General features: G+C 40.2%; 101 protein-coding genes, 5 tRNA genes and 2 pseudogenes. 60 read left to right on the top strand and 48 right to left on the bottom strand.

Features of this window, described 5'->3' with window-relative positions:
- Positions 1-2518: beta strand repeat-containing protein (locus EHW67_RS15485; RefSeq protein WP_158285135.1), on the bottom strand; the 2518-nt coding region annotated here is incomplete at its 3' end.
- Between the two features lie 258 nt (positions 2519-2776).
- Complete coding sequence (gene pepE / locus EHW67_RS15480; protein ID WP_126163294.1) at positions 2777-3469, bottom strand: dipeptidase PepE; 693 nt, start codon at positions 3467-3469, stop codon at positions 2777-2779.
- A 246-nt stretch (positions 3470-3715) separates the two neighbouring features.
- Between pepE and EHW67_RS15475 the strand changes: the two genes are divergently transcribed.
- The 6 genes from EHW67_RS15475 to EHW67_RS15450 all read left to right on the top strand — a co-directional run bounded on the left by EHW67_RS15475 (position 3716) and on the right by EHW67_RS15450 (position 10617).
- Entirely contained in the window at positions 3716-4471 is a 756-nt protein-coding gene (locus tag EHW67_RS15475; protein ID WP_126163293.1) for a carboxypeptidase-like regulatory domain-containing protein, read from the top strand.
- A gap of 339 nt (positions 4472-4810) precedes the next feature.
- Positions 4811-5611: a carboxypeptidase-like regulatory domain-containing protein gene (locus EHW67_RS15470; protein WP_238389957.1), complete on the top strand. Its 801-nt coding sequence runs from the start codon at positions 4811-4813 to the stop codon at positions 5609-5611.
- A gap of 968 nt (positions 5612-6579) precedes the next feature.
- Entirely contained in the window at positions 6580-7089 is a 510-nt protein-coding gene (locus EHW67_RS15465; protein ID WP_126163292.1) for a DUF6702 family protein, read from the top strand.
- A 61-nt stretch (positions 7090-7150) separates the two neighbouring features.
- Positions 7151-9460: a M1 family metallopeptidase gene (locus EHW67_RS15460; protein ID WP_126163291.1), complete on the top strand. Its 2310-nt coding sequence runs from the start codon at positions 7151-7153 to the stop codon at positions 9458-9460.
- 295 nt (positions 9461-9755) lie between these two features.
- On the top strand, positions 9756-10037 hold the full coding sequence (locus EHW67_RS15455; protein WP_126163290.1) for a Sec-independent protein translocase subunit TatA/TatB: 282 nt from the start codon (positions 9756-9758) through the stop codon (positions 10035-10037).
- Between the two features lies 1 nt (position 10038).
- A complete protein-coding gene (locus EHW67_RS15450) occupies positions 10039-10617 on the top strand; it encodes a phosphatase PAP2 family protein (protein ID WP_126163289.1) in 579 nt (192 codons plus the stop codon).
- A gap of 110 nt (positions 10618-10727) precedes the next feature.
- Here EHW67_RS15450 and EHW67_RS15445 read toward each other — a convergent pair whose 3' ends face one another.
- The gene (locus tag EHW67_RS15445; protein ID WP_126163288.1) at positions 10728-11369 is read right to left on the bottom strand and encodes an O-methyltransferase; all 642 of its coding nucleotides are present in this window, start codon (positions 11367-11369) and stop codon (positions 10728-10730) included.
- 41 nt (positions 11370-11410) lie between these two features.
- Here EHW67_RS15445 and EHW67_RS15440 point away from each other — a divergent pair, with 41 nt between their 5' ends.
- The 3 genes from EHW67_RS15440 (at position 11411) to EHW67_RS15430 (ending at position 14430) form a co-directional block, all read left to right on the top strand.
- Positions 11411-11878, top strand: coding sequence for a GNAT family N-acetyltransferase (locus tag EHW67_RS15440; protein WP_126163287.1), 468 nt, complete (start codon positions 11411-11413; stop codon positions 11876-11878).
- A 64-nt stretch (positions 11879-11942) separates the two neighbouring features.
- Positions 11943-13223 (top strand): kynureninase, encoded by a 1281-nt coding sequence (gene kynU / locus EHW67_RS15435; RefSeq protein ID WP_126163286.1) that lies wholly within the window; start codon positions 11943-11945, stop codon positions 13221-13223.
- A gap of 58 nt (positions 13224-13281) precedes the next feature.
- Positions 13282-14430 (top strand): MFS transporter, encoded by a 1149-nt coding sequence (locus EHW67_RS15430; protein ID WP_126163285.1) that lies wholly within the window; start codon positions 13282-13284, stop codon positions 14428-14430.
- A gap of 14 nt (positions 14431-14444) precedes the next feature.
- Here the strand turns inward: EHW67_RS15430 and EHW67_RS15425 are convergent, their stop codons facing one another.
- Positions 14445-15131, bottom strand: a complete 687-nt coding sequence (locus tag EHW67_RS15425) for a hypothetical protein (RefSeq protein ID WP_126163284.1) — start codon at positions 15129-15131, stop codon at positions 14445-14447.
- A gap of 273 nt (positions 15132-15404) precedes the next feature.
- On the opposite strand from EHW67_RS15425, the gene EHW67_RS15420 reads away from it, so the two are divergent.
- Both EHW67_RS15420 and EHW67_RS15415 read left to right on the top strand, forming a co-directional pair.
- Positions 15405-15953 carry a ClpP family protease gene (locus EHW67_RS15420; RefSeq protein WP_126163283.1) on the top strand — a complete coding sequence of 183 codons (549 nt, stop codon included), beginning with the start codon at positions 15405-15407 and terminating at the stop codon, positions 15951-15953.
- Positions 15954-16370: 417 nt separating this feature from the next.
- On the top strand, positions 16371-17714 hold the full coding sequence (locus EHW67_RS15415; RefSeq protein ID WP_126163282.1) for an FAD-dependent oxidoreductase: 1344 nt from the start codon (positions 16371-16373) through the stop codon (positions 17712-17714).
- Positions 17715-17778: 64 nt separating this feature from the next.
- Here the strand turns inward: EHW67_RS15415 and EHW67_RS15410 are convergent, their stop codons facing one another.
- Both EHW67_RS15410 and EHW67_RS15405 read right to left on the bottom strand, forming a co-directional pair.
- On the bottom strand, positions 17779-18558 hold the full coding sequence (locus EHW67_RS15410) for a zinc ribbon domain-containing protein (RefSeq protein WP_126163281.1): 780 nt from the start codon (positions 18556-18558) through the stop codon (positions 17779-17781).
- Between the two features lie 2 nt (positions 18559-18560).
- Positions 18561-19655, bottom strand: coding sequence for a Nif3-like dinuclear metal center hexameric protein (locus EHW67_RS15405; protein WP_126163280.1), 1095 nt, complete (start codon positions 19653-19655; stop codon positions 18561-18563).
- Between the two features lie 49 nt (positions 19656-19704).
- On the opposite strand from EHW67_RS15405, the gene lpxK reads away from it, so the two are divergent.
- A complete protein-coding gene (gene lpxK, locus EHW67_RS15400) occupies positions 19705-20709 on the top strand; it encodes a tetraacyldisaccharide 4'-kinase (RefSeq protein WP_126163279.1) in 1005 nt (334 codons plus the stop codon).
- On the opposite strand, the gene EHW67_RS15395 is transcribed toward lpxK, so the two are convergent.
- From EHW67_RS15395 to EHW67_RS15355, 9 genes are all read right to left on the bottom strand, one after another.
- Positions 20706-22928 carry a tetratricopeptide repeat-containing hybrid sensor histidine kinase/response regulator gene (locus EHW67_RS15395; protein ID WP_238389956.1) on the bottom strand — a complete coding sequence of 741 codons (2223 nt, stop codon included), beginning with the start codon at positions 22926-22928 and terminating at the stop codon, positions 20706-20708. The two genes, lpxK and EHW67_RS15395, sit on opposite strands and share 4 nt — an antisense overlap.
- Positions 22925-23935, bottom strand: a complete 1011-nt coding sequence (gene gap / locus EHW67_RS15390; RefSeq protein WP_126163278.1) for a type I glyceraldehyde-3-phosphate dehydrogenase — start codon at positions 23933-23935, stop codon at positions 22925-22927. Before gap ends, EHW67_RS15395 begins: the two co-directional genes overlap by 4 nt.
- A 73-nt stretch (positions 23936-24008) precedes the next feature.
- Positions 24009-24884, bottom strand: a complete 876-nt coding sequence (lipA, locus tag EHW67_RS15385; protein ID WP_126163277.1) for a lipoyl synthase — start codon at positions 24882-24884, stop codon at positions 24009-24011.
- A 275-nt stretch (positions 24885-25159) separates the two neighbouring features.
- The gene (locus EHW67_RS15380) at positions 25160-25726 is read right to left on the bottom strand and encodes an RNA polymerase sigma factor (RefSeq protein WP_126163276.1); all 567 of its coding nucleotides are present in this window, start codon (positions 25724-25726) and stop codon (positions 25160-25162) included.
- A 38-nt stretch (positions 25727-25764) separates the two neighbouring features.
- A complete protein-coding gene (locus EHW67_RS15375; protein ID WP_126163275.1) occupies positions 25765-25968 on the bottom strand; it encodes a membrane or secreted protein in 204 nt (67 codons plus the stop codon).
- A gap of 78 nt (positions 25969-26046) precedes the next feature.
- On the bottom strand, positions 26047-26805 hold the full coding sequence (locus EHW67_RS15370) for an anti-sigma factor (RefSeq protein ID WP_126163274.1): 759 nt from the start codon (positions 26803-26805) through the stop codon (positions 26047-26049).
- A gap of 82 nt (positions 26806-26887) precedes the next feature.
- Positions 26888-27451 carry an RNA polymerase sigma factor gene (locus tag EHW67_RS15365; RefSeq protein ID WP_126163273.1) on the bottom strand — a complete coding sequence of 188 codons (564 nt, stop codon included), beginning with the start codon at positions 27449-27451 and terminating at the stop codon, positions 26888-26890.
- Between the two features lie 199 nt (positions 27452-27650).
- Positions 27651-28667: a UDP-N-acetylmuramate dehydrogenase gene (murB, locus tag EHW67_RS15360; RefSeq protein ID WP_126163272.1), complete on the bottom strand. Its 1017-nt coding sequence runs from the start codon at positions 28665-28667 to the stop codon at positions 27651-27653.
- Positions 28667-29857 (bottom strand): pyridoxal phosphate-dependent aminotransferase, encoded by a 1191-nt coding sequence (locus EHW67_RS15355; RefSeq protein ID WP_126163271.1) that lies wholly within the window; start codon positions 29855-29857, stop codon positions 28667-28669. Before EHW67_RS15355 ends, murB begins: the two co-directional genes overlap by 1 nt.
- Before the next feature lie 151 nt (positions 29858-30008).
- On the opposite strand from EHW67_RS15355, the gene EHW67_RS15350 reads away from it, so the two are divergent.
- Positions 30009-31349: an aspartyl protease family protein gene (locus EHW67_RS15350; RefSeq protein WP_126163270.1), complete on the top strand. Its 1341-nt coding sequence runs from the start codon at positions 30009-30011 to the stop codon at positions 31347-31349.
- Between the two features lie 64 nt (positions 31350-31413).
- Here EHW67_RS15350 and EHW67_RS15345 read toward each other — a convergent pair whose 3' ends face one another.
- Positions 31414-31800, bottom strand: coding sequence for a DUF1573 domain-containing protein (locus tag EHW67_RS15345; protein ID WP_126163269.1), 387 nt, complete (start codon positions 31798-31800; stop codon positions 31414-31416).
- A gap of 199 nt (positions 31801-31999) precedes the next feature.
- Between EHW67_RS15345 and EHW67_RS15340 the strand changes: the two genes are divergently transcribed.
- The 11 genes from EHW67_RS15340 to EHW67_RS15290 all read left to right on the top strand — a co-directional run bounded on the left by EHW67_RS15340 (position 32000) and on the right by EHW67_RS15290 (position 45642).
- Positions 32000-34630: a valine--tRNA ligase gene (locus EHW67_RS15340; RefSeq protein ID WP_126163268.1), complete on the top strand. Its 2631-nt coding sequence runs from the start codon at positions 32000-32002 to the stop codon at positions 34628-34630.
- A gap of 74 nt (positions 34631-34704) precedes the next feature.
- Positions 34705-35718, top strand: coding sequence for a Gfo/Idh/MocA family oxidoreductase (locus EHW67_RS15335; RefSeq protein ID WP_126163267.1), 1014 nt, complete (start codon positions 34705-34707; stop codon positions 35716-35718).
- A 191-nt stretch (positions 35719-35909) separates the two neighbouring features.
- The gene (locus tag EHW67_RS15330; RefSeq protein ID WP_126163266.1) at positions 35910-36671 is read left to right on the top strand and encodes a CDP-alcohol phosphatidyltransferase family protein; all 762 of its coding nucleotides are present in this window, start codon (positions 35910-35912) and stop codon (positions 36669-36671) included.
- Between the two features lie 241 nt (positions 36672-36912).
- Positions 36913-37986, top strand: coding sequence for a substrate-binding domain-containing protein (locus EHW67_RS15325; protein ID WP_126163265.1), 1074 nt, complete (start codon positions 36913-36915; stop codon positions 37984-37986).
- A 17-nt stretch (positions 37987-38003) separates the two neighbouring features.
- Positions 38004-39077, top strand: coding sequence for a DUF6807 domain-containing protein (locus tag EHW67_RS15320; protein WP_202911995.1), 1074 nt, complete (start codon positions 38004-38006; stop codon positions 39075-39077).
- A gap of 58 nt (positions 39078-39135) precedes the next feature.
- A complete protein-coding gene (locus EHW67_RS15315) occupies positions 39136-40488 on the top strand; it encodes a Gfo/Idh/MocA family protein (protein ID WP_126163264.1) in 1353 nt (450 codons plus the stop codon).
- Positions 40489-40498: 10 nt separating this feature from the next.
- Positions 40499-41491: a Gfo/Idh/MocA family protein gene (locus tag EHW67_RS15310; protein WP_126163263.1), complete on the top strand. Its 993-nt coding sequence runs from the start codon at positions 40499-40501 to the stop codon at positions 41489-41491.
- 3 nt (positions 41492-41494) lie between these two features.
- Complete coding sequence (locus EHW67_RS15305) at positions 41495-42304, top strand: 3-keto-disaccharide hydrolase (RefSeq protein ID WP_126163262.1); 810 nt, start codon at positions 41495-41497, stop codon at positions 42302-42304.
- Between the two features lie 34 nt (positions 42305-42338).
- Complete coding sequence (gene nagA, locus EHW67_RS15300) at positions 42339-43559, top strand: N-acetylglucosamine-6-phosphate deacetylase (RefSeq protein ID WP_158285134.1); 1221 nt, start codon at positions 42339-42341, stop codon at positions 43557-43559.
- 69 nt (positions 43560-43628) lie between these two features.
- Positions 43629-44870 carry an Nramp family divalent metal transporter gene (locus EHW67_RS15295; protein WP_126163260.1) on the top strand — a complete coding sequence of 414 codons (1242 nt, stop codon included), beginning with the start codon at positions 43629-43631 and terminating at the stop codon, positions 44868-44870.
- A 10-nt stretch (positions 44871-44880) separates the two neighbouring features.
- A complete protein-coding gene (locus tag EHW67_RS15290; protein ID WP_126163259.1) occupies positions 44881-45642 on the top strand; it encodes a glucosamine-6-phosphate deaminase in 762 nt (253 codons plus the stop codon).
- A gap of 52 nt (positions 45643-45694) precedes the next feature.
- Here the strand turns inward: EHW67_RS15290 and EHW67_RS15285 are convergent, their stop codons facing one another.
- A complete protein-coding gene (locus EHW67_RS15285; RefSeq protein WP_126163258.1) occupies positions 45695-46039 on the bottom strand; it encodes a HopJ type III effector protein in 345 nt (114 codons plus the stop codon).
- Positions 46040-46241: 202 nt separating this feature from the next.
- On the opposite strand from EHW67_RS15285, the gene EHW67_RS15280 reads away from it, so the two are divergent.
- Positions 46242-46832 carry a hypothetical protein gene (locus EHW67_RS15280; RefSeq protein WP_126163257.1) on the top strand — a complete coding sequence of 197 codons (591 nt, stop codon included), beginning with the start codon at positions 46242-46244 and terminating at the stop codon, positions 46830-46832.
- An 83-nt stretch (positions 46833-46915) separates the two neighbouring features.
- On the opposite strand, the gene EHW67_RS15275 is transcribed toward EHW67_RS15280, so the two are convergent.
- The 3 genes from EHW67_RS15275 to EHW67_RS15265 all read right to left on the bottom strand — a co-directional run bounded on the left by EHW67_RS15275 (position 46916) and on the right by EHW67_RS15265 (position 50239).
- A complete protein-coding gene (locus tag EHW67_RS15275; RefSeq protein WP_126163256.1) occupies positions 46916-48064 on the bottom strand; it encodes a hypothetical protein in 1149 nt (382 codons plus the stop codon).
- 165 nt (positions 48065-48229) lie between these two features.
- Positions 48230-48646: a doxx family protein gene (locus EHW67_RS15270; protein ID WP_126163255.1), complete on the bottom strand. Its 417-nt coding sequence runs from the start codon at positions 48644-48646 to the stop codon at positions 48230-48232.
- 75 nt (positions 48647-48721) lie between these two features.
- Positions 48722-50239, bottom strand: coding sequence for a vanadium-dependent haloperoxidase (locus EHW67_RS15265; RefSeq protein ID WP_238389955.1), 1518 nt, complete (start codon positions 50237-50239; stop codon positions 48722-48724).
- Positions 50240-50350: 111 nt separating this feature from the next.
- Between EHW67_RS15265 and EHW67_RS15260 the strand changes: the two genes are divergently transcribed.
- The gene (locus EHW67_RS15260; protein ID WP_158285133.1) at positions 50351-51037 is read left to right on the top strand and encodes a LytR/AlgR family response regulator transcription factor; all 687 of its coding nucleotides are present in this window, start codon (positions 50351-50353) and stop codon (positions 51035-51037) included.
- On the opposite strand, the gene EHW67_RS15255 is transcribed toward EHW67_RS15260, so the two are convergent.
- From EHW67_RS15255 to rsfS, 7 genes are all read right to left on the bottom strand, one after another.
- Positions 51012-53651: an ATP-binding protein gene (locus tag EHW67_RS15255; protein WP_126163253.1), complete on the bottom strand. Its 2640-nt coding sequence runs from the start codon at positions 53649-53651 to the stop codon at positions 51012-51014. The two genes, EHW67_RS15260 and EHW67_RS15255, sit on opposite strands and share 26 nt — an antisense overlap.
- A gap of 198 nt (positions 53652-53849) precedes the next feature.
- Positions 53850-54119, bottom strand: coding sequence for an acyl-CoA-binding protein (locus EHW67_RS15250; RefSeq protein WP_126163252.1), 270 nt, complete (start codon positions 54117-54119; stop codon positions 53850-53852).
- The gene (locus EHW67_RS15245) at positions 54109-54783 is read right to left on the bottom strand and encodes a phosphatidylserine decarboxylase family protein (protein ID WP_126163251.1); all 675 of its coding nucleotides are present in this window, start codon (positions 54781-54783) and stop codon (positions 54109-54111) included. The genes EHW67_RS15250 and EHW67_RS15245 overlap by 11 nt, the downstream gene beginning before the upstream one ends.
- Complete coding sequence (locus tag EHW67_RS15240; RefSeq protein ID WP_126163250.1) at positions 54773-55576, bottom strand: phosphatidate cytidylyltransferase; 804 nt, start codon at positions 55574-55576, stop codon at positions 54773-54775. The genes EHW67_RS15245 and EHW67_RS15240 overlap by 11 nt, the downstream gene beginning before the upstream one ends.
- 1 nt (position 55577) lies before the next feature.
- On the bottom strand, positions 55578-56189 hold the full coding sequence (locus EHW67_RS15235; protein ID WP_126163249.1) for an LUD domain-containing protein: 612 nt from the start codon (positions 56187-56189) through the stop codon (positions 55578-55580).
- A gap of 57 nt (positions 56190-56246) precedes the next feature.
- Positions 56247-58253, bottom strand: a complete 2007-nt coding sequence (gene ftsH / locus EHW67_RS15230) for an ATP-dependent zinc metalloprotease FtsH (protein ID WP_126163248.1) — start codon at positions 58251-58253, stop codon at positions 56247-56249.
- Positions 58254-58262: 9 nt separating this feature from the next.
- On the bottom strand, positions 58263-58640 hold the full coding sequence (rsfS, locus tag EHW67_RS15225; protein WP_126163247.1) for a ribosome silencing factor: 378 nt from the start codon (positions 58638-58640) through the stop codon (positions 58263-58265).
- Positions 58641-58733: 93 nt separating this feature from the next.
- Between rsfS and EHW67_RS15220 the strand changes: the two genes are divergently transcribed.
- Positions 58734-59462, top strand: a complete 729-nt coding sequence (locus tag EHW67_RS15220) for a biotin--[acetyl-CoA-carboxylase] ligase (RefSeq protein ID WP_126163246.1) — start codon at positions 58734-58736, stop codon at positions 59460-59462.
- A 21-nt stretch (positions 59463-59483) separates the two neighbouring features.
- On the opposite strand, the gene EHW67_RS15215 is transcribed toward EHW67_RS15220, so the two are convergent.
- Together EHW67_RS15215 and pyrE are read right to left on the bottom strand one after the other, a co-directional pair.
- On the bottom strand, positions 59484-59876 hold the full coding sequence (locus EHW67_RS15215; protein ID WP_126163245.1) for an SRPBCC family protein: 393 nt from the start codon (positions 59874-59876) through the stop codon (positions 59484-59486).
- 4 nt (positions 59877-59880) lie between these two features.
- Entirely contained in the window at positions 59881-60522 is a 642-nt protein-coding gene (pyrE, locus tag EHW67_RS15210; RefSeq protein WP_126163244.1) for an orotate phosphoribosyltransferase, read from the bottom strand.
- A 7-nt stretch (positions 60523-60529) separates the two neighbouring features.
- On the opposite strand from pyrE, the gene EHW67_RS15205 reads away from it, so the two are divergent.
- Positions 60530-61117 carry an NUDIX hydrolase gene (locus EHW67_RS15205; protein WP_126163243.1) on the top strand — a complete coding sequence of 196 codons (588 nt, stop codon included), beginning with the start codon at positions 60530-60532 and terminating at the stop codon, positions 61115-61117.
- Positions 61118-61121: 4 nt separating this feature from the next.
- Here EHW67_RS15205 and EHW67_RS15200 read toward each other — a convergent pair.
- The 5 genes and pseudogenes from EHW67_RS15200 to EHW67_RS15180 all read right to left on the bottom strand — a co-directional run bounded on the left by EHW67_RS15200 (position 61122) and on the right by EHW67_RS15180 (position 67015).
- A pseudogene (locus EHW67_RS15200) lies at positions 61122-62866 on the bottom strand (M14 family metallopeptidase).
- Between the two features lie 136 nt (positions 62867-63002).
- The gene (locus tag EHW67_RS15195) at positions 63003-63413 is read right to left on the bottom strand and encodes a response regulator (protein ID WP_126163242.1); all 411 of its coding nucleotides are present in this window, start codon (positions 63411-63413) and stop codon (positions 63003-63005) included.
- Positions 63400-65250, bottom strand: coding sequence for a PAS domain-containing sensor histidine kinase (locus tag EHW67_RS15190; RefSeq protein WP_126163241.1), 1851 nt, complete (start codon positions 65248-65250; stop codon positions 63400-63402). Before EHW67_RS15190 ends, EHW67_RS15195 begins: the two co-directional genes overlap by 14 nt.
- Before the next feature lie 216 nt (positions 65251-65466).
- The gene (gene coaD / locus EHW67_RS15185) at positions 65467-65925 is read right to left on the bottom strand and encodes a pantetheine-phosphate adenylyltransferase (protein ID WP_126163240.1); all 459 of its coding nucleotides are present in this window, start codon (positions 65923-65925) and stop codon (positions 65467-65469) included.
- Between the two features lie 100 nt (positions 65926-66025).
- A complete protein-coding gene (locus EHW67_RS15180) occupies positions 66026-67015 on the bottom strand; it encodes a D-alanine--D-alanine ligase (RefSeq protein WP_126163239.1) in 990 nt (329 codons plus the stop codon).
- Between the two features lie 169 nt (positions 67016-67184).
- Between EHW67_RS15180 and EHW67_RS15175 the strand changes: the two genes are divergently transcribed.
- From EHW67_RS15175 to EHW67_RS15160, 4 genes are all read left to right on the top strand, one after another.
- Positions 67185-67772 (top strand): PASTA domain-containing protein, encoded by a 588-nt coding sequence (locus EHW67_RS15175; protein WP_126163238.1) that lies wholly within the window; start codon positions 67185-67187, stop codon positions 67770-67772.
- A 2-nt stretch (positions 67773-67774) separates the two neighbouring features.
- Complete coding sequence (locus tag EHW67_RS15170; RefSeq protein ID WP_126163237.1) at positions 67775-68806, top strand: RluA family pseudouridine synthase; 1032 nt, start codon at positions 67775-67777, stop codon at positions 68804-68806.
- 95 nt (positions 68807-68901) lie between these two features.
- Entirely contained in the window at positions 68902-69663 is a 762-nt protein-coding gene (yaaA, locus tag EHW67_RS15165; protein WP_126163236.1) for a peroxide stress protein YaaA, read from the top strand.
- A 133-nt stretch (positions 69664-69796) separates the two neighbouring features.
- Complete coding sequence (locus EHW67_RS15160; protein ID WP_126163235.1) at positions 69797-70159, top strand: hypothetical protein; 363 nt, start codon at positions 69797-69799, stop codon at positions 70157-70159.
- 21 nt (positions 70160-70180) lie between these two features.
- Here EHW67_RS15160 and EHW67_RS15155 read toward each other — a convergent pair whose 3' ends face one another.
- Positions 70181-70309, bottom strand: a complete 129-nt coding sequence (locus EHW67_RS15155) for a 30S ribosomal protein THX (protein ID WP_126163234.1) — start codon at positions 70307-70309, stop codon at positions 70181-70183.
- Positions 70310-70510: 201 nt separating this feature from the next.
- On the opposite strand from EHW67_RS15155, the gene EHW67_RS15150 reads away from it, so the two are divergent.
- Positions 70511-73963, top strand: a complete 3453-nt coding sequence (locus EHW67_RS15150) for a pyruvate carboxylase (RefSeq protein WP_126163233.1) — start codon at positions 70511-70513, stop codon at positions 73961-73963.
- A gap of 88 nt (positions 73964-74051) precedes the next feature.
- Positions 74052-74771, top strand: a complete 720-nt coding sequence (locus tag EHW67_RS15145) for a uracil-DNA glycosylase family protein (RefSeq protein ID WP_126163232.1) — start codon at positions 74052-74054, stop codon at positions 74769-74771.
- A gap of 49 nt (positions 74772-74820) precedes the next feature.
- Here EHW67_RS15145 and EHW67_RS20875 read toward each other — a convergent pair whose 3' ends face one another.
- The 12 genes from EHW67_RS20875 to EHW67_RS15090 form a co-directional block, all read right to left on the bottom strand.
- Positions 74821-74955, bottom strand: a complete 135-nt coding sequence (locus EHW67_RS20875; protein ID WP_262707170.1) for a hypothetical protein — start codon at positions 74953-74955, stop codon at positions 74821-74823.
- A gap of 137 nt (positions 74956-75092) precedes the next feature.
- Positions 75093-75308 carry a hypothetical protein gene (locus EHW67_RS15140; RefSeq protein WP_126163231.1) on the bottom strand — a complete coding sequence of 72 codons (216 nt, stop codon included), beginning with the start codon at positions 75306-75308 and terminating at the stop codon, positions 75093-75095.
- 2 nt (positions 75309-75310) lie between these two features.
- Positions 75311-76078, bottom strand: coding sequence for a tryptophan synthase subunit alpha (gene trpA / locus EHW67_RS15135; RefSeq protein ID WP_126163230.1), 768 nt, complete (start codon positions 76076-76078; stop codon positions 75311-75313).
- A 47-nt stretch (positions 76079-76125) separates the two neighbouring features.
- On the bottom strand, positions 76126-77307 hold the full coding sequence (gene trpB / locus EHW67_RS15130) for a tryptophan synthase subunit beta (protein ID WP_126163229.1): 1182 nt from the start codon (positions 77305-77307) through the stop codon (positions 76126-76128).
- A gap of 65 nt (positions 77308-77372) precedes the next feature.
- Positions 77373-78071 carry a phosphoribosylanthranilate isomerase gene (locus EHW67_RS15125; protein WP_126163228.1) on the bottom strand — a complete coding sequence of 233 codons (699 nt, stop codon included), beginning with the start codon at positions 78069-78071 and terminating at the stop codon, positions 77373-77375.
- An 80-nt stretch (positions 78072-78151) separates the two neighbouring features.
- Positions 78152-78943 (bottom strand): indole-3-glycerol phosphate synthase TrpC, encoded by a 792-nt coding sequence (gene trpC, locus EHW67_RS15120; RefSeq protein ID WP_126163227.1) that lies wholly within the window; start codon positions 78941-78943, stop codon positions 78152-78154.
- Between the two features lie 44 nt (positions 78944-78987).
- Positions 78988-79980: an anthranilate phosphoribosyltransferase gene (trpD, locus tag EHW67_RS15115; protein WP_126163226.1), complete on the bottom strand. Its 993-nt coding sequence runs from the start codon at positions 79978-79980 to the stop codon at positions 78988-78990.
- A gap of 114 nt (positions 79981-80094) precedes the next feature.
- Positions 80095-80724, bottom strand: coding sequence for an anthranilate synthase component II (locus EHW67_RS15110; RefSeq protein ID WP_126163225.1), 630 nt, complete (start codon positions 80722-80724; stop codon positions 80095-80097).
- 28 nt (positions 80725-80752) lie between these two features.
- On the bottom strand, positions 80753-82150 hold the full coding sequence (locus tag EHW67_RS15105; RefSeq protein ID WP_126163224.1) for an anthranilate synthase component I family protein: 1398 nt from the start codon (positions 82148-82150) through the stop codon (positions 80753-80755).
- A gap of 277 nt (positions 82151-82427) precedes the next feature.
- On the bottom strand, positions 82428-83006 hold the full coding sequence (locus tag EHW67_RS15100) for a YceI family protein (protein ID WP_126163223.1): 579 nt from the start codon (positions 83004-83006) through the stop codon (positions 82428-82430).
- 44 nt (positions 83007-83050) lie between these two features.
- Positions 83051-83683 (bottom strand): NAD(P)H-dependent oxidoreductase, encoded by a 633-nt coding sequence (locus EHW67_RS15095; RefSeq protein ID WP_126163222.1) that lies wholly within the window; start codon positions 83681-83683, stop codon positions 83051-83053.
- A gap of 37 nt (positions 83684-83720) precedes the next feature.
- Positions 83721-84167, bottom strand: coding sequence for a MarR family winged helix-turn-helix transcriptional regulator (locus EHW67_RS15090; protein ID WP_126163221.1), 447 nt, complete (start codon positions 84165-84167; stop codon positions 83721-83723).
- Positions 84168-84375: 208 nt separating this feature from the next.
- On the opposite strand from EHW67_RS15090, the gene EHW67_RS15085 reads away from it, so the two are divergent.
- From EHW67_RS15085 to EHW67_RS14965, 25 genes are all read left to right on the top strand, one after another.
- Complete coding sequence (locus EHW67_RS15085; protein WP_126163220.1) at positions 84376-84687, top strand: rhodanese-like domain-containing protein; 312 nt, start codon at positions 84376-84378, stop codon at positions 84685-84687.
- A gap of 102 nt (positions 84688-84789) precedes the next feature.
- On the top strand, positions 84790-86073 hold the full coding sequence (locus tag EHW67_RS15080) for a DUF2851 family protein (RefSeq protein WP_126163219.1): 1284 nt from the start codon (positions 84790-84792) through the stop codon (positions 86071-86073).
- A 9-nt stretch (positions 86074-86082) separates the two neighbouring features.
- Positions 86083-86310 carry a PspC domain-containing protein gene (locus EHW67_RS20800; RefSeq protein WP_126163218.1) on the top strand — a complete coding sequence of 76 codons (228 nt, stop codon included), beginning with the start codon at positions 86083-86085 and terminating at the stop codon, positions 86308-86310.
- Between the two features lie 2 nt (positions 86311-86312).
- Positions 86313-87320: a potassium channel family protein gene (locus EHW67_RS15070; RefSeq protein ID WP_126163217.1), complete on the top strand. Its 1008-nt coding sequence runs from the start codon at positions 86313-86315 to the stop codon at positions 87318-87320.
- 99 nt (positions 87321-87419) lie between these two features.
- Positions 87420-89486, top strand: coding sequence for an amino acid carrier protein (locus EHW67_RS15065; RefSeq protein WP_126163216.1), 2067 nt, complete (start codon positions 87420-87422; stop codon positions 89484-89486).
- A 357-nt stretch (positions 89487-89843) separates the two neighbouring features.
- Positions 89844-90767: a ComEA family DNA-binding protein gene (locus tag EHW67_RS15060; RefSeq protein WP_126163215.1), complete on the top strand. Its 924-nt coding sequence runs from the start codon at positions 89844-89846 to the stop codon at positions 90765-90767.
- 36 nt (positions 90768-90803) lie between these two features.
- A complete protein-coding gene (locus EHW67_RS15055) occupies positions 90804-91943 on the top strand; it encodes an acyl-CoA dehydrogenase family protein (RefSeq protein WP_126163297.1) in 1140 nt (379 codons plus the stop codon).
- Positions 91944-92011: 68 nt separating this feature from the next.
- On the top strand, positions 92012-92206 hold the full coding sequence (rpsU, locus tag EHW67_RS15050) for a 30S ribosomal protein S21 (protein ID WP_126163214.1): 195 nt from the start codon (positions 92012-92014) through the stop codon (positions 92204-92206).
- 103 nt (positions 92207-92309) lie between these two features.
- Complete coding sequence (locus tag EHW67_RS15045; RefSeq protein ID WP_126163213.1) at positions 92310-93200, top strand: tyrosine-type recombinase/integrase; 891 nt, start codon at positions 92310-92312, stop codon at positions 93198-93200.
- 46 nt (positions 93201-93246) lie between these two features.
- Complete coding sequence (gene hpf / locus EHW67_RS15040; protein ID WP_126163212.1) at positions 93247-93549, top strand: ribosome hibernation-promoting factor, HPF/YfiA family; 303 nt, start codon at positions 93247-93249, stop codon at positions 93547-93549.
- A 97-nt stretch (positions 93550-93646) separates the two neighbouring features.
- Positions 93647-93720, top strand: a tRNA-Thr gene (locus EHW67_RS15035).
- A gap of 61 nt (positions 93721-93781) precedes the next feature.
- Positions 93782-93863 (top strand) — tRNA-Tyr (locus tag EHW67_RS15030).
- A gap of 90 nt (positions 93864-93953) precedes the next feature.
- Positions 93954-94026, top strand: a tRNA-Gly gene (locus EHW67_RS15025).
- Between the two features lie 178 nt (positions 94027-94204).
- Positions 94205-94276 (top strand) — tRNA-Thr (locus tag EHW67_RS15020).
- 54 nt (positions 94277-94330) lie between these two features.
- Positions 94331-95518, top strand: coding sequence for an elongation factor Tu (gene tuf, locus EHW67_RS15015; RefSeq protein WP_126163211.1), 1188 nt, complete (start codon positions 94331-94333; stop codon positions 95516-95518).
- A 119-nt stretch (positions 95519-95637) separates the two neighbouring features.
- Positions 95638-95710: transfer RNA gene (locus tag EHW67_RS15010), tRNA-Trp, on the top strand.
- A 93-nt stretch (positions 95711-95803) separates the two neighbouring features.
- On the top strand, positions 95804-95992 hold the full coding sequence (gene secE, locus EHW67_RS15005; RefSeq protein WP_126163210.1) for a preprotein translocase subunit SecE: 189 nt from the start codon (positions 95804-95806) through the stop codon (positions 95990-95992).
- 11 nt (positions 95993-96003) lie between these two features.
- A complete protein-coding gene (gene nusG, locus EHW67_RS15000) occupies positions 96004-96555 on the top strand; it encodes a transcription termination/antitermination protein NusG (protein ID WP_126163209.1) in 552 nt (183 codons plus the stop codon).
- A 69-nt stretch (positions 96556-96624) separates the two neighbouring features.
- Positions 96625-97062, top strand: coding sequence for a 50S ribosomal protein L11 (gene rplK, locus EHW67_RS14995; RefSeq protein ID WP_126163208.1), 438 nt, complete (start codon positions 96625-96627; stop codon positions 97060-97062).
- Between the two features lie 20 nt (positions 97063-97082).
- The gene (rplA, locus tag EHW67_RS14990) at positions 97083-97772 is read left to right on the top strand and encodes a 50S ribosomal protein L1 (protein WP_126163207.1); all 690 of its coding nucleotides are present in this window, start codon (positions 97083-97085) and stop codon (positions 97770-97772) included.
- A gap of 22 nt (positions 97773-97794) precedes the next feature.
- Positions 97795-98310, top strand: a complete 516-nt coding sequence (rplJ, locus tag EHW67_RS14985; protein WP_126163206.1) for a 50S ribosomal protein L10 — start codon at positions 97795-97797, stop codon at positions 98308-98310.
- Positions 98311-98363: 53 nt separating this feature from the next.
- Positions 98364-98744 carry a 50S ribosomal protein L7/L12 gene (rplL, locus tag EHW67_RS14980; RefSeq protein ID WP_126163205.1) on the top strand — a complete coding sequence of 127 codons (381 nt, stop codon included), beginning with the start codon at positions 98364-98366 and terminating at the stop codon, positions 98742-98744.
- A gap of 133 nt (positions 98745-98877) precedes the next feature.
- A complete protein-coding gene (gene rpoB / locus EHW67_RS14975; protein ID WP_126163204.1) occupies positions 98878-102687 on the top strand; it encodes a DNA-directed RNA polymerase subunit beta in 3810 nt (1269 codons plus the stop codon).
- A 62-nt stretch (positions 102688-102749) separates the two neighbouring features.
- Positions 102750-107048 carry a DNA-directed RNA polymerase subunit beta' gene (rpoC, locus tag EHW67_RS14970; RefSeq protein ID WP_126163203.1) on the top strand — a complete coding sequence of 1433 codons (4299 nt, stop codon included), beginning with the start codon at positions 102750-102752 and terminating at the stop codon, positions 107046-107048.
- Positions 107049-107157: 109 nt separating this feature from the next.
- Positions 107158-107469 (top strand): DUF3467 domain-containing protein, encoded by a 312-nt coding sequence (locus EHW67_RS14965; RefSeq protein WP_126163202.1) that lies wholly within the window; start codon positions 107158-107160, stop codon positions 107467-107469.
- Positions 107470-107554: 85 nt separating this feature from the next.
- Here the strand turns inward: EHW67_RS14965 and EHW67_RS14960 are convergent, their stop codons facing one another.
- On the bottom strand, positions 107555-109144 hold the full coding sequence (locus tag EHW67_RS14960) for a peptide chain release factor 3 (RefSeq protein ID WP_126163201.1): 1590 nt from the start codon (positions 109142-109144) through the stop codon (positions 107555-107557).
- Between the two features lie 634 nt (positions 109145-109778).
- Between EHW67_RS14960 and EHW67_RS14955 the strand changes: the two are divergent.
- Positions 109779-111366: pseudogene (locus EHW67_RS14955) on the top strand (hypothetical protein); the annotation flags it as partial.

The following is a 111366-nucleotide window of genomic DNA, read 5'->3' as shown; positions in this document are numbered from 1 at the left end:
CGACATTTTTCGCCAGCCCTGTTCCTGCGACATTGCTATTTATTTTGCTTGCTGTAATCCCGTTGTCCACTACCTGAATCTCTCCCGAAGGGTTTATTTCGATAGTGCTTCCATCCACGTTGACGTCCAGTTCTACATCTTCCAAAATAGAATTGATAGGCGTTCCACCGACCTCTATTGAGCTATTAGGAGAGGAAATTGTTCCGTCGCCTCCAATATCGGAAACTACAACTTCCAAAGAACCGTCAGCGACATTTTTCGCCAGCCCTGTTCCTGCGACATTGCTATTTATTTTGCTTGCTGTAATCCCGTTGTCCACTACCTGAATCTCTCCCGATGGGTTTATTTCAATAGTGCTTCCATCCACGTTGACGTCCAGTTCTACATCTTCCAAAATAGAATTGATAGGCGTTCCACCGACCTCTATTGAGCTATTAGGAGAGGAAATTGTTCCGTCGCCTCCAATATCGGAAACTACAACTTCCAAAGAACCGTCAGCGACATTTTTCGCCAGCCCTGTTCCTGCGACATTGCTGTTTATTTTGCTTGCCGTAATCCCGTTGTCCACTACCTGAATCTCTCCCGATGGGTTTATTTCGATTGTTGTTTCGTCCACGTTGACGTCTAGTTCTACATCTTCCAAGATAGAATTGATAGGTGTTCCACCGACGTCTATTGAGCTATTAGGAGAGGAAATTGTTCCGTCGCCTCCAATATCGGAAACTACAACTTCCAAAGAACCGTCAGCGGCATTTTTCCCTAGCCCTGTTCCTGCGACATTGCTATTTATTTTATTTGCGGTAATCCCGTTATCCACTACCTGCAATTCGCCTAGGGTGTTAATTTCGATTGTTGTTTCGTCCACGTTGACGTCTAGTTCTACATCTTCCAAGATAGAATTGATAGGTGTTCCACCGAGGTCTATTGAGCTATTAGGAGAGGAAATTGTTCCGTCGCCTCCAATATCGGAAACTACAACTTCCAAAGAACCGTCAGCGGCATTTTTCGCTAGCCCTGTTCCTGCGACATTGCTATTTATTTTATTTGCGGTAATCCCGTTATCCACTACCTGCAATTCGCCTAGGGTGTTAATTTCAATTGTGGTTTCGTCCACGTTTACATCTAATTCTACATCTTCCAAAATGGAATTGGTTGGTGTGCCACCAATATTAATGGAGCTGTTCGGAGAGGACAAATTGCTGTCTCCTTGAAATTGTGTGACATCGATTTCCAAGGATCCATCTACAGCACTTTTAACTAGTCCTATTCCAGCAACGTCGTCATTTATTTTTAATGCATTAACCGCTCCATCCGCTATATCGTCAGCAATGATTGTGTTATTCAAAATTTCATCCGTAGTCACCGCACTTGATGCTATTTTTTCGGAAATTACGGAGCTATTGACTAATTGTGGTGTTCCTACAGCTGCATCTGCAATCTTGGAATTGTCTACTGCGTCATCACTTATCTTAATTGTGGTGATGGCACCGTCACTTATCGTTACCTCTCCCAAAGCATCAATACTGGCATCCCCGGTCATAGCCACCCCTGTGGCTACATTGGAGGGGTTTCCTACGTATATATTGGCCTCGTTCAAGGAGGTAATATTGGCTTCAATCCCATCTACATAGGTTTTTACCGCATTTTGGGTAGGGTAGAGGTCCGTGGAGTTGCCCAGATTAATATCGTCCGATTTGTTGGCCAAGTCCTCCTTGGTGATAATGTCGGCCTCATTTGTGGCTATATTCGTACTGTTTTGAGCTATATCACTGGCATTTACGGATATATCATTGGCATTGGCAAGAATATCGCCCATTACCGTATCACTTACCTTTATGGGATCGGTTATTGTACCGGCTCCTGTAATGGTATTACCATCTGTTTGGGTAGCTGCTAGCTCGTTTTTGTTCACCCATACCACTGTACCGCTGCCATCGGTGGTGAGCAATTGGTCCAATGCTCCCGGCTGTATGTCACTTGGCTGAATGGTACCATCCAAAATTTCCAAACTGCTTACGGCACCAGACTGTATTTCGTCTTTGCCAACGGCATTGTCCTGAAGCTCCGAAGCACCTACAGAATTGGGGGCCAATTGACGTTCCCCAAGGGTGGCCGTTGCTATATCGGCACCAAAAATGGTTTCGTTTACAATATTAAATCCTGTGATCTCTCCCACTTTTAAATCAAAGTTATTGTCCCCAGTGGAGGTGACAACCACCGTACCATCGTCTGAAGAAAAGGTAATGGAACCGGCAACGGCATCACAGATATCCTTCCACTCGGTTCCGGTATAATAGTGTATACACCCAATATCAGTATTGTAAACCATGGCGCCTGCCGAGGGAATTATGGCATTCATTTGGGCCGTGTTGACCCGGGTAATAACCAGTACCCGGGAAGTGCTTTCCAGCTCCAATACCGAACTAGGGTCTATATTCTGAGGATTATCGCCAATCTTAATCTGTGCCTGGACCATGCTGGCCGCTAGTAGACATAATATGAGATATAAATTTTTCATTTTCTTTTTTTTCGTTAGTCTCCTTCGGCCATTCATTATCCATTGTATACGTTGCACAATACCATGGTTAATGCTCCATGGATAGCGCAAATAGCCTAAGGTTTTTAACCCATGACCCAACCATTAAAAACATACTTCCTTAAAAATAGGGTGTTTATGCTTTTATTTCTGGGCTATCAAAAGTAAAATTATAGCTAGAAATACCCAGTTTTATCGGGTAAAATACCGTTGTACTAGGTGAACTGAAATCAATCTTCGTTAAAAGGGAATATTCGCACTTTCATATGGGGTTTTCCCAGCTTCAAAAATTCGGGCCGTACCCTCTCCTTTAAGGATAATCTGTTCTCCCTGAACCATAATATAGTTGCCTTCACGTAGGCCTATTACCGGGGTGTTGTTAAAGATATGAAATTCCCGGATCCTTGTTTCCCTGGTTTCCCCTTTGTGGGTGCTATTAACATCAGCGTCCAGATAATGGGGGTTAAGATTAAAATTCACCACTCCCAGGGTGTCAAAGCTAGGCGGATATACTATGGGCATATCATTTGTTGTCTTCATACTGGGGCCAGCTATATTGCTGCCTGCGCTGGTGCCAAAATAGGGGGTGCCACTTTCAATTTTTTGTTTTAGCGCAGGCATTAGTCCCAATTGGTGCAATTGTTGCACCAGACGAAAGGTATTTCCTCCTCCAGTAAAAAAAGCCTCTGATTGGGCAATACCGTCCATAGGGTCTTTAAAGCAGTGGAGCCCCTTTACCTTTTTGTTTATTTTGGAGAATGCAGTTGCTGCCATTTGAGTATAGTCGTCATGGGATAAGCCACCGGGACGGGCATAGGGAATAAAAGTGATGGTGGAGACACCCTCAAAAAAATCCTGTAATTCCTCTAATAAATATTCCAGGTAGGATTGTCCAAATAGGGTAGATGTACTGGCCAATAATATTTTTTTCATCTGATGACTGTTTTACTATTTATGTGCGTAAACGGTTTAAATTTATAAGATGTAGCCCGTTCCTTATTCCGTTAAAGGGAAGGGGACAGGGATGCAAATTAACAAAAGTTTAAAGGTGCCTACCTTTTTTATGACCATAAGTTGCATTTTCTTTATGCCCCATTTAGGTAAAAGTGGATTTTGCGTTGTTTTCTTTGGATAAAATAGGGCATTTAAAGCTTAATTTATCTAATTTTAAATAAAAAAATGCGAAATAGAATTCTTTCCACCCTTCTTCTTTTATGTGCCATCGTTTCCTACTCACAGGACGACGGTCGCCAATATTTAAGGGGTCAGGTGCTTTATAGAAATGTGAACGTTCCCAATGAGAATGTAATCAATGTACAAACAGAAAAGGCCACTATAACTAATGAAAAGGGAGAGTTTGGAATTATGGTCAAGGCAGGTGATGAGCTGGTTTTTACGGCAATCAATTATCAGATGATGGTGGTCCCCATAACACCGGAAATCCTAGAGAAGAATAGACTGGTGGTAGAGGTAAATGAAAAGGTGACGGAGCTGGACGAGGTGGTGGTAACTCCTGAAAATCAAGAGAAATTTCTTCAGGTCCAGAACGATGAATTTCTTGTAAGGGAGTACAACTATGAAACAGACCGCTCCACAGAGGTGGAGAATATTGCGCTTTCCCAAACGGAAAGGGGTATGAAGGACGGATTGAATTTTGTCAATATTTTTAAGGCATTACTAACGGCTGCCAAAGGACCGGATGAGAAAGAGGAGACTAGACCCCTAAAGGTTAGCGAGGTTCTTAGGCAGGTATATGACGATGAATTTTTTGTTGTGGATCTAAAGCTGCCACAGGATAAAATAGATAATTTTTTAATGTACTGTGATGCACAGTTGCCGGCAAGGTCTTTATTGCAAAAACGCAACGAATTTCAGCTTATAGATTTTTTAGTGACCCAAAGTAAATCCTATCTGCAGGAGTTGGAAGGGAATTGATAGTGTACGGTTTTAGGTGGTCAGCAATCAGTGGTTACCAGTAACTAGCCATTAGACCAAAGAAAAAAAAGCAAAGTAGAAGGGTCCCTAATGAACAATGGGCAAAAATCTATTGTTTGTAAACGGTGATCCAAAGCAGTGGATCCGCAGCCGTAGGACTAGAGCTGAGAAGGAGACTTGTTGCCCAACTCATTTACTTTAATTAATTTACAATAAGCTATGTAGGGCAGATTGTGATTAAACAGTAAAACGATGATTTATAATCAATAAGTGGTGTTACCGACTTGTTAAGTGAAATTCTTCCATAACTATATAGTAGTGCGAATAATCCCAATATATTTGTTTTGCTTGATTTTTGGTGTTTTCTCCAAGGGGCTTGTAGCTCAGGATTTCATTAAAACACTGGAAGGGAAAGTGTATAGCATTGATGGGGATGTGGCAGCCACCCATGTGCTCAATACTACCACCAAGAAAGCGGCCATAACCGACCTTAACGGCTTCTTTTCCATTCCTGTTCAATTGAACGATACCTTGGTTATTTCTGCCGTGCAATACAAACGAAAGGAAATAGTGGTGACTACGGCTATTTTGGAAAGTAAATTTTTGTCCATTCCTTTGGAAGAAAGCAATATTGCACTGGATGAGGTGGTGGTAACGCCCTATAACCTAACCGGTGAACTGGATAGGGATATGAAGCGATTAAATATACCTGCCCCGGTCACGGCAACCTCCCTGGGCCTGCCCAATGCCCATGTAAAACCCTTAATGCAAAGTGAACGCCTGTTACGGGAAGCGTCCATGGGTCCATTCTCTGTAGGTATGCTTACCAGTGTTCCGTTCAACCCCTTGATCAATGCTATAACCGGACGGACCAAAATGTTGAAGAAACGTGTGGCTAGGGATATTAAATACAATAAAACCCAGCAGCTACGTACCCAATTTGCCGATAGCCTTTTTGTATTGCAGCTGAAAATCCCCTATGAAAAAATAGATGATTTTTTGTATTTCTGTGAGGTAGACTCCAACTTTTCTAATATAGTGGATAGTAAAGACCTTTTTAGGATATGGGATTTTATTAGACAAAAGAGCGTTGTGTACAGGAAGAACAATAAACAGTTTTTATCAGACGGTAAACAGTGATCAATGTGAGTGGGCAGTAATCAGTCACTAGGCACTAGCCAAAAGTAACTGCAAGCTTACATAGTACCCCGTCACTTCGAGCCTGCCTACCGCAGGCAGGCCTGCCCTGCCTCTAGGCGGGTGATCCGACGTAGGAGGATTGTATCGAGAAGCAGAAGGGCAGGCGAATCGCGGCAATCTGCTTGTTGTAAGTGGATCAAACAAAAGCTCCTTCCCTTGGTTAAGCCTGTCCCGCGATTTCCGCGGGAGGATAAGGTGGCTTCGCCATGAGCGAAGACGGAAGGGATTGAAAACGCAGCTTATCTGTTCGGGGCACGACTTTTTCCACATCACTCCATAACCTTATAACCCCATAACAAAATAAGTGAGACCTCTCGTCGTCCCAAAAAAGGGACTCTGTCGAGGTGACATAGAGCAATGAAGAGTAAATAGTCACTAGTCAGAAGGCAAAAGCTAAAAGCCAAAAGCTCAATAAGCTAAGAAAAAAGAGAAGAGAGAAAAGACAGTTAAAAAGTAAAAAAAGTCCACCGACCAGGGTCGTCGGGGCAAGACTTATTTATTGATCAATAAACAATTTCCTGAAGCTGTCATTCCCTTTCGTGACTTCGAGTGATCCGCCGTAGGGGAATTGTATTGAGAAGTGAAAGGGGTTGTTGGGTGACAGGCTGTTTGTTAACAATTAGCAATAATCAGTAAACAATTAACTAAAGGCAGTAAAGGTCAACCCATATCAAGGGTGTTTATTGCAATTTCATTTCTTTTTTATCAACTTCATAAAGTACATTGAATAAAACTAAAATTCAAATAAATCCCGTGGATAGTCAGATAAAATGGCACAGTCATTGCTTATCTTTGAAGGATAAATACAATTGGATATCCATAGTATTATCTCCTTGGATGTAAAAAAGGCATACTTGCCGCATTACTTCCCTTATCTTTATGGCTATAAAAAAAGAATAAAATTACGAATGGGATACTTAAAAAAAGCAATGCTGCTAGTGTTGTTGCCGTTATTGGCATTTGGCGTTGCACATAAATTCTACCTCAGTGTAACTACAGTAGATTACTCAGAAAACGACAGGGCCTTACAGATAAGCAGTCGGGTTTTTATAGATGATATGGATAAGCTGCTCCAAGAGCGATACGGCCTTAAGGCCAATTTGGCTACTAAGGACGAGTCTTCGCAGGCCAATGATTTTATAGAAAAATATTTTAGGGCCAAGTTGGCTATATCTGTCAATGGTAAGGAGGTAGCCTATGATTATTTGGGCAAAAAATATGATAACGATCTTATGATTTGCTTTTTGGAAATTCCTGGGGTTGATTTGGATACCTTGAGCTCGGTTGCAGTGCAGAACGAAGTCTTGATGGATTACTTTGAGGAACAAAAAAATGTGGTGCACATTAGGGCAAAAGGAGAGAAAAAGAGCTTTGTTTTGATCAGGGAAAATAATAAAGGAATGTTAAACTTAAAGTAAATAATAACAATCAGTCATTAAATAGTTAAATTCCCGCGCTGAAAAAAAATTATAATAAAATATGAGTAGAATGAAATATGTTTTTGCTTCGCTAATGTTCCTTTTTGCGGCCGTAACGGTTGCTCAGGACGAAGTAAGTAATGAGCGGGAGGCCGGTCATGTTAACCAGAATAAATTTAAGCAGCTTTACGAGGAATTTGCTACCCCTAATACCTATAGATCAGCCTCTGGTGCTCCAGGTCCAGACTACTATCAGCAGCAGGCTGATTATAAAATGGATATAGAGCTCGATGACAAGAATGCAAAACTCTATGGATCAGAAACTATAACCTACACCAACAATTCGCCAGATGACCTAGCATTTTTATGGTTACAGTTAGATCAAAATGTTCGTTCCAAAGATTCCAAATCCCCATTGCGTAATGGGGGAGAGATACCTTTGGCAGAACCAGTGGCCAAATTTGCTGGAAAGTATATGACAGAGCCTTTTGACGGAGGTTTTAATATAGAATATGTAAGGGATGAAAAGGGCAAGCCATTGCCTTATACCATTAATCAGACCATGATGCGGATAGACCTTCCTGAACCTCTGAAAAGCCAGGAGCAGGTTTCTTTTTCCATTAAATGGTGGTACAATATTCCAGACCATACTGTAAACCGGGCACGTTCTGGTTATGAATATTTTCCAAAAGACGGTAATAGAGCTTATGTTATTGCACAGTTCTTTCCTAGAATGGCCGTTTATAGTGATATAGAGGGATGGCAGAACCATCAATTCTGGGGCAGCGGTGAATTTGCACTTCCTTTTGGGGATTATGAGGTAAATATTACTGTTCCTGCCGATCATATTTTGGACGGTACCGGGGAGCTGCAGAATATGAAGGAGGTATTTAGCAAGGAAATGATTAAGCGCTATGAGCAGGCAAAAAAATCCTATGATAAGCCTGTGCTTATTGTAACCCAAGCCGAAGCCGAGGAAGCTGAAAAAGGATTTTCCGAGAAAAAGAAGACCTGGAAGCTGAAAGCGAAAAATGTGCGCGACTTTGGGTTTGCAACATCCCGAAAGTTTATTTATGATATGCAGGCTGTAAAGGTAGGGAGCAAGGACGTAATGGCTATTTCTATGTATCCCAAGGAGGGAAACCCTTTGTGGGAGGAGTATTCTACCAAGGCCGTGGCCCACACGCTTCGCTCTTATTCCGATCACACTTTTGATTACCCTTACCCTAAGGCGATATCTGTACATGCCAAGAATCAAGGGATGGAATATCCTATGATCTGTTGGAACTATGGAAGGCCAAATGAGGATGGCACATATTCCGATAGGGTGAAATACGGAATGATTTCGGTAATTATTCATGAAGTAGGCCACAACTTTTTTCCTATGATCGTTAATTCTGACGAGCGTCAGTGGGGATGGATGGACGAAGGCTTGGATACTTTTATGCAATATATTGCTGAACAGGAGTTTGGGGAAGCTTACCCAGAGGCCATTGCACCAAATAGTAAATATCCTTCAAGAAGAGGCGAGCCTTCAAAAATTATACCATATATGTCAGGGGACCAAAGCACCATAGCTCCTATCATGTCCAATCCGGAAAATGTGTACCAATTGGGGAACAATGCCTATGGAAAGCCCGCAACGGCCTTAAATATTCTTAGGGAAACTGTGATGGGTAGGGAATTGTTTGACCATGCCTTTAAGACCTATGCGCAACGCTGGATGTTTAAACACCCTTCACCTGAAGACTTTTTCAGAACTATGGAAGATGCTTCGGCCGTAGACTTGGATTGGTTTTGGAGAGGTTGGTTCTATTCTACGGATTATGTTGACATAGGTGTAAAAGACGTTAAAAAATACTATGTATCCAACAAGCCTACAAAGCAAATGATGGAACTAATGGCTGCAAGGAACATAAAAGAGCAAGATTTGCCTCCCTTGGTATTTTTGGCCGAAGAGGGCAGTGAGGATCACGATGCCAATTTAAAAGGAAGAGCACCTTCTGAAAATTCCAGGACACTAAAGGAATTTATGATGGATAATATGACGGCCGCTGAACGTAACGCCGTTAAGGAGCCTAAATATTTCTATGAGATAACCTTTAATAAGCCGGGAGGTATCCCAATGCCATTGATAGTGGAATATACCTATGCAGATGGCACTAGGGAAAATGTTACCTATCCCCCTGAAATATGGAGGAAAAACGATAAGGAGGTTAAACGTGTGGTTTCCTCTACCAAAGAATTGGTTGGGATTGCGGTAGATCCCAAAGCGGAAACTGCCGATATAGATATCACCAATAATTCTTGGCCGGCAAAAGAGGTTAAATCTGAATTTGACGCATTTAAAGAAGGATTAAAAGGGAAATAATTTTTGTATGCCCATCGGGAAGTGTACCCTAAGGTTTGCTCCCAACAAAAGACTAGCCCCAATACCGGATAGCCTAAGCGCTACGGGTATCGGGGCTTTTCTTTGTGATAACCGTTGTCCTAGTTTGCAGAAAAATGTGTTAGAATCTGTAATTAGGAGCTTCTTTTATGGGATTAAATGCTGCTCCAATTGAGTTTTAGAGACTGTATCCCCATTATGTACAGGGTTGGGGCCATTCAAAAAAAGTTAACCATATTTTTTATGCAACTGACAAACTTCTCATTATATTTGTGTTATGTTAAGTACGATAATTCTATTTATTAGCGGTGCCGAAATATTCTTTATCATGTTTATAGTGGTAATGGTATTTGGTGCAGATAAAATTCCAGGTATTGCCAAGGGATTGGGCAAGGGTATGCGACAATTAAAGGACGCTACAGAGGATATTAAAAATGAGATTCAGAAAAGTGCCGAAAAACAGGGTATTGATACTAGTTTTACAAACGACATAAAAGACGAGATCAATAAGGTTAAGCAAAATGTTGATGAGGTAACTGGAGTTGTCAAAAGAAAATAGTATGCTGGATAGACTGTTGCAATGGGACAGGGATGTCTTCATTTACTTGAACAGTTTGGGCATCGAGAATCATGATGTCTTTTGGTCTACCATTACCAATTTCTCTACATGGATTCCCCTTTTTATTTTATTTGTAGTCCTTGTTTTTAGGAAATATCCTAAAGGTGAGGCCTTGTGGGTTCTGGGTACCGTGCTGTTTACATTAATTTTTGTGGCTATGTTTACGGGTATAGTCAAGGAATGGGTGGCCCGTTTGCGACCCAATAACACTGAAGAAATAAACACCTTGATCCGAATACTTAAAAGCCCCTCGGGCTATAGTTTTTTTTCGGGCCATGCCTCAAGTTCATTTAGTATTACTACCGCTTTCTTCCTATTTCTTAAAGATAAATTTAAATGGAGCTGGCTCTTTTTTATATGGCCTTTAATGTTTGCAACTAGTCGAATTTATGTAGGGGTTCATTACCCTTTGGATTTATTGGTAGGAGCAGGGGTAGGCATACTTTTTGCCTTTCTTTTTTACCGCTTGTACAATGCATGGCGAGGGACTAAGAAGAACCAAACTCATGGATTGTCATAACTGTTTTTTTAAATAGGCCGTGGGTGAGGGGTTTATGGGTGTCCCATATGCCATGAAGTTGGTAAAACCCTGTCTTGTCTTTAGTTCTATCGCCAAAGCTGTATACCAATCTATAGCACCCTACTTAGTGTAAGTCCGTCCCTAATGGGCAAAAGTACAGTTTCTACCCGTGGATCATCCCTTAATTTCTTGTTGTAATCCAATAGTACTTTGGTAGCCTTGTCCTTAGGGTTCAAGGGTTCTACCACTTTGCCGGACCAAAGCACATTATCCGATAAAATGACACTACCTGGTCGGCATTTTTTTATGGCAGCTTCAAAATAATGGTCGTAACTTACTTTTTCGGCATCGATAAAAACAAGATCAAAAACCTCATTCATTTGTGGTATAATTTCCAGGGCATCCCCTGTGTGTTGCACAATTTGGTCATTGTATTCACTTTGTTCAAAATACCTTCTCTGCATATCGTGTAACTCCTCGTTGATATCTATGGTGTGCAAGGTTCCTTCCCGCTGTAGTCCTTCTGCCAGGCATAGGGCAGAATAACCGGTATAGGTGCCTATTTCCAGAATTCTGTTGGGGTAAATAAGCTTGGACAATAGACTTAGTACCCTACCTTGGAAATGTCCGGTGATCATCCGGGGTTGTACAACCTTTACGTGGGTTTCCCTCGTAAGTTTTTGAAGCAGTACTGGCTCTGGTTCCGAATGGTCGGCAATATATTTTTCCAATATGGGAGATAAGAAATTCATGGATCTAACTTTGTATATTTAGGGGTTCAAAGATAGTAATCATGGAACAATATACGATAAGAAAGGCCACTTTGACCGATCTAATGACCTTGAAGTCTTTTGAACAGGAAATAATACGGGCAGAGCGGCCATATGATCCTACCTTGGATGAGCACCCTATAAGCTATTATGACCTAAGGGAGCTCATACTTTCCAATTCTGCCATTGTTATGGTAGCAGAAATTAATGCTAGGCTCATAGGATCTGGCTATGGGCAAATAAGGGAGGCAAAATCTTATTTGATCCATGAATCTTATGCCTACCTTGGATTTATGTATACCCATCCTGGTTACAGGGGAAAGGGAGTGAATAAGGCTATTGTGGAGGCTTTAAAGGATTGGTCAAAATCTAAGGGGCTTACAGAAATAAGGCTTACGGTGTACAAAGATAACACCAAGGCAATAAAGGCCTATGAAAAGGCGGGCTTTCGTGAACATATTGTAGAAATGAGAACAGAAGTGAATCTGTAAAAATATAGTTTTTTAACCCAGTAGCTTCCTCTGGTAAATTGTATTTTTGGATAAAATTTATAATATGGAATTTAAAAATTCATTGGAGTTTGCCCAACAATTGGACGCTGCGGATCCCTTAAAGGATTACCGCAATGAATTCCACTTTCCAAAGGTTAAAGGGAAGGATGTTATTTATTTTACCGGAAATTCCTTGGGACTGCAGCCAAAGCGTACCCAGGAATATATAGACGAGGTAATGACAGCATGGAAGGACCTAGCTGTGGAAGGACATTTTCATGCAGAGAAACCTTGGTGGGATTATCATGAAAGATTGGCGGCACCCTTGGCCAAAGTGGTAGGGGCAAAGACCAAGGAAGTGACCGTTATGAATACCCTATCGGTAAACCTGCATATGCTTATGGTATCTTTTTACAGGCCTACCTCACATAGATTTAAAATTATATGTGAAGAAAAGGCCTTTCCTTCGGACCAATATATGTTAAAGAGTCAGGTCCAGTTTCACGGTCTACAGCCCGAAGATGCCATTGTGGAAATAAAGAAAAGAGAAGGGGAGCATTATTGGCGTACCTCGGATATTTTGGATAAGATAAAAGAGGTTGGGGATGAGTTGGCATTAGTGCTTATAGGAGGGGTAAACTATTACAATGGCCAGGTGTTTAATATGGAGGCCATAACCAAATCAGCAAAAGAAGTAGGAGCTTTTGTAGGATGGGATTTGGCCCATGCCGCTGGAAATGTAAAATTAAAACTTCATGATTGGGGGGTAGATTTTGCTGCATGGTGTAGCTATAAATATATGAATAGCGGTCCTGGCAACCTCTCAGGGGTATTTGTGCACGAACAATACTTGAACAGGGTCGATATACCTCGATTTGAAGGATGGTGGGGCACCAAAAAAGAAACCAGGTTTTTAATGAAGCCCGAATTTGAGCCTATGGAAAACGCCGATGCCTGGCAGGTAAGCAACCCTCCGATATTATCACTGGCCCCATACTTGGCTTCTTTGGAAATGTTTGATGAGGTAGGAATGGAGCCACTTATAGCCAAAAGGGATCTTATAGTGGCGTATTTGGAGTTTGTGCTTGGTGAAATTGATAATGAAACCGCTGGGTCGTTCCAGATTATTACTCCTGTGGAAAGAGGATGCCAGCTTTCAGTTTTTTTACACGGTCAGGGTAAGGATCTCTTTAATTATTTAATGGACCACGGGGTGATTACAGATTGGAGGGAACCCAATGTTATTCGGTTGGCTCCGGCACCCTTTTATTGTTCCTTTACAGATATGTACCATTTTGGGCAAATATTAAAATCAGGGATACAACTAAAAGGGAAGGTTAAGTAATATCCTTTAATCTATAGTCTTCCGCCACAGTCCATTGGCGGCATTGTAAATAACCAGTATGAAATCTCTCCGACTAATTCTTTCCAACCCTAGGTACTTTGCACCTTCATGGGTATTTGCTAGTATTAATATATTATTTGGTACCTGGGCAATTTATATACCGTCGGTAAAGGAAAAACTAAACATTGATAAGGCCGATTTGGGAATTGCCATTTTTTTTCTATCTCTGGGTGTATTTGTCGTGTTTCCGGTAGCAGCTAAAATTATAAACAGGTTTGGTGTGGGAAGAGTTACCTGGTACGGTCTTTTATTTAGTGCAGCTGCGGCCTTGTTGCCTTTGTTGGCCCCTAATTACTATGCTCTTATGGGGGCTCTATTCCTTATGGGGGCGAGTAATGGACTAACCGATATTGCCATGAATACCTTGGTTACCGAGATAGAAAAAGAGGATAAGCAAAAAATTATGTCGGCTTCCCATGGCTTTTTCAGTTTGGGAGGTGTATTGGCGGGTTTGGGAAGTTTTTTGATCATAACTATTAATAACCCTGCATTGCATATGCTTTATGCTGTAATGCTGGTATTGCTTGTTAATTGGGCTTTTCACAAACACTATAAACATATTGTAGCCGCAGCAGTGGAGAAAGAAGCCTTTAGTTTAAAGTTATTTCGGCCACTCCTTGTTCTTGGGATTATTTCTTTTATAGTAATGGGAGGGGAGGGCGCTATTGTCGATTGGAGCGGACTTTATCTTCAGGAAATAAGTAAGGCCCCGGAAGCACTTATAGGAACTGGGTTTTTGGCTTTTTCCGTTATGATGACCTTGGGTAGGTTCTTGGGAGATAGTATAAGCGCTTCTATAGGTTCAATAAAAATGGTAGGACTAGGCGCATCCATTGCTATTGTTGGTTTTCTATTTGTTTTAACTACTTATATTTATTTGGCTATAGTGGGCTTTGCCTTGATCGGATTGGGCTTTTCGGTAATAATTCCAGAACTTTTTAGAATTGGGGGATCCGTTAGAGGTGTGGATTCTTCCCAAGGCGTAGCTTTTATTGCGGGAACCGGGTATTCCGGATTTTTATTGGGGCCTGTTGCCCTTGGTTTTGTAGCCGAGACCTACTCGCTACATTATACTTTTGTAATACTACTTTTGTGTGCTGTTATTGTAATGGGGTCCAGTATTGGTCTGTATTATAAGAGGAAATAAAGTGACGGTGGTACCTAGGGGTTTTTTGAGGTTATTTTGATGTTTGTGAAGTACAGCTTGAAACTTCCGTCTTCTTTTTGGTGCATTTCCGAAATCTTGAGGCCATTGATATCTACATACTTTTCCCAGGTGGTAACCAAGGATGGTTCTTCCTGATTGGATTTTCTAAAGATCCATTCCTTGATAATATAATCTTCCCCAAAATAAAAGTCATAGGCATCACCTGGAGTGTAACCTCCCTCATTGCCATAGACTATGGTCAATTTTTGCATAGGATTTTTACTGATTGGAGCCGGGACATCGTTTAGGTGGTCATAGGTAATGTTCTTCTTGTCCCAGACCAAGTTAAAGGGAGCCATGAGCCAATACTTGTCATTGATAAATCCTCCATTTATTTTGGTCGCCGTGCTGTCCATATCCTTGCGATTGTAGGTTACTGTGTCGTTCTGACTAATAGCCTTAATGTCGTTGGTAAGGGTATTCCAAACCCAACTACGCTCAAAATGACTGCTGTCTCGGTCTACGTTGAATGTAAATGCTATTTCCTTTACATTCTTAAATTCATTAAATCCATGGGCATGGGCGACCTTGTCTAAAATGGATAATTCCTGTGTCTGATGGGTTGTCTCTGTTTTTTTATCTGTTTTACAAGCTAACAGGGCAAAAGAGAGGCCTAAAATGATTGGTAGTGATTTTTTCATTTTTGGTTTTTATCAAAGATAATAGGTTTTTGCCATAATCCAGTAAAATCTTCCAGTACATGGGGGAGTTGAGTGTAAAGTTACGCATCCTTAGGGAGCTAGCCTTTCCTTAGTAGGTAATTGGTGCACGATGCTGCTATCTTCTTCCATTGAATTTTATTAATTCAAGATATGCCGAACCTATTTGATAAAAGGAATGTAGGGTCAAATAATTTAGCTGTAGTAATTCCCAATAAATTCATTATTTTTGATAACTCAATAAGAAATCGAAAAATGGGTTCAAAAAAAGGAAAGATACAAGAGGCAATTGATGAAAAACTACTAGACGAAAGGAAAGTGTTTTTATGGGGTATGGTTGATGATGATACGGCCAAACATGTCATAGATCGTTTGTTGTATTTGGATATGCAAAACAATAAGGAAATTCAATTGTACATAAATAGTCCGGGAGGATACGTAACTTCTGGTTTCGCTATGTACGATACCATAAAAGCGTTAAAGAGTCCAGTTTCTACAATATGTACCGGTTTGGCGGCATCCATGGGGTCTATATTACTTTCCGTTGGGGAAAAAGGTAGGCGGTTTATTCAGCCACATGCACAGGTAATGATCCATCAACCTAGTGGAGGAGCTAGGGGACAGGCCTCCAATATTGAGATTCAAGCAAAGGAAATCATAAAAACACGCGAGCTTAGTGCAAAATTGTTGGCTGAGAATTGTGGTCAGGATTTTGAGAAGGTAATGAAGGATTTTGATAGGGATTATTGGATGAACGCAGAGGAGTCTATTGCTTACGGGATTGTGGACGGAATTCTGGAATAGCTGCCCTAGACTGCAAAAAACAAGATTCTAATCTTTTTGTTTTTTTAAAGGGATGTATATAAATGTCTTGTTTTACAGGGAAATAGTAGGTGTAATATAAAAGAGAAAGGGCCTTCACAATCTTAATGTGAAGGCCCTTTTTATATATGGACGCCTAAGCGGTATGTTTTATATACGTAAGAAACAGGGGTTTTGGATTTTGGTGATCCAATTTTTTAAGTTGGCGGCTAGCGTTTATGTGGTCAAAAACCCAATGTATGGAAACTTTTCACTCTGGTTAATGGGGAGATATATATGGTCTAATAGACCTGCATAAAATATATGCCAATTGTGATGTTTTATCATCTATTTATTCAAGTTACTTTATTTTACTACATTTAGTCTTTTAACAATTAGTTTTCCTCTATTAATATCAATATGATTCAGACGCCCAAAAACATTGCTATAATCGGCTCAGGGCTGGTTGGTTCCTTATTAGCAATCTATCTAAAGAAGTTGGGACACCAAATAACGGTTTATGATCGAAGGCCCGATATAAGAAATGTTCAATTTTCAGGGAGATCCATTAACCTGGCGATGAGCGATAGGGGGTGGACAGCCCTGCGTGAAGTGGGTATAGAGGAAGAAGTAAAGAGAATTGCCATTCCGTTGGACAAACGTGCTATCCACTTGGCGGGAAAGCCGGAATATTACCAAAAATACGGTAAGGAGGGCGAGGCCATCTGGTCTATTTCCAGAGGGGTTCTGAACCGTAAAATGATAGATCTGGCAGAGGCGGAAGGGGCTAAATTCCATTTTGAAGAAAAGGTTTGGGATGTAAACCTACCGGAAGGCAAAATCTATACTGGCGCTACCGAAAAAGGAGCTTGGAAGGAATATGACTATGATATTGTTTTTGGTTGTGATGGAGCCTTTTCACGAGTGCGGCATAAAATGCAGAGAAGGAGTAGGTTTAATTATCATCAGGAGTTTATAGACGTAGGCTATAAAGAGCTTACCATACCAGCTAACGAAGATGGTACCCATAAGTTGGACATGCATTCATTCCACATCTGGCCAAGGGGAAAGTTTATGTTTATAGCCATGCCCAATATGGATGGAAGTTTTACTTGTACTCTTTTCCTGCCATTTGAAGGGGAAGTCTCATTTGAGAAATTAAATACCAAGGATGAGGCCAAAAAATTTTTTAATACCTATTTCCCCGATGTTACTCCCGTAATTGAAGATCTTACTACAGATTTCTTTAAGAATCCAACTAGTGCTTTGGTTACCATTAAATGCTATCCTTGGACCTACTGGGACAAGGTGGCGTTGGTAGGAGATTCTGCCCATGCTATAGTGCCGTTTTACGGACAGGGTATGAACGCTGGGTTTGAGGATATTTTTGCCCTTAAGGAAATTATAGGGCGATTCGGAGACGACTGGGAGGAAATTTTTAAGGCGTACCAATTGGAGCGCAAACCCAATGCCGATGCTATAGCTGAGCTGAGCTATAGGAACTTTGTGGAGATGAGCAGTATGACGGCAGATCCTATGTTTATATTACAGAAAAAGATAGAAAAACGTTTTGCTAAAAAATATCCTGAAAAATGGATTCCTGCCTATTCACGGGTAACGTTTTCCAACCAGCCCTATGCTGAAGCCTTGGCCAATGGCAATGCCCAGGAAGAGATTATGAAGGAAATAATGAAAATACCCAATATAGAAGAGATTTGGGATACGGATGCCGTGGATAGGAAAATTCTCGCACTCTTAAAATAAAGAAAATAGTAACAAAAAAAGCCATCCGGAAAGGATGGCTTTTTATTTGTGTCTCAATGGTAATTTATAATTTAGAAAAAAGCTGCTGCATTTTTTCCTGTTCTTCTTCGGCCAAAACTGGATCTACCAATATTCTACCACTGTGCTCATCACTAATAATTTTCTTACGTGAGGCTATTTCTACCTGTACCTGTGGTGGTATGGTAAAGAAAGAACCGCCAGAGGCACCTCTTTCAATAGGTACTACAGCCAAACCGTTCTTTACATTATTGCGTATTCTCTTGTAGGCCTTTACCAATCGTTCCTCAATTTGGGTTTGGTATTCTTCCGATTTTTTCAAAAGAGCCTGCTCTTCCTTTTCGGTCTCGGCCAAAATGGCGTTCAATTCCCCTTTTTTGTGCTTAAGGTGGGCCTCCCTTTCACTTAAACGTTCTTTGGTGCCAGCTATAACTTCTTTCTTCTGCTCTATCTGAGCCTTGAACTCTTTTATATTTTTTTCTGCCAATTGAATTTCAAGCTCCTGAAACTCCACTTCCTTGGTCAAAGAATTAAATTCCCTACTGTTGCGAACGTTCTTTTGTTGCTCAGAATATTTCTTGATCAAAGCTTTGGCCTCATCAATAAGATTTTTCTTGGCTCCAATTTCGTAGTTGATTGTTTCAACGTCGGTCTTTAACTTGTCCATTCTAGTTTTTAGGCCAAGAACCTCGTCTTCTAAATCTTCTACTTCTAGAGGAAGTTCTCCTCTTACATTTCTTATCTCATCAACTCTAGAATCAATTAATTGCAAATCATATAGAGCTCTTAACTTTTCTTCTACCGTTGTTTCTGTCTTTGTTGCCATATTTAAAAATACTTGATGGGATTTGTTTTGCTCTCTGATAAAGAGACTGCAAAATTAGGAATTTTTTTTGTAAGATAATCAACTAAGAGATTTTTTGTAAACTGCTCTGTTTCATAGTGCCCAATATCGGCCAGAAGTATTTTGTCTTCGGCCTCGTAGAATTGATGGTATTTTAGATCGGAGGTAACGAAAACATCAGCGTTTACGGCCTTTGCCGCTGATATGGCAAATGCACCACTACCGCCCAGTACCGCAACTTTTTTTATATTCTTTCCAAGAAAATTTGAATGGCGTATGCAGGAAACATCCATTTTTTCCTTCAAAAACCTAAAAAAATCGGTTTCATTCATCTCATTTTCTAGGGTTCCAACCATCCCAATACCTATATTTTGGTTCTTGTTTTCCAGAGTATGCACCTCATAGGCCACCTCTTCATAGGGGTGGTTGTTAAACAGGGCCGAAAGAATTTTGGATTCATTTGCCTTGGCATAAGTAATGTTTATCTGGGTTTCTTTCTCATAATGCGTTTCCCCTATTTTCCCCAGATAGGGATTGGCGCCTTCTTTTGCCCTATAGCTACCATCGCCTTCTATGGCAAAGCTACAATGACTATAGTTGCCTATGTTCCCTGCCCCTGCATCAAATAGGGCAGTTTTAAGGGCCTCTGCCTTCTCTTTTGGCACATAGGTAGTCAGTTTTTTAATGTTGCCTGCCTGAGGGATTAGAATGGAGGGATTTGTTAGGTTCAATACTTCACAGATCTTTGCATTAACCCCGTATTGGCTATTGTCCAATGCTGTGTGCATACTGTAGATGGCAATATTGTGTTGAATGGCCTTGATGACTACCCGCTGCACGTAATTGGCACCCGTAATTTTCTTTAAGCCGCTAAAAATTATGGGGTGAAAGCTTACAATAAGATTGCATTTCTTGGCTATGGCCTCATCTACTACATTTTCCAAAGTGTCCAAGGTTACCAGAATGCCAGTAACTTCGGTGTTTATATCCCCAACCAACAGCCCTACATTGTCAAAATCCTCAGCGTATTGCAAAGGTGCCAGCTCTTCCAAAGTCTGGATAACTTGTTTTATGATCATTTTTTAAATTTATGGTCTTCCAAAGATAAAATATTATATTTTCGTTCTAATGCAGCTACTAAGAAAATTGGGTTTTCCCCTGTCCTTGATATACGCCCTAGTGGTGTACATACGAAATTATTTGTACGACCTAGGAATATTTACTTCCAAGTCCTTTGATACCAGGACCATATGTGTTGGTAACCTAAGTGTGGGGGGTACCGGGAAGACCCCAATGATAGAGTTTTTGGTTGCCAATGCAAGGGCAGGGACCAAATTAGCCATTCTAAGCAGGGGGTATGGGAGGAAATCCAAGGGCTATTTATTGGCTGGTGAGCAAACCACTGTAGACCAACTGGGGGATGAGCCATATCAGATTTGTAAGAAGTTTCCACATGTTGCTGTTGCAGTGGATGCCGAGCGCCAGCATGGGATCTCCGAATTGGAAAAGACAGTTGAACCAGATCTGATATTGCTGGACGATGCCTTTCAGCATAGGAAGGTGCGTTGCGACCATTATATTTTATTGACTTCTTACAGTAATTTGTACGTAGATGATTGGTATTTGCCCACGGGCAATCTAAGGGACAGTAAAAAGGAGGCTAAGCGAGCACACATTGTGGTGGTTACCAAATGTCCGGCTGAACTGGATAAAAAGGAAGAGCAGTATATTTTGAAGAAACTAAATCCTAAGGCACATCAAAAGGTGGTTTTTAGCTATTTGGATTATAATACCTCTGTAAAAGGAGGGGGTAAAACATATTCCCTAGAGGAACTCAAGGGTATGGAAATAACTTTGGTGACGGGTATAGCAAATCCTCGGCCATTGGTTTCCTTTCTTGAGGAACAGGGAATCAATTTTGAGCACAAGGCTTACTCAGATCACCATTTTTTTACAGAAAAGGAAATAGAAATGTTCCGCAGCAAGAAGATGGTGCTAACCACTGAAAAAGACTATGTAAGGTTGGAGGGTAGGCTAGATAACTTATTTTATCTTGGCGTTAAGCACAAATTTTTTGGTGGAGGGGAAGAAGTGTTATTAAAAGTATTGAATACTCCTAAGGTTAAGGACTAGGCCTCAATTTTTTTTTTAGTATCGAAAATATTCTTTCCAATTTTTTGGTAGAAGACTTCCGGTTTAAAGGGTTTGGTTACAACGTCATTACATCCGGCAGCGTAAAAACTTTCCAAACTATCGTCCAGGGAAATTGCCGTTAGGGCTATAATGGGTACCAATCTGTTGAATTTACGTATCTCTATAGTGGCTTCCTCACCGCTAATACCCGGCATATGTATGTCCATTAAAATACAGTCATAATCTGTTTTTCTTACCATGGCCACCGCTTCCAGTCCATTGTTGGCAATATCACAGCTGATATTCTTTTTATTCAACATTTTTTTGGTGATCACCTGGTTGATCTTGTTATCTTCCACAATCAAAATATGAAGTCCAGAAAAGTCATATGCCTCCTCTGTAATTTCAAATGGTATATCTTCAATAAGGTCGTCCTTGCTTTTTAAATCTACTTCAAAGAAAAAGGAGCTTCCTTTTCCTTCTTCACTCTTTAACTGAATTTTACTACCAAACAAGCCTAATAAACTTTTTACAATGGTGAGTCCCAGTCCGGTGCCACCGTATTCCCTGTTAATCTGTATAGAACCCTGTTCAAAACTGTCAAATATATTCAGTTGTTTTTCCGGGTCTATACCAATGCCGTTGTCCTTGACCTCAAAATAGATGGTTAAGTTTTCTTCTACTTTCTTTACTAATTTGGCTATAATGGTTACCTGTCCGTCTTTGGTAAATTTTATTCCGTTACCAATAAGATTAATAAATACCTGGGAAAGCTTTAAGGGGTCTCCCAATAGATGTGAGGGTATATTTTCATCAAACTCCAAAACCAGCTTGGTGTTATTGGCTTTGGCACTCTGGTGCAGTGAGTTTATAACTTCCGTTAATATCTTTTTAAGGTTAAAGTCGATTTGAAGGGCTTCCAGTTTATCGGCGTCGATCTTATTGATCTGTAAAATGTCATTTATAAAATTCAGCAGGTAATCCCCGGAAAATTTCAAAGATTTTAAATGTTCTTTCTGACTCTCGGTGGGGTTTTCTTCCAATAATAGGTGGGTTAGTCCCGTAACCGCATACAACGGTGTTCTTAATTCGTGACTTACAGTTGATAAGAAGTTGGTTTTGGCTTCCATGGCCATCACCGCTGCATCCCTAGCGGCCTGTAATTCATTGTTCTTTGTTTGTAAAAGGTCGTTGGTTTTTAATTTTATTTGGTTGTTTCTGTAAAGCGATACCGCCAAAATGGAAATTATGGTCAGAAATGCCGAGGTTAAAATGGCGGTAATTTCCGATCTGTTCTTGGATTGACTTAATTCGGCAATTTTGGTTTCCTGCCTATCAATCTCATCCCGCATAAATTGCGTTTGAATCTTATCGGCGGTTTTTGTTTCGGCCAAACTTTTTTCGTAGGTGAAAATCGAGTCCTTAAGGTCTAAAATGTTTCTGTTGTAAAATAAGGCCGATTTAAAATTGCCCAATCTTTCATTTGCGCGACCAAGGAGTTTGTTGGCCGCTAGCCTTTGTACTGGAAAATCATTGGTTTCGGCCAATGTCAAGGCATTTTCGGCATTTTTTATAGATTCCTCAAAGTCTTCTGTCTTAAAATGTATCTCGGCTAATTTTAGGTGCGATTTGGCCGCCAAATATTCTTTTTCATAGATGTCCGTATTAACGATCAGTGAATTGAAATTTTTAGTGGCACTTTCATATTTTTCTAGATTTAAAAATATTTCGCCCTCAACAAAAAGAATATTGTTCAGTAAATTCCGGTCATTGTTTATCTGTTTGGCCTCATTTAACATGGATATGGCCAAGAAGTTCTTGCCGTCCCTGAAAGAAATAATGGCTTCTATGTATTTATGTGTGGCCTCTCCGTAGGGATAGGAAATGTCGTTTAAAAGGGATTTTGAACGGTCGGAATAGTATTCGGCGCTGTCGTCCTTTTCCATTCTCAAGTAAAGTATGGCCAGTTTGTGATAAGCATCTATAAGTGCCTTGTTGTCGTTGTTTTGGAAGGCTACTTCCATTGCCTTGTTTAGCCTTTCAAGGGCAGGTTCCATTTTGTCCCTGTTTCCAAATTCTCTCGCCTTTTCAAAGTAGGAGGTTATATTATATGAATTGGGATCGGTTAATTGGGCAAAAGAAATGTTTTGGCATAAAACCAATACCAAGGTTAAGAACCATAGTTTTCTTTTATTTATATGTAAGAATAGAGGCTTCAAACGTATTGTTTACGTATTATAAAATTAATTAAATCTACAATTCTGCTACTGTAACCGGATTCGTTGTCATACCATCCTATGATCTTGACCATTTTTCCAATTACAGAGGTCATCAGAGAATCAAACGTACAAGAGTAATAAGTATTGTTTATATCGATAGAAACTATAGGGTCTTTTGTGTAATATAGAATATTTTTGAGTTCATTTTGCGATTTTTGCAAAAAAGCTTCGTTTATTTCCGCTATACTTGTCTGTCTTTTTACATTAAATGTGATATCGGTAAGCGATCCATTGGGTACAGGTACACGAATCCCGCAACCGCCAATTACGTTCGATAGTTCAGGGAATATTTTGGTAAGTGCCTTGGCAGCACCTGTGGTGGTGGGGACAATGGACTGGCCTGCAGCCCTTGCCCTCCGAAGATCTTTATGGGGCTGATCATGAAGGCTTTGATCGGTGGTATAGGAGTGTATAGTGGTTATATAGGCCTGTTCTATACCGCAAAGATCTTGGATAATCTTTATCATTGGGGCCGCATTGTTGGTGGTACAGGAGGCATTGGATATAATATCATCAGTGCCGTCCAAGGTTTCATGGTTTATACCGTAGACTACCATTTTAATATCATCTTCTGATGGGGGTACACTGAGAATAACTTTTTTTGCCCCATTTTTTAAGTGATGGGCCAATATTGATCTATCCTTAAACTTGCCAGAGGCCTCTACAACAATGTCCACCTTGTGCCGGGACCAAGGAATGTCTTTTGGTGATGAACAGTTTAAAAGTGGTACCTTGCTGTTCCCCACAAGGATTGCGTTTCCTGTATGGGATACCTCTTTTGGAAAAACCCCGTGTATACTATCATATTTTAGTAAATGGGCCAAGGTGCCGGCATCAGCCAAATCGTTAATAGCAACCACTTTTAAGTGGGGTTGGTCACTGAGAAGTCTGAATAGGGTGCGGCCTATTCTTCCGAAGCCGTTTATACCAATATGTATCTGTTTCATATAAAGTGGCAAGCTGTTTTTCCCGTTATGCCGCTACGGGGTCATGCATTGTAAAATTGGGGATGTACGGATGCTAATCAATATGTTTGTGGGCCTTGTAGGAAGAACGGACCAAAGCCCCGCTTTCTACATGTCTAAACCCAAGATCCAACCCGATTTCCTCATATTTCTTAAATTGATCGGGCAATATATATTCTTTTACCGGTAAATGTCTTTTGGATGGCTGTAGGTATTGGCCTATTGTAACTACGTCTACATTGGCTTTTCTAAGGTCTTCTAGGGTTTGGATTACTTCCTCTTCCCGTTCACCAAGTCCCAACATAATACCAGATTTGGTTCTGTTGGCTCCATTTTCCTTTAAATAGGATAATACGCCAAGGCTTCTTTCGTATTTGGCCTGTATCCGTACTTCCCTGGTTAGTCTTTTAACGGTTTCCATATTGTGCGATATCACCTCCGGGCCAACCGCCAATATGCGGTCCAGATGCGTGGATATGCCTTGGAAATCCGGAATAAGGGTCTCCATTGTGGTATTGGGGTTCATCCTTCTTACCGCCTTTACGGTTTCGGCCCAGATAATAGACCCCATATCCTTTAAATCGTCCCGGTCAACAGAGGTGAGAACGGCGTGTTTAATCTCCATTATCTTTATGGACCTGGCCACTTTTTCTGGCTCTTCCCAGTCCACATCTTCAGGTCTACCTGTCTTAACTCCACAGAATCCGCAAGAACGGGTGCAGATATTGCCCAATATCATGAAAGTGGCAGTGCCCTCTCCCCAGCATTCTCCCATATTGGGACAACTTCCCGAGGTACAAATGGTGTTGAGCTTATATTTATCTACCAAACCCCGTAATTGGGTGTATTTTTTACCCGTAGGAAGTTTTACGCGCAACCATTTTGGCTTTCCTTTTGGAGGGATGACACTTTCTAAAGTTTCGTTGCTCATAGTAAGATTTTGTGCAAATATACAAAATGGGATATAGTTAAAATACCAAATGATGCCAAAGTATGGTTATGATAGAACCCAACGGATTCTTAGGGCTTTTTATGGGGCAATTACAAAAGTTGGGTAATGGTGAATGGGGCCTTTGGAAGACCGGTTACAAGGAGGTGGACGTTTTCTTCCAGATATTCTTTGAGTTTTATATTGTAAACAACCAAGTCCCAGTTTCTCCAGGCTGAGGAACAATGTTTGTGCAATACCGTGTTGAAGCCGGAACTTTAATTATTGTTTTTAATGATTTCGGCAAGTAGCCTTTTTGCCCGTAGCAGTTTTACTTTTACGTTATTGATAGGTTCTCCTAATTTCTCAGCTATTTCGGCATAAGGGAGTTCATGGAAGTATCTGAGGTTGATAACCTCTTGGTAGTGCGGCTTTAATCTTTTGATATATGCCAATAAGGAGGCCAAGTTTTGCTCGGTAATTAAGCTGTCTTCGGGGGAGGGGGCGTCGTCCAAAACCCTTTTTATGGCTTCATTATTATTTTCATGGCTGTCCTGAAGAACGTTTCTTTTACTTTTTCGAATTAGGTCGATATGCAGATTCTTAGAAATGGCAATCAACCAAGTTTTAAATTCGTACGCCTCGTTAAACGTATTTATTTTGTCGAATGCCTTGGAAAAGGTCTGGATTGTGATATCCTCTGCGTCGTTCTCATTATTGGTTCTAATCAGCTGAAATCCGTAGACATCGTTCCAATAGTTGTTCAATAAGGTGCTGAAGGCTTTTTGGTTGCCTAATTTGGCTCTTTCAATAAGGTTGGGGAGCGATTCTTCTGTTTTATCCAAAATAAGGTATAATAAGGAATGGCTTCAGGGGGAGGCGCCTATTGGGTTACTGAATCTTTTTGGCAATCCTGTTCACTGGGAAGTTTTCCACAATAACCACAAGCCTCGCCTTCTTTGTTTAAAAATGGACTTTGACTGGCACAGGTTCCTGCAAATTTACCGTCCTTTTTAGACCATATTTTAATAGCGATACCTGCAAAGGCAAGAGCCAATAAACCTATTGTTAAAAATACTAATTTCATATCCCTGCATTTATTTTGTGCAAAGATATGAAATTTATAACCTTCTTTGGAAGGATTAAGATTACTTTAAAGTCTTCGTTAATAGGATATATTGGCCACAATATTTTCTACCGTGGGACTGGTGTTTCCTCCCGTTGGTTCTATGGTTATATATCCCACAGCGTTCTCCGCATAGGGAAGCGCCATCAATTTTTCACTGTCCGTGGCTTCCTGAATCACCCCTAGGTTAAGCATTTGCCCATTAACCTCTGCCCACATCTGATAACATTGGTTTTCAGGTAAGTTGGGTAGTTTGCTTACATTGATATAGGAGAGTTTTTTAACAGGGTTAATATAAGCTACCGCTTTAAGCTCCTTGGCCTTGCTGTTTCCCTTAACGTTGAGGCGTTTGGTCTTGGGGTTGTTAAGGACAATGAATTGGTTCCTAACATCCTCCAGCTGTATGCGCATATTCTCCTCCAGGTTTTGAATCTTAGTGTTTACGATAAGATTTTCTTCTTGTAAACTTTGGTTCTGGTTCCAAAAGAAATAGGATGCCCCGGCAAAAAGCAAGGCAGTGAAACTGGCAGCAATGGCATACCTAAAGAATCTCTTTCTTCCGGTATTCTCGGATTTAATCCTGTTTTGGATTCTTTCCTTTAAACCGTCTGGCGTCTTCATGGAATGCATTTTGGCAAAGACCTCTAAGTTGTCCTGAAGCTCGTTATAAGTTGTTCTTACTTCCGGATACATGGCTATGTACCTTTCTACCTGTAGGGTTTCTTCCTGTGAGGTAGTACCTAGAAGGTATTTTTCCAATAGGTCGGTTTCCAAAAATATTTTGATCTTTTCTTTCATGGCCTTAGTTTTTAAGCACTTTTTGATTGCATATGTCCGTCCACTGTATTTGGTCCGGGACTAATCAACATTGCGCTTTAATTCATAAACAACTTATTAAATAGATGAGCAACATGCTGGTTCCATATAATTTCTTCAACTCCCTGAGTCCAATTTTTAATCTGGATTTAATAGTGCCCAAGGGTATGTCCAATTCATCGCTGGCTTCCTGTTGGGTCATTCCTTGAAAAAACAAGGCTTCCAATACAACTTGATACTTTAAATCCAATTTGTCCAAATTATCCTGAACGTCCATCAGATCAGGGTTTATTCCTTCGGTTCCTAGTTTATATACGTCAGAAACATCCATTTGGATTTCTTTATCAGATTTGGTGTTGGCACTTCTTAGTTTATCAATAGCGGTATTCCTTGTAATACGGAACAACCAGGTAAATAATTTTGCCTTGGTGGGGTCGTAGGAATCGGCTTTTTTCCAGATTTTCACGAAACTTTCCTGTACAACGTCCTGGGCCAGTTCTTCGTCCCGGACCACTTTATAGGCTACACCGTAGAGGGTGTCCCCATAATGTTCGTAGAGCAATGAAATGGCCTTGTCATTACGCTCTTGAAGAAGCTCAACAATATGATTTTCCAGTAGTATGCTCATTTCATAATTGGATTCTCAAAAAAAAGATTGGACTTCATCATCCAATTACCTCTTTTGTTTCGTATATAAACAAACGCTAATTTATAAAATTGATTGTTATGCTTAGCGTTATAATTATTTAAATGGGCAGCTGGTAACTGTGCATTTAATTTTTTGGTTAGTTTGGTTTGGTATAGCCCCTGGCATTCTTTGTCAGGGGTTATTTTATAATATTTACTTCGGGGGAAATGGTAATCTGAAAAGTTTCAAAGACAGTTTTTATGATGTTATGTGCCAGATCCATTATCTCCCTGCCACTGGCATTGCCATAATTCACTAATACCAATGCTTGGTTTTTATGAACTCCAGCATCTCCAAAACGCTTGCCCTTAAATCCACATTGCTCTATTAACCAACCTGCGGGGATTTTATATTCATCGTCGGAAATCTTATAGAACGGAGCCTGTGGGTATTTATTTGTAAAAGTATGGAATTCTTGTGCGTTAATTATAGGGTTCTTAAAGAAACTTCCGCTATTCCCCAATTTCTTAGGGTCTGGAAGCTTGCTCTCTCGTATGGCTATAACAGCATTGGAGACGTCCTTAATAGTAGGCTCCGAAATGTTGTTAGTTTGTAGTTGGGAAACAATTGCCCCATACCCTACATGTAATTTATGGTTTCTTTTGGTGAGTTTTAAACGTACCGAGGTAATAATAAACTTATCCTTACCATCATTCTTAAAATAAGAGTCCCTATATCCAAATTGACATTCCTCCTTGGTAAATGTTCTTATTTTATAAGTTGCCAATTCCAATGCCTTACAACTTACAAAAACGTCCTTGAGTTCAACGCCATAGGCCCCTATATTTTGAATAGGTGCTGTACCGGTATTTCCAGGGATCAATGACAAATTCTCCAATCCGCCATAATTCCTTTCCAAGGTCCACAATACCAATTGATGCCAATTTTCCCCGGCATTTACTTCCAAACATACTTCATCCTCATTTTCCCAAACCACTTCAATGCCTTTGATGTTGATAAAGAGTACCAAGTCATCAATGTCATGGGTAAGCAGCATATTGCTGCCCCCTCCCAGTACAAAGTAATTGGGGTAACCATTTAAAGTGGTGGCCTTTTTAAGCTCTGCAATAGAATTGACCTCACAAAAGAACTTGGCATTGACAGCAATTCCAAAGGTGTTATAATCTTTAAGGGATATGTTCTGCTGTATTTGCATTAACCTGGATATGCTTTTAAGGCCTCCTTTAAAATGTAGACCGCTCTAATGAGGTCTTCTTTTTCAAGCACATAAGCAATTCTTACCTGATTGGTGCCCAAGCCTGCGGTGGCATAAAATCCTGCTGCAGGGGCAACCATTACGGTTTCTCCGTCCACATTAAACTCCTCCAATAGCCATTGGGCAAAAGCATCAGCATTTTTAATAGGCAGTTGGGCAATGCAATAAAAGGCACCTTGTGGTCTTGCTGCCACTACTCCTTCTACCTTGCTCAACTCTGATATTAGGATGTCCCTACGGGCTACATACTCTTCCTTAACCGCTTCAAAATAACTTTTAGGAGTTTCGAGTGCAGCTTCGGCGGCAATTTGTGCATAGGTAGGGGGGGATAACCGTGCCTGAGCAAATTTGATGGCCGTTTTAATGACTTCCTTGTTCTTGGAAACCAAATACCCAATTCTGGCACCGCACATACTGTATCTTTTAGAAACCGAATCCACAATAATGGCATGGTCCTCTAGTCCTTCTTCCTGTATAATGGAGTAATGTTCCCTACCGTCATAGGTAAATTCACGGTATACTTCATCGGCGACTAAAAACAGACCGTAATTTTTAACGATCTTAGTCAGTTTTTTTATTTCTTCCCTACTATATAGGTATCCGGTAGGATTACCAGGGTTGCATATAAGAATGGCCTTGGTCTTTAGGGTGATCAATTTTTCAAACTCCTCAATAGGGGGCAGGGCAAAGTTATCCTCAATGTGGGAAACCACAGGTACTACCTTTATACCGGTTGCATTGGCAAAACCATTGTAATTGGCGTAGAACGGTTCGGGAATTATTATTTCATCCTCGGCATCGGTAATGCTGCCCATGGCAAAGGATAGGGCCTCGGATCCACCTGTTGTGACAATAATATCCTCGGCCGCTACATGTATGTCATTATTAGCGTAATATCCCGCAATTTTTTCCCTGTAAGATTCAGCACCCTCGGTACGACTGTAGGATAGTACCTCCAAATTATTATTCTTAACAGCATCTAAAGCAACCTTTGGTGTTTTAATGTCCGGTTGACCAATATTGAGATGAATAATTTTTATTCCCCTCTTTATTGCTGCTTCTGCAAATGGGACTAATTTTCTTATGGGAGATTCTGGCATGTTCAGGCCTCTCCTTGAAATTGATGGCATATAAGTTTATATTTTAGGCAAAAATGAGAAATCAATATGGAGAAAACAATAAATGGACCCTATTTGATGGGTTTTTAATATGTTAAAACGTTCTAGGGACTGATATTTTGTTTGTAAATTTAAAGTAACCGTTGTTGCTAAATGTAGGGATATGAAAGCTGTTTTAAGGCACTTGGCCTACCTGTTATTCAGTATTTTGCCCATTTTTATTTTTTCCCAGACATATGAATTGCCTCAAGGAGAGTTATTTCAGAAGGTGAAATTTAAATTGGTGAACAATCTTATTGTTTTGCCTGTTGAGGTAAATGGAGCAAATCTGTCATTTATATTGGATTCTGGGGTAAGCAAACCAATACTTTTCAACTTGTCGGATAAGGATTCCATTCAAATAAATGATGTATCGGAAATTGTTATCAAGGGCCTTGGTGATGGAGGACCAATTAAGGCATTGAGCTCATACAATAATACTTTTAGGATTGGTAATGCAGAAAACCCAGGGCAGTTACTGTACGTGGTAATGGATAGGGATATAAATTTATCACCGAGGCTAGGGTTGCCTGTACATGGTATTATTGGTTATGATCTTTTTAGGGATTTTGTAGTGGAGATAAACTATACCTCCCAATATTTAAAACTGCACAAGCCGGATACTTATCAAACTAAAAAAAACAATAGGACCAAAACGGTGGCATTACAGGTGGTAGATAATAAGGCGTATGTACAAGGTCAGGTATTTTTGGAAAACAAGCAGTGTATTCCGGTTAAATTATTGGTAGACTCCGGTAGTTCGGATGCTGTTTGGTTGTTTGAGGATGAAGCAATAGGTCTGGGAGTGCCCAAGAAGAATTATTATGAATTTTTGGGACAGGGCTTGGGAGGTGGCATTTATGGCAAGCGAACAAGGCTGGCAGGGGTAGGTTTGGCAGGTTTTAGAATGAAAGACACCAGGGCCGCCTTTCCGGATAAGCAATATTTTAATACTATCACTTCTTTTGGCGATAGGAACGGTAGTTTGGGCGGGGAGCTACTAAAAAGATTTACATTGGTCTTTAATTATACCGAAGGTACCCTGAGCCTTAGGAAGAACAGGTTTTTTAAAAATCCCTTCAACTTTAATATGAGTGGTATAGATCTGCAGCATAATGGAGTGCGTTATATATCTGAAAGTATAGCAGACGGCAGGGGATCGCTAGTCAACGATGAAAGTAAATCCTTTGGGAACGTTCAATTATTGTTTGAAAATAGGACCCGTTTAAGTGTGGTGCCCCAAATAGTTGTTTCGGGAATACGTAATGGAAGTCCGGCTCAAGAGGCCGGATTGCAACAAGGGGATATAATTTTGGCCGTGAACGGAAAGAAAGTACACCACTTTAAATTGCAACAGGTTTTAAAAATGCTCAATGAGAAAATAGGGAAAAGAGTCAAGGTGTTGGTAGCACGTAATGAAAGCAACTTGCTGATAAGTTATGTGCTGAAAGATGTATTTAAATGAAAAAAGCTTGTATAGTAACCGTAATTGGTGCTATACAAGCTTTGGATGTCTCTGGGAAAGGTTTTTATTTGCCTTCCACTGGTTTTATCTTTCCTTTGATCTTTAAAACTACCGTTGGGGTGTCTGCATTGGAAATAACCGTAATGGCCTTTGCAATAGGTCCAACCCTGTTGGTGTCATATTTAACCTGTATCTCCCCTTTTTTTCCTGGCATAATTGGTGCCTCTGGTTTTTTAGGGATGGTACATCCACAGCTAGAGCTAACCTTGCTGATAACTAGTGGTGCGTTACCTGTATTTGTGAATTCGAATACACGGATTCCGTTACTGCCTTTTGTGATTTCACCATAATCGACGATTTCAGTTTTAAATTTGATTTTCGCTCCAGTTTCCTGAGCAGTCAGGCCAAATCCTAATAGACCAATAAATAAAACTAGTACTACTTTTTTCATTATTTTTAGTTTTTGGTGAATTTCAAAAGTAAATGTTTTTAATCAACCTCCAAAATTCTTTTGTTATGTAATAACGTTACTTATTTTTGTTTCGTATTTCTAAAAGGACAAAAACTATAGATTTACTTCAGGTTTAAAATTAATATTACAAGTATTTTAGTAATCGCCCGATTAGGGTTAACAAAAACTGTTCCAAATAATGGAAATTCCTTCAAAATATGAGCCTCAGAAGGTAGAGGGCCAATGGTACGACTATTGGATAAAGCATAATTACTTTCATTCTACCCCAGATAATAGGGAGCCTTATACAATTGTTATTCCCCCGCCAAATGTTACTGGTGTGCTCCATATGGGGCATATGCTTAATAATACCATTCAGGATGTTCTTATACGTAGGGCCCGTTTAATGGGGAAAAACGCCTGTTGGGTGCCTGGAACGGACCATGCTTCAATAGCCACAGAGGCCAAAGTGGTGGCCAAGTTGAAGGAGCAGGGGATAAATAAAAAAGATTTGTCCAGGGAAGAATTCCTAAAACATGCTTGGGATTGGACCCATGAATACGGAGGGGTGATCCTTGAGCAATTAAAAAAATTGGGTTGCTCTTGTGATTGGGATCGTACAAAATTTACAATGGACTCCAATATGTCGGCCTCTGTTATCAAGGTTTTTGTAGATCTTTTTAACAAAGGATTGATATATAGGGGATATAGAATGGTGAACTGGGATCCGGAGGCAAAGACAACCTTATCCGATGAAGAGGTAGTTTATGAAGAAAGACAAGGCCTGTTGTATTATTTGTCCTATAAGATTGAAGGGACAGATGAAACCGTGACCATTGCCACCACCAGACCGGAGACCATTTTGGGAGATACTGCCATCTGCATTAATCCCAATGATGAACGTTATGCCCATTTAAGGGGTAAAAAGGCCATAGTCCCTATCTGTAATAGGGTAATCCCAATTATTGAGGATGAATATGTGGATGTTGAATTTGGTACGGGATGTCTTAAGGTTACTCCCGCACATGATGTGAATGACAAGGCCTTGGGCGAAAAGCATCAGCTGGAGACCATTGATATATTTAACGAGGATGCCAGCCTTAACAGTTACGGATTGCATTATGAAGGCCAAGATCGGTTTGCGGTACGCAAGGCTATTGCCAAGGAATTGGAGGAAAAGGGTTATTTGGTAAAAACAGAACAGCATATTAATAAAATAGGAACCTCAGAGAGGACCAAGGCGGTTATAGAGCCAAGGCTGTCCGATCAGTGGTTTCTGAGCATGGAAAAATTGGCCAAGCCGGCGATTAAAGCGGTTTTGGAGGATGGGGATGTAAAGTTGTTTCCCAAAAAATTTGAAAATACCTACCGCCACTGGATGGAAAACATTCGGGATTGGAACATTTCCAGGCAGTTGTGGTGGGGACAACAAATACCGGCATACTATTTTGGTGATGGACAGGACGATTTTGTAGTTGCCGAGACCCCTGAAAAGGCTTTGGAACTTGCAAGAAAAAAATCAGGAAACCCAGATTTAACCCTGGAAAACCTTGTTCAGGATGAAGATGCACTGGATACTTGGTTCTCATCTTGGATTTGGCCTATTAGCGTGTTCAACGGTATCCTAGAGCCAAACAATAAGGAAATAGAATATTATTACCCTACCAATGACTTGGTTACAGGTCCGGATATATTGTTTTTCTGGGTTGCCAGAATGATTGTTTCCGGCTATGAATATAGAGATGAACGACCTTTTCAGAATGTTTACCTAACTGGTTTGGTCAGGGATAAGCAAAGACGTAAAATGTCCAAATCCTTGGGCAATTCACCCGATGCACTGAAGTTAATTGAAGACTATGGGGCAGATGGGGTACGGGTAGGGCTCTTGTTGAGCTCTGCAGCTGGTAATGACCTGATGTTTGATGAGGCTCTTTGCCAGCAAGGGAAAAACTTTGCCAATAAGATTTGGAACGGATTCCGTTTGTTGAAGGGTTGGGAAGTGGCCGATCTGCCACAGCCCGAGGCCTCTAAATTAGGGATTGAATGGTATAAGGCCAAATTTAACAAAACCTTGGCCGAGATTGAGGACCATTTTAGTAAATACAGGATTTCTGACGCCTTGATGGCCATTTATAAACTGGTGTGGGACGATTATAGTTCTTGGTTGTTGGAAATTGTAAAACCGGCCTATCAAAGTCCTATAGATAAGACTACCTATGAGGCGGTAATCCAAATATTTGAGGAGAATTTAAAATTGTTGCACCCATTTATGCCCTTCCTTACAGAGGAGGTATGGCAACATATTGCAGAACGCAGCCCTGAGGAAGCCTTGGTGGTTGCTCAGTGGCCAACTTTGCAACCTGTAAATGATGAGCTTATAGAAGGGTTTAATTTTGCATCGGATGTTATATCGGGTGTGCGAACCATTCGTAAGGAAAAGAATATACCTATGAAGGAATCCTTGGAACTGTCCGTGCTTAACGATGGTGGTGTTTCCAAGGTCTGGGACGTAGTGATAGCTAAATTGACCAATGTTTCCAATATTACCTACACAGAGGCTGCTTTGGATGGGGCCCTTACCTTTAGGGTTAAGTCTAATGAATATTTTGTGCCAATACATGGGGCAATTGATGTGGAGGCTGAAATTAAGAAGTTGGAAGGTGAGTTGAAGTATACCAAGGGCTTTTTGGCCTCTGTGCGTAAAAAACTTTCCAATGAACGTTTTGTAAGCAATGCTCCGGCCCAAGTAATAGCATTGGAGCGTCAGAAGGAGGCCGATGCCATTGCCAAAATAGAAACCTTGGAAAAAAGTTTGACGAGTTTGGGGTAGTCTAAATCCGTTTTAGCCAAAGGTGTATTTAAAAATAAGCAAACCATTCTAACCCTTATAAAAAACGCAATGTTATGACCAAAAAAGTAATACAGACGGGAATTCTTTCATTCGGAATGTCGGGGACCTTGTTTCATGCCCCTTTCTTAAGGGAGCATCCTGGTTTTCAGTTAAGGGCAGTGGTGGAAAGGAGTAAAAAACGGGCTCAGGAACACTATCCCAACATAAAGAGCTACGACTCTGTAGACGATTTGTTGAGTGATAGGGAAATAGAATTGGTGGTGGTCAATACGCCTAACCAGACTCATTTTGATCTGGCATTAAAAGCCCTCCGTGCCAATAAACACGTATTGGTGGAAAAACCGTTTTGCGTTACGTCTTTGGAGGCTCAGCAGTTATTTGCGGAAGCAAAAAGGGTGGGACGTAATATCATGGCCTATCAGAATAGAAGGTATGACAGCGACTATCTTTCGGTTAAGAGTGTTGTGGAATCGGGAAAATTGGGCAGCTTGGTAGAGGTGCATATGAGGTATGATAGATACCGTTTAAAAATAAGCGATAAAGTTGCCAATGAGACTGCTCCCGGTGGAGGGGTGTTATATGGTTTGGGCCCACATTTGTTGGATTCGGCGATTTCACTTTTTGGTTGCCCCTTGGAATGGACCAAACACACAGCAGAATTTAGGCCCAATACCAAGGTAGATGATTATGCCCATGTTCATTTGGTGTACCCAAAAGGTCTCCAGGTGTTTTTAACTACAAGTTTAATGGTGGCAGAGCCGCTGCCTGCTTTTGTGCTTAACGGAACCAAAGGTAGCTATATTAAAGAACGGACCAACATCCAAGAAGAGCAATTGATGGAGGGGGTGAGTCCGGCAGACCCGCTGTTTGGTATAGAGGAGGCCAATATGGCAGGTAAGCTTATAACTTTTTCGGAGGACGGTGAAAAGAAGGTGTCTGAAATTAAGTCGGTAAAATCGTCTTACATCAATTTATTTGAAGATGTGTATAAGACTATAGTTAATGGGGTGCCGTACCCCATTACAGAGGAGGACATTCTGCAACAAATGGAAATTTTGGAAGGATAAAACTGCCTTTGATCCACGTTGAGTGGATGGTATCGGGTATAACAGGAAATGGAAATAAGTGTCTGCTACCTTGTTGGGTGAGTTTATAGGCCCTCAGCTTTTTTAATCGTATATTTATAAAAGGATTAATAGGTGCTGTTAGTTGATTTTACCAGCTTAATCAATTAGGGGTCTGTAAAAAAAAATGGGCAATGTCCAAATTACCAAAGAACCATACGTTTTTGGATCTTTCAGATTATGGAAGGTTCATTGCCCGGTTTATAGCTAGGGCGTTACAGCCAACTGGTGTTACCCCGATCCATGTTACAATAGCTTTTTTTGTTTCCGGCCTGCTAGCCATTTGGTGTATATTATTTGCTTATTATTGGGCGGCGGCCTTTTTTTTAATTCTTAAGTCAGTTTTGGACGCTGCAGATGGGGAATTGTCCAGGCTAAAGAATGCGCCTTCTTATACGGGGAGGTATTTGGATTCTGTAAGTGATATAGTGCTTAATATCCTTCTGTTTCTGGCAATTTGGTATACTACGGATGCCAAATTAATAATGGCGTTTCTTGCGCTTTTTGGAATGCAATTACAGGGAACCTTATATAACTATTATTACGTAATTCTAAGGAATAGATTTAAAGGAGATATTACCAGTAGGGTTTTTGAAACCACTGCTCCAGTGGCCTTGGAGGGGGAATTGCAAAGCACCGTGGATGTGCTTTTTTGGTGGTATAAAACTTTATATGGAAATTTCGATAGAATAATTTATTTATTGGATCCAAGGGCCGCCGAGGGAGGTGAAATACCTAATTGGTTTATGACATTGGTGTCGACCTTTGGGCTTGGGTTTCAATTGTTGCTTATTGCGCTCTTGTTGGTTTTAGGCTTGATTGATTTTGTAATTCCCCTGTTTGTGATCTATACCTTGTTTGTTTTTATGTTTATAGGTATACGCAAAGCGCTTTAAAAGTGCAGATGGTTTTTTTGTCTTCATTAATTTAAGGGTAAAGAGAATTTGTTGGGTCGTTTTTTTTACTTTTTCATGATTGCTAATTTATAGTGTGTGCTTACACATTTTAATAGTTTTATAGGTTTTATGGGTGGTTATTTTGGCTTTAATTGGTCTGTATGTCAACTATTTATTTATATTTGTGTGCCTACACACTTCTTTAATTGGTTTGTAGTCATGTGGTTGCAATTCTATTATAATGGCTAAGAACAAAAAAACTACGATACAGGATTTGGCTAATTATGCCAATGTCTCTATAGGGACTATTGATAGGGTGATTCATAATAGGGGTAAGGTGTCTGAGGCCAAGAGGAAGAAGGTTGAAGAAGCAATAAAGAAATTGGGGTTTAACCCCAATCTATTGGCGAGAACTTTGGCTCTGGGGCAACAATTTATGGTTTGCAGTCTGCTGCCTGAAGCGAGTTCCCCTGACAGTTATTGGACCTTGCCCAAGAAGGGTATAGCCCAGGCCGTAGAGGGACACAGGGATTTTGGAATGCAACTGGAAGTTTTTGAATACAGTTTGTTTGATGAAACAAGTTTTGTTAAAATGGCCGATGCCATTATAGAAAAAAATCCCAGTGGAGTAATTCTGGCTCCCTTATTTGAAAAGGAAAGTCACAACTTCATAGATAAACTGGAAGAAAGGGATATTCCTTATGTCTTTATAGACGCCAATATAGCCGATAGAAAAAATCTTAGTTACATAGGTCCGCACCTTAAGGGCAGTGGGTTCATTGCTGGAAAATTATTGAATTCTATTTTGGGCCCTTCAGATGATATTCTCATAATACATATCGTAAAAGGTCTTGAAAATAGTGCTCATACCGCCATTGTTGAAAAAGGTTTTAAGGAATTCTTTCAAGCTATGGAGGGCAAAGTTCGTGGAAAGATAAGCTCTATTACCATTCCTACTACTGTGGAGAGCGAGTTAAACCGGGAGCTGACCAAATATTATATAAAAAACCCAGGGGTTAAAGGGGTCTTTGTTAGCAACTCTCGTGCGCATTTGATCTCTAGGTATCACGCGCTGCACGATCTTGATATTAAAGTGGTTGGTTTTGATACCGTTCCCGGTAACCTGACCGAACTTAAAAAAGGGCATATCGACTATATTATTTCACAGAGACCGGTTTTTCAAGGAGTAACTGCCGTAAGGGTGCTATTTGATTTTTTTGTCTATAAAAAATTACCGGAATCGGTACAGTTTGTACCCTTGGATATTATCATTAAAGAGAATGTAGACTACTATATAAATTTTCAATACCAGTAATAATATAAATATACAGAATGAAGATAAGTATTCCCATTTGCACGTTTTTGATTTTTGCGTTTATCTCCTGTGGAGAAGTGAAAAAGGAAAAGAAAAAGGAAGATCCGATGTCTGCTACGGATAAGACGGGTGTTAGAATTGAAGATAAAAGTTCAGATAAAAGAGTGGATGTTTATTTTGGGGAAGATCTCTTTACTTCATATATCTATCCTGAAAATATTATGAAACCCTGTCTGTGGCCTATAGTAACAGCAAAAGGGACAGAAATTACCAGAAAATATCCACTTAAACCGGTTAAGGGGGAACGGGCAGACCATCCCCATCATATAGGGATGTGGATGAATTATGGGGATGTGAACGGTATTGATTATTGGGGGCATTCAGAGGCTACTCCCAAGGACAGGAAGGCCTATAGCGGTATCATACGGCATCAAGAAGTGGTAGGCTCGCAGGCAGATGGGAATCAGGCAACCCTAAAGGTTAAAACCAATTGGGAAGGCGGAGGCAAAATTCAAATTAAGGAAGATATCAGTTTTCACTTTATGGATAGGGGTACCATTAGAATAATCGACTGGATGAGTACCCTGACGGCCCAAGAGGACATAGTTTTTAACGATACCAAGGAAGGAATGTTCGCCATAAGGGTGAGTCGCGAACTGGAATTGCCATCGGACAGACCACTTACCCTGACCGATGCCGATGGTAGACCGGAACCCAATAAGGTAGTAGATAATAAATTGGTGTCCGGAGACTATCTAAGCAGTGAAGGGGTTACTGGGGAAGAGGTATGGGGTACCCGAGCCAAATGGATGAAACTACATGGGACATACAAGGAAGAAAAAGTGGCCGTGGTAATTCTGGACCATAAAAAAAATCCAGGCTACCCGGCTTATTGGCATGCAAGGGGGTATGGGCTTTTTGCGGTAAACCCGCTGGGCCAAGAGGTCTTTTCAGAAGGCAAAGAAGTGATGAACCTAAGCCTGAAGAAGGGGGAGTCTGCCCGTTTTGCGTTCAGAACCCTTATATGCTCAGGAGAAATATCGGACGAGGAGATAAATAACCTTTGGTTGGAATTTTCCGATTTGTATTAGGCTGTTTGTTGGCTAAGACGGAGCTGCAGTTCAGCATTAACCATTAAACCCAATTAGCATGGAGACAAAATTAAATTCAAGAAGAAGTTTTATTAAAAAAACAGCTGCCGGTTCGGCTTTTATTGCCACCGCAGGAGTTTTGCCTCAATTCAGCGCTAAGAGTTATGCCCGGATTATTGGGGCCAATGACCGCATGCATATTTCCATGATGGGGGTAAATAGCAGAGGAAAGGCCTTGGCGCAAAATTTTGCCAGTCAGCCCAATGCAGAGGTTAACCATATATGTGATGTAGACAGTCGTGCAGTTGTAAAATGTCTTGAGGCCGTAAAACAACGTCAAAACAACGAAGCCATAAGTTATGGCGATTTTCGAAAGTCTTTGGAGAGCAAGGATGTTGATGTTATGGTTATAGCGGCTCCCGATCATTGGCATGCTCCGGCATCCCTCTTGGCCATGGAGGCCGGAAAACACGTCTATGTAGAAAAACCATGTAGCCACAACCCCAATGAAGGTGAAATTCTGGTACAGGCAGCCAAGAGGTATGGCAAGGTTATACAGATGGGAAACCAAAGACGTTCCTGGCCCAATGTGGTGGAAGGAATACAGGCGTTGCAAGATGGGGCCATAGGCCGTGTGTATTTCGGAAAAGGGTGGTATACCAACAACCGGCAATCCATAGGTGTTGGGAAGAAAGTAGCGGTGCCTGACTGGCTAGATTGGGATCTATGGCAGGGTCCGGCGCCCAGAATGGACTACAAGGATAATATTGTTCATTACAATTGGCATTGGTTATGGCACTGGGGAACTGGTGAGGCACTTAACAATGGAACCCATATGATTGATCTGTTGCGATGGGGCATGCAGGTAGACTATCCGGTCAGGGTGAGTTCCAATGGGGGTAGGTACAGATATGAGGACGACTGGGAGACGCCCGATACCCAAATTATTAATCTTGATTTTTCCGAAGGAATGTCCATGTCTTGGGAAGGCAGGAGCTGCAACGGTAAAAATATAGAAGGTAGTGCCGTAGGCGTTATGTTTTACGGGGAAAATGGTAGTTTGCTTATACCGGGCGGTAATAGCTATAGTATTTTTGATTTGGAAGGTAAGCTAATTAAGGAGGTTAAAAATACCCAAACAATAGATCCCAGGAATAAGACCAATCCGGCAGAACTGTTGGATGCCCTACATATTCAAAATATGTTCAATGCTATCCAAAATGGCGGTAGCCTTAATGCGGATATAGATTCTGGACATAAAAGTACCTTGTTGGTACAATTGGGCAATATTGCCCAACGCACCGGCCGCTCACTAAATATAGACCCATCCAACGGACACATACTAAAGGACAGGGAGGCGCAGAGGTTATGGGGGCGCTCTTATGAAAAAGGATGGGAAATGAAATTATAATATAACACAAATGGCAGATAGAAGATCGTTTTTGGGAAAACTCGGAAAAGGGGCAGCATATTCAACCTTGGCATTATCCATGCCCACACCTTTGTTATCACATGGGGAGAGCAGCAAGGACCTAGTAAGGAAAAACAAGGTTATAGGGATTATAGGAGCGGAAAATTCACATACCAGGGGATTTGGAAAGATGTTTAATATAGATAAGAAATTTCCTGGCTGGGAAGTTAAATACGTCTGGGGGGAAAAGGAGGAATTTGCCAAGCAGGCCAAAGAAGAAGCGGGCATACCTGTTATAGTTAAGGATCCCAGGGAAATGCTGGGCCATATAGATGCCCTCATCGTGGATCACCGTCATGGCAATATGCATCTTGAAGCGGCCAGCCCTTTTGTATTGGCCGGGATACCTACATTTATAGATAAGCCCTTTTGCTACAGTAGTGATAAGGCCAAGGAATTTTTGAAAATGGCAAAAAAAATTGGCACTCCGGTAACCTCTTACAGCTCTATAGCCCATAGTTACGCCAATGATAATATGCGCGAACAATTGAAAGAGATGGGCAACATTAATCAGGTTACCTGCTATGGCAAAGCCGATATTAATTCTGTTTATGGAGGAATCTATTTTTACGGTGTTCATATGGTGGAGCCCCTAATTTATTTGTTTGATGAAAAAGTGGTATCCGCAAGGGTCAACGTCAATAAAAAGGACAATTTAAATAGTACGGCCAGCTTGGTATTTGAAAACGGGATGATGGCGACCTTGGTCATAACCTCAAAAAAATATGGCTGGCAGACCTTTGTGGAAACAGAGCAGGGGATGGTTGAATTAAAATCCAAGGCCAAAAAAGTAGACCCTGATAAGAATTATGTAGATATGGTAACCATGTTCAATACGGGTCAGGAGCCCCGTTCCCACGAAAGCATTGTACATGGTATAGCTATTTTGGAAGCGTTGCATAAGTCGGTAACCACAGGAAAATGGGAACCCATTAATATTTAGATTATGTCCAGGCCATTCAAACTTTCAACCCAAGTACTTGCTCTTGCCCTTGTTGCGTTATGTGTAAACTGCAAACAAACGAACAGTAAAAAAACCGCTGTATGGAACAAAGGGAACCAGAATGAGGCTGTGCTTACTGAGATGGAGGAAAAAGAGGGCTGGGAGTCCCTTTTTGATGGGGTTACGTTCCAAGGTTGGCGAAGTTTGGGAAGGTCCCAAGTACAAGACGAACTTTGGAAAATTGAAGCTGGCACCATACGAAAACTGAATAGTGAAAAGGTTCCGCCCCGGCCAGATGGCATGCCTATAGAAGGAGGGGATCTGATAACGGAAGAGACATTTGATAATTACGAACTGTATTTTGAATGGAAAGTTTTACAAGGGGGAAATACAGGTTTAAAATATAATGTATCCGAAGATATGTCCCAGAAATATGGTTCCAAATATGCTGCGCTTGGATTTGAATATCAATTATTGGACGACAGCGATACACTTTATGCCGGAAAACTGAAGCCCTCCCAATACACTGGAAGTCTTTATGATATGATTGCTCCGAAAAATGCCAATGTTAGGCCTGCGGGGAAATTCAATTCCAGTCGTATTGTAGTAAATGACAAGCGGGTAGAACATTGGTTAAACGGAAAAAAGGTTGTCGCCTATGAATTTGGTTCCCCGCGCTTGGATTCCCTGTTCCGGAAAAGCAAGTATGTGGACTACCCAGGGTTTTTAGAAAAAAGAAAGGGGCATATTGTTCTACAAAACCATAAGGACGATGCATGGTTTAGAAATATAAAAATCCGTAGGATCAAATAAATGGCAATAAGCCTAATTAATAGAATAAATGATCATGAATATAAAGCGTATATCAATTATGGCAATTTCCTTATTGGTTAATTTGGGTATATCACAACAAGACGGCAAAAGTAAGGTGCAAGGGGTGCTATTCTCGGACGGGGAAGAGGTGGCCTTAGCTATATCCAATGGAGAAATTTCTTCAATCTCCCGTCAAAACCAAGTTGGGAACGGCTCTGATCTGTACCTTGCCCCAGGCCTGATAGATATCCAGATTAACGGTTATATGGGGGTAGATTTTTCTGGCCCCGACCTTAGTGTTGAGCGTGTAAGAAAAGCTACCAAAGCCTTGTGGAAGGCGGGGGTCACCTCTTATCTTCCTACAATTATTACCAGCGATTTGGCTAGGATGAAGAGGAATTTTGCCATACTGGCCCAGGCGCAAAAAGACCCTGAAATAGGGAAATCCATACCGGGATTTCATTTGGAAGGTCCCTATATTTCACCAGTAAAAGGGTTTAGGGGCGCCCATTTGGAGAAGTACATTAAAAATCCGGATTGGGAAGAGTTCATGGAACTGCAAGAAGCAGCGAATAATGGTATACGGTTAATTACCCTAGCTCCGGAATTGGAAGGCGCTATTGCCTTTATTCGTAATTGTGTGGCCACAGGTGTTACCGTTTCGCTTGGCCACCACAATGGATCGGCAGAAGATATTACGGCAGCGGTTGATGCAGGTGCAAAAATGGCAACCCATCTTGGCAACGGCTGTGCCAACGAGATCAATAGGCACCACAACCCTATTTGGCCTCAGCTGTCGGACGACCGAATTACCCCCAGTATTATTGCAGATGGCTTTCATTTGACCAAGGAGGAGGTACGTAGTTTTTACAAGGTAAAGGGAGCGGACAAAACTATTCTGGTATCCGATGCCCTGGACCTGGCCGGTCTGCCACCAGGGGAGTACATCCGTGGGGAGCGAAGCTTATTGCTCACCTCCAATGTAGTGAAATTGCCCAAGGAAAATGTTTTGGCAGGAGCAGCATCTCCTATTAGTGCTTGTATAGGGGTTATTATGGACTATACACAATGCGGTATTAAGGAAGCGGTTCAGATGGCTAGTACAAATCCGGCAAAATTATTATCGTTACAAGATTTGGGGGAAATTGGCCAAGGCAAGCAAGCCAATTTGGTTCTTTTTAAGTTAGAAAATAATAAAATGGTCATCCATAAAACCTTCGTGGCCGGAAAGTTGGTTTATTCTAAGGATGACTAATAGTGGAATGAGGAGCTTTGTTCTGGAAAAAATATAAAATATTGTAACCTTTAAAGATTTAACTGCCATATGGGAAACAAAGCGATTAGCAAAAAAATAGTACTGGCACTTAGTGCTGTGGGGCCTGGACTTTTTCTAATAGGTTACAATATTGGGACAGGAAGTGTGACTACCATGGCAAAAACAGGTGCAGAATACGGTATGGGGCTTTTCTGGGCATTGGTACTCTCCTGTATTTTTACCTATATTTTAATGGTAGCCTATGGTAAGGTAACCTTGGTTACAGGTAGGACTGCACTATATAATTTTAAACGTGAGTTTAAATGGGGCTGGTTGCTGTCGCTTTACATTATCTTGGTACTGATAATTGGTGAACTCTTGGCCCTCATGGGGGTAATGGGAATTGTGGCCGATCTGGTACAGGAAGGGCTGCGCCTTGCCTATGGAGGACTAATAGTTTCGCGCGGGTATATTATATTGTTCTTTGTTGTATTACTGGCCTTTTTTTTATGGTTTGGCCGTTACCAAGCTTTTGAAAAAGTACTGACCGTTTTGGTTATTTTAATGGGGCTGTCGTTTGTGGTGGCTTTTGTTATGGTAAGACCGGCGCTGTCCGATATTGTTTCCGGTATGGTTCCTAGTATTCCCGATACGCCCGGGGCATTGGGATTGGTGGCGGCTATTACCGGAACCACCTGTTCCGCTGCGGTCTTTGTAATGAGGAGTACCGTGGTAGCGGAGAAGGGGTGGGGAATAAACGATTTAAAAAAAGAAAAGAACGATGCCTTTGTATCGGCCTTTATGATGCTTTTATTGAGCGGAATTATAATGGCGGTAGCTGCCGGGACCCTGTATGTTTCCGGTATGCGACTAGAGAATACGGTAGAGATGATATCCCTATTTGAACCTTTTGGGGGCAAAGTGGCCGCTTTTGTATTAATAGTAGGGATTACAGGAGCGGGACTTTCCACTATTTTTCCCATAGTATTGATTGCTCCTTGGTTGTTGGCAGATTATAGAGGGAAACCCAGAAATATCCATTCCAACACCTCTAGAGTACTTATATTTGGGGCTTTGCTATTTGCTTTTGGTACCGTTTTTTTGGATGAAAGACCCCCGGCCTTAATGGTCTTTTCCCAAGCTTTTCAGGCCTGTATCCTCCCAGCGGTAGCCATACCTATGTTTGTTTTAATCAATAAGGGTAAACTAATGGGGAGTAATAAGGCGGAGTTAAAATTAAATTTGGGATTGGTGGCAGTAATTCTTTTTGCTCTTATTACCACTTGGTTCGCCATATTAGAATTTATATAAAGAACATATCATGGAAAAAGCACTTCAAATTGAAAATTTAGCCATAAAAATTTATCGGGAGAAAAAGGCAATGGGGGAAGCAGCAGCGAATAATGTGGCCGAAAAATTAAAAATTGCCATTGACGAAAGGGGAGGGGCCAATCTTATTTTGGCTACGGGTGCGTCACAGTTCTCATTTTTAGAAGCGTTGCAGACCAAGGAAATTGATTGGGGAAAAATAACCGTTTTTCATTTGGACGAGTACAAGGGAATATCCGATTCACATCCTGCCAGTTTTAGAAAGTACCTAAAAGAGCGCATATTGGATCAGGTAGCTCCCAAAAAAATATATTTCCTCAACGGGGATGCCGAAGACCTGGAAGGTGAAATAACGAGGTACGAAAAAGCTCTTACTTTACACCCCATAGATATCGCATGTATAGGCATAGGTGAAAATGGACATATAGCCTTTAACGATCCCGCAGTTGCCAATTTTAAGGATCCCAAATTGGTGAAGGTGGTAGAGTTGGATGAGGCCTGCAGAAACCAACAGTTAGGGGAAGGTTGGTTCCCAACCTTTAACGATGTGCCTAAACAGGCCCTTTCCTTGACTATTCCGGCTATAATGGACTGTAAGGCCATTAGTTGTGTTGTACCCGATGAAAGAAAGGCCCAGGCCGTTTACGATGCCTTGTATAACGATATAAATACAAATTGTCCTGCTTCTATTCTTAGAACACACCAAGATGCTACCCTGTTCCTGGATAAGGCAGCGGCTTCCAAAATCTATTAATGGATAATGATAGATACATGGGAGACTAATCTACCTACTTGGTTCCGTGTGCCTATTTGATACTCAAGGCCTCATTCTCGAAGGAAATACCTTCCCAGCCACCGATCATAAAATTGCGAATGTTCTGATGGTCTGTCCCATTTGGATTTCCCAAAACATCTTCCCTATAGAAGGTGCCAAAACAGGCAAGGGTTTCCTCTTTGCTTAATGAATGTAGCTTGGCAAATGAAAATATTTTACAGGAACCCGAGTTTTCACCAGCCTTATTGCTTACAGTACCATTGGTGAAGGCAGAGGGAGAAAAGTGGTAGTAACCGTCTATTGTGGCAATGGTATCACTAAAGGAAATTTCCTGTGGTGTTTTTTTAAGGGTGCTTAGAAATTCGTTTAAGGTCATGTATACTATAGTTATAATTTAAGTCTGTAAATTTAGGGTTTAACCTTTTATTTGTTCTATACATTAGACTAAAATATTTGTTGATTATAAGAGCAAATGCTTTCATATTTTTTATCTTTAAGAACCTCTTGTGCCTATGGTACAATATACTAGCCCATTATAGAGGCGTTTGTAACAGATAACATTATAAAATTAGCTGCATATGAAAAAGGTATTGCTTGGTTTACTATTGTTTACGGTCTGGCCTACAGTGGCACAAGACACAAAGATTGCTATCCTTCCTCCGGAAATTCAGATCAAAACGGCTGTTTTACCTGTTCCAGAAAAGGAGAGGGATGCTGCTATGGTCTATGGTTATAATGGCGATGGAGAACTGGTAGTTTTGAGAAAGGGGACCAATAACTTGGTTTGCATTGCCGACAACCCTGGCAAAAAAGGAATCAATGTGGCCTGCTATTCCAAAAAAATGGAACCGTTTATGGCTCGAGGTCGGGAACTTTCTGCCCAAGGTCTCTCCGGTGAAGAACGAGAGAAAATTCGTGAAAAAGAAGTGGCCTCGGGTAAATTGAAAATGCCCAAGGAACCTAGTATGATGTATGTGTATTACGGTAAGGAGGAGGATTATGATGCCAAAACTGGAGAACTGCAAAACGCTAAGTTTAGATATGTTATATATACCCCGTTTGCAACTACGGAATCTACTGGCCTGCCCGATAAACCCCATGCGCCAGGTATGCCTTGGCTTATGGACCCAGGGACCCACAGGGCACATATAATGGTAGGACCTTTTTAATTAGTTCATTTCTATTTATTCATTTACCAAGGCAGACAGTTATCTAACTTAAAAATTACCTGCCCAGGGGGTATAAAGTGTTTTTAATTAAAAGTGTTCTTGATAGAAGGGGCTATTTCCATTGCTTTGTTTTTTGGAAAACGATAGGAGATGCCAAAATTTATTAAATAATCCGCAAAAGCAGCATCCCCATTTCTTGGATTTCCAGTGCTTATCTCTGTTTGCCTATCTGTGACACTTTGTGGTCTGTCCCTACGTACTGCAATAGGTACATTTAAATTTAGGGTGAGATTGTGCGAATAATACGCTACGCCTGGCTCAATAGAAAGTACATTACCCGGTCTTCGAAAGCCTTCATTTCCACCAATGAGGTCTTTTACAGGCACAGCGTCAAAGCGGCCCCCCAAGGATGTGGATATTGCGCCGGACCAACTGTAGCTTAAACCCGTACGTACCGAATATTGATCCGGTACGGCCATAATGGCCTCATTTTCCAGGATAGGGCTCAGGGTTTCCCTAAACGTTCTTATTCCATTGGTTTCCCTGGGGTTCAATAAGTAAAAACCACCGCCGTAGGCAAATAGACCGGCCGCTACTTTTTGGTAAAATTGAAAATCCATAGTAAGTCCAAAACCACCATCGCCAGGTTGAATGGACTGGTCAACTGGTCGTACCTCCGGACTCCCTTCCGGGCCTACGTTGTAAAATATATCGGTGGCATTGTAATTTCCGGTGGGCAGCTTTATGCCTAAACCAACAGCAATGTTCCCATTGGGATTACTTATGGGATCCATCAACCAATATCCTAATCCCGCCCTTATATCGGCCAGACCTCTGGAGAAAGTACTGTTTCTTTCTTCCCTTCCGTGCTCATAAAGGGAAGACCTTGTGTTTATTACGGTGGGTATGGTAATACTGGTATAGAGGCGGTCGGAGATGCCATAGGTAAGGAAAAAGTCCCATGCATGGGAATGGTTTATCACTTCTGTACTGCTGGCTACTCTATCTGCCTCCTCCTCCGTTCCTCTAAAATGCCTAAAAGATTTAAAATATCTATAATTCATTCCAACTAGAAGATCCCCTTTTTCCAAAAGGTTATTTTCCAGACTGTTTCCAACACAGGAGGAAAAGTGTCTAATAGCTACACATCCTTGGGCTCTTAAATTGGTTGGGTTACTGCTAAGGGCCAAAATAAGGATTGCGATTAAAAAGTTCGGTTGTTTTAATATCATTGGCTCTAATTTAGATATTGGTTTTGTTCAAGAAACCTCATTATTATCTTGTGGATAGATACAATTAAAGAAGTTTTTATGTTATCTCTCTCGTTCCAAAATGTCTTTACATTACCCTAGTGAATCTCAAGATATTTAAGTGGGGTATAGTATATTGGTATTGTGTTAAGAAATTTTGCCATACGGCTGTTGATAAATCATAAGTAATGCACTGATGATTACGATATTCTTCACTATATATTGCCCTACTAGGGTAAGGGAAAATGGCGCAGCGGAAAAGGAAGTGTCAGGAAAAAATATCACGGGTACAAAAGTTAGTACAAGATGGATCAGTGCTGCAATTATGACTTTTTTTAGTTGAAAATTAAAAATTAAACACAATCCGATGGCAACTTCCAGTATGGCCAACAGTAAGATTCCAATATGTTGAGGAATCAAATCAAAGGTCAACAATGAAATGGTTTCTTTGGCCAGCATATCGGCCGGACTCAATCCAGGGAAAAATTTTAGTAAGCCAAACCAAAGGTAAACTATACCGATGCTTATACTAAGTATCCTACCATTTTGGGCTAAACGTACCATTTGCTAGGTTTTTTTGTTGATATAATGTTATAAGATTGATAATGGATATCTTCCTATCAATAAGCAAGGGGGTTTCTAATTTACCGTGGTCAACCCTTTATCGTTTTCACCTATAAGTTCCAAGTATTTCTTATAGTGATGACGTGCTACCTGTCGTCCTAGTTCCAATCCGGCAACATTGTCTGCCTGGATATGATATCCCCCCATAACTCTGGATATTCCTGCCATTTCCGCTGTTTCCGTAAAAGTTGGAAATTTAATGATAACCGGGTCGTCTAGATTATTGGGTTCTGTAAGCGCTCCTGGAACCAGTTCTACCTCTACTCCAAAATGGTCATCTCCAGTAAATAAGCGCAAAGCTTCTGCACAGCCCCCGCTTATAGTGCTGTGACCAGAAACGTAGCTAGGGAAAGGTGGACAAAGAAAAGCATCCGGGGAATAGGGCCTCCAATCCTTTCCTTTCATTTCAACCATGCCCTTATCCGGACCTCCCCAGGCTTTAATTACCTGATCTTGGTAGTAATCGTGTACCAAGGCGTATGGCCGGGTATAGTCATAATACATCTTGGAGTCCCAGCAGGAAATAAAAGCATCCATAGCTACAGCTTCTACCAAGAAGTACATTTTTACATCTTGGTCCAAGGTATTGTTGTCCCGTTCAGATACGTCCTGAGCAAATTTTAACCAATGCCCTGCCTGTTGTACAGATTTTGGTCCATCCCGCATAAATTCTACCAAGGCTTTGTTTTCTGGTGTTAAATTGGCCTGTAGGTCAATTACCTCCTTAACTTCCTGGGCCAATTGTTCGGAGCCTACCATTGGAGGTGGTCCTGGCCTAAACTGATCGGCCGTTTCCAATAATAGAGGTGTTACCTCCTGCCAATATGGGGTAAGGCAGCCTGGATTATATTTGTTGCCATCTTCATCAATAAAATATTTTGGTTGCCATCTGTTGAGGTCAATATTTTTGTCTATATCATTTACAGGTTTATAATGGGTATAGTCAAAGTAGGGTTGTCCATTGGAACCTTCTACTTCACCATATTGGTTTGAGCGGTCATTTTTTCGGGCTTCTATTACCATTGCTGCAGCAAGGTTTCCTACTCCTTCAGGTGTATTAGGGTCTTTGGAGTGATTTTCTGGGTCCAGGCCCAAGGCAAGCATTTTCTTAGTGAACAAAGTGCTATCGGAATAATAATACTCCTTTAAAGCTCTGTAGGCGGCGTAACTTACCGCAATTTCCTTGTTCTTTAAGGTCCTTTTGCCTGTGGGGAAGCGTTCTACATCTTTCAGGTATACGGGTTGCGCCTTGTCGTCAAATCGTGTCCAGGCATCAAACATGGCCGTACATATTAGTCCTAAATATCTGGAGGTGACTGTGGGTCTGGGCTTAAATCGATCTGTGTCCAATGCCGTTCCTTCCAATGCCATAAAAGCCCATTGGTAAGCCACATTGTTCGTGCCCCGGGGTTCATCGGTTGTGGCCATGGTATTTTTTGCCATGGTTATGGATTGCTTGGACTGGTCTTTACAGCCCATCAATCCAAAAAATAAAATAGTTAGTAGAGGTAGTATGCGTTTTTTAAGGGACATATTGGTTGGTTTTATTCTCCACAATAGTAGAATTTTAGATTGTGTAAAATTTAATTTTTATACGAAATGCTTATATTGCTTTATGAAAAAGGTTATTTATTGTATAAAGTCATGAAGTGTTTAATTGTTGATGATGATCCGTTGATTTGTGATTTGCTGGAGCACTTTTGCAGTAAGATTGACGAAATTAACAGTGTAACCACCACGGTGTCAGGATTTGAATCCATTAACCTTATTAACAACTCCTCTTTTGACCTAATTTTTTTGGACTTTAATTTACCGGATATTACGGGTAGGGATATTTTAGACCTTAATCCCAAGTCGGCGGTCATAATGGTTACTTCGAACAAGGATTTTGCATTGGATTCCTATAACTATCCGCAAATTGTGGACTATCTGGTAAAGCCTATTAATTTTCCACGGTTTATGAAGGGCTTTTTAAAGGCCAAGAATTTCATTGCCTCTAGTCAACAAGAGCAGGCAAATGAGAGTCCTTTGTTTATAAAGGAGGGGGGGAAGTTGGTGAAAATAAGCTTGGACCAAGTGGCCTATTTTAAATCTGAAGCCAATTATATTTCCATCGTTTTCAAAAACAAGAAAATATTGACCTTAATGGCACTAAAAGATTTGGAGCCTAAGCTTCCTGATTTTTTTCAGCGCGTACATCGCTCTTATATTATAAACCTTAATATGATAGACGTTATTCATAACGGGGCTGTGGAAATTAATAAGGACCATATTCCTGTTAGTCAACGTTATACTCCGGAATTGCTCAAGAAGATAGATCTTTTGAATTAAGATATCGTTCTACTCTAAAACAACAGAGGTAATAGGTTATGGTATTCCGTATCTTTTTAAGATCCCCATTTTCTAAATCACTTACCTTTTCTGGAAGTATGTCCTTTAGGTTGGTTAAGCTTAGGTTTTTTATATGGGCTATTAGCTTATGCAATATAGCCTCCCATTGTTCCTGTTTTTTATTGTTGTTCACTAGGTCTATCCGTTTGGAATAGGTGGCGAATTCTTCCTCCAGTAGTTTAAGCACTTTGACCATTTTATTGGGGTCATGGTCATAGCTACTATAAATATTTTGAAAATCGGGACACAGAAATTCATTGCTGCCCAATATTTTATGAACGGCATCTTTGAAGTATCCGATATCAAAAGGTTTTTGAAAATATAAATTACCTATGGCTGGGTTTTCCAATGGGTCCAGAGCAGAAACGATTATAAGTGGGCAGTTAATTATTTTGGTCGCTATCCATTGCCTTAAAGTTGATTGGATCTTTTGATTATCTAGCATCAGATCGCTGATGATTAAATTTGGGGAATGGGAATTAATCATGGTGAGCGCCTTTTCCAAAGAGTTGGTTTGTAACAATGAAACATTACTGGAATTCAGCAAGTGCTTTATTAATTCAGAGGTTGATAAATCATCCTCTATATGGAGCACCTTGTATACATGGCTTAATGTTGGGTAAGAAGGAGCCAAAGTTTGGGGTGTTTCTGTGATACTGGAATGTGGTGTGGGTAAAAGGGGAAGACTTACAATAAATACAGATCCAGCATCTTTTTGAGAGCTTGCCCTTAAAGTACCTCCAAAAAGGGAAGTAAGCTGCTTTACAATGGATAGACCAAGGCCGTAACTGCCGTACCTCCCGGATAAATCGTTTTTCTCCATGAAAAAACGATCATTAATTTTGTTGAGGTTTTTGGGCATAACTCCCAATCCAGTATCCTTTACCCTTATTTCTAGAAGTAGTGGAGCTTTGTTATTTATTGTTGCTTGCAGTTCTATTTGGCCTTCCTTTGTGTATTTAATGGCGTTGATGACAAGGTTTGTTACAATCTGTGTTAGTCTTAAGGCGTCTGTCTGATATAGATGTGATTCCAGCTTATTGTCTATAGATAAGCTAAAGGTTAGACCTTTTTGCACCGCTTCGTACAGGTAGGTGGAATGAATGTCCTTAAGTAGCTCAGCAATATTAGTAGGTTCCAAGAGTATTTGAAGTTTCCCCTCAATCAATTTTTGGTGGTCCAACACATCGTAGACCAAACCGGCCAAATTGGATGAACTTCTTTCCAGGGCATTTATGATGGGGAGTTGTGGTTTTGAGGCGTTTTTATAAAGCAATTTGGTAAGTCCCAAAATGGCATTCAAGGGCGTACGCATTTCATGACTCATATTTTGTAGAAATTCGTCCCGTTGATTTCTAGCTTCATATTCCTTTTCCAATGCGCTGTTCAATTCCTTAACATTTTGATCAATTTTGACCTTCATTTTAGAAAAGGTGTTGGCAAGAATACCTATTTCATCCTTTCTGTTGGTATCTAGGCTGGTATTATCTGGGATTCCCTGGTCATAGTTGCTTATGGCCTTGGTAATTTTGGTGATTTTTTTAGAAAACAGATTGGTGAACAACAATGAAAGGAGTATGGAACATAGACAAACCCAAAGTAGGGTTTGTAAGCTTTTAGATCTTACAGCTAGGGCATTTTTTAGTAATATATTCTTTTCCATATTGGATATGAGAAAAATTTTTCTCTTGCCATCAAAAAAAGTCAATTCCTTAACGTGGCATAAGTAACTTCCACTGGGAGTTTTTTCCAATTGTGTAAATCCTTCTTTTAGTCTTTGGGGGGTGTCCTTGTTTGTATTAAAATCTTCGTAAAAGTTTTGGTATTGCTTTGTTTGTATACCAAATTGCTGTGTACGATCAGGAGAATATAGGTACTGTCCTGTTTGATCTATTAAATAGCATTGGCCATCTATTCCGCCTATTTGATCCAGTGTTTCGTAAAGCAGGCTAAGGTTTACATTAATGATTAGAAGGGCCACTTTTTGGCCCTCATTGAACACTGCACTGGCAACACGCAGGGTAGGGGTGGGCGGATCGCTGATAAGTCCGTATTCTTCATTTAGATTTATGTTTGAAAAATAGTGTTCACCCTTCTTGATCTGTAAGGCTTCCTTAAAATATTCGCGATCCCCTTTTTGTTGTAGGATCTCGGATTTAAAGATATTGCCGTTCTCCTTATTAAAACGGATAATTTCCTTGCCGTTTTTGTTGGCATCTATGAGCCTTATTTGAAAATAAGATTCCTTGTTTTTTAGAATTATACTGAACAGTCTATCCACATCTTTCGCTGTGACATCGGATGGCTGTACAATGTGTTGTTGCAGGGTGGGACTTAAAGTGATTACCGCAATGTCATTGGTAACCTCGTTCAACAACGCGTAGAATTGCTGTTCGGCCAATTCAGATGAGTGCAAGATCCTCTCCTTGGAATGCTCGGTAATCACCTCGGATGCCTTGGTAAATACTAAATATCCAGAAAGGAGTATAGAAAATATAATGAGTCCTGTAAAAAAAAGGCCAAAACGTGTTACTATGGAATGTCTTAGTTTCATTTGGGGCCAATATAAAGCATATATCTAAAGTATGCTTAATTTAAATTGAAACCAAAGGTTGATAGTATCCAATAGAGGAAAAGTAAAAATTCCCAATAGTAGGAATAGTGTATTTTATTTCAACGCTGTAATGGTCAATTATAGGGAAATACTACTTTGTTGTTCCAGAAGAACACCCTATTCTGGAGGGGGAGGTGTTTATTTTTTTATCTTTTTCACCTCTTGGTTTACCAATTGTATATACTTTTCCATTGCTTCTTCAATGCTCACATTTTTGGCCTGTATAAGTGCATTGGCCTTAAAAGCATTGATTAAGGGGGTTCTGCTTCCTGGATGGCTAAAATTGCGGTTGGCAATTTTAAAATATGCGTACAATTTTAGCAAAAGGTCGGCGGGTAAGGGGTCGGTATACGCATTTACATAGTCAACCGCCGCTACGAAATCCTCTTTAAGTTTATCAGTTTTCATTTTCTTTGTGTGCCCTAGTGGTTGCAATACATGTTTTTGCCCCGATTACTTTTTGGTGCAGTTTTACCGTAATTGCACTATCCAAAGGTAAGAACAAATCTACTCTAGAGCCAAATTTAATAAATCCGGCATCATCTCCTTGCTGAACACTTTCTCCCACTTCCGCGTAATTAACAATTCTTCGGGCCATGGCCCCAGCAATTTGGCGGTATAAAACATCACCGAATTTGGGGGTGTTGACCACTACTGTTGTTCTTTCATTCTCTTCACTGGATTTGGGGTGCCAGGCTACCAAGTATTTCCCGGCATGGTACTTGGAAAATTTTATAAGCCCACTAGCGGGGTATCTGGTTACATGGACGTTTATGGGGGACATAAAAATGGAAACTTGTAAACGTTTGTCCATAAAATATTCGGTTTCCTCTACTTCTTCAATTACTACGACCTTACCGTCTACGGGGGCCAATATTTCGTCAAAACTTTTGGCTACTTTGCGTTTTGGGTTTCTAAAGAACTGAAGTATCAAGATTAGGATGACTATTGAGCTAATTTGAAGGGCAAATTTCAGCCATGGTATTTCCACAAAAAAATGGGCCAATAAAACAACTGAACAAACCAAGATAAAGGTTGTAATAATGATTCTCTGTCCTTCCTTATGAAACATGTGAAAAAATAATTAAAGTTAAATATGCAAACGGAGCAGCAAATACCAGGCTATCCAAACGATCTAGCATACCACCGTGTCCCGGTAATATGGCCCCACTGTCTTTTACTCCGGCAGCCCTTTTAAATTTAGACTCTATAAGATCGCCCAAATTTCCGGTTAAAACAATTACTGCAGCCAAAATAAACCATTGGCCTAGGGTAATATTGGTTTCGTATTTAGATAAGAAATAGGCAGCGCACATGGCAAAAACAAAACCACCTATTGCCCCTTCTATAGTTTTTTTGGGGGAAATGGAAGGGAATAATTTATTGCGGCCTATACTCTTTCCCACTAAATAGGCAAAACTGTCATTTACCCAAATAAGGATAAATATTCCCATTATTAGGAATTTTGCAAATTCATTGTCCTTGTAGGGTATCATGGTTAGAAAAATACACCCTCCACCAATATAAAACAGGCCAATTAAAAATTTCTGCAAGCCATTAAACAATTTTTCCTTCCCCGAAAAAAGATAATATAGCAATATAAAATTAATGCTAATTGTGATGAACATCAAAATATTGATAAGGATCTTGTCCTGTACAAGGTATATATATGCCCACCATAAGGCCAAATAGGCAATAAAAATATGATAGCCCCTTAGTTTTATCATACGTTTATACTCATAAAGACAGGCTAGTCCAAAGATCATAAATAAAAAGTCGAATGCATCAGAACTCAGAAATACGGCAGAGAGTAGTAATATTACATATACTGCACCTGTAAGTAAGCGCCTTAGAATTTCTCTCATGTTATAGGTCTTCCAGAAGTAAAAGATAAAGGTTTTTAGAACTACTTCCGTAAGTTAAGAAATCATCTGAATTTTCGGCTGTTGGTTGAAAATGCTTTATGGTCGTAATATTGGCCGGTATAACATTTTTGTATTTCTTTTTTATTGTTTTGAGTCCTTCTCCTATGGATTCTACCATCTGACTTGTAGTGGCAAAAACAATTACATTAGAGGGCAGCTCGTTTAATTTTCTTTCTTTAAGTTGGTTGGAGCATACTAAAATGGAACCGTTTTGGGCAATTAAATGTTCGCAGGTGGTAAAAAATATCTCACTGTTCTGGGGACGATCGGTAAAATTTATTTCCTGTTTGGAAAACTTATCCTCCAATCGTTTATCCATTGAAAAAAATGTCTGGTCTTGCCATTTATTCTCAATAATAATATTGTCCAGATTGGCGAATACCTCCTGAATGGAATCACAATAGAGGAACTTTCCGCCGTTGTGTTTGAAATTAATGGTAAATTTTTCATCAACGGGAATGTGTAAGTCGGGCATATGTTGCCCTCTTGTTTCAACGGTTTCCTTGGAAACCTTTTTTTTACCTCCCCCGAAAAGTTTATCAAATAATCCCATTAATATCTAAAACGCCCTATGTGCCCCTTTAATGGGGACAACGAATTATTTTCCGTTTTATTTTTCTGTTTCTGTTTCTGTTTCTGTTTCCGTTTCAGAAATATTCTCTTTATTCTTCTTGGCTATTTCTTCTGCTTCAAGTGCTTTATCCTTGTCAAAAGGTCGCTTTCCGAATATTTTTTCTAAATCGTCTTTAAATATAACTTCTTTTTCCAATAAACGCTCTGCCAATTCGGTAAGTTTATCCTTGTTTTTGGCCAATAGGTCTACGGCTCTTTCGTATTGCTCTTCAATAAGCTTGGAAATCTCCTTGTCTATGGTCAATGCTGTTTGCTCACTATATGGTTTGGAGAATCCGTATTCGTTTTGACCAGAAGAATCGTAATAGGTCAAGTTTCCAATCTCATCATTAAGACCGTAGATGGTTACCATGGCCCTAGCTTGTTTTGTTACTTTCTCCAAATCGCTTAGAGCTCCAGTGGATATTTTATTGAAAATAACCTTTTCGGCGGCTCTACCTCCTAGAGTGGCACACATTTCATCCTTCATTTGTTCTGGACGAACAATGAGTCTTTCTTCCGGAAGGTACCAGGCAGCACCTAGGGATTGTCCCCTTGGAACAATGGTAACCTTTACCAATGGTGCGGCATGTTCCAACATCCAGCTCACAGTGGCATGGCCGGCTTCATGATATGCAATGGTCTCTTTTTCACCTGGAGTGATAATTTTGTTCTTTTTCTCCAGTCCGCCAACAATTCTGTCCACGGCGTCTAAAAAGTCCTGCTTAGAAACTGCTTTTTTCTCTTTCCTGGCTGCAATTAGTGCCGCTTCATTACATACATTGGCTATGTCTGCCCCAGAAAATCCGGGAGTTTGTTTGGCCAAAAAGTCGAGATCCAGAGTTTCCGCGGTTTTAATAGGTCTTAAGTGTACTTCAAAAATTTCTTTACGTTCCCTGATATCTGGGAGGTCTACGTATATCTGCCTATCAAATCTACCTGCCCGCATCAAGGCCTTGTCCAGTACATCGGCGCGGTTGGTAGCGGCCAATACTATAACATTGGTATTGGTGCCAAAACCGTCCATTTCGGTCAGCAATTGGTTCAAGGTATTCTCCCTTTCGTCATTGGAGCCGGTAAAATTGTTCTTACCTCTGGCCCTACCTATTGCATCGATCTCATCTATAAAAATAATGGCGGGGGATTTGTCCTTGGCCTGTTTAAATAGATCCCGTACCCTGGAAGCTCCTACACCAACAAACATTTCTACAAAGTCTGAACCTGAAAGTGAAAAGAAAGGTACTTTGGCTTCTCCGGCTACCGCTTTGGCCAATAAGGTTTTACCAGTTCCTGGAGGTCCTACCAACAGGGCTCCCTTGGGAATTTTACCTCCCAAAGAGGTGTATTTGTCAGGGTTTCTTAAAAATTCAACTATCTCCTCTACCTCTTCTTTGGCTCCTTCCAGTCCGGCCACATCCTTAAAGGAGGTTCTGGTATCTGTCTTTTCGTCAAAAAGTTTTGCTTTGGATTTTCCAATGTTGAATATTTGTCCACCAGCACCACCACCGGCACCACCAGACATTCTGCGCATCAGGTATATCCATATACCTATTATCAGAACAAATGGAAGCAAGGTTAAGAGTAACTCTGTAAGCACATTGGACTCTTGGTCGTAGGTAAGCTCGGTATCTAAATTGTTTTCCTTTTTTATTTCGTTGATCTCGTTCTCAAAATTCTGCTGATCTCCGTAGTTAACAATATACTGTGGAGTAGCACCGGCCGTTAGGGAAAAAGGCTGGTCAGCAACATCTGTGTGAACTTCCTTGTTCAAGGCCTCTTCCGTAAGGAAGATTTTAGCCTGTCTGGTGTTGGTGATTACCAGAATTTTTCTGATATCCCCATTCCTGAGATATTCCTGCAACTCAGAGGTGCTAGCTTTTTTGGTGTTCGCGAAATTTCCACTACCGAAAAATTGAAAACCAATTAACAATATTGCAATTAAGCCATATATCCACCATGTATTGAATTTTGGTTTTTTGGGACCTGTATTATTTTCTTTTGCCATTATTTTTTTTTACTGATTGAAGCTACTTTCAACTGAAGTTACTTTGGCGTCTCCCCAAAGGCCTTCTATGTCATAATATTCTCGCACTTGTTTCTGAAATACATGCACCACTACGTTAACGTAATCCATTAAAACCCATTCGGCATTGTCTGAACCTTCTACATGCCAAGGTTTGTCCTGAATTGCTTTACTAACGGTTTTTTGGATTGAGCCTACAATGGCATTTACATGTGTGTTGGAAGTACCATTACAAATAATAAAGTAGTCACAAACGGTATTCTCAATATCTCTAAGATCAAGTAAATTTACATCAAGTCCTTTAACTTCTTCGATACCACTTAAGATTAAGGCAATTAATTCATCTGCGCTACTTTTCCTTTTCTGCATTCAAATAATTTAAATTTGTACAAAGTTATTATTTTTTTGTTTTTTTAACTATTGTTTTTAACAATAGATTATATAATAATCATAAGATTGTAAATGCAATTAATCAAACTTAATGCCACGGACTCCACAAACGCTTATTTAAAAGAGCTGTTGCTTACGGGTAGCCTGGAAGATTTTACCGTTGTGATGGCCCATGAACAGCTAAAGGGACGGGGGCAAATGGGTACAAGCTGGATTTCGGATCCTGGTAAAAACCTTACATTCAGTGTTTTAAGTAAATCAGAAGGCCTTGGGGTTGCATCACAATTTCTGTTGAACATGGCTGTGTCATTGGCTATTTATGACACATTGTTAAAACTGCAAGTGCCTGATTTAAAGATAAAATGGCCTAACGACATTATGTCAGGCCATTCTAAGATTTGTGGAATTCTCATAGAAAATATTTTGTCCGGACAACAAATTCAGGCTTCTATTATTGGAATTGGGTTAAATGTAAATCAATTGGTGTTCTCCAATCTGCCCAATGTATCCTCTTTAAAACTGTTACTGGGCAGAACTTTGCCCTTGGAAGAGCTACTTCAAAATATAGTGGACAACCTCAAGGTATTTCTAAAGGAAAAAATAAATGATGAAAATTATTTGTTTTCACGTTATGAGGAGCTATTGTTTAGAAAGGATAAGCCTTCCACATTTAAAAATAAGGAAGGCGAAATGTTTATGGGATTTATAAAAGGGGTAAGCAGAGGGGGCAAACTTTTAATCTTGCTGGAAGATGACATTGTACAGGAGTTTGATCTAAAAGAGGTTAGGCTCTTGTTCTAGTCTCTGCTAAGATTTGTTGGCCTATATTTTGGTTAGGTTATCTGATAGTGTTCCAATAAAACTGGTGATCGGGCCCTTTACCATCATAGCCATCATAGCGTTAAATTTCCCTTCAAAACTCAGTTCCACCTCACTTTCGTTGGCATTTAATTCGGCAATGTTTGCTGTTAGGGTAAATGGCAATTTGTCGCTTGCCGCACCTAGGATCAATTGTGAGTGTGGTGTTTGCTGTTTTTTTTGAAGTACTATTTCGGGCATTCCTTTTAAAGCGAACAAGAATCGGTCCTCATTGATCACTTCAAATTTGCTTATGTTCTCTGGCATTAAGGTTTCAAAATTCCTTACATCATTTAGAAAATCAAATACTTCCTTACTGCTTTTGTTTACTTTCTTTTTTGGTGCTTCTAAATACATAAATCTAAGATTGCCAGGTAGCGGGGTCTGTCTTCCACTCCAATAAGGTTTTTAATTGATTGTCCTGGATGTATTTTGTATCCGAGGCCTGTTGTATAAGATGTTCGTAATCACTCAATGTGTGTAGGTCAATACCGTAGTTGTTAAAATTTTCTGTGGCTACTGAAAACCCATAGGTGAAAATGGCGATCATGCCCTTTACGTTGGCTCCGCTGCTCTTTAAGGCGTCAACGGCATTTAAGCTGCTTTTTCCTGTGCTTATCAAGTCTTCTATGACCACAACATTTTGATTGGGCTCTAAATGGCCTTCTATTTGATTCTGCCGGCCATGAGATTTGGGTTGGGGCCTTACATATATGAATGGCAGTCCCAAGTATTCGGCAACCAACATTCCTATACCAATAGCTCCTGTGGCTACTCCGGCAATAACATCCGGTTTGCCATAAAGGCGCTCAACTTGTTTGGCCATTTCCTCCCTAACAAAATTTCTGATGCTTGGATATGAGAGTATTATCCTATTGTCACAATAAATTGGGGATTTCCATCCTGACGCCCATGTAAATGGATTTTCAGGTTCCAACTTTATTGCATTAATTTGCAGCAGAAGCTCGGCAGTTTTTTTAGCAGTGTCTTTATCTAAAACCATGATGCAAATGTATAAAGTTTTTGTTAATGAGTCACCTCTGATTTTAACAAATAAATTATCAGATACCGCGAATAGTAAATATTTTTTGTTAAATGGATCTGCCATAAATGAGGCAATAGATTCTTTGGCCAACAAAAAATTGAAGAAGGCTTTTATTTATCACCCCAACCATGAGGAGATATTAAAGAAATTTTCAAAAAAAATACCCTTGGTGGTTGCAGCCGGTGGTGTTGTGACTAATAAGGAGGGCAAAGTACTTTTTATCTATAGGAATGATAAATGGGACCTGCCCAAGGGGAAGTTGGATAAAGGGGAGACCATAGAAGAATGTGCCCTGAGGGAAGTAGAGGAGGAAACAGGGGTCAAGGGACTAAAGATTGAAAACTTTCTTAGGACTACATATCACTTGTTTAAAAGAAACGGCAGCTATAAGTTAAAGGAGGTCCATTGGTTTGCCATGAAAACCAATTTTAAAGGTGAATTGGTAGGCGAGGCCAGTGAAGGGATAGAAAAAGTAAAATGGAAAGGGCCGGATAAAATTAAAAAAGCCCTGGAAAATTCTTATGCCAATATAAAAATCCTTTTTAAGGACTAAGGTTCTATTCTTTTAGAACGCGGTATACCGGGTATTGCATATGTTGGGGTTCGTAGTATTTTGAATGCCTGTAAATCCAATCCAATTGGTTGTGCCAATTTGCAGAAAATGTACTGTCCACTTCTTTTTTTGCTTCAAATTCCATTCTTAGATCTGGGTCTTGGGTTAGTATATCCAGAGCAATTTCCTCAAAGACATAGGGGGAAAACCCTTCTTTTCGCTGTAAGATAACATCAAAGAAATTCCAATTAAAGAAAGAATCGGTGGCTTCTGGTTCCAAGGTCTCCAATAAGTATCGCATTCCTTTTTGGTTGGTAGGTATTATGACATCCCCGGCTGGAAGTTTTTCCTTTTTTTTGTGCTTGACACTTTAGTGTTAAAATGGGGGTAGTGGCCCTCGTATGGATTTTTATAGGTTTCGTAGCTGTCTATTTTGTAGGACTCAACCGCAATTGTTGTGTCTTCCTTGAGAATTTCATAGTCTATTTGGTTTATGGCCAACAAATCTATGACCTTGTCCCAACCTTTTTTTATGATGTAGGCTTTTGGAATTTCTATCTCATGGGTATAGGTATAAAAGTTGTGGTAGTCAACTTCTTTTATATAGGGTCTTTCCCTGTCGTATTTAATGCGGGGAAATCCTGTTACCTTGCTATCCATTATTTCGGCTTCATAACCTTTAAAATTAATAGTGGTTGTTTTGGTGCTGTCTATGGTCCATTGCAAGGGGTAGTTTTGTTTTTCTAAAAAGGCTTCAAATGTACGCTCCCTAAGTTTCTTTATTTTTTCGTAGTCCCTGTCAGAAATTTCAATAATTTTTGTCATAAGGGCATATACACCTTCCACTCTTTGTTTGTAAGGTTTAAGCATGTGTGTTTCAACCATTAATCCAAGGGTGTTCCACAAACTGGTGTATCCGGTGGAATATCTAGGGTAATCCATAAATTGGGTGAATCCATTTTCCGGTATTGCATTAAACACGTTTACATAGGGTGTAATGTCCCAATCAATCTTTAATAAGGCTTTTTCAAGAGTAGGCATCATTTCTCTGTGCAGGTAGTTGCCCAACTCTCCTCCCAATTTGTTGTGTTGCGTAAATAAGTGGGTAAGGGTATATTGGTAGTCTGCTCCATTACTAACATGGTTGTCTATAAAAATATCTGGTTTTACCAAGTGAAAAATTTCGGCAAAAGTGCGGGCGTTTTTGGTGTCGACTTTAATAAAATCCCTATTGAGGTCATAATTTTTGGCATTACCTCTAAATCCATAGGATTTGGGCCCGTTCTGATTGACCCTTGTTGTGGAATTTCTATTCAGGGAACCGCCTACATTATAGATGGGAATAGTTGCAACGACTGTATGTTTTGGTGGGGCTATTTTCTTTAAGGCGAGGTCCCTGTAAAGTAGCATAGTGGCATCTATACCGTCACTCTCCCCAGGATGTATCCCGTTATTGATCAATAGGATATTTTTGTTCCTGCCAATTTTTTGAAAGTTGAAATCGGCATCAGGATTAAAGGTTACCATGTGCAGTGGATGACCACTGTCTGTACTGCCAATAATTTGAATATTGATTTCTGGGAATTCCTTTGCGAGTTGAATGTAAAAGTCAATGGTCTCTAGGTAGGTAGCTGTTTCTTGACCTTGACTTTTTTCGAAAACAGTTTTAATCTGTTCAATTTTTTTTCTTTTCTTGGTCTCACAAGAAAATACACAAAGTATCAGAAGTAGTCCTATTAGAAGCCTCACTCTATAATAGTTTGCTGTTAAAAGATAAAATTGCCGTTGATTAAACTATAAAACCAGTGTTTACTTGGTGTTAGGTGCTTTGGTAGCGGCTGTTTGGTTATTTATAACCAACTCCAAAGTTAGGCAAAATGGGCTATTAAACAGAGACTATCTCGGTAATTTCTTCAATTTCGGACCTTTTAATAGGTTTGCTGTTAAATTGGATGCAATGATGGGTTAGGGATTTAAAATCTTCGGCCCTGTCCTTGTCGTACTGGTCAATGGAAGAGGTTACAATATTAATATTGATACTTTCTTTTATTGGGAGTTTTATGAAATCTTCCAAAAATTCCCATCCATCCATTATGGGCATATTAATGTCCAAGAAAATCAATTCGGGGAGTTCCGAATTTTCCAAGACCAATTTTCTTATCTGATCAATGGCGACTTGACCATTTTTAAATTCAAAAATAGTATTGCATTGCGCCACCGAGGTGAGTATTTTTTTAATCCCGTAAACTGTTATCGGGTCATCGTCTACAATGAAAATTGAATTAATTTTTTTCATTAAAGTATAAGTTAAAAGTACTTCCGCTGCCAACTTTACTAGTGGCACTTATTTTGCCCTTCATGGCCTCTATCTGATTCTTAGTAATATATAGCCCTAATCCTTTTGCATCTGGGTTACCATGAAAGGTTTTGTACATCCCAAATAGTTTATGCCCGTATTTCTTTGTGTCCAATCCCAATCCATTATCTTCAATACTTAGAACGGTATAATTTTGTACATAGTTCAAACTAAATTTTATAACAGGATCTAGCTGCGGTTTTCTGTACTTTATAGCGTTGCTTACAATGTTTTCCAGTATGTTCAACAAGAAGGACGGAACAACGTTTAGGTTGACATCATTGGATATCTCACTTATAATGGTGGCCTTGTTCTTGTCTAGCTGTGGCTTTAATTTACTCAGTACTTTGTTTATATTAGTATTAAGGTTCACCTTCTGTTTAATTATATTAGATTCCGTGTTTATGGCTACAATATCATTTAAATTATGAAGGGTTTCCATGAGGTTCTTGGAAGACTCTGATAGCATTTCCATGATTCTAGACCTTTCCTTTTTATCTTTTTCATGGGCCAAGAAATCCAATAACATGGCAAAATTGGCAGAGTGAGACCTTAAATTATGTGAAACAATATGGGCAAAATTAATCAACTTTTTGTTTTGGGAAGAGGTTACGGATATTAAATCTTTAAGTTCCTGTTCCTTTTGTTTCTGTTCGGAAATATCCATGGATATTCCCACAATGCCGTTAACCTCGCCATTTTCACCCTTTAGTGGAATTTTGGAGGTTAAAAAAGTGGTTGTGGAACCATCTGCGTTTCTACAACTAAGTTCCTTGTTCAACATTGGAATTTGCGAAATCATAACTTCCACATCTTCATCCCTGAATTTTTGTGCGGTAGCTTTATCATAAAGGTCAAAGTCGTCCTTGCCTATGATATCATTTTCGTCCTTTAATCCTAAAAATGTTAATTCGGATTTGTTGGCCAACAGTTTTTTAGACTGTATGTCCTTGATATAAATTTGTAGTGGTAGGTTATTTATTAGTGTTTTAAGGAGGTGTTCATTATCCTTGGTTTCTTGTTCTTTTAGCACATAATCCGTAATATCCTGAACAATTCCCAGTAGTGCCACGTATTCCCCATTTTTAATTAAGGGCATCCCAGAAACATTGACCCATTTTTCATTTCCATTGGCGGTAACGATCTGTAATTTTTCCTTAAAAGGAATGTTTTTCTCCCTAGCGTTATAAATTGCCATGGATATGGTGTTTTTGCTATATCCGGTCTTATAAAACTCTACAATGTTATCTATATTTAAATCAAAGTCTTCATCTACCTCAATGATGGTCCTTATCATTTGTGAGCAGCTAAAGCTATCCTGTTGTTTGTTGTATTCCCAAGTACCTAATTTACCGTGCTCTGTAGTTTCTTTTTGAAGAAATTGGAGTTTTTCCAGTTTGATTTCGGTTAAAACCCTGTCTGTTACATCTTCGGCCTGTACAATTGCCCCAATAATGTTTTCTTGTTCGTCATACCAAGGAGAGCTTGTCCATTCAAACCATTTCTCTCGTGAATTTGGAACAGTAGTAGATTCAATTTCCGGCTCTGGAAATTTACCGTCAAAGCAACTTTCAAGTATCCTGGCCCACTTGTCGCTGGTTTTGTTGAACAATTCGTATATGGTTTTTCCGATGTAATCCTTTCCTTGAAAGTTGAAATCTAGGGCCCATTTGTCCGACGCAAGTACAACTCTGGATTCCCGATTTATGAAAACAGTAGATATTGGTAACTGTTTTATCAGGAACTCATTGGATAAGATGGGGGTGTTCTTTATCATCCGTTGCATTTTCCTACAATAGTACCTAGATTGTTTAACTCTGCGAATAGATTGTTGTGAACAGTCCCAAAATAGTTGTGTAATGGCCGAATATTGAATTTTTTTTTACCATACTATTGAAAATGGTTTCGCAATAATCATAGTTGCTGTTGTTTTTGTAATGTTATAAATCCTAGTTGTAGGAAGAACAGTTTAGGTCAACAGTTGGATGTTAATTTATTTAGGTCTTACCGAATCTGGGACCAAGCCAGAGTAATCCCCGCCATTTCTTATAACATCCCTAACAATAGAGGAGCTAATATAGGATTTGCCCGAGGAGGTTAGGAGGAATACCGTTTCTATTTCGGAGAGTTTTCTATTGGTATGGGCTATGGCTTTCTCAAATTCGAAATCAGCCGGATTTCTCAGTCCTCTTAAAATGAATCCGGCATTTACTTTTTTGCAAAAATCAACCGTTAAGCCTTGGTAGGTAAGCACGGTTATTTGTGGCTGGTCCTTAAAGGCCTCGGATATAAACCGTTTGCGTTCTTCCAAGGAAAACATATATTGTTTGTCCGTGTTGACCCCAATAGCAATAATGAGTTCGTCAAATAATGTTATCCCTCTGTGTATTATGTCGTAATGCCCTAGGGTCAGGGGGTCAAAAGAACCTGGAAAGATGGCGCGTCTTTTCATTAACATGTAAATATGGTTGTCATAGACCTGTTTTTATAAACTTAGTCAGAAATTAGTAATTAAAGGCATCCTAACACAATAAAATGTGTAGGGCTTGTTGTTAAATATCGTAATCTTCTCCCAATGCTTCCCACACAGCACTTTCAAAGAGCTGGGAAAGGGAAATTCCGGCTTTGTTTGCCTGTTGGGGAAGGATGCTCTCTTTGGTTAGCCCAGGGGTGGTGTTCATTTCCAGCATAAAGGGCTCATCGTCTAAAAAAATAAACTCACTTCTGGAAAACCCTTTCATTTTAAGCACTTCGTAGGCCTTTTTTGCCGACTCAATAACCTTTTGTTGTTGCACTGCTGTTAATCTTGCCGGTGTAATTTCCTGGGATTTACCTTGGTATTTAGCTTCGTAATCAAAAAAATCATTGTCGGTTACAATTTCCGTAATGGGTAATACCTTGGTTTTGCCCTTATAGGTTATTACTCCTACGGAAACCTCCGTGCCTTCCAAAAAAGATTCAATCAGTATTTCATCGTCTTCCTTAAATGCATTTTCTATGGCTTTGGGAAGGTCTTCTTTTTTGTAAACCTTGCTGATTCCAAAACTACTTCCCGCCTTGTTGGCTTTTACAAAACAGGGCAAACCTACTGTTTCTATTATTTGGTCTGCATCAAATATGTCGCCTAAATTCATGTAAAAGGAGGGGGCCGATTTAATGCCATAGGGTTTTAAGACACTAAGTAAATCCCTTTTGTTAAAAGTGAGCGCGGCCTGATAGTAATTACAGGAGGTTTGCGGAATTCCCAAAAGCTCAAAGTAAGCCTGCATGAGTCCGTCTTCACCGGGGGTGCCGTGTATGGCGTTAAAAACGCAGTGGAATGCCACTGTCTCATTGGCCACTTTTACAGTGAAATTGTCCTTATTTATTTTATGCTCCTTTTGGTTGCTATCTACATAAACCCATCGGTCTTTGTAAATGTGTATGGGGAAGGCGTTAAATTTCTCCTTGTCCAAATAGTCGTACACCACACTACCGCTTTTTAGTGAAATCTTGTATTCACTGGAGTAGCCGCCCATTATAATCGCAATGTTCTTTTTCATTTCTATGGTCTTAATTTTAGTGCTGCCTGTATTAAAAGTGTAAGCGGCAATTTCTATTAGGTATTGGTCTGTTTATTTTTGATGGGAAAACCATGTAACAAATATCATTCATTCAAAGTAAAGAAAAAAGCTTCCGGTTTTCTATCTTTGCCCCACAAGAAATTATACTATGCGAAATTTTTTTAAATTTTTAGGAAGTAAGACTTTTTTGATACAGTTGTTATTGGCATTGATAGTAAGCATTGTTTTGGTAGTTGCTACCATGCAATGGTTGAAGAATACAACCAACCATGGCACCTTCGTTGAAGTTCCCGATCTGGCCAAAATGTCCGTTACCGAGATGCGGAGTGTCATAGACAAGGCCAAACTGCGTTATGAGGTTTTGGATTCTGCCAATTATAACCCTTCTTATCCCAGGTTTAGCATTATAGATCAAACCCCGGCCGCAGGCAGTAAGGTAAAGGAAAGTAGAAAGATATATATTACTGTTAACCCTTCAGGTTATAAAAAGGTAACCATACCCAATATTATACAGGTAACACAAAGGAATGCCACCTCCATGCTAAAAGCGGTTGGTCTGGAAGTAGAACGGGTAACCTATGTGGATGAATTGGGGAAGGACATGGTTTACAATATAAAACACAAAGGAAAGTATATTTCTCCAGGGGACAAGCTGCCCAAAACATCTAAAATAGAATTGGTGTGTGGTAATGGAAATATTACCTCAAGGTCCGAAATAAAGGCAGATTCAGAATAAATATGGAAGCAAGGGACGAGTTTGATTTGAGTGAAGAGGATCTTTTTGAGCATCATAGTTTTACAGCCTCCAAAGGACAGGAGCCTTTACGGGTAGATAAGTTTTTAATGAATTTCATTGAAAATGCCACTAGAAATAAAATTCAGCAGGCAGCAAAGGATGGCAACGTATGGGTCAACGGGGCAATTGTAAAACAAAATTACAAAGTTAAGGCCGGTGACCACATTCGTGTAATGTTTGCCCATCCCCCTCATGAACTTTTGCTGACACCCGAAAATATTCCCTTGGATATTGTTTATGAAGATGAGGTGCTCTTGGTGGTGAACAAACCTGCTGGTATGGTAGTACACCCCGGACACGGCAACTATTCGGGAACCTTGATAAATGCCCTTTTGTACCATATAGATAATTTGCCCAAGAACAGTAATGAGCGCCCTGGTCTGGTGCATAGGATAGATAAAGATACCTCTGGCCTTTTGGTAGTGGCCAAAACCGAAGCGGCCATGACCCATTTGGCGAAACAGTTTTTTGATAAGACCAGTGAAAGGGAGTATATAGCCTTGGTCTGGGGGAATATGGAGGAAGATTCCGGTACCATTGAAGGCCATATTGGCCGCAATCCAAAAAATAGGTTGCAGATGCAGGTTTTTCCAGATGGGGAACAAGGAAAAGAGGCAGTGACCCATTATAGGGTGTTGGAACGTCTGGGGTACGTAACCCTGCTTTCCTGTAAACTGGAAACAGGTAGGACCCATCAGATAAGGGTACATCTAAAGCATATTGGTCATACTCTCTTTAACGATGAACGATATGGTGGCGATAGAGTGCTAAAGGGGACTACTTTTACCAAATACAAGCAATTTGTGGACAACGCCTTCAAAATTCTACCTAGGCAGGCACTTCATGCCAAAACCTTGGGATTTGTACACCCCGTTTCTGGAAAGCTGTTAAGGTTCGATTCCGAAGTACCAGAGGACATGGCAAACTGCATTGAGAAGTGGAAACAATATGCCAAGAACAGTCAGTCAGAATAGGTTTCATTTATATCGTTATAAATAACAAGATTTTATAGGGTTAGGTAATTTGGATAGCGCGAATTATTTTTACCTCATTAAAAAATATACATAGCATGAAAATAGTGATATCCCCTGCAAAGTCATTGGATTTTGAAAGTAAATTGCCGACGGACGAATTCTCTCAGCCTTTTTTTTTAAAAGAAGCAGAACGGATCAATAAGGTCTTATCCAAGAAAAAACCGAAAGCTTTGTCAGAGTTAATGGGGATTTCCGATAATCTGGCGCAATTAAATTGGGAGAGGAACCAGGAATTTTCCCTTCCTTTCACACCAGAGGACGCCAGACAGGCCGTTTATGCTTTTAATGGAGATGTTTACCAAGGTTTGGATGCCTACTCTATCTCTCCGGCTAAATTGGAAAACCTGCAACAGTCCTTAAGGATTCTTTCCGGTTTATATGGAGTTTTAAGGCCTTTGGATCTAATACAGCCCTATAGGCTGGAAATGGGTACCCAATTAAAAATAGGACGAAACAAAAATTTGTATGAATTCTGGAAAAAACAACTCACGGATCAATTGAATTCCGAACTGGAAGATGGTGAGCTTTTTATAAATTTGGCCAGTAACGAATATTTCAAGGCTATAGATGAGAAAAAGCTTAAAGTACCTGTAATATCCCCCGTATTCAAGGATTGGAAAAATGATAACTTAAAGGTTATTAGCTTTTTTGCTAAAAAAGCAAGAGGCCTAATGGTTCGTTATATAGTGGATTCCGGAGCCCAAAGTGTGGAAGATATTAAGGAATTTCAGCTAGAAGGTTATATGTTTAGTCAGGAGCACACCGTAAAGGAAAACCAGCCGGTATTCATTAGATAGTTGTTACATAAAGGGGAACAAAAAATATCTCCACTGTTTAAAACCAATTTTTGCATTTGGGGCTATACCATTAGAATATTTTTGAGGAAATATCGTTGTTGGTAATACGGGCTAAACTATAAAGGGGTTTTATATGAAACATTTAACATTTTTGATACTACTAGTATTGTTTACTGCAGCTTGTTCGGATAGGGACGATGAGCTGGGTGGGGTGCAGATCAGGATCAAGAATATAAGCAGTATTACCTATGATACGGTGCAAGTAGGGGAAGAGGATAAGCTGCATAACAATGTTGGGCCCGATGAATATTCTGGATATTTGGAATATGAAACGGCCTATGCCTATTCTTATGTTCGGATAAATGCGGGCGAAGATACCTACATTTTGCAACCCATAGATTTTGTTGGGGAAAGCCCGTTGTCTTTGGGATTTTATACCTATGAACTCAATATCTCGGAAGAAGGCACGGTGCAACTTAATTTTGTGGTCGACTAAGCACAGCTCAGTTTTTTATACCTATTTTTTCTTTCCGGGCAGTATTTTTTCCTCTACCGTTGGTCTCTTTTTAATTTTTCGCTTACGCCTTGTTCCGTAAGTTCCATTGATGATTTTTCCTCTTTTCGATTTTTTATCTCCTTTTCCCATGTGTCTTGTTTTTATCTTTTTTTAAAGTTAGAATAATAATCCTTTATTGTCAAGTTTCTAACGCAGGGTATTGTTTGTTGTTTAAAATATTGATTTATAACATTTTTTTTGAAAGATATGCTTTTAACATATTGTCACCCTAGGTCTAATATACTATGTTTGTAAAATAGTACTAACAGAGCAATTCTAAAACTTTAAAGGGTGAAAATTAAAAAGGTATTAGTAGCAAATAGGGGAGAGATAGCCATTCGTATATTCAGGGCTTGTGTAGAGATAGGACTTAAGACAGTAGGTGTGTACACCTATGAGGACCGGTATTCCCTGCATCGTTATAAGGCCGATGAAAGTTATCAGATTGGGGGGGATCATGAACCATTAAAACCATATTTGGATATTGATGCCCTTATAAAAGTAGCAAAGGACAATGAGGTAGATGCTATTCACCCAGGCTATGGCTTCTTGTCTGAAAATGCCCAATTTGCCCAGAAATGTGAGGACAATGGGATTATTTTTGTTGGTCCCAAAGTAGCTGTTCTAAAAGCATTAGGGGATAAGATAACGGCAAAGAATGTTGCTGTAGACAATAATGTACCTATTATCAGGAGTAGTGATAAGGATTTGACCAATATTGATATAGCTCTTTCCGAAGCAGAGGAAATTGGTTATCCGTTAATGCTAAAGGCGGCCTCCGGAGGTGGGGGGCGTGGTATGCGGGTCATTCGTACCGAAGAGGAATTAAAAAAAGGGTTTCCCGAAGCAAAACGCGAATCCTTGAATGCCTTTGGTGATGATACGGTGTTTCTGGAGAAATATGTGGAGAACCCCAAGCATATAGAAATTCAGATTGTTGCCGATACCCATGGCAATATTGTACACCTATTTGAGCGCGACTGTTCCGTTCAAAGAAGGTACCAAAAGGTAATAGAGTTTGCTCCCTCTATAGGACTACCACAGGCAACTAAGGATAATCTATATCGATACGCTATAGATATATGTCGAGCTGTGGACTATAATAATATAGGAACCGTAGAATTTTTGGTTGATGACGATGGCAGTATTTATTTTATTGAGGTAAACCCAAGGATTCAAGTAGAACATACGGTGACCGAAATGATCACCAATATAGACTTGGTGAAGGCTCAGTTGTTCATTGCCGGGGGGTATAAACTTTCCGATAAACAAATTAAGATACAGAACCAGGATTCTATTGTTGTTACCGGCTATGCCTTACAGTGTAGGATAACAACGGAAGATCCCGGGAATGACTTTAAACCAGATTACGGGGTGGTTACAACCTATAGAAGCGCCTCTGGTCTTGGAATACGGTTAGATGCGGGAAGCATTTACCAGGGAGTGGCCATTTCGCCCTTTTTTGACTCCATGTTGGTCAAGGTGTCTGCTATTAGTAGGACATTGGATGGATCTTGTCGTAAAATGAGAAGGGCCCTGGCCGAATTTAGGATCAGGGGAGTAAAGACCAATATGGCCTTCTTGGATAATATTTTGAAGCACCCAACTTTTAGGGAAGGGAAGGTTACCGTGAATTTTATCAAGAACGAGCCCGAGTTGTTTCAATTTGTGGAACCGCGAAACCGTGCCAATAAACTGGTTACATTTTTGGGGGAAACAATTGTAAACGGCAACCCGGATGTGAAAAAAATAGACCCGGGGCATATCTTTTCCAAACCGCAGGTGCCAGATTTTCCGAAAATGGACCCTTATCCAAAGGGGACCAAAGACTTATTGACCGAAATGGGACCTGAGAAATTTTCCCAATGGTTGTTAAAGGAAAAGAAAATCCATTTTACGGACACCACCATGCGTGATGCCCATCAGAGTTTGTTGGCTACACGGATGAGAACTGTAGACATGCTAAAGGTAGCAGAGGGTTATGCCAAGAACCATCCAGAGATATTTAGTATGGAAGTTTGGGGTGGAGCTACTTTTGACGTTTGTCTTAGGTTTTTGCAGGAGAACCCATGGGAACGGTTGGAATTATTGCGCAAGGCAATGCCCAATGTTTTGTTGCAAATGCTAATTAGAGGGTCCAATGGTGTGGGGTACACAGCATATCCAGATAATTTAATACAGCGTTTTGTGGAGGAATCCTGGAAGTCCGGGGTTGATGTTTTTCGAATTTTTGATTCCCTCAACTGGATGAAGTCGCTTGCGCCCTGTATAGAATATGTACGGACCAAAACCGCTGGTTTGGCAGAGGGTTCCATTTGCTACACCGGGGATATTTTGGATCCTAGCAAATCTAAGTACGACCTAAAGTATTATGTGCAATTGGCCAAAGACATAGAAAATGCCGGGGCACATATTTTAGGGGTAAAGGATATGGCGGGACTATTAAAGCCCTATGCGGCCTATGAGTTGATATCGGCCTTAAAATCGGAGATTAATATCCCAATTCACTTGCATACCCATGATACCTCCTCTACCCAGGCGGCCATGTATTTAAAGGCTATTGAGGCCGGAGTTGATGTGGTAGATGTTGCATTGGGCGGATTGTCCGGACTAACGTCACAGCCCAACTTTAATTCGGTTGTGGAGATGCTGCGTTTCAATGAACGGGAAAATATACTGAATACCGATAAATTGGCGGAGTATTCCAATTATTGGGAAACGGTTCGTAATTACTATTACACCTTTGAATCTGGATTAAAATCAGGTACAGGAGAGGTGTACAAGCATGAAATCCCAGGGGGGCAGTATTCCAATTTAAAGGGACAGGCAATTGCCTTGGGCTTAGAGGATAAATTCCCAGAAGTGACAAAAATGTACGGGGAAGTAAATAAACTCTTCGGGGATATTGTTAAGGTGACGCCTAGTTCCAAAGTTGTGGGCGATATGGCGCAGTATATGATCAGTAACGGACTTACGGCCGAAGATGTAATGGAAAGAGGGGAGGGCATCTCCTTTCCACAATCGGTTATAGGTTTCTTTAAAGGTGATCTGGGGCAACCAGTAGGCGGTTTTCCTTCCAAGATCCAGAAAATTGTCCTCAAAGATGAGGTAGGATATACCGATAGGCCCAATGCCCATATGGAGCCTATAGACTTTGATAAGGAGTTCAAAGCTTTTAAAAGAAAATTCAAATCAGGAATGGGAAGGGAATTACTTATAACAGATTTCCTATCCTATAAACTATATCCTAAGGTATTTACAGAAGCCTATAATAAGCATGTGAAATACGGTAATGTCATGAATATCCCTACCAAGAATTTCTTTTATGGTATGGAAATTGGCGAAGAAATCCTTGTTGAACTAGATAAGGGGAAAAATATTCTGGTATCCCTTATGCTCAAAGGAGAGCCCGATGATGCCGGAAATGTTAGTATTTACTTTAAGGTGAACGGACAGTTGAGGAATGTTATCATCAAAGATAATTCGGTTAAGGTAAACAAGCAGGAAAATGTAAAGGTGGATACTTCCAACCCCAAACAGGTAGGGGCACCCCTGCAAGGCTTATTGTCCAATGTTTTGGTAAAGAAAAATCAAGAGGTGAAAAAAAACCAGCCGTTATTTGTTATCGAAGCCATGAAAATGGAAACAACCGTTACGGCATCTGAAGAGGGAATTGTAGATAAGGTACATTTATCCAGTGGGTCCCTAGTAAATTCTGAAGATTTGGTTTTGGTGCTGAAGTAAGTTCTTTGTAGCTTTTTTAAATGTATCGTTTTATTGGTAAAATGGAGGAGGTGTTGGTAAAAGCACTCTGACTTATTGTTGTATCCGAATGTCACAAACAGTCTTCCATCATATTCATCCCTATGAACCCTTTTTATTTAGGGAGGCCACTAAGTGTATTGTGGGTACCTTGCCGCCACCCAGATTTACTACTGGCGAATTAAAGGATGGGGATGTTGATTTTTGCTACGGAAGTAGGGATGGCCAATTATGGCCTATTTTAGATAGGATATTTGGATTAAACTTATCCTTTGAGACTACAGAGAAAGCCATTAAACAGCGGACAGATTTCTTAAGACAACGAAGAATTGGTATATGCGATATCGTTAAAAGTGCGCAGCGGTCCAAGATTGATGCTTCGGACCCGGGTCTGGAACATATTGTTATGAGGAATATGTTTGCCTACCTATACGAGTATTCCAGTATAGACACTCTTTTGTTCACTGGCGGAAACAGTAAAAATGGACCCGAATACCTCTTTAGAAAATACCTACGGCAATTTAATCTTAACTTAAAAGTGGTTAATAGCCAGGTTCCACGTGTCCATTACTTTACACTTCCATCTCCGGGTTTAATCTATGGGCCAGGCAATCAAGATTCCGGTTATTACTTGGAAGAACGTAATATAAAAACTGTTTCCTTGACGGCGCCTTCAGGGGCAGCCAATAGAGCTGTAGGAAGTTTGGAAGATTACAAGAAAATGAAAAAGCAGAACCCTGAAATCAATACCATTGATTACAGGGTTCTGCAGTATAAAAAATATTTCTAGCCCTTTTCAATAAGCTTCGGTATTCCCGAAGTAGCGCTAAGTACCTGGATCAATATTTGTTTTTTTGATCCTTAATAGTATCCTCGTCAATATCAAAGGTATTATTGTCTATATTGGTGTTACCACTTGGATTAGTTGGATTGGACTGTTCTACTTTTCTTTTAAACTTTCTCTTATCATTCATAATTCCCATAATATTTAAGTTTTAAGGTTCGTAAATAACCTAATAAAAAGTAGGGAGAAATTCCGTTAAAGAACCATTAAACCTTTGTTATGGGATGTTAAGGCGGAGTTTTTTGGGTTGGTGGTCAGTTCCAATAATTACTTATTCAAGATTCTTATTAGTACCAGTCTAATTAAAAGTACAAAGGGAAAACCATGCAGGACTACATCAAACCAATCCATAGGTTTCATTCCTGTGGCACCGCCCAATATCCATTTTATTTTGCCCAAAATATGGGGTTCGGGGAAATAGGGGGCTAATCCCAAGGCGAGACAGAGAAGCAGTACTACCTTCCAGTTATTAATGAGTTCCATTATTAATTTTTAAGAATTCCCTTTACAAAATCACCAATGGTATCCGTTCCATTTTTGCTTAAATGCTTTATAAAGGCAGAGCCTATTATGGCGCCTTTTGCCGTTTTGGTGGCTTGTTGAAAGGTTTCGGCGTTGCTTATACCAAAACCTACGATCTGCGGGTTTTTTAAATTCATGTTGGCTATACGCTTAAAGTAGTTTTCCTGCTGGTTACCAAACCCTTCTTGGGAACCTGTAACGCTCGCCGAACTTACCATGTAGATAAAACCATCTGAAGCAGCATCAATTTGTAGTATCCGTTCGTCACTGGTCTGTGGGGTGATCAGAAAAATATTTACAAGTCCATATTTTTTCAGTATGGGTTCATACTGGTCCTGGTAGACATCTAGTGGTAGATCTGGAAGGATAAGGCCGTCAACTCCTACTTCTTGACATTTTTGGCAAAACTTCTCCACGCCAAACTGCAATATAGGGTTAAAATAGCCCATTATTATTAGGGGTATGGAAACCAATTCACGTATATCCCCTAATTGTTGGAATAATAACTCTGTGGTCATTCCGTTTTTAAGTGCCTGGGTAGAACTGGCCTGGATAGTAGGGCCGTCAGCCAAAGGATCACTAAAGGGCAGCCCAATTTCTATCATGTCTACACCATTTTCCTCAAGCTCTTTAATGGTTTTGGCCGTATCGTTCAAAGAGGGGTACCCGGCAGTAAAGTATATGGATAATAGTTTTTTATTCTCCTGTAGTTTTTGATGTATTCTGTTCATTGTACTTTTATTATTCTATCCCTTAAGGGGTTGGTAAATAAAAAGGTCTATAACTTAAAATATTCTATATAGGTGTTTAAATCCTTATCGCCACGCCCAGACAGATTAATGACTACTACATCTTCCGGCTTAAACTTTTTGGTATCCAAAACGGCGAAGGCATGGGAAGATTCAATAGCGGGAATAATACCTTCCAATTTGGATAGCACCATTCCTGCCTGCATGGCTTGGTCATCTGTTACCGGAATAAACTCAGCCCTGCCAGTTTTGTACAAATGGGCATGCATTGGGCCAACGCCAGGGTAGTCCAATCCTGCCGAAATAGAATAGGGTTCTGTAATTTGTCCGTCCGCTGTTTGCATCAATAGGGTTTTACATCCGTGGATAATCCCCATTTTTCCCAATACGGAAGTTGCAGCACTTTCACCACTATCCACACCTTTTCCTGCGGCTTCCACGGCAATAATGCCTACTTCCTCTTCGTGTAAAAAATGATAATAGGTGCCTGCAGCGTTACTGCCACCACCCACACAGGCTATTACATAGTCGGGATTTTCCTTGCCCTCCTTTTCCTTCAACTGCCATTTTATTTCCTCAGAAATAACAGATTGGAATCTTGTTACCATATCTGGATAAGGGTGGGGACCTATTGCCGAGCCTATAATGTAATGGGTGTCTACCGGATTGTTGATCCAGTCCCTTATGGCTTCATTGGTAGCGTCTTTTAGGGTTTTGCTGCCAGATAATGCGGGTCTCACCTCTGCCCCAAGCATTTTCATACGCGCAACGTTCGGCGCCTGTCTGGCAATATCTATTTCTCCCATATATACAATGCACTCCATACCCATCAGGGCACAAACCGTAGCGGTAGCTACACCGTGCTGTCCGGCACCGGTTTCTGCTATAATACGCGATTTGCCCAATCGTTTGGCCATTAATATTTGTCCAATGGTATTATTAACCTTGTGGGCGCCTGTATGATTGAGGTCTTCCCGTTTTAGGTATATCTTCGTATTATACTCTTGGGATAGCCGTTTTGCAAAATATAAGGGAGAAGGCCTGCCAACATAGTCTTTTAATAATTGATCAAACTCCTCTTTAAAAGAAGGTTCGGCCATTATTTTTAGATATTGCTGTCTTAGGTTCTCTACGTTGGGGTAGAGCATCTCTGGAATAAAAGCACCTCCAAATTCCCCGTAATATCCTTTGTCGTCTACGTTATAATTCATTTTAAAAGCATTGTATGGTATTTTGTTTTGAGCCTACAAAAGCAACTCTCAAAACAGCAACATTGTTATATTTTATTGATAAACTCTTTTAACTCATCTACTTTCTTTAACCCCGGTTCTTTTTCAAATTTGCTGTTCACATCAATGGCGTGACAATATTTGGACTCTGGTCTTTGTAGAAAATCCTTTATTTTAGCTACTTCATCCAAGCCTATGCCACCACTTAAAAAATAGGGCTTTTGGGAGGGGTAGCCTTTTAGTACTTCCCAGCTAAAGGTATAGCCATTGCCGCCAGGTAATTTACCTTTGGTGTCAAACAAATAGTAATCACAGACCGTTTCGTAGGGTATAAGGCTCCTAAAATCAAAATCGTCCTTAATGGAGAAGACCTTGATAATCTTAACCGCAGACCTGACCCCTTCCGGTCTTGTTAACCGGGAAAGTCTCAACTGATTACAGAATTCAGGCGTTTCCTGGCCATGCAACTGTACTGCTTGTAGCTCATGCCTGTCTATTTTTTCCAGGACTTGGTGCAAAGGAGCGTCTACAAAAACACCTACCTTGTTTATGGCCTTGGAAAACTTGGGGATATCCCCTTCAAAATAGCGTTTGGAGGGTTCCCAGAAAATAAAACCCAGATAGTCCGGATTTAGGTCTGCCACTTCAAAGGTGTTCAGTTTCATTCCGCATACCTTGAGTTTAACCCTGCTCTTTTTAGGAGGAATGGGCAGTGGCTCTTGGCTATCTTCGTCATTACTGTTCATAATTCATTATTTATAGGTTCCGGTATTGGCTCTTTTGTGATACGTGACTAGAACTTTTGGTACAGGGTACATTATATTCCCTATGGTTTTGGGGCAAGTTCATTTATAAATTGTAGGGCGCTTTCCCCCGGATGTTCTGTTTTCATAAAATTTTCCCCTATTAAAAAGCCTTGATAACCATAGGGTCTTAATTCCTTTATAGCCTGGGTAGAGCTAATACCACTCTCAGAAACTTTTATAAAATCGTTAGGAATTAACTTGGACAAATTCTTACTGGTCTCCAAACTTACCTCAAAAGATTTTAAATTTCTATTGTTCACTCCCAGCATATCCAAGCTGGGCATGATAGCTTTACGAAGCTCTTCTTCATTGTGGACCTCCAATAGCACTTCCAAATTTAATCCTTTGGCAAACTCTGACAAGGCCTTTATTTCAGATTTGGTTAATATGGCGGCAATTAAAAGAATAACATCTGCGCCATATGCTTTGGCTTCCAACAATTGATACTCATCTATTATGAACTCCTTGCGGAGCAAGGGCATTTGTACGCTGGCCCTTGCCAATAGAAGGTCGTCCAATGAGCCTCCAAAATATTTTCCATCTGTCAAGACCGACATGCCCGCTGCCCCGGCACTTTCATACCCTTTTGCTACCTCCGAAACACTGTTCTTCTGGTTAATGACCGCTTTGGAAGGAGATCTACGCTTGTGTTCGGCAATAATGCCAGAACTGCTCTCCCTTAGTCTATTCGCTAAAGAAATGGTGGGTCTGTTAAACAAGACCGAAGTTTCCAATTGTGAAGCGGGAATAATCGATTTTTTTAAATCGACCTCCTTTCGTTTATCTATTACTATCCTGTCCAGTATATTCATTTGTACAAACAAGCCCTATTAAAGGGCGTTTTTTATTTGTTTTATTATTCACTTAGTGCCTGTAGTTTTTTTAGGGCCGCCAACCCTTTACCACCCTGCAAGGAAGCCTTGGCCTCCTCAAATCCTTCCCGTGGACTCAGCCCTTTCACGGTAGCGATAGCTATACCGGCATTGGCACATACCACATTATTCTGATGGGTAGAACCTTTACCCTGCAAAACGTTCAGAAATATCTGGGCCGATTCTTGTATGCTATCACCACCTACGATGTCTGATTGCAGTACGGTATCCACGCCAAAATCGGATGGTTTAAGCATACCTTCGGAGCTGTTGGTGATGGTTTTGGTGTCTCCGGTCAAGGAAATTTCATCATATCCGTCCAAGGCATGTAAAACTGTAAAGTTCTTATCCGTCTTTTGATACAGATATCCGTACATTCTAGCCAGTTCTAAATTAAATACCCCAACCATTTGATTTTTTGGAAATGCCGGATTTACCATGGGGCCCAACATATTAAAAAAGGTTTTTACCCCTAGTTCCCTGCGGATTGGAGCTACATTTTTCATGGCTGGATGAAATAAAGGGGCATGTAGCACACAAATTCCGGCTTGGTCTATACATTTCTCCAGAAACCCTGCATCATTACTAAATTTAATGCCAAGAAACTCCATTACGTTACTACTGCCACACTTGGACGATACCCCGTAGTTGCCGTGCTTGGTAACTTTTACGCCTGCGCCCGCTGTTACAAAACTTGCCAAGGTAGAGATATTAAAGGTGTCCTTGCCATCCCCGCCGGTACCACAAAGGTCTATAGGGTTGTATTGGGACAGATCTACCCCTAGGCAAAGGTCTAAAAGGGCATCCCTGAACCCTTCCAATTCCTCTATGGTGACGCTACGCATCATATATACCGTTAGAAAGGCGGCTATCTGACTGGTGTTATAATCTCCTTTGGCAATATTGACCAATACCTGTTTGGCGTCTTCTTTAGGAAGCACATCGTGATTGATCAGTTTGTTTAGAATATTTTTCATTTTTTTACTAGATGTTTTGATACTAGAGTGGGGTACTGGTATCCTTTTATTTTAGGCAATTTTTTTCTTTGCGTATGGTTCAAGATTATTTTTTTAGTTTTTTTGTATTGGTTTTTAATTGTTTAGCCAGTTTTCCAACATTTTCTTGCCATAAGGGGTCAATACCGATTCTGGATGAAATTGTACAGCACAAACGTCATAGGTCTTATGTCTTAAAGACATTACCTGTCCGTTCCCGTCCAAGGACGTTGCTTCCAAAACTTCTGGAAGGTCTGGATTTACCACCCAGGAATGGTATCGGCCAACCTCTATGGTTTTGGGCATTCCCTGAAACAGCGTGTCCTCCTTTATAATGTCTATTTTGGTCGCTATTCCGTGGTAAACTTGGTCTATGTTGACCAAGGTGCCTCCGAACACTTCGGCAATGGCCTGTTGTCCTAGGCAAACACCAAAAATACTTTTGGTGGGGGCATACATGGCGATGATTTCTTTTAATAGTCCGGCCTCATCGGGGATGCCGGGACCTGGGGAGAGTACAATTTTATTAAAACCTTCTATTTCCTCTAGGCGTAGTTGGTCGTTTCTTTTAACGGTAACTTGGCTGTCCAAGTCTTCCAAATAATGCACCAAGTTATAAGTAAAACTATCGTAATTGTCTATTACCAAAATAGATTGTCCCTGTCCAGCTCCTTTTTCTTCAGCTAGGGCATTGCTATTTGTTCCTTTATCTGTATTTTTTGTCATTTCGGTATTGTCCTAAATATTGAATGTCTTAAATGGATTCTGCTATTTCCAGCGCTTTGGTCAAGGCCCCTAGTTTATTATAGGTTTCTTGCAGTTCGTTTTCCGGACTGGACGCAGATACCAAACCGGCACCGGCCTGATAGTGTAACTGGTGGTTCTTGCTCAAAAAGGTACGGATCATGATGGCGTGGTTGAAGTTTCCGTTGAAATCCATAAAACCTATGGCGCCACCATAATAGCCCCTACTTGTTTTTTCGTATTTTTCTATGAGCTGCATCGCCATATGTTTTGGGGCTCCACTTAAAGTACCTGCGGGAAAAGTATCGGCAACCACTTTCATGGTTGGGATGTCCTTTTTCTTTAATCCGCTTACCTTGGAAACCAGATGTATTACATGTGAAAAAAACTGTACCTCCCTGTAGTTTTCCACCTCTACCATGGTGCCGTTTCTACTTAGGTCGTTCCTTGCAAGATCTACCAGCATCACGTGCTCACTGTTTTCCTTGTCGTCTATTTTTAGTTTTTTTGCCAATTCTGCATCTTGCTCATCATTGCCCGTCCTTTTAAAGGTGCCTGCAATGGGATGAATCTCGGCCTTTCCTTCCTTCACAATTAATTGGGCCTCCGGCGAACTGCCAAATATTTTGAAATCGCCATAGTCAAAATAGAATAAATATGGCGATGGATTAACCGATCTTAGAGCGCGGTATACATTAAATTCATCACCTTTAAAATTCTGGGAAAACCTTCTTGATAATACAAGCTGAAATACATCTCCCCTGTTGCAGTGTTTTTTGGCCAACTCTACCTGTTCCTTATACTCTTCGTCCTGTAGATTTGAAATGGGAGTCCCATCCTTTGCAAAATTGTAGGAGGCAAAATTTTTGGCATTTAAAATTTGTTCAATCTCCCCGATATTGTTTTCGGACTCATAGCAATGGGCAAAAAGATAGGCCTCGTTCTTAAAGTGGTTAATGGCCACTATATTTTGATACACGGCATAATAGATATCTGGTATAGCGATGCTATTTTCCTTTTTGGAGATATCTATGTCTTCAAAATACCTAACGGCATCATAGGCCATATAGCCAAATAAACCGTTGTTGATAAACTTAAAACTGTTGTCCTGTGATTCAAATTTCTGACTAAAATTATGTAATAGGGCAGGAATGTCCGTTTCTTGGTCAATACCAATTTCTTCGGTACTGCCATCAGGGAATTGTTGCACCACTGTTTCATTCTCAACCTTTATGGAAGCAATAGGGTTGCAACAGATATAGGAAAAACTATTGTCATTGGCATGGTAGTCACTACTTTCCAGTAATATACTGTTGGGGAAACGATCCCTTATTTTAAGGTATACACTTACAGGTGTAATGGTATCTGCAAGTATTTTTTTATGATGTGATACTAATTGATATTTCATAATAGTTCTTTGTATTTGCTAATGGGTGCCCAATGGTTTTACTTTTAATGCCAAACGAAAAAAAGGCTTGTCGTGATGACAAGCCTTTTATATAGTTATACTACAATGATGCTATGCTCACGATGTTTTTCGTAAGTTGTTCCACCACCAAGTATTTTTTACCATGTTTTTCATTGCAGGCCAAATATAAGAAGGAATTTGATATTTACAAACCCCTGTTATGTAAAAAATAAAAAACCCCACAATTGTGAGGTTTTAAACAGTCGTGGCAAGAATTTTAGAAAACCAGATCTACCACTAAATCAAATTCATCATATATGGTTTTGTCCCCTAGGTTATCAAAAAAACTTCCGGAGCCATATTTAACCTCGTATAAGGAACGGTCTACCTTCATTGTTGCGGTAGCCTTGCTTCCGTAAACCGATATGTCAAAGCTGATAGGCTTGGTTTTTCCTTTAATGGTAAGGTCTCCCTTAACTTCATAAGAATTTTTTCCACTTGCTTTTACCTTTGTAAAAACTAATTTGGAAGTGGGATGGGCGGCTACACCAAAGAAATCGTCAGATTTAAGGTGATTCTCCAGTTTGCCTTTGGATTTCCCTTCAAGATCGTGGGAAACCAAGGACCCCATATCAACAGTGAATTCTCCTCCTATTAGTTGATTTCCATCAAAAATTAGGGCTCCCTCTTTTAGGTCTATGGTACCGTAGTGTGATCCTGTTACCTTATATCCCTTCCAGGTTACGGTACTTTCTGAGGTCTTTACCTGCTTTTTTTCGTTGTCAATTGTTGTGCTGGCAATGGAGGAGAAACCTGTAAATACTGCCAATACCAAACTCAATGCGCTTTTTTTCATAATTTTAATGTTTAAATGTTTAATAATTTGTGTTAGGATTTAAATTATAAGTGAGTAATTAAATTTTCTTTTGCTTTTCTTACCTTTTGGTAATGTTGTGAGGCATCTTCCTCGGATCTATAACCAATGGCAACTATGACTGCTGCGTTCAACCCTTTTGTGGTAAGCCCTAGGATTTCATTGAATTCCGTGCTGTTGAACCCTTCCATGGGACAGCTATCTATTTTTAAGTCTGCCGCGGCAGATAATAAATTTCCCAAGGCAATATAGGTTTGCCGTGCTGTCCAAGTGGCCTTTTCAGATTCGGAAAGTGGAAGTAGTTTAGATTTCATAAAGTCGGCATAACCTTCCAGATCTTCACTGGCAATACCCCGGGTTGTGCTTACGTTCTGCAAGTAATTGTCTATTAGTTCCTCACCAAAAGTTGTTAGGTTGGCCAAGACAAGGACATGGGAGGCTTCGGTTATTTGGGATTGCCCCCAAGCCGCAGGTTGTAATTTTTTTCTTAGTTCTTTGTCTTCCACAACCAAAATTTCATAGGGCTGTAAGCCGTATGATGAAGCGCTTAGGCTAGTTGCTTCCAGCAATATATCCAGGTCTTTTTCGGGTACTTTTTTGTAGTTGTCAAATTTTTTGGTGGCATAACGCCAGTTTAGATTTTCTATATATGAGTTCATATTATTAATTTAATGTGTATTCATTTTTTAATGTATGCTAAAATTTATCCAATAAAGCGTTCAATTTTTCCAGATCGTTGTTGGTGAAATCTCTAAGCAACTGCTCCTCGGCCTCTGCCATTACCTTGTCAATATTGTTTAAGGCCTCCTCGCCCTTAGGGGTAATGCTTATTTCCACTTTTCTTCTATTGCTTTTGCAGATAACCCTATCTACATATTCCTTCTGAATTAATTTGTCTACCAATCTGGTGGTATTGCTCATTTTGGTCACCATTCTTTCGTTTAAAGTGGAGAGATTGGCCGGTTTCCCTTTTTGTCCCCTAAGTATTCTAAGAACGTTAAATTGTTGTAACGATATCCCAAACGGCTTAAGCTGATGGGTGAATACTTCGTTTATCATGGCCTCCACTAAACTTAAGTGTATTAAGGTCCTGCTTTTTATGGGTAGTTTCTTATCTGTTTTTATTCGCTCCTCTACATTCATGTCCGTACAATTGTTGTAGATACAAATGTAGTAGACAATTTCAAGTTTTCAATATTTATGGCTGATAATATTTTGTTAAAAACTTTAAATGATAGGCAAACGTGGCGGTGTCGGGGTTTACAAAGCCTGGTTTGAGTGTTATAAATTAAATGGAAGGGTGATGTTTTTTTGTAAAAACACTAATTTTGAAAAATAAATAAATAAACAAATGGCAGATTTAACACAAGAGGAGTGGAGTTCACAATTGGAAAGTGATGAGAATACCTTTATATTGGATGTAAGGACTCCTGAAGAAGTAGAAGAGGGGTATATTCCCGGAGCAACCAATATAGATATCTATTTAGGGCAAGAATTTGTTGATGAGTTGGAAAAGTTGGATAAGTCCAAAAACTACTACGTTTATTGTAGATCCGGTCAACGAAGTGGACAGGCATGTGCCATTATGAATAAACTAGGTTTTGAAAATGCCTATAATTTGGAAGGTGGCTTTATGAATTGGACAGGGGACATCGTAGAATAGGCTTTTTTTGGTTCCCCTTTACTGTTATAAGAAGGGGCTGTGCTGGGTAGTGTATTTTCGGTGTAGTCTTTTTGATGTAATTTATTTTCTTTACATTGGGCTATGCGGGAAGACCTGTTGCATTTTATCTGGAAGTACAAAAAGTTGCAATTGGAGGAATTGCGTTCCTCCAAGAATGAATCTATTCAAGTCTTGGATGTAGGAACGCATAACCTTTTATCCGGTCCCGATTTTTTTAATGCCAGAATACGAATAAATGGACAGCTTTGGGCCGGTACGGTAGAAATGCATCTTAGGTCTTCTGACTGGTATGCCCACCATCATGAACGGGATCCCAACTACAACAATGTTATCTTGCATGTTGTTTGGGACGATGATCTGGACGTATTTAGGAGTGATAATAGCAGCATTCCAACCTTGGTTCTTAAAAAGTATATTTCCCAATCGGTTTTAGAGGAATACCAAAAATTATTCCATCGGAAGGATGGGGTTTTTATTAATTGTGGACAGTCTATATCAAGAGTAGATGATATTATTGTCAAAAAATGGTTAGAACGTCTGTATTTTGAGCGCTTGGAACAAAAATCCTGCTTGGTTCAAAAACTGTTGAAGGACTCCAATAATGATTGGGAACAAGTTTTCTTTATTGTGCTGTGCAAAAACTTTGGACTTAAAATTAATGGAGAGTCTTTTTTTGAAATTGCCTGTGCACTGGACTTTTCTATGATTAGAAAGATACAGGCCAATACCTTACAAATGGAAAGTGTGCTGTTTGGTTTGGCCGGTTTTTTGTCCGACGAAATTGTGGGTGACCATTATCATCATAGTCTAAAAAGGGAGTATAACTTTCTAAGGTCCAAATTCAATATTTCTGGGAGCAAGGTGCACAAGGTGGAATTTTTTAAACTTAGGCCTTCCAACTTTCCTACCATAAGGCTTTCTCAATTGGCAAACCTTTATTCTGGCCACCAAAATCTGTTTAGTAAGGCGGTTGGGGCCAGTAGCCTGACGGAATTATATGATCTGTTTAATGTTGCTGCAAGCCCATATTGGGACAACCACTTTACATTTGGTAAAATCTCAAGGAAGCAAGCTAGTAAGCTGTCCAAAAAGTTTGTGCATTTATTGGTTCTAAATACAATTTTGCCTATCAAATTGTGCTACGCAAAATATATAGGTAATGACATTTCAGAAGAGCTTCTGCGTATTGTGGAAGGAGTCCCTACTGAAAGGAATAATATTATTTCAAAATTTAGGGAGCTTGGGTTGCAATTGCCATCGGCCATGCAAGGGCAGGCTGTGTTGCAGTTGTATAATGAATATTGTACTCAAAATAAATGCCTACATTGTGCTGTGGGCCATCAATTATTAAATAGAAAATCCTAATTTTAAAGCATGAATATTTTTTATAAGCTATTGTACTATTTCCAAAAAAGAGGGTTTGAGGTATGTAGACGTATAGCAGAACGGCTAGGGATTAGGACTCGGGTAGTTAGGACTACTTTTATATATCTCACCTTTGTTACCTTAGGGTTTGGGTTTGCCCTTTACCTATTTATGGCCTTTTGGTTAAGGATTAAGGATTTGCTTTACACTAAAAGGACCTCTGTTTTTGATCTTTAAATATGGCTAAACTTTCTAGATCCAGAATATATTTGGCAATAGCCATGTTGGCGTTGGTTATGATGTTTGGGGTGTTTGGTTATAGGTTCTTGTCCGATTATTCTTGGGTGGATGCGTTTTACATGACCATCATTACGGTTACAACTGTAGGTTTTTCTGAAGTACGGCCACTGGATCCACCGGCGAAAGTTTTTACCGTACTCCTAATTATTACCAGTGTATTTATTTTTGCGTTTGCCATCTCAGTGATTACAGAATATGTTCTTAGTAGAAATTCTCTTCAACTTCTAAAGAAAAAAAAGGTGAAAAATAAAATAAGGAGTTTAAATAATCATATTATTATTTGTGGATTTGGGCGCAATGGAAATCAGGCGGCCCAAAGGTTAACGGCTTATAAAAGGCCTTTTGTAGTGGTGGAAAGGGATAAGGAGGTCATAGAGAAATATGATGATGATATCCTTTTTGTAGAAGGGGACGCCAATGAGGACGAGGTGCTGGCCCAAGCTGGTATTGAAAACGCAAAATACCTAATAGCCGCTTTGCCGGACGATGCTGCCAATCTTTTTGTGGTCCTATCGGCCAGACAATTAAATAAAAGTCTGTTCATAATAAGTAGAGCTTCGCAGGTGGCTTCACAGAAAAAACTGAAACTTGCCGGTGCTAATAAGGTGATTATGCCCGATAAGATTGGTGGCGACCATATGGCGTCATTAGTGGTAATGCCAGACTTGATAACCTTTATGGACAAACTCTCTACAGAAGGGGAACACACCACTAATTTGGAAGAGGTTACCATAGAGAATTTTATGACCAATATAGATAATCACTCCCTTCGTGATCTAGACCTAAGAAGAAAAACCGGCTGTACCATAATAGGATATATTGAACCTGATGGGAATTATATTATTAATCCCGAAGCGGATTTAAAACTGCAGCCACAGGGTAAGGTTATTGTACTTGGAAGGCCGGAACAGATTAAAAAATTAAATGAAATGTTCCATATTGTTTGAGTATCTTTCAACAATAATATTTGATTCCATAGAATATTTTTATGATCTTGCCCGATATTTTATGTCGAACCAACAAAAAACATAAACATTTTTAATTCTATGAAGAATATTTTCTCTTCCATTTTTTTGCTACTTTCTTTTACTGTCTTTTCCCAAGAACTTGTTGTTAAGGAAACCGTTTTAAATCCTTCCAACAGAATTAATGATGGGGTAATAAGGGTTGAGGTAGACGGAGGTACTCCACCGTATCATTATAAATGGAGTAATCAAAGTACTCCATTGACCTCCAGTCAATCTACGGGATTGGTGGAAGGCTCCCCTTATACGGTAACTATTACAGATTCTAAAGGATTAAGTGTTACTAAGGAATACAAAGTGCCCGCCGAGGCCATCACAGAATTTTTCAACGGAATTATGACCCCAGCAGTAAGTGCCTTGGGGTCTGTTTTGTTTTGGGACCCATTTGCCGCAATTGGGGTATATGATCCTGTTATATATGCTGATGTAAAACGGGTGGAAATACCCGGATGGTCCCCAGATGTGCAGGATAAATTTACCTTAAAGGAATGGTTAAGGCCGGAAGGGCAAAAGGTAAAAAAAGGAGAAGAGATTGCCGTAATTTCCAAAAATAACGGGGATACGGAAACTATTTTGGCCCCTGTCAATGGTGAGTTAAGGTATTTGGTAAAAGAAGGTGGGGTAATATATAATTGGGAAAACCCCGAGCACGTTATTGAACAAGGGGCGCATATACTTGCTCAGATTAAATATGATGAGCCGGTTGTAATTGCCCACCCCAATGGGGATCCACAGCAAAAAGCCATACCTTTTATTGTAATATGGTTGGTTGTAGGGGCTGTTTTCTTTACCCTTAGGATGGGCTTTATCAATTTACGTGGATTTAGGCACTCCATTGATCTGGCAAGAGGAAAATATGATGATCCTGATGCCCCTGGACAGGTAACGCATTTTCAGGCTTTGGCAACAGCTGTTTCCGGAACGGTAGGTCTAGGAAATATTGCAGGTGTTGGGGTAGCTGTGTCCCTAGGGGGAGCTGGAGCAACCTTTTGGATGATTGTTTGCGGATTGTTGGGAATGTCTTCTAAATTTGTGGAATGTACCCTGGGGGTTAAATATAGAAATATACTTCCTGATGGAAGGGTGTTTGGAGGGCCTATGAACTACCTTCGATATGGCTTGGAAAAAAGAAATTTAAAAGGTTTTGGAAAAGTGTTGGCCGGCCTATTTGCTATATTGGCAGTTGGGGCTTCCTTTGGAGGGGGAAATATGTTTCAGGCCAATCAATCCTTTGAGCAACTTTCTGGACAATTTCCGGCCTTACAGGGAAATGGATTTTGGTTTGGGGTGATAACAGCTGTGCTTGTAGGTGTGGTTATTATTGGAGGTATCAATAGTATTGCCAATGTTACCGGTAGGGTAGTACCTGTAATGGCTTCTATTTATATTCTTGCCGCCTTGACCGTAATCATTATCAATATAGAAAACATAGGACCTGCGTTTGCGGCCATAGTAGAAGGGGCCTTTAGTCCTAGTGCCTTAAAAGGAGGTGTTGTAGGGGTGTTGATTGTTGGTTTTCAGCGGGCGGCATTCTCCAACGAGGCCGGCGTAGGATCGGCGGCAATTGCCCACAGTACCGCCAAGACCAATCATCCGCCCTCCGAAGGTTTTGTGGCCCTTTTGGAGCCCTTTATAGATACAGTGGTTGTTTGTACCCTGACTGCCTTGGTACTCATCTTTACCGGAATGCATGAAGTAGAGGGGATGGCAGGTGCCCAATTAACGTCCGATGCCTTCGGGAGTGTACTTTCATGGTTCCCCTATGTGTTGGCGTTGGCAGTGTTCCTTTTTGCTTTTTCTACCATGATTTCATGGTCTTATTACGGGATGAGGGCTTGGACCTATCTTTTTGGGAAAAGTAAAAAAGTAGAATTTGTATATAAAATGTTATTCTTGGTTTTTGTGGTCGTAGGTGCATCTGTGAGTTTGGGAGCCGTATTGGATTTTTCAGATATGATGATCTTGGCCATGTCCTTCCCTAATATTATAGGCCTGTACTTAATGTCGGGCGAGGTGAAAGGTGATTTGGATGATTATTTGAAAAAACTTAAGTCCAAACTCTTATTCAATAGTAAAGAGAAAGGGTAACCGTTCATATAAAGATAAATGTAGATCCCATCCTACTCCAAATTTTAGAGCAGGATGGGATTTTTTCTTTTATAACGAGGGGCCAGTTATCTTGTTTTTCGTATTTGTTTCCGGTCCTAATGCCTAAATGCCGCTGTCTCAATTATTCCATTTTTTTAGTATATTTAGAAAGCCTAGTAAGTAATGGGTGTTGTGTCATGGGTTTGAGGCAATGCGGATTGTTCTTTTGGTACGGGTAGCTGTTATAGTTATACGATCGGCCTTTTTTTTTATGGGGCCTTAACCTTGTTGCCTTTATGGGGACAAGCTGCTTTTCTAGGATATAGGAGTAATTTAACTGGTCTAAAGGATTAAAATGTGAACAATAGAGCGCCAAAATCCTTTCTTAAGTTCAATAAACAGGAGCGGAGTGGGATTTTTTTTCTGCTATTGTTGATTGTTGTTTTTCAGATACTTTATTTTGTGGGGTATGCCTACCCTACAGACAATACTCCGCAAATATTCACAGAGGATGTTGATTATCAGATGAAAATGGAAGAGCTCAAGGAGCGGAATTCAAAAAGGGACTCCATGGTAATTTTTCCATTTAATCCAAATTTTATTTCAGATTATAAGGGTTATACCTTGGGGATGTCTCCAGGGGAAATAGATCGGCTTCACAATTTTAGGGCCAATAATAAATTTGTTAATTCAGAAAAGGAGTTTCAATTGGTTACCCGTATCTCCGATTCCTTATTGGATAAATTGGCCCCATACTTCAAGTTTCCTGATTGGGCCACTGACAGAACTAAGACCGATTTAACGGCAACGGACAAAAGTGAAGTGGTAGACACGCCTTATCCTATTAGGACATACGAAAGTCACAGGGCTTTAAGTTCCATTAAGATAAAAGATTTAAATAAGGCAACGGCCCAAGAGTTAAAGGATATTAGAGGTATTGGGGATAAATTGTCCCAACGCATTGTGAAATTTAGGGATCGCTTGGGAGGCTTTATAGATGAAAGGCAGCTGAGTCATGTATACGGTTTGGATTTAGAGGTGGTAGATCGGGTCTTGAAAAGGTATAGGGTTTTGAACCCTCCGCCTATTTCAAAAATTAATATAAACAGCTCATCTGTACATGATATAGCCAAGCTGGTTTACTTTAAGTATTCCGTTGCGGCTAAGATAGTAGCTTACAGGCAGCAGGTAGGTGCTATTGACTCTTTTGATGAATTGGTGAATATTGAAGATTTCCCTTCGGACAAATTAGATATAATTCAGTTATATTTGCAATTATAAAAATTGCTAAGAATGGTTATTGATACCCCTACTACAATGAGTTTTGATTATTCCGAAACTCAAAAAATGGTGGCCGCCTCTGCCAAAGAGTTTGCCGAACAGTATATTAGGCCCTTTGTAATGGAGTGGGATGAATCTCAAACCTTTCCTGTTGAGGTCTTCAAAAAAGCCGGGGAAATGGGTTTTATGGGGGTTTTGGTTCCAGAGGAGCTAGGAGGTTCCGGTTTGGGTTACCATGAATATATTGCCATAATAGAGGAGATTTCAAAGGTAGACCCTTCTATTGGGTTGTCGGTTGCGGCGCATAACTCATTGTGTACCAATCATATCCTTGCCTTTGGAAATGAGGAGCAGAAGAAAAAATGGATCCCTAAACTGGCTACTGCCCAATGGATAGGTGCCTGGGGTTTAACGGAGCACAACACCGGTTCTGACGCAGCAGGAATGAGTACTACTGCGGTTAAAGAAGAGGGGTACTGGGTTTTGAACGGTGCAAAGAATTTTATTACCCATGGAAAAAGTGGTGATATTGCGGTGGTTATAGCCCGTACAGGAGAGAAAGGCGATAGTCGGGGAATGACGGCTTTTGTAGTAGAGCGGGGTACAGCTGGTTTTGGTAGCGGTAAAAAGGAGAACAAATTAGGTATGAGGGCCAGTGAAACAGCGGAGATGGTGTTTGATAATTGCAGGATTCCAGATGCCAATAGGCTGGGTGAAGTAGGCGAGGGATTTGTGCAGTCTATGAAAGTTTTGGATGGCGGAAGGATCTCTATTGGAGCCCTGTCCTTGGGAATTGCAAAAGGAGCCTATGAGGCAGCCTTGAAATATTCAAAGGAAAGGGTGCAGTTTGGTAAACCAATAAGTCAGTTTCAGGGGATATCCTTTAAACTTGCCGATATGGTTACAGAAATAGAGGCTTCTGAATTGCTGTTGCACAAAGCTGCTTTTCTTAAAAATGAAGGACGTAGCGTCACCCAAATGGGGGCCATGGCAAAAATGTATGCTTCGGAAGTTTCTGTAAAAGTGGCCAATGAAGCGGTGCAGATCCACGGTGGATATGGATATACCAAAGACTTTCCGGTAGAGAAATTTTACAGGGATTCCAAGTTGTGTACCATTGGAGAGGGGACTACCGAAATTCAAAAAGTGGTTATCTCCAGAAATATTTTAAAATAATTGTTCGTATTTAATTTTAAAAATTTATATTTGCACCCTTAATCACAAAAGAGAGGAGGTTATTGCCCATGTTAATAATACCAATAAAAGAAGGAGAAAACATCGATAGAGCTTTAAAGCGTTTCAAGCGAAAGTTCGACAAGACAGGTACAATGCGACAGTTGAGAAAACGTCAGCAGTTTACAAAACCATCTGTTGAGCACAGAGCTAAAATTCAAAAGGCTCAGTACATTCAAGGTTTAAGAGATAAAGAAGAAATCTAGGCCTGATTGTAGTTATATGGAATACAAAAGTCCCGCTTTTAAAGTGGGACTTTTTTTATGCTCTTAAATCAAGTGTGGAGCTTAACTTTTGTAACTTTGGTTTATGGCTATAGAATCTTTTGTTTCCTATCTCTCCTTGGAGAAAAACTATTCTCCGCATACTGTCCGGGCCTACGAAAAGGATTTAATGGAATTTAAGGTGTTTTGTGATAAAGAGTTTAAGGAGGGTGATTTGGACGGGGTGTCCTATACTGTGATTAGAAGCTGGATTGTTTCCTTGGTGGATTCTGGTCTGTCCAATAGGTCTGTAAATCGGAAGGTGGCATCGCTAAAAGCGTATTATAAATTTCTTTTAAGGTTGGGTGTGTTGGAAGTTAGTCCACTTGCCAAGCATAGGGCTCTTAAAGTCTCAAAGAAAATAGAGGTTCCGTTTTCTGAAGTGGAAATGGGGGAGGTGCTTTCACAGATACCGTACCCTGATGGTTTTGAAGGGGTGCGGGATAGGTTGATTATTGAGTTGTTGTACGTCACCGGTATGAGAAGGGCCGAATTGATAAACTTGAAGCTTGGTGATCTGGATTATGGATCTATGACCATCAAGGTGTTGGGTAAACGGAATAAAGAGAGGGTGATACCGCTATTGGAGGGGATCAAACAGCTCTTGGAGGGTTATTTCGTTGAACGCAACGCATTGAATGGGGTGGCAGGGGAGCCTTATATTTTTCTTTCTTCCAAAGGCAATAAAATGTACGAAATGCTTGTTTATAGAATTATAAATAAGTATTTTAGTTTGGTGTCGGCCAAGGTAAAAAAGAGTCCGCATATTTTAAGACATACCTTTGCGACACATTTGTTGAATATGGGGGCTGACCTTGACTCTGTAAAGGAGTTGCTGGGACATTCCAGTTTGGCATCAACACAAGTTTATACCCATAACAGTATTGCGGAATTAAAGAGGGCACATCTCTTGGCTCATCCGAGAAATAAGAAGTAGTGCTATGGGATGCTTTTCTATTGTTTAATTTTTAAAACTTCATTCTATGAAAGTAAACACACAATCGGTAAATTTCAATGCTGACGGAAAACTTATTGATTTTGTTCAATCCAGGTTGAATAAAATGGAATTGTTTTATGACAAGGTAATAAGTTCTGACGTCTATTTGAAGGTTGAAAATACCAGTTCCAAAGAAAATAAGATTGTTGAAATCAAGGTACAGGTGCCAAAAGATAGATTTGTTGTAAAAAAACAATGTAAGACCTTTGAAGAGGCTATTGATATGGCTTGCAGCTCGTTGGAAAGGAAATTGGTAAAACGAAAAGAAAAAATTAGGCTTTATGCGTAAAAAAAATCAAAAAAATGTTTTGAATATTTAAATAAATATCTACATTTGCAGTCCGTTAGAAATAGCGGACTTTTTTTTGAAGAAAAAAGTAACAAAAGCCGATGTAGCTCAGCTGGCTAGAGCAGCTGATTTGTAATCAGCAGGTCGTGGGTTCGAGTCCCTCTATCGGCTCGAAAATGAAAAGAAGATGTAATGTTTTCTTAAGTTCTTTAAAAATTGAAATTAATGGTTCGGGGAGATACTCAAGCGGCCAACGAGGGCAGACTGTAAATCTGCTGACTACGTCTTCGCAGGTTCGAATCCTGCTCTCCCCACTAAGGCTTAAAATGGTCTTTGTATGAAAATACAAAAAGAATTTTTTGAAATTATGAAATAAATTTTTAGGTTTGCCTAAAAATTAAAAAGCGGGAGTAGCTCAGTTGGTAGAGCGTCAGCCTTCCAAGCTGAATGTCGCCGGTTCGAACCCGGTCTCCCGCTCAAAATTTTAATAGCAAAAGCTCCTTTGATGGGGCTTTGCGCAATTAGAATTAAATGGACTGGATTTTGAGAATTCTGTCCAGAGCGGGGCCGGGGGTAACTTCGTCAACGCTCTTTGACTTTGGGTTAAGGGTTGTAGTTTTTAATTGGGCCTGGCCCAAGGGTTAAAATTAAAGATGCCGGTGTAGCTCAGGGGTAGAGCGTTTCCTTGGTAAGGAAGAGGTCATGAGTTCAAATCTCATCATTGGCTCAAGTAAGGCATTATTTGTACACTAATATAAACTAAGAATTAAATTTAACAAACATGGCAAAGGCAACATTTGATCGTTCCAAACCGCATTTGAATATAGGTACTATTGGACACGTGGATCACGGTAAAACTACATTGACTGCTGCGATTACTACAGTATTGGCAAACGCAGGACTTTCTGAATTGAGAAGTTTCGATTCTATCGATAACGCTCCTGAAGAAAAGGAAAGAGGTATTACAATTAATACTTCTCACGTAGAATATTCTACTGCGAACCGTCACTATGCTCACGTGGATTGTCCAGGTCACGCGGATTACGTAAAGAACATGGTTACTGGTGCTGCGCAAATGGACGGAGCTATTTTGGTTGTTGCTGCTACTGATGGTCCTATGCCTCAGACTCGTGAGCACATCCTATTGGGTCGTCAGGTTGGTATTCCAAGAATCGTGGTATTCTTGAACAAAGTGGATATGGTTGATGATGAGGAGTTGTTGGAGTTGGTTGAAATGGAAGTAAGGGAATTGCTTTCTTTCTATGAGTATGATGGGGATAACGGACCTGTTATTTCTGGATCTGCTCTGGGTGCACTTAATGGTGAGCAAAAGTGGGTTGATACAGTAATGGAGTTGATGGAAGCTGTTGATAACTGGATCGAATTGCCACAGAGGGATGTTGATAAGCCTTTCTTGATGCCTGTTGAAGATGTATTTACTATTACTGGTCGTGGTACTGTTGCTACGGGTCGTATAGAAACTGGAGTTGCCAATACTGGTGATGCGGTTGATATTATCGGTATGGGTGCAGAAAAATTGGCTTCTACCATTACAGGGGTTGAAATGTTCCGTAAGATATTGGATAGAGGTGAGGCTGGTGATAACGTTGGTATCCTTTTGAGAGGTATTGAGAAATCTCAAATAAAAAGAGGGATGGTAATCTGTAAGCCAGGTTCTGTTACTCCTCACGCTAAATTTGAAGCTGAGGTGTATATCCTTAAAAAAGAAGAAGGTGGACGTCACACTCCATTCCACAATAACTATCGTCCTCAGTTCTATGTAAGAACTACAGATGTTACAGGTACTATTAATCTTCCTAGTGGAGTTGAGATGGTTATGCCTGGTGATAACCTTACAATTACAGTTGATTTGTTGTCTCCAATTGCACTTAATGAAGGTTTGCGTTTTGCGATCCGTGAAGGTGGTAGAACAGTTGGTGCAGGTCAGGTTACCAAAGTATTAGACTAATAATATTTAGTATAGTATAATTTACATTGAGGGTGTCTTGCTAAAGCGGGATACCTTTCAATGTAAATATAAGAGGCTGTATCCTATTTCAATGTTAAATTGGTATGGGTGCAGTAAATACGGGTGTAGCTCAGTTGGTAGAGCACTGGTCTCCAAAACCAGGTGTCGGGAGTTCGAGCCTCTCCGCCCGTGCAAAATATAATGGGTTTTTTTCTGATTCGGATGATTTGGTCAGTTTTTGTGGGGACCTTTATTATATAGTTAAGAAAATAAATCTTTCGCAGCATGTTTACATATATAAAGGAATCTATAGACGAACTTAAGAATAATGTCACTTTGCCCTCTAGGGCGGAGTCTTCCAACTTAATGGTAATCGTTGCCGTATTTTCTATACTTTTTGCGTTGGCGACTTGGGGCGTTGATAGTTTGTTTAGTAAGTTGATACAACTTTATTTCAGTAACATAATCAATTAATAGAGCGCTGTATGTCAGAAGTATTGGATAAAAAATGGTATGTTGTAAGAGCTGTAAGTGGTCAAGAAAACAAGATTAAAGGTTATATAGAGGCGGAAGTTGCCAGACTTGGTTTTGAAGATTATTTAGAGGAGGTCTTGGTGCCTACCGAAAAAGTGGTTCAGATACGTAACGGTAAAAAAATAAACAAGGAACGTGTTTATTTTCCAGGTTATATCATGATCAAGGCCAATCTTGGTGGGGAAATGATACATATTATTCGTTCTATTACCAATGTAATCGGATTTTTAGGAGAGACAAAAGGGGGAGACCCTGTGCCATTGAGGAAGTCTGAGGTAAATAGAATGTTAGGTAAGGTGGATGAATTGGCGGTTAAAACCGACAGTGTCGCCATACCATTTGTGTTTGGTGAAACCGTAAAGGTAATAGATGGACCTTTTAATGGTTTTAATGGAACCGTAGAAAAAATAAACGAAGAGAAGCGTAAGCTAGAGGTAATGGTGAAAATCTTTGGAAGAAAGACCCCGTTGGAGCTCAGCTATATGCAGGTAGAAAAAATTTAATAAGAACTGTTACATGGTTAAAAGTGGTGTTGCTTCCAATTTAACACCCTTTAAATTTAATTTTAAACAATGGCAAAAGAAGTAAGTAAAGTAGTTAAACTACAAGTTAGGGGAGGTGCAGCGAATCCGTCGCCACCGGTTGGACCCGCTTTAGGTGCTGCCGGGGTCAACATTATGGAGTTCTGTAAGCAATTTAATGCGCGTACACAGGACAAGGCTGGTAAAGTATTACCGGTTGCGATCACGGTTTATAAAGACAAGTCGTTCGACTTCGTCGTAAAGACACCGCCGGCGGCAGTTCAGTTAATGGAAGCGGCTAAGATTAAAAAAGGATCTGGCGAGCCTAACAGAAACAAGGTAGCGAGTGTATCTTGGGATCAGGTAAAGTTGATCGCTGAAGACAAAATGGCTGATTTAAATGCCTTTACGGTAGAATCGGCTATGAGTATGGTAGCGGGTACAGCTAGATCTATGGGTTTAAAAGTTTCAGGCACTAGACCTTTTTAAAATCTTAAAAGCAATTTAGAATGGCAAAATTAACAAAGAAGCAAAAGGAAGCCCACAGTAAAATAGATAAGAACAAACTCTATAATGTACAGGAAGCTTCTGCTTTAGTAAAAGAAATAACCAATACAAAATTTGACGCATCTGTTGAATTGGCGGTACGTTTGGGTGTAGATCCTAGAAAAGCCAATCAAATGGTACGTGGTGTAGTTACACTTCCCCATGGTACTGGTAAGGATGTTAAGGTTTTGGCTTTGGTAACACCGGACAAAGAAGCTGAAGCCAAAGAGGCTGGAGCTGATTTTGTAGGATTGGACGAATATTTGGATAAAATTAAAGGCGGTTGGACCGATGTTGATGTTATCATCACTATGCCAAGCGTTATGGGTAAATTAGGACCTTTAGGTAGGGTGCTGGGACCACGAGGTCTTATGCCAAACCCTAAAACCGGTACGGTGACCATGGATGTGGCCAAAGCGGTTTCTGAGGTAAAGGCTGGTAAAATAGATTTCAAGGTAGATAAGACAGGTATTGTGCATGCGGCTATAGGGAAAGTTTCTTTCTCTGCAGAAAAAATAGCTGATAATGCCAATGAACTATTGGATACCTTGGTGAAATTAAAGCCAGCAGCGGCAAAAGGCGTGTATGTGAAAACTATTTTCATGTCCAGTACTATGAGCCCTAGTGTAGCATTAGATCCAAAAGTAGTTTAACTGGTAGTTAAAAATTTTTATTATGACAAGAGAAGAAAAATTAAATGTTATACAAGATTTAACTGCACAGTTAGGGGATAGCTCTACTATATATTTAGCAGACATTTCCGGATTGAATGCCGAAACAACATCGGCTTTGAGAAGGGCTTGTTATAAGGCAGATATAAAACTTGCTGTAGTTAAGAATACATTGCTTGCAAAGGCAATGGAAGCTTCGGAAAAAGATTTCGGTGATCTTTCCACTGTATTGAAGGGGAATACTTCTTTGATGTTTTCGGAAACCGGAAACGCACCTGCAAAACTTATCAAAGCCTTTAGAAAGAAGGCCGATAAGCCTTTGTTGAAAGGGGCATACATTGCCGAGGCAATATATATTGGTGATGATCAATTGAATGCTTTAGAAAGCATTAAGTCTAAGGAGGAAATGATTGGCGAGGTTATTGGATTGTTACAGTCTCCAGCCAAAAATGTTATTTCTGGACTTAAATCTGGTGGAGGTAAACTTGCCGGTATTCTTAAGACATTATCAGAAAAATAATACGTACGCACTAAAAACAATTATATTTTAAAATTTTATTAAACGATAGAAAAATGGCAGATTTAAAAGATTTCGCAGAACAATTGGTTAACCTTACAGTTAAAGAAGTAAATGAGTTGGCTGATATTTTAAAAGAAGAATACGGTATAGAGCCTGCAGCTGCTGCAGTTGCTGTTGCTGCTGGTGGCGGTGCTGCTGACGGTGGTGATGCTGCCGAAGAAAAATCAGAATTTGATGTTATCTTGAAAGCGGCCGGTGCTTCTAAATTGGCTGTAGTTAAATTGGTTAAGGAATTAACTGGTTTAGGATTAAAAGATGCTAAGGACATCGTTGATAGCGCACCAAAAGCCGTTAAGGAAGGTATTGCTAAGGACGAAGCTGAAGGAATCAAAAAATCTTTGGAAGAAGCAGGAGCAGAAGTTGAGCTTAAATAGTAGCAACAACCATTATTATTTTGGTTTAGGTCTTTCCGCTTTTTGTGGCTAGACCTAAGCCTTTTTATACATACAGTGTATAGAGGTGTACACTACCCAGTTATAGTATTCACGATCAAAATTTTGTCCATAGATGTTCACAAATCAGACTGAAAGAATAAGTTTCGCATCCGCTAAGAACACGCCGAATTATCCGGATTTCTTGGACATTCAGATTAAATCATTTCAAGATTTTTTCCAGCTTGAAACTAAATCTGACGAAAGGGGCAATGAAGGCTTGTACAACACCTTCATGGAAAACTTTCCCATTACAGACACAAGGAACCAGTTCGTATTAGAATTTTTAGATTATTTTATTGATCCACCTAGATATTCCATCCAAGAATGTATAGAGCGTGGACTTACCTATAGTGTTCCTTTAAAGGCAAGACTTAAATTATATTGTACAGATCCCGAACATGAGGATTTTGAGACTATTGTACAGGATGTTTACCTAGGGACCATACCTTACATGACTCCAAGTGGTACTTTTGTTATCAATGGAGCAGAACGAGTTGTAGTTTCTCAGTTACACCGTTCTCCCGGAGTTTTCTTTGGTCAGTCTTTCCACGCTAACGGAACCAAATTATATTCTGCCAGGGTTATTCCGTTCAAAGGTTCCTGGATAGAATTTGCAACAGATATCAATGGGGTGATGTATGCCTATATTGATAGAAAGAAAAAATTACCGGTAACCACTCTGTTTAGAGCGATCGGTTTTGAAAGGGATAAGGATATTTTGGAAATATTTGACCTTTCTGAAGAAGTTAAAGTATCCAATGCCGGACTTAAAAAAGTTTTGGGCCGTAAATTGGCTGCTAGAGTATTGAATACATGGCACGAGGATTTTGTGGATGAGGATACCGGTGAAGTGGTTTCTATAGAAAGGAACGAAATTATCCTTGACCGTGATACTATATTGGAAAAAGATCATATAAATGAGATATTGGAAGCTGATGTGAAGACTATTCTTTTGCACAAAGAGAATAATGCACAGAGCGACTATGCCATTATCCATAACACCCTTCAAAAAGATCCTACAAACTCTGAGAAAGAAGCTGTAGAGCATATTTATCGTCAATTGCGTAATGCAGAACCGCCCGATGAGGAAACTGCACGTGGAATTATTGATAAATTGTTCTTTTCCGATCAACGTTATAATTTAGGTGAGGTTGGGCGTTATAGAATGAACAAAAAATTGGGATTGGATATTGGAATGGACAAGCAGGTCTTGACCAAGGAAGATATCATTACCATTATAAAATATTTGATCGAGTTGATCAACTCCAAAGCGGAGATTGATGATATTGATCACCTTTCCAATCGTAGGGTTAGGACAGTTGGTGAACAATTGTCCCAGCAATTTGGAGTTGGTCTTGCACGTATGGCCAGAACCATCCGTGAGCGTATGAACGTACGTGATAACGAAGTGTTTACCCCAATAGATTTGATCAACGCAAAGACTTTGTCATCGGTGATCAACTCTTTCTTCGGGACCAACCAGTTATCCCAGTTCATGGACCAGACCAATCCATTGGCAGAAATTACACATAAGAGAAGGTTATCCGCATTGGGGCCTGGTGGTTTGTCTAGGGAAAGAGCAGGTTTTGAGGTGCGTGATGTTCACTACACGCATTACGGAAGACTTTGTCCTATTGAAACACCTGAAGGACCAAATATTGGTCTTATTTCCTCTCTATCAGTTTTTGCCAAGGTTAACCCAATGGGCTTCTTGGAAACACCTTATCGCAAGGTAGAGGACGGGGCGGTAGATATTAATGAATTTACCTATTTAAGTGCCGAAGAAGAGGAAGGAATGAAGATTGCCCAGGCAAATATTCCTATGGATGAAAAGGGCACTATTACTGCAGAGAAAGTAATTGCCAGGGAAGAAGGCGATTTCCCAGTTGTAGACCCAGCGGAAATTCAATATACCGATGTGGCGCCAAACCAAATTGCCTCCATTTCTGCCTCCTTGATTCCCTTTTTGGAACATGATGATGCCAACAGGGCCTTGATGGGATCTAACATGATGCGTCAGGCAGTTCCATTATTGAAGCCAGATTCACCAATAGTAGGTACTGGTTTGGAACGTCAGGTAGCTTCAGATTCCAGGGTATTGATCAATGCAGAAGGAGACGGTGTTATAGAGTATGTTGACTCGCAAAAGATCACCATCAAATATGACCGTACCGAAGAGCAAAGATTGGTAAGTTTTGAAGAGGATTCCAAGACCTATGAGTTGGTTAAATTTAGAAAGACCAACCAGGGTACAAGTATTAACCTTAAGCCTATTGTAAAGAAGGGGTACAAGGTTAAAAAAGGCCAGGTTCTTTGTGAAGGATACGCAACGGAAAGTGGAGAATTGGCATTGGGTAGAAACTTGGTCGTGGCCTTTATGCCGTGGAAAGGTTACAACTTTGAGGATGCTATTGTTATTTCAGAAAAAGTAGTACGTGAGGATATTTTTACTTCCATACACGTAGATGAATATGCCTTGGAAGTAAGGGATACAAAATTGGGTGCTGAAGAGCTTACCAATGATATACCCAATGTTTCCGAAGAGGCAACCAAGGATTTGGATGAATACGGAATGATCCGTATTGGTGCCGAAGTAAAACCTGGAGACATCCTAATAGGTAAGATTACGCCGAAAGGAGAATCTGACCCAACTCCTGAAGAAAAATTATTAAGGGCCATCTTTGGTGACAAAGCTGGTGATGTTAAGGATGCCTCATTGAAGGCTTCCCCATCGCTAAGAGGTGTTGTTATAGATAAAAAGTTGTTTTCTAGATCGGTAAAGGATAAGCGTAAACGTTCCGAAGACAAGGAAGAACTGGCTAAGTTAGAGTTGGAATACGAAGTAAAATTCCAACAGTTAAAAGATGTATTGGTAGAAAAGCTTTTCACTTTGGTGAATGGTAAAACTTCCCAAGGAGTATTGAACGATCTTGGAGAGGAAGTACTTCCAAAAGGAAAGAAATATACCATGAAAATGCTTAATGCTGTTGACGATTTTGCCCACTTGGTTGGCGGAAGTTGGACTACGGATAAGGATTGTAATGCCTTGGTAGCAGATCTTTTACATAACTATAAGATTAAATTAAACGACCTTCAAGGAAATCTTAGAAGGGATAAGTTTACCATTTCTGTGGGTGATGAATTGCCAGCAGGTATTATGAAATTGGCTAAAGTATATATTGCCAAAAAGCGTAAACTTAAAGTTGGTGATAAAATGGCAGGTCGTCACGGAAACAAAGGTATCGTTTCCAGAATTGTACGTCATGAGGATATGCCTTTCCTAGAAGACGGGACTCCGGTGGATATCGTATTGAATCCGTTAGGGGTACCTTCCCGTATGAACATTGGACAGATTTATGAAACTGTTCTTGGATGGGCCGGTCTAAAATTAGGAAAGAAATACGCGACCCCAATTTTTGACGGAGCCACTTTGGAGGAGATCAATGCCTATACCGATGAAGCAGGTATTCCAAGATTTGGACATACTTATTTATTTGACGGTGGTACAGGGCAGCGTTTTGATCAGCCAGCAACCGTTGGTGTTATCTATATGTTGAAATTAGGACATATGGTAGATGATAAAATGCACGCACGTTCCATTGGACCATATTCTCTTATTACACAGCAACCATTGGGTGGTAAAGCCCAGTTTGGTGGTCAGCGTTTTGGGGAAATGGAAGTTTGGGCCTTGGAAGCATACGGTGCCTCTGCAACCCTGAGGGAAATATTGACCGTTAAATCGGATGATGTAATTGGTAGGGCCAAAACTTACGAGTCTATCGTTAAGGGTGAGACTATGCCAGAACCTGGTTTGCCAGAATCTTTCAATGTATTGATGCACGAACTTAAGGGATTAGGTTTGGATATTAGATTGGAAGAATAACGAGAATAGGATTTGAACACTATTCCAAACAATTAGAATTAAATTAGTATCAGAATATAGTTATGGCTAGACTAAAAGATAATAATACCATTAAAAGGTTCGATAAAATTTCCATCGGGTTGGCATCTCCAGAAGCTATTTTGGCAGAGTCAAGAGGTGAGGTTTTAAAACCTGAAACTATTAACTATAGAACGCACAAACCTGAGCGGGACGGTCTTTTCTGTGAGCGTATTTTTGGTCCTGTAAAGGATTATGAATGTGCCTGTGGTAAGTACAAGAGAATACGCTACCGCGGTATTGTTTGTGATCGTTGTGGGGTAGAAGTAACGGAGAAAAAAGTACGTAGGGATAGGGTAGGACACATTAATTTGGTGGTTCCTGTTGCCCATATCTGGTATTTCCGTTCGCTACCAAATAAAATCGGTTACCTTTTAGGTTTGCCTTCCAAGAAATTGGATATGATTATTTACTACGAGCGCTATGTAGTAATTCAGCCAGGTATTGCCAAGGGGCCAGATGGTGAGGAAATTCAGAAAATGGATTTCTTGAGTGAAGAGGAATACCTTAACATTATGGAAACCCTTCCACAAGAAAACCAATATTTGGAGGATACCGATCCCAATAAATTTATTGCTAAAATGGGAGCGGAATGTCTAATCGATCTTTTAGAGCGAATAGACTTGAGCCAATTGTCTTATGAGTTAAGGCACAAGGCCAATACCGAAACCTCCAAGCAACGTAAGACAGAGGCCCTTAAAAGGCTTCAGGTTGTAGAAGCCTTAAGGGAATCTCAGGAAAACAGGGAAAACAAGCCAGATTGGATGATCATGAAGGTAATACCTGTTATTCCACCGGAATTGCGTCCCCTTGTTCCTTTGGATGGAGGGCGTTTTGCAACTTCGGATCTTAACGATTTGTATAGAAGGGTTATTATCAGAAACAATCGTCTAAAAAGATTGGTGGAGATAAAGGCACCAGAGGTGATTCTTAGAAATGAGAAACGTATGCTTCAGGAAGCTGTAGATTCTTTATTTGATAATACACGTAAGGCATCTGCAGTAAAAACGGAATCCAATAGACCGTTAAAATCACTTTCCGATTCCTTAAAGGGAAAGCAAGGACGTTTCCGTCAAAACCTTTTGGGTAAACGTGTAGATTATTCGGCTCGTTCGGTAATTGTTGTTGGACCTGAAATGAGGTTGTTTGAATGTGGATTGCCAAAAGATATGGCTGCCGAACTTTACAAACCTTTTGTAATTCGTAAGTTGATTGAAAGGGGTATTGTAAAAACAGTGAAGTCTGCCAAGAAAATTATAGATAAGAAGGAGCCCGTGGTTTGGGATATTCTTGAAAATGTATTAAAAGGACACCCTGTACTATTGAACAGGGCCCCTACGTTGCATAGATTGGGTATTCAGGCATTTCAGCCAAAACTGATAGAAGGTAAGGCAATTCGCTTGCATCCATTGGTTTGTACGGCATTTAACGCGGATTTTGATGGGGATCAGATGGCGGTTCATTTGCCATTGGGACCAGAGGCTATTTTGGAGGCCCAGCTTCTAATGTTGGCATCTCACAATATTTTGAATCCAGCCAATGGTTCGCCTATTACCGTACCATCACAGGATATGGTATTGGGTCTGTATTATATGACCAAGGAAAGAAAGTCTACCCCAGAAGTACCTGTTAAGGGAGAGGGACTAACTTTCTACTCTGATGAAGAAGTGGTAATTGCCTTTAATGAGGGTAGATTGCACCTTAACGCAGGAATTAAAGTAAGGGCGAAAGATTTTAATGAGGCAGGAGAATTGGTCTATCAGATTATACCAACCACAGTAGGTAGGGTATTGTTTAACATGGTAGTGCCAGAGCAGGCAGGATATATCAATGAGGTATTGAACAAGAAGTCGCTTAGGGATATTATTGGTAATATATTAGGTGTTACCGATGTACCTACAACAGCTGATTTCTTGGATAAGATAAAGACTATGGGATATGAATTCGCTTTTAAAGGTGGATTGTCCTTTAGTTTGGGAGATATTATTATCCCACCAGAGAAACACGAGATGATTGCCGATGCAAACGGACAGGTTGATGGTATTATGGCCAACTATAACATGGGGCTTATCACCAATAACGAACGTTATAATCAGGTGATTGATGTTTGGACCTCTACCAATGCCATGTTAACGGAATTGGCTATGAAGCGTATCCGTGAAGATCAGCAAGGATTCAACTCTGTGTATATGATGTTGGATTCTGGGGCAAGGGGTTCTAAAGAGCAGATCCGTCAGTTGACCGGTATGCGTGGATTGATGGCAAAACCTAAGAAATCTACTGCCGGTGGTGGGGAGATTATAGAAAACCCCATCCTATCCAACTTTAAGGAAGGTCTATCCATTCTTGAATATTTTATATCTACCCACGGTGCCCGTAAAGGACTTGCGGATACGGCCTTGAAAACGGCGGATGCAGGTTACCTTACACGTCGTTTGGTGGATGTTTCCCAAGATGTTATTATCAATATAGAAGATTGTGAAACATTAAGAGGTGTAGAGGTTGAGGCGCTTAAAAAGAACGAAGAAATAGTTGAAACCTTAGGAGAGCGTATTTTAGGTAGGGTAGCCCTTAATGATGTATATGATCCAATTTCCCAAGAATTGCTGTTGACTGCAGGTCAGGAGATTATGGAATCTGACGTTAAGAAGATAGAAGCATCGCCCGTAGAGAAAATAGAGGTGCGTTCTGCACTTACCTGTGAGGCCCAAAAGGGTATCTGTGGTAAATGTTACGGAAGAAACCTTTCTACCAATAAGATGGTTCAACGAGGAGAAGCTGTTGGTGTTGTGGCCGCCCAATCTATTGGGGAGCCAGGAACACAGCTTACCTTGCGTACTTTCCACGTTGGGGGTATTGCAGGGAACATCTCTGAGGATAATAAATTGGAATCCAAATTTGCAGGTATTGCGGAAATAGAGGATCTAAGAACTGTAACCGGCGTGGACGGAGAAGGAAAGGATTCTGAAATCGTGATATCCAGGACTTCTGAGATTAAAATAGTTGATCCTAAAACAGGAATAACCCTAAGTACCAATAACATTCCTTACGGTTCCCAATTGTTTATCAAGAACGGAGCTAAAATTGAAAAAGGTGAGCTTGTTTGTTCTTGGGATCCATATAACGGGGTTATTGTTTCGGAATTCCCTGGGAAAATCGCTTATGAGAATATAGAACAAGGGGTCACATACCAAGTTGAGATTGATGAGCAGACTGGTTTCCAAGAGAAGGTTATTTCTGAATCCAGAAATAAGAAATTGATTCCTACATTGTTGATCAAGAACGATAAGGATGAAGTATTGAGGTCTTATAACCTTCCGGTTGGTTCACATATTATGGTTGATGATGGCGATAAGATCAAAGAAGGAAAGATCTTGGTTAAGATACCACGTAAATCGGCTAAGGCTGGTGATATTACCGGGGGTCTTCCAAGAGTTACCGAATTGTTCGAAGCGCGTAACCCATCTAACCCAGCTGTTGTTTCCGAGATAGACGGGGTAGTATCATTTGGTAAGATAAAAAGAGGTAATCGTGAGATTATCATTGAATCCAAATTGGGCGAGGTTAAGAAATACTTGGTTAAGCTATCCAATCAGATCCTTGTTCAGGAAAATGATTATGTACGTGCAGGTATGCCGTTGTCCGATGGTTCAATTACACCAGAGGATATCCTGGCAATAAAAGGACCTTCAGCTGTTCAGCAGTACTTGGTTAACGAAGTACAGGAAGTATATCGTTTGCAAGGGGTGAAAATTAACGACAAGCATTTTGAAGTAGTTGTACGTCAAATGATGCGTAAAGTGCGTATAGAAGATCCGGGTGATACTATTTTCTTGGAAAATCAATTGGTTCACAAGGATGATTTTATCCGTGAGAACGATGAGATTTTTGGACAGAAGGTAGTTGAGGAAGCTGGGGATTCAGAAAACTTAAAACCAGGTCAGATTGTTAGTGCCAGGGAATTAAGGGATGAAAACTCTATTCTTAAACGTAACGATAAGAATTTGGTTTCTGCCAGAGATGCTATTGCAGCTACGGCAACCCCAATACTTCAAGGAATAACAAGAGCGTCCTTACAGACTAAATCATTTATTTCGGCAGCTTCTTTCCAAGAGACAACCAAAGTATTGAACGAAGCCGCGGTTAGTGGTAAGGTAGATACCTTGGAAGGCTTGAAAGAGAACGTAATTGTAGGTCATAAAATACCTGCAGGTACGGGAATGAGAGATTATGAAAATATTATCGTAGGCTCCAAAGAGGAATACGATGAAATCATGGCCCGAAAAGAAGAATTGAAATTCTAATATAATAAACCTCGGTGTACAGCACCGAGGTTTTTTTTTTTGCTATATATGACCGCCAATGTTTGGGTCGTTTTAATTGAAAGGTAAATAATAGATAATCATTTTTAGAATGAGCGATAAAGATCAAAAACAAAAACAGATAAATATAGAATTGGATGAAAAAACAGCCGAGGGAATATACTCCAACTTGGCTATCATTAACCATTCTGTCTCTGAGTTTGTAGTGGATTTTATTAGTATGATGCCGGGTGCGCCCAAGGCTAAGGTTAAGAGTAGAATAGTACTTACGCCACAGCATGCTAAGAAATTCCTTAAAGCATTGAGCGATAATGTTAGTCGCTTTGAACAGACCCATGGTACCATAAAGGATTATGAGCAACCGCCAATTCCCTTAAATTTTGGACCTACCGGTGAAGCTTAAAACAACAAACCTTCTGCACAATTGCAGAAGGTTTTTTGTTTTAAGCCATTCTTTGTTCCCTTTACTTTTATGGTATACCCTTTATTTAATCAAACTCGGAGGTAAAATGTAGTTTTACATTTGGGTATTTTTGTTGGGTCATCTGAAGGGAGAATTGGGAATCAGCCAAAAACACAAGCTGTTTCCGTTTGTCCATGGCCAGGAATTTTTGTTTAACCCTTTTAAATTCCTTGAATTCTTCACTGTTGTTATCTTGTGGGTCTACCCAACAGGCCTTGTAGACCGGGAAATTTTCATAAGTACATTTAGCACCGTATTCGTGTTCCAGTCGGTATTGGATTACCTCAAATTGAAGGGCGCCAACAGTTCCTATTACCTTTCTGTTGTTCATTTCCAAGGTAAATAACTGGGCAACACCTTCATCCATCAATTGATCTATACCTTTGTAAAGCTGTTTGGCTTTCATTGGATCGGCATTGTTGATATATCTAAAATGTTCGGGAGAGAAATTAGGGATACCTTTATAGTGTAGCAATTCACCTTCCGTTAGGGTGTCACCTATCTTAAAATTTCCTGTGTCATGTAGTCCAACTATATCGCCAGGATAGGAAATGTCCACTATCTCTTTTTTTTCAGCAAAGAAGGCATTTGGACTGGAGAATTTTAATTTTTTATTCTGACGTACATGTAGATAGGGTTTATTCCGTTCAAATGTTCCAGAGACAATTTTTATAAAGGCCAATCTATCCCTGTGTTTAGGGTCCATATTGGCATGTATTTTAAATACAAAGCCTGTCAAGTTCTTTTCATCGGCCTGTACCAAGCGTTCTTCGGCCATTTTTGCCCGTGGCGAGGGCGCAATGTCTATAAAACAATCTAGAAGTTCCCTTACCCCAAAATTGTTAAGGGCAGAACCAAAAAATACAGGTTGCTGTGTTCCTTTAAGATAATCCTCCGTGCTAAACGGTGGGTATACTCCGTTAACAAGCTCAAGGTTTTCCCTAAGTTCATTGGCTGCTTTCTCCCCAATAAACTCTTCTAGTTGTGGGCTGTTAATATCGTCAAAGGCAATAGTGTCCTCAATATTTTTTTTACTATCCCCACTGAAGAGGTTGATGTTCTTTTCATAAATATTGTAAATACCCTTAAAGTCATATCCCATTCCAATGGGGAAACTCAAAGGGGTCACAGATAGTCCCAGCTTTTGTTCAACCTCGTCCAATAGGTCAAATGCATCCTTACCTTCCCTGTCCAGTTTGTTTATAAAGACAATCATTGGAATGTTCCGCATTCTACAAACCTCCACTAACTTTTCGGTTTGTTCCTCCACCCCTTTTGCAACATCAACTACTACAATAACACTATCTACAGCGGTTAAGGTCCTAAAAGTGTCCTCGGCAAAATCCTTATGACCAGGAGTATCAAGGATATTTATTTTTTTATCCCTGTAGATGAATGCCAGAACGGAAGTAGCAACAGATATTCCTCGTTGCTTCTCAATTTCCATAAAGTCGCTGGTTGCACTTTTCTTTATTTTATTGTTCTTTACAGCACCCGCTTCCTGTATGGCCCCCCCAAATAACAGCAACTTTTCCGTTAAGGTAGTCTTCCCGGCATCGGGGTGGGATATTATCCCGAAAGTCCTTCTTCTCTCTATTTCGTCCCTAAAACCCATTGATAGTTTAATTTCGGCAAAAATAAGTCAAATTAATTTTTTCAACGACCATTTCCGGCTAAATAGGGTTTTGAAATTATAAATTGTGGTATACTGCATTTTAGGTCTTATTAATCTCTAATTAAGTGCTCCTTTGATGGTTATTTAGACGGACGTAAACTAACTAGGCTCCAATATTAACAGGTGTGGGAAAGGGATTGAATCTCAGTTTTGAGACCTATCCAACTATGCTTATTTATAATTAAATAATTATAATAGTTTGTTTTAATTGTTAACATGTGGGTCAAAATAATGGTGATTGTGACAGGCCTTAATGGAATTCAGGGAAGCCGTAATAGTATTTATTTTGAGGAAATGTTGGAATTGGAAAGTAAGAAAAAACATAAATATATTGAATTTTTTGTAGGATTTTACAACAGATGAACGGTGGTTATTTTTAGATGAACATAATCTTTTTTAACACTTTGTCGAGTAATATTGTTGTTGGCAGATTTTCTGTGATTTACCACTCAAAATCCTTATGAGTATTGGTATTTTAAGCATATCTTGCATTTATATTTGAAGTTGCCCTAACTTCTTACTACATACAGTACCTATCTAGCCATGGTGATTAGTTGCAGTAAAACTATCATTTATGGAGAAAATTACTTTTGTGAAATTTCGAAAGTTAACTATTCGTTATATTTCACTTATAACCGTTTTTTTTGTTTTTATAATGGGTTCCTCATTTAAAGGGGCTTCAATGGAATTTTCTTCCGTCAACAATGGCGTGGAGACTGATGCCGTTGTTATAAAATCACATACCCTTGAGCATCATCTTGCTGAAAAGGAGCGCTATTTTTCATCCTTTCAAATGGGTTATTCTGTTGTGGATGCCAACCTAAAAATGGAGGCAGGTATAAATGACATCTCCATTATTCCTCCTGTGGATACCGATGGGGATGGGGTTACGGATGAAAAAGAGATTCAGGATGGTACCGATAAAAACGATCCATGTGATTTAATTGTGGCCCATCAAAACTGTTCCCCCTCTACCGAGTGGAAGAATGCGGACTGTGATGGTGACGGGGTGACCAATGAAAAAGAATTGGATGATGATACCGATCCTTTTGATAGCTGTGATTTAATCGTTGCCCATCAAAACTGTTCTCCTTCTACCGAGTGGAAGAATGCGGACTGTGATGGTGACGGGGTGACCAATGAAAAAGAATTGGATGATGATACCGATTCTTTTGATAGCTGTGATTTAATCGTTGCCCATCAAAACTGTTCCCCCTCTTCAGAGTGGAAGAATGCCGACTGTGACGGTGACGGGGTGACCAATGAAAAAGAATTGGATGACGATACCGATCCTTTTGATAGCTGTGATTTGATCGTTGCCCATCAGAACTGTTCTCCCTCTACAGAGTGGAAGAATGCCGACTGTGACGGTGACGGGGTGACCAATGAAAAAGAATTGGATGACGATACCGATCCTTTTGATAGCTGTGATTTGATCGTTGCCCATCAGAACTGTTCCCCCTCTACCGAGTGGAAGAATGCCGACTGTGACGGTGATGGGGTGACCAACGGAGACGAGATTACGGACGGTACGGATCCCCTAGATCCCTGTGACTATAATCCAGATAGTATAACCTTGCCTCAAAGCGGTGATTACTTAACGGCAGATTGTGATGGCGACGGAGTGACCAATGAAGATGAGACCACTGATGGTACGGATCCTTTGGATGGTTGTGATTATGTGGCTGAACACCAAACCCAGCCCACTTCCACAGATTGGAATGCCGTGGACTGTGACGGTGATGGGGTTACCAATGAGGATGAGACCACGGACGGTACGGATCCCCAGGATCCTTGTGACTTTAATCCAGATAGTATAACCTTGCCTCAGAGCGGTGATTACTTAACGGCAGATTGTGATGGCGACGGAGTGACCAATGAAGATGAGACCACTGATGGTACGGATCCTTTGGATGGCTGTGATTATATGGCCGAACACCAAACCCAGCCCACTTCCACAGATTGGAACGCCGTGGACTGTGACGGCGATGGGGTTACCAATGAGGATGAGACCACGGACGGTACGGATCCCCAGGATCCCTGCGACTATAATCCAGATAGTATAACCTTGCCACAGAGCGGTGATTACTTAACGGCAGATTGCGATGGCGACGGAGTGACCAATGAAGATGAGACCACTGATGGTACGGATCCTTTGGATG

Source organism: Arenibacter aquaticus (genome assembly GCF_003957295.1).
Taxonomy (GTDB): domain Bacteria; phylum Bacteroidota; class Bacteroidia; order Flavobacteriales; family Flavobacteriaceae; genus Arenibacter; species Arenibacter aquaticus.
Note: the sequence above shows the minus strand (reverse complement) of the source record. Positions and strands in the feature narration are given on the sequence as shown.

Bases quoted from the DNA above. Each gene is read 5' to 3' on its own strand.
- EHW67_RS15415 (WP_126163282.1), top strand. From the start codon at position 16,371: ATGATTCAGACGCCCAAAAACATTGCTATAATCGGCTCAGGGCTGGTT.
- EHW67_RS15215 (WP_126163245.1), bottom strand. From the start codon at position 59,876: ATGTATTTAGAAGCACCAAAAAAGAAAGTAAACAAAAGCAGTAAGGAA.
- EHW67_RS15125 (WP_126163228.1), bottom strand. From the start codon at position 78,071: ATGAACAGTAATGACGAAGATAGCCAAGAGCCACTGCCCATTCCTCCT.
- EHW67_RS15155 (WP_126163234.1), bottom strand. From the start codon at position 70,309: ATGGGAAAAGGAGATAAAAAATCGAAAAGAGGAAAAATCATCAATGGA.
- EHW67_RS15350 (WP_126163270.1), top strand. From the start codon at position 30,009: ATGAAAGCTGTTTTAAGGCACTTGGCCTACCTGTTATTCAGTATTTTG.
- ftsH (WP_126163248.1), bottom strand. From the start codon at position 58,253: ATGGCAAAAGAAAATAATACAGGTCCCAAAAAACCAAAATTCAATACA.
- EHW67_RS15310 (WP_126163263.1), top strand. From the start codon at position 40,499: ATGGCAGATAGAAGATCGTTTTTGGGAAAACTCGGAAAAGGGGCAGCA.
- EHW67_RS15315 (WP_126163264.1), top strand. From the start codon at position 39,136: ATGGAGACAAAATTAAATTCAAGAAGAAGTTTTATTAAAAAAACAGCT.
- trpC (WP_126163227.1), bottom strand. From the start codon at position 78,943: ATGAATATACTGGACAGGATAGTAATAGATAAACGAAAGGAGGTCGAT.
- tuf (WP_126163211.1), top strand. From the start codon at position 94,331: ATGGCAAAGGCAACATTTGATCGTTCCAAACCGCATTTGAATATAGGT.
- rsfS (WP_126163247.1), bottom strand. From the start codon at position 58,640: ATGCAGAAAAGGAAAAGTAGCGCAGATGAATTAATTGCCTTAATCTTA.
- EHW67_RS15100 (WP_126163223.1), bottom strand. From the start codon at position 83,006: ATGAAAAAAAGCGCATTGAGTTTGGTATTGGCAGTATTTACAGGTTTC.
- EHW67_RS15195 (WP_126163242.1), bottom strand. From the start codon at position 63,413: ATGAAAAAAATTAATTCAATTTTCATTGTAGACGATGACCCGATAACA.
- EHW67_RS14965 (WP_126163202.1), top strand. From the start codon at position 107,158: ATGAGCGATAAAGATCAAAAACAAAAACAGATAAATATAGAATTGGAT.
- EHW67_RS15105 (WP_126163224.1), bottom strand. From the start codon at position 82,150: ATGAAATATCAATTAGTATCACATCATAAAAAAATACTTGCAGATACC.
- EHW67_RS15270 (WP_126163255.1), bottom strand. From the start codon at position 48,646: ATGGTACGTTTAGCCCAAAATGGTAGGATACTTAGTATAAGCATCGGT.
- EHW67_RS15410 (WP_126163281.1), bottom strand. From the start codon at position 18,558: ATGGCAACAAAGACAGAAACAACGGTAGAAGAAAAGTTAAGAGCTCTA.
- EHW67_RS15465 (WP_126163292.1), top strand. From the start codon at position 6,580: ATGGGATACTTAAAAAAAGCAATGCTGCTAGTGTTGTTGCCGTTATTG.
- secE (WP_126163210.1), top strand. From the start codon at position 95,804: ATGTTTACATATATAAAGGAATCTATAGACGAACTTAAGAATAATGTC.
- rplA (WP_126163207.1), top strand. From the start codon at position 97,083: ATGGCAAAATTAACAAAGAAGCAAAAGGAAGCCCACAGTAAAATAGAT.
- EHW67_RS15265 (WP_238389955.1), bottom strand. From the start codon at position 50,239: ATGTCCCTTAAAAAACGCATACTACCTCTACTAACTATTTTATTTTTT.
- EHW67_RS15405 (WP_126163280.1), bottom strand. From the start codon at position 19,655: ATGATCATAAAACAAGTTATCCAGACTTTGGAAGAGCTGGCACCTTTG.
- EHW67_RS15095 (WP_126163222.1), bottom strand. From the start codon at position 83,683: ATGAACTCATATATAGAAAATCTAAACTGGCGTTATGCCACCAAAAAA.
- EHW67_RS15450 (WP_126163289.1), top strand. From the start codon at position 10,039: ATGCTGGATAGACTGTTGCAATGGGACAGGGATGTCTTCATTTACTTG.
- EHW67_RS15325 (WP_126163265.1), top strand. From the start codon at position 36,913: ATGGCTAAGAACAAAAAAACTACGATACAGGATTTGGCTAATTATGCC.
- EHW67_RS15175 (WP_126163238.1), top strand. From the start codon at position 67,185: ATGCGAAATTTTTTTAAATTTTTAGGAAGTAAGACTTTTTTGATACAG.
- EHW67_RS15170 (WP_126163237.1), top strand. From the start codon at position 67,775: ATGGAAGCAAGGGACGAGTTTGATTTGAGTGAAGAGGATCTTTTTGAG.
- EHW67_RS15420 (WP_126163283.1), top strand. From the start codon at position 15,405: ATGGGTTCAAAAAAAGGAAAGATACAAGAGGCAATTGATGAAAAACTA.
- EHW67_RS14960 (WP_126163201.1), bottom strand. From the start codon at position 109,144: ATGGGTTTTAGGGACGAAATAGAGAGAAGAAGGACTTTCGGGATAATA.
- rpoC (WP_126163203.1), top strand. From the start codon at position 102,750: ATGGCTAGACTAAAAGATAATAATACCATTAAAAGGTTCGATAAAATT.
- nusG (WP_126163209.1), top strand. From the start codon at position 96,004: ATGTCAGAAGTATTGGATAAAAAATGGTATGTTGTAAGAGCTGTAAGT.
- EHW67_RS15430 (WP_126163285.1), top strand. From the start codon at position 13,282: ATGAAATCTCTCCGACTAATTCTTTCCAACCCTAGGTACTTTGCACCT.
- EHW67_RS15425 (WP_126163284.1), bottom strand. From the start codon at position 15,131: ATGAAAAAATCACTACCAATCATTTTAGGCCTCTCTTTTGCCCTGTTA.
- EHW67_RS15055 (WP_126163297.1), top strand. From the start codon at position 90,804: ATGAGTTTTGATTATTCCGAAACTCAAAAAATGGTGGCCGCCTCTGCC.
- trpA (WP_126163230.1), bottom strand. From the start codon at position 76,078: ATGAACAGAATACATCAAAAACTACAGGAGAATAAAAAACTATTATCC.
- EHW67_RS15205 (WP_126163243.1), top strand. From the start codon at position 60,530: ATGTATAAAGTTTTTGTTAATGAGTCACCTCTGATTTTAACAAATAAA.
- EHW67_RS15455 (WP_126163290.1), top strand. From the start codon at position 9,756: ATGTTAAGTACGATAATTCTATTTATTAGCGGTGCCGAAATATTCTTT.
- EHW67_RS20800 (WP_126163218.1), top strand. From the start codon at position 86,083: ATGAATATTTTTTATAAGCTATTGTACTATTTCCAAAAAAGAGGGTTT.
- hpf (WP_126163212.1), top strand. From the start codon at position 93,247: ATGAAAGTAAACACACAATCGGTAAATTTCAATGCTGACGGAAAACTT.
- EHW67_RS15090 (WP_126163221.1), bottom strand. From the start codon at position 84,167: ATGAATGTAGAGGAGCGAATAAAAACAGATAAGAAACTACCCATAAAA.
- EHW67_RS15330 (WP_126163266.1), top strand. From the start codon at position 35,910: ATGTCCAAATTACCAAAGAACCATACGTTTTTGGATCTTTCAGATTAT.
- pepE (WP_126163294.1), bottom strand. From the start codon at position 3,469: ATGAAAAAAATATTATTGGCCAGTACATCTACCCTATTTGGACAATCC.
- EHW67_RS15070 (WP_126163217.1), top strand. From the start codon at position 86,313: ATGGCTAAACTTTCTAGATCCAGAATATATTTGGCAATAGCCATGTTG.
- EHW67_RS15190 (WP_126163241.1), bottom strand. From the start codon at position 65,250: ATGATAAAGAACACCCCCATCTTATCCAATGAGTTCCTGATAAAACAG.
- EHW67_RS15235 (WP_126163249.1), bottom strand. From the start codon at position 56,189: ATGGGATTATTTGATAAACTTTTCGGGGGAGGTAAAAAAAAGGTTTCC.
- EHW67_RS15240 (WP_126163250.1), bottom strand. From the start codon at position 55,576: ATGAGAGAAATTCTAAGGCGCTTACTTACAGGTGCAGTATATGTAATA.
- EHW67_RS15460 (WP_126163291.1), top strand. From the start codon at position 7,151: ATGAGTAGAATGAAATATGTTTTTGCTTCGCTAATGTTCCTTTTTGCG.
- EHW67_RS15080 (WP_126163219.1), top strand. From the start codon at position 84,790: ATGCGGGAAGACCTGTTGCATTTTATCTGGAAGTACAAAAAGTTGCAA.
- EHW67_RS15260 (WP_158285133.1), top strand. From the start codon at position 50,351: ATGAAGTGTTTAATTGTTGATGATGATCCGTTGATTTGTGATTTGCTG.
- EHW67_RS15180 (WP_126163239.1), bottom strand. From the start codon at position 67,015: ATGAAAAAGAACATTGCGATTATAATGGGCGGCTACTCCAGTGAATAC.
- EHW67_RS15295 (WP_126163260.1), top strand. From the start codon at position 43,629: ATGGGAAACAAAGCGATTAGCAAAAAAATAGTACTGGCACTTAGTGCT.
- EHW67_RS15065 (WP_126163216.1), top strand. From the start codon at position 87,420: ATGAAGAATATTTTCTCTTCCATTTTTTTGCTACTTTCTTTTACTGTC.
- murB (WP_126163272.1), bottom strand. From the start codon at position 28,667: ATGCAAATACAGCAGAACATATCCCTTAAAGATTATAACACCTTTGGA.
- kynU (WP_126163286.1), top strand. From the start codon at position 11,943: ATGGAATTTAAAAATTCATTGGAGTTTGCCCAACAATTGGACGCTGCG.
- EHW67_RS15110 (WP_126163225.1), bottom strand. From the start codon at position 80,724: ATGACAAAAAATACAGATAAAGGAACAAATAGCAATGCCCTAGCTGAA.
- EHW67_RS15440 (WP_126163287.1), top strand. From the start codon at position 11,411: ATGGAACAATATACGATAAGAAAGGCCACTTTGACCGATCTAATGACC.
- EHW67_RS15290 (WP_126163259.1), top strand. From the start codon at position 44,881: ATGGAAAAAGCACTTCAAATTGAAAATTTAGCCATAAAAATTTATCGG.
- trpD (WP_126163226.1), bottom strand. From the start codon at position 79,980: ATGAAAAATATTCTAAACAAACTGATCAATCACGATGTGCTTCCTAAA.
- EHW67_RS15335 (WP_126163267.1), top strand. From the start codon at position 34,705: ATGACCAAAAAAGTAATACAGACGGGAATTCTTTCATTCGGAATGTCG.
- trpB (WP_126163229.1), bottom strand. From the start codon at position 77,307: ATGAATTATAACGTAGACGACAAAGGATATTACGGGGAATTTGGAGGT.
- EHW67_RS15140 (WP_126163231.1), bottom strand. From the start codon at position 75,308: ATGGAACTCATTAATAACTGGAAGGTAGTACTGCTTCTCTGTCTCGCC.
- rplL (WP_126163205.1), top strand. From the start codon at position 98,364: ATGGCAGATTTAAAAGATTTCGCAGAACAATTGGTTAACCTTACAGTT.
- EHW67_RS15345 (WP_126163269.1), bottom strand. From the start codon at position 31,800: ATGAAAAAAGTAGTACTAGTTTTATTTATTGGTCTATTAGGATTTGGC.
- gap (WP_126163278.1), bottom strand. From the start codon at position 23,935: ATGAAACAGATACATATTGGTATAAACGGCTTCGGAAGAATAGGCCGC.
- EHW67_RS15320 (WP_202911995.1), top strand. From the start codon at position 38,004: ATGAAGATAAGTATTCCCATTTGCACGTTTTTGATTTTTGCGTTTATC.
- EHW67_RS15280 (WP_126163257.1), top strand. From the start codon at position 46,242: ATGAAAAAGGTATTGCTTGGTTTACTATTGTTTACGGTCTGGCCTACA.
- EHW67_RS15255 (WP_126163253.1), bottom strand. From the start codon at position 53,651: ATGAAACTAAGACATTCCATAGTAACACGTTTTGGCCTTTTTTTTACA.
- EHW67_RS15475 (WP_126163293.1), top strand. From the start codon at position 3,716: ATGCGAAATAGAATTCTTTCCACCCTTCTTCTTTTATGTGCCATCGTT.
- lpxK (WP_126163279.1), top strand. From the start codon at position 19,705: ATGCAGCTACTAAGAAAATTGGGTTTTCCCCTGTCCTTGATATACGCC.
- EHW67_RS15355 (WP_126163271.1), bottom strand. From the start codon at position 29,857: ATGCCATCAATTTCAAGGAGAGGCCTGAACATGCCAGAATCTCCCATA.
- EHW67_RS15445 (WP_126163288.1), bottom strand. From the start codon at position 11,369: ATGAATTTCTTATCTCCCATATTGGAAAAATATATTGCCGACCATTCG.
- rpsU (WP_126163214.1), top strand. From the start codon at position 92,012: ATGTTAATAATACCAATAAAAGAAGGAGAAAACATCGATAGAGCTTTA.
- EHW67_RS15365 (WP_126163273.1), bottom strand. From the start codon at position 27,451: ATGAGCATACTACTGGAAAATCATATTGTTGAGCTTCTTCAAGAGCGT.
- EHW67_RS15285 (WP_126163258.1), bottom strand. From the start codon at position 46,039: ATGACCTTAAACGAATTTCTAAGCACCCTTAAAAAAACACCACAGGAA.
- EHW67_RS15145 (WP_126163232.1), top strand. From the start codon at position 74,052: ATGTCACAAACAGTCTTCCATCATATTCATCCCTATGAACCCTTTTTA.
- EHW67_RS15085 (WP_126163220.1), top strand. From the start codon at position 84,376: ATGGCAGATTTAACACAAGAGGAGTGGAGTTCACAATTGGAAAGTGAT.
- EHW67_RS15245 (WP_126163251.1), bottom strand. From the start codon at position 54,783: ATGTTTCATAAGGAAGGACAGAGAATCATTATTACAACCTTTATCTTG.
- EHW67_RS15045 (WP_126163213.1), top strand. From the start codon at position 92,310: ATGGCTATAGAATCTTTTGTTTCCTATCTCTCCTTGGAGAAAAACTAT.
- EHW67_RS15160 (WP_126163235.1), top strand. From the start codon at position 69,797: ATGAAACATTTAACATTTTTGATACTACTAGTATTGTTTACTGCAGCT.
- yaaA (WP_126163236.1), top strand. From the start codon at position 68,902: ATGAAAATAGTGATATCCCCTGCAAAGTCATTGGATTTTGAAAGTAAA.
- lipA (WP_126163277.1), bottom strand. From the start codon at position 24,884: ATGAGCAACGAAACTTTAGAAAGTGTCATCCCTCCAAAAGGAAAGCCA.
- EHW67_RS15220 (WP_126163246.1), top strand. From the start codon at position 58,734: ATGCAATTAATCAAACTTAATGCCACGGACTCCACAAACGCTTATTTA.
- coaD (WP_126163240.1), bottom strand. From the start codon at position 65,925: ATGAAAAGACGCGCCATCTTTCCAGGTTCTTTTGACCCCCTGACCCTA.
- rplK (WP_126163208.1), top strand. From the start codon at position 96,625: ATGGCAAAAGAAGTAAGTAAAGTAGTTAAACTACAAGTTAGGGGAGGT.
- EHW67_RS15275 (WP_126163256.1), bottom strand. From the start codon at position 48,064: ATGATATTAAAACAACCGAACTTTTTAATCGCAATCCTTATTTTGGCC.
- pyrE (WP_126163244.1), bottom strand. From the start codon at position 60,522: ATGGTTTTAGATAAAGACACTGCTAAAAAAACTGCCGAGCTTCTGCTG.
- rplJ (WP_126163206.1), top strand. From the start codon at position 97,795: ATGACAAGAGAAGAAAAATTAAATGTTATACAAGATTTAACTGCACAG.
- EHW67_RS15340 (WP_126163268.1), top strand. From the start codon at position 32,000: ATGGAAATTCCTTCAAAATATGAGCCTCAGAAGGTAGAGGGCCAATGG.
- rpoB (WP_126163204.1), top strand. From the start codon at position 98,878: ATGTTCACAAATCAGACTGAAAGAATAAGTTTCGCATCCGCTAAGAAC.
- EHW67_RS15375 (WP_126163275.1), bottom strand. From the start codon at position 25,968: ATGAAATTAGTATTTTTAACAATAGGTTTATTGGCTCTTGCCTTTGCA.
- EHW67_RS15305 (WP_126163262.1), top strand. From the start codon at position 41,495: ATGTCCAGGCCATTCAAACTTTCAACCCAAGTACTTGCTCTTGCCCTT.
- EHW67_RS15250 (WP_126163252.1), bottom strand. From the start codon at position 54,119: ATGAAAACTGATAAACTTAAAGAGGATTTCGTAGCGGCGGTTGACTAT.
- EHW67_RS20875 (WP_262707170.1), bottom strand. From the start codon at position 74,955: ATGAATGATAAGAGAAAGTTTAAAAGAAAAGTAGAACAGTCCAATCCA.
- nagA (WP_158285134.1), top strand. From the start codon at position 42,339: ATGAATATAAAGCGTATATCAATTATGGCAATTTCCTTATTGGTTAAT.
- EHW67_RS15370 (WP_126163274.1), bottom strand. From the start codon at position 26,805: ATGAAAGAAAAGATCAAAATATTTTTGGAAACCGACCTATTGGAAAAA.